The sequence below is a fragment of the Oscillatoria sp. FACHB-1406 genome (genome assembly GCF_014698145.1).
In the GTDB taxonomy this organism is placed as follows: Bacteria; Cyanobacteriota; Cyanobacteriia; order Cyanobacteriales; family Spirulinaceae; genus FACHB-1406.
This window is the reverse complement of sequence record NZ_JACJSM010000011.1, coordinates 1-115,343: the sequence shown is the minus strand read 5'-3', so window position 1 is coordinate 115,343 and position 115,343 is coordinate 1. Positions and strand designations below refer to the sequence as shown.

Here is a 115,343-nt window from a genome sequence, read left to right as displayed (position 1 = left end):
TCCCGGCTTAGATTGGGCGCGCAATCGCGCGATTATCGAAGCCAAAGGCGAAATCCTGGCCTACACTGATGATGATGTCGTTGTCGATCGCGGTTGGGTCAAAGCTTTAGCAAAAGCCTTCGTGGAAAACCCCGAAGTCATGGCAATAACAGGGCTAGTCGTTCCCTACGAACTCGAAACCGAAGCTCAAGTGCTGTTTGAATGGAATGGAGGTTTTGGACGGGGATTCGATCGCAAATGGTACCGCGTCTACCCCGATAGCAAAATGCCTTGGGGATGGCTGGGAGCGGGACAATTTGGCACGGGAGCAAATATGGCCTATCGGCGCTGCATTTTTGAAGAGATTGGCCCCTTCGATCCCGCCCTAGATGTCGGCACGCCCACCAATGGCGGCGGCGACTTAGAAATGTTTTTCCGCGTCCTCAAAAAAGGACATACGCTCCTATACGAACCCGACGCTCTCGTGCGCCACCGACATCGGCGCGATTACGAAAAACTGCACTCTCAACTGACGAACAACGGGATCGGTCTTTATTCTTACTTCGTCTGCGGGGCAACCACCTATCCCGAAGAGCGCCGTTCTTTTATATGGTTGGGAATTTGGTGGCTGTGCTATTGGAGCCTGCGTCGGCTTTGGATTGCCTTTAAGCATCCCACTCAGTTTCCCCTAGAACTCGTCAAAGCTGAGTTCTGGGGTTCCTTCATTGGGATAACTCGCTATCAAAAAGCTCAAAAACAGGCTGCCGAAATTATCGCCTCCTTCGGTCCCCAAGAAGCGATCGCGAAAGAAAAGATCGCCCCCGAACCGCCCGCCCAACCGCCCGTCGAAGTTAATCGACCCGTCGCCGTGCGAAGCGTCGAACTCACCCAGCCCTTACATTCTCTAGTCGATGTAACCCAATACTCCGACGTTCAAGTGTTCGTCACCTGGCGGGGAGAGCCTTTAGGCGGTGTCAGTATCCCGAATATTTACCAGCCTATCCACCGCAGCCGGTTAAGCCAAGCCATTATTGAGGCGTTAGGCTTGAAAGCGATCCAGCCCCTAGCCAAGTCTGGCAAAAATACCGTCTGGGCGGAAGCATTTGCGAGCATGACAGAGCGATATTCTCCTAACCGGGAAGTGAAAGAAGTCATCCAATGCGAGAAACTGCCAGACTCCGTTTCCGTTTCCATTAACCTCGCCACCTACGACCGACCCGACGATCTGCGCAATTGCCTGCAATGCTTGGTCAAACAACAAACCGCTCGGCGAGTAGAAATCATTGTCGTAGACAACCATCCCGCGTCGGGTTTAACCGCCCCCGTCGTCGCCGAGTTTCCTGAAGTGAAGCTCGTGAAGGAACCGCGCCAAGGCCTCGCATACGCTCGCAATGCAGGCTTTGTTGCTAGCACCGGAGATATTGTCATTGCCACCGACGATGACGTGACGCTTCCCCCCGATTGGATTGAGAAGCTGGTCGCGCCTTTTGCCCGACCGGATGTCATGATTGTTACGGGAAATGTCTTACCGTTGCAGCTAGAGACGATTTACCAGCGTTTCTTTGAACGATACGGCGGCTTAGGGCGAGGTTTTGAACCCTTTGAGGTCAACGGGGACTGGTTTAAATCTTTTCCCAAGTTTGCCGTACCGACTTGGGGATTGGGAGCAACCGCCAACGCTGCCTTTCGAGCCAGCATTTTTACGCATCCCCAGATTGGTTTAATGCAGGAAGCCCTCGGACCGGGGATGCCCTCGGGGGTCGGAGAAGATACATACCTGTTCTACAAAGTTCTCAAAGCCGGCTATACCATTACCTACGAGCCATCTGCTTACGTTTGGCACAAGCATCGCCGGGATTTATCCGCCTTACGCCGTCAAATTTTCGGCTACAGCAAGGGTCACGTCTCTTATAACTTAACAACTTGGCTGCGCGATGGAGATTGGCGGGGATTTTTGCAAGTGTTTGTTGCTTTGCCCATGTACCATACAAAACGGATTCTGACTTGGTTGCGCGGTACGAGCGATTATCCCCTCTCGCTGATCCTGCTCGAAATTCAGGGGAATATCCTCGGTCCTTGGGTGTTGTGGCGATCGCACCAGCGAGTGAAACTAGAAGGGCGTAGCGCGCCGTATATCCCTGTCGCAGAACGCCCCCAAACCGCGATCGCCCCTTCATTGGAAGCGACCCCCATCCAAGTAGGAATGGACGCGCATGGTAGCTAAAAGAACCCTTCGTCCGCGCTGGCGACTGCCCTATCTTTACGATCTCCTGCGGGAATTAGTCTCGCGGGAAATGAAATTGATGTACAAGCGCTCCGCCCTCGGTGTAGCTTGGACGCTCATCAATCCCCTACTGCAACTCGCCGTTTTTGCCTTTGTTTTCCAACTCGTCATCCCGGTTAATATCCCCCAATATTCCTCCTACGTTTTTACCGGGTTGCTCGTGTGGAACTGGTTTCAAACTGCCCTGTTTCAAGCCACCGGCGCAATTGTTGGCAGTCGCCCCCTCATCCGACAGCCCGGATTTCCCGTCGCCGTCCTTCCCGTTGTCATCGTCACTACCGGGCTAGTCCACTTTATCCTCGCCCTACCCGTCTTAATCGGGTTTCTCCTTATTGATGGCGTGCAATTTAAACCCGTCGTTCTCTGGTTGCCGTTCCTGCAAATTCTACAATTTGCTCTTACCGTCAGCTTTGCTTATTTTCTTGCCGCTCTCAATGTGACCTTTCGCGATACCCAGCACACCCTCGGCGTACTGCTACAACTCTTCTTTTATCTCACGCCCATTTTCTACGACATTAAAAACATTCCACCCAAATATTGGTACGTTTACGGTTTGAATCCAATGGTTCACATCGTGATGTCCTATCGACAAATTCTCATGTGGGGCGTTCCCCCAGATTTCCTAGCTTTAGGAATTATTGCAGGCATTACAGCAATCTTATTGCCCGTGGGCTATTGGATGTTTAAACGCCAGAGCGCTCATTTTGTGGAGGAGGTGTAAATGCGCGAAGCAATTATCGTCAATCGCTTGGGTAAGCGCTTCAACCGCTATCACGCCGAAAAACCCGTAACGATTATGGAAGCGGCGCTGGCGGGATTGGGACGGATGAAGGCAGTCGAGCATTTTTGGGCGTTGCGAGAGGTCAGTTTTACCGTCTCTGCGGGTGAAATGCTCGGCATTATCGGACACAATGGGGCAGGAAAATCGACCTTATTGCAACTGGTGGGCGGCGTAGGCGCGCCGGATGAAGGAAAAATTAAAGTGCGCGGGCGCATTGGCGCGTTACTCGATTTAGGAGCGGGGTTTAACGGCGATTTGACGGGGCGCGAAAACGTTTTTGTCGCGGCGATTGTCGCGGGGTTGACGCGGCGGGAAGTGCAGCGACGGTTTGAGACGATGGTCGAGTTTGCTGAGTTGGAGGAATTTATTGACAACCCGCTACGCACTTACAGTACGGGGATGCAAATGCGGTTGGCATTTTCTGTAGCCGTGCATACGGATCCCGATGTTTTGTTGGTCGATGAATTCCTGTCGGTGGGGGATTTGTCCTTTCAGGCGAAGTGTTTGGAAAGGATTGGCGAGTTGAAGGAAAAGGGATGCGCGATCGTGTTGATTTCTCACAGTGCCGAGCAAATTGAGGAATTGTGCGATCGCGCCCTCTGGTTGCGCCAAGGTCAAATCGTCGCTTACGGCGAACCCGAAGTCGTCGTCGGGCAGTATGTCAGCGAAATGCGCCAGCAAACCCAACAGCGCACTCCTTTGCGCGCGCCCCAAAAGACGAAATCCGGAACAGAACTGCGCGTTAATGAAAACCGCTTCGGTTCCTTAGAAATTGAAATTACCGACGTGCGCTTGCAACCGCGCGATCGCCTCGATAGCGGCGAACCGCTGCGCGTCGAGATTGACTATCTTTCACCTCAACGCATTGAATCTCCAATCTTCAGCGTTACAATTAGTCGCGAAGACGGTCAAATTTGCTTTGATACCAGCACGGCAGTAACGGTAGAATCATTATCGGCGGTCGAGGGCGAAGGACAGATTTCGCTGCAAATCGATCGCGTCGATCTCAGCGGTGGCAGCTACTTCGTTGATGTGGGGATTTACGAACGAGATTGGACTTATGCCTACGACTATCACTGGCACGTTTACCCCTTGGAAATTTGCTCTGCCGTCGATGGTAACAGCATCCTAAATCCACCCCTTCGCTGGGAAATGGGCGCAGTACGAATGCCAAGTTTGGGTCAAGTCAGACAGCCAATATCTGATGACAAACCGATCTCCGATCGCTGAATCGGGGTAAACTGAAATTCTCGCTCTAGCTCGAGTTCCAAGCGTTAAGAATGCTTTGCACGCCCTGTCATTAGAATTTATTTATAGCAGTTTTCACATGGATGATATAACACCCAGGGGGCGAATACCATTCGCCCCTACGGGGCGGCGTTTAATTTCGAGACGGGGCGGCGTTTAATTTCGAGGAGACCTCGAAATCCGCGCCCCTAAGACCTCGAAATCCGCGCCCCTACCGATTTGATTTTTGGAACTGTACCTCACGCAAACGAAAAACGCTATACATCTTTTAAAAGATCAATTGCTTACTCTTTCAAAATATTGTAAATAATGTTGACCAAAAACTCAATAGTTTTTAAAACTAATTGTTCCTACAAGCGGCTGGCAATTGTCATTACTACCTTGGCGTTAATGAATTTGTATATGGTACTGGGAACTTGGATGTTCGCGGCTTATTTCCGTCAATATCTGGCAAGTAATTGGGAAGCTGGCTCGGCAATAAAATATATTTTAGTTCAATTTTATCTAGCAATGGAGAATGTAATTGCAAGCTGGTATTCCTCAATGCTATTACTGCTTGTATCCCTAAAATCGACTCTTTGTTTCCTCACAGACCGCAAACAAAACCTGTCTCGCCGCGAGCGCTATTTAAGCTGGGGCTGGCTCGGCTTCGCGTTCGCGTTTGCCTTACTTTCTCTGGATGAAATTGGCTCGCTTCACGAGCGCATCGGAATGATAACAGCGTTCAATCCATCAGGAGATTTGCCCTTGGGTTGGGTTCTTGTGTTAGCCGTCCCCATTGGGTTAGTCGCTTTGTTTATGGTTGCTTTCGCCTGGTTACACATTAGACAGAGCGTACTCGCTTTTGCTTTTACAATTACTGGAGTAATTTGTTTTATTACTGTTCCTTTTTTAGAATTACTAGAGCTAAGGATTGTAGCGACAACTCAAATTGAAATCTTTTGGCAGAATCAGACTGCCTCTCAGATGGTAGAAGAAAGCTTGGAGATATTTGGAAGTTTATTTTTTTTGATAGCAACAAACCTCTACATCATTCATTCCTTCCGACAAGACGAGGGTGCAATTAGCTCGGAACAAGAAAGCACGAGCTTCTCTGCAACATTACAAACGGCTTTAATCGGTGCAAGCCTACTCATAGGCTTACTTGGTTTAGAAGCGCTCCTGGTTGAGTGGCTCGTGCGAAACACAGTCAGTGGCGACGCAGGTATTGCAAAGAACTGGTTTCCGGCGGCATTGGGGATGCTAGTATTGCTCCTCTGTTTGCAAATTTGGGAGGCAATCCCCAGCCGTAAAATTTTTCACAGACTTCTTTATCTCCTCCTCGGACTCTTTAGCCTACTCTTGGGGATGTACTACGGCGCTAACATCTACGGCTATATGTCCTGGGAACAAATGATTGTTCCGGGACGCTGGCTTCATTTAAGTTTGCTAACAATCGCTGTTGTTTTAGGCATAGAGCTAACCTTGCAAGTTAAAAATTTGTGGAGTAAAGTCGGTATAGTCGCTTGGGTAATTTTCCTAGGCATAGGGATGAAAAGCGGATTCATATATGTAGCGCACCTGGTTTTTATTGCTTTTACTTGTCTGCTTATTTCTTTATTGCTTCACCTGTATCGCTGGCAGCATCTGTCAGAATCTCAGGCGGAAATTTTAAGCTTTGACAACTCCGAGCTTTAACAACCTCATCCCACGAAACATAGTTCTGTCATTACTCAGCTTACGACTGAAACCGATTTAATCGACTTAGAATCGTTGACCGAATCTAGATTTAGAGTCTGTCCTACTCACTGACTTCCTCAACCGCCATGAAATTAGAAATTTTAGCGAAGATTTTGGAGTTAAAGAGAAGAGTATTGAACCGGAAGTTCCCAAGTTGGGTTGCTTACGAACCAGACTTAGTACCGCCGATCGCACAAATGAGCCAGGAAGGAGTCGCGCAACTCGAAGAGTGGTTTCGATGGGCGGAAGAATGGAGTATGCTGCTGCGTGTTTATGGCAGTATCAAACAGGATAGTAAAGTTTTAGAGATTGGCTGCGGTCTGGGACGGATTGCGTTCCCCTTAAGGTATATCTTGACTTCAGGGGGAACTTATGATGGCTTTGATATTTGTCAAAATAAAATTGAATTCCTCAATCATCAATTTCATTCCAAGTATCCGAATTTTAATTTTAAATGGGCGAATCTCAAGAATACTTATTATAATTCCAGCGGCAAAATTGAGGCTGAAAAGTATCGATTTCCCTATGCCGATAATGCCTTCGATCTGGTTTATGCAGCTTCGGTCTTCACGCATATACTACCTGAAATAGCGGAAAATTACTTTCGAGAAACCGCTCGAGTCCTTGCGCCCGAAGGACGCTGTTTATTTAGCTTTTTCTTGCTCGACTATTATCAACCCGGACAGCGACGACCGTTAGGCTTTGCGAGATCGTACTTCAATTTCGACCACCGCTACGGGAGTTGGGGCGAGGATTTCGCGATCGCGGATCCCAAAAATCCCGAGTTCATGACGGCCTACAAGTTTAGCTTCATCGAAGAACTCGCCGATCGCGCCGGACTCGAACTCGCACGAGAACCCATACCCGGATTGTGGTCGGGAAGTCATGGGATCGGGGTGGGCGCTCAAGATTTGCTCGTTCTCAAAAAACGCGCTCCCATTTCCCCGCCTTTGCCGAACCCTCTCCCGGCGATCGCCGTTTCAGTTATTATCCCAGCCCATAACGCCGCAGCAACCCTCGCCGAAACCCTAGAATCCTTGCTCGCGCAAACCTACCCCCATTGGGAAGCAATTGTCGTGGATGATGGCTCTAAAGATGATACCGCCGCGATCGCTGCCCAATTTGCCGCCCGCGATGGGCGCATCCGCACCAAACGCCAACTGCAAGCCGGAGTCTGTAACGCCCGCAATACCGGCATCCTCCTCGCCCAATACGACTGGCTGTTATTCCTCGATTCCGATGATTGGCTTGCGCCAGAACAGCTTGAAAAGATGACGCAGAAATTGCGCGAGAATCCCGATCTCGATGGCATTCACTGCGGTTGGGCGCGCGTAACTCCCGACGGTCAGGAGATTGGTGAAAGTTATTGGCACCAAGCCGATAATTTATTTCCAGCCTTAGCACAGACTTGCGCTTTTACGATTCACGCTTGTGTGATTCGGCGATCGCTCGTCGAAACCGTTGGCGGTTTTGACCCCTCGTTCCGCACCTGCGAAGATTGGGATATGTGGCAGCGTCTTGCTCGCGTCGGCGCGCGCTTCGATCGCTTACCGGAAGTCTTGGTCTACTATCGAATGCGTCCGGACTCGGCTTCAATCGATGCTTTTCAGATGTTTGCCGATGCGCTGCGGGTCATCGAGCGAGGACATTCCTCCGATCCTCGCATCTCTAACCCTCTCCCCGCTCATGCCAACGGTCAACCCCTCGAAGAACTTGCCCGCGCCAAACTGCAATGGCTTTGCTGGTCTGCCGGTTTGCTCGTGGGGAGCGGTACGGATCCCTTGCCCTTACTAGAGTTGGTTCGGCAAGATTCAGATCCCAGCCTCGATCCGTATCATGTTGCTTACACGATCTTTAAAGCAGCAATTCTCCCGACTTGCCAAACTTTTGACGCTTGGGAACGCCTCGCAGCCGAATGGATGCCATCGATTCTCGATTTTTTGAACGCCCTCGAGGTGCAATCGAGGACTCTAGGACTGGCTCGTCGCAGCGCAAACATTTTAGAGCAATTAATTCTGCAACGCGCGCGGATTGCAAATCCTTTGACAATTGGCAAGACTTATGCAGCAAGGGTTGAGGTAACAGAACCAATTCTCGCTCTCGCTCCACCCGCGTCTGCCGAACGTTTCTACTGCGTTGTGGAAATGGAAGGAACCGAACTGGGACGGCTGGAATTGCCGATTTGCGACGGTACGGTATCGACTTGGGTGCTGAAGGACGCGATCGCTGCCCAATTTTATTGGCAGATTCTGGGGCGATTCTTCGAGCAGACCGTTTACACCGAACAAGACCGCGCCTACCACGACCAAATCGGCTGGACGGTGTTTTTACAGCAACTTTGGGGACTCGATTGGCCGAGCGATCGCTTCTACGACTCGGAATTGAGCGAGCCTACCGCAACGAACATCTCGATTGAGTCAAATGAACGGAGAGTAGAAGTCAGCGAAGAACTGTGCGATCTCGTCGTTCCCGGTTCGGAACTAAAAGCCATCTTTACCGTCGGGGGCGTTGCGATCGCCCAGTTGACGATTCCCGCGATCGATAACCTCGTTACCGCCCAAGCATTGCGCGTTGCTATTACTACCGCAGGCGGCTTAGAACTTTGCCGCGCCTGCGTTCGCGAGGGTTTGATCGGTCAATCCTGGAACGAACCGACCTCGTTGCGATCGCGTCTGGCGTTAGCCGCGCAAACCCACGATGCGGAACCCGTGAAACATTCAAAAGTCTTACTGGCTCGCCGTCCGGGACTCAGCGGCAGCGTGAATCGGCGAGCCGTCTTGCCGTCGGAAACAGTAGAGGATTTGCTCGCAATGGCGCGAGTAACGAAAGAAGCAATCTTAGATTCATCCTCCCTAACCGAAGGGCTAGAATCTCCGATTTACGATCCCGGCGCGATCGCTGCATCTGGAGCCAATCTCGAATCGGTTTCGCAGCAGTCTCCCCTATCGAGTCTCCCTGAAACCTCGGCTAACACCGCTCAAATTTACGGGCTAGAACATTTTGAAACGCTCTTTGCCTCGCGAGCCGACCCTTGGAAATATACCAGCCCTTACGAACAAACCAAATACGAACAAACGCTTTCCTTACTGCCTTCAACTCCCATTCACAAAGCGCTAGAAATTGCTTGCGCGGAAGGGCATTTCACCGCTCAACTCGCTCCTCGCGTCGAGACCCTTCTAGCAACGGATCTCTCCCAAATTGCCCTCGATCGCACCACCCAACGTTGCAGCCATCTCAACAACATTTGCTTCCAGAAATTAGACCTGACTAAAGACTCAATTCCCGGCAAATTCAATCTGATTGTTTGTAGCGAAGTCCTTTATTATGTTGAAAGTTTGAAAGTCCTTGAAGAAGTAGCGGGGAAATTTACCGACGCTCTCGAATCGGGCGGCTATCTGCTCGTCGCGCACGCCCATCAAATTATCGACGAACCAGATAAACCCGGTTACGACTGGGGGCTATCGTTTGGGGCGAAAGCAATCGGCGATACGTTCGCCCGCCAGCCTTTACTTTCCTTAGCGAAGGAAATTTGGACTCCGCTGTACCGCGTGCAACTGTTTCAGCGTCAACCGTGGCAGCATTCCACGCCGGAAATCATCAAATTGGAGCAGCAGCCGACCCCCGCTCCTCCCGAGGTAGAAGCGACAGTACGATGGCAAGGCGGTCAACCTTCAGAGAGCATCGTTCCAGCCCCGGTAACGACGGAAAAGTTACCCGTTCTCATGTACCATCGCGTTGCGCCGACGGGTTCGGCTGCTACCGCTCGCTGGCGCGTCACGCCGGAAGTCTTTGAGGAGCAGTTGCGCTATTTGCGGGATGCGGGTTTTTATAGCGTCAGTTGGGAGGCGTGGCAAGCGGCAGCAGATGCGCGGCGCGCTTTACCGGGGCGCGCGATCGCGATTACCTTTGACGACGGCTACCAAGACTTTTTCGAGTATGCTTGGCCGTTGTTGAAAAAATACGGTTTTACTGCAACGGTGTTTATCGTCGCCGAGCGTGCGGGAGATTCTAATCGCTGGGATAGTGCTTATGGGGAAGATTTACCCTTGATGGGATGGTCGGAAATTCGGCAACTGCGAGAGCAAGGAGTAATCTTTGGCTCGCATAGCGCCACGCATCAACCGCTGACGGCGTTATCGGTAGCGGAAGTTGTGAAAGAAGCAGCGCGATCGCGTACCATAATCTCACGCGAATTAGGGGAAGCGATTAATACTTTTGCCTACCCCTACGGCGATTTCGATCCTGTCGTCGAGCATTTAATTGGGGCTTGCGGCTATACATTCGGTCTCTCTTGTCGCTCGGGCGCTTGTCGCTTTCAAGATTCCTTGCTAGCAATTCCTCGCATTGAAGTGATGGGGAGCGATAGTTTTCAGGAGTTTGTTGCCAAGATCGGAGCGCCGCCCTACTAAGCAGGTATGCAAAATTATTTACACATAACCATGAGCCAAAAAGCAGGAAAGCCAAGGGTTTCAGGATTTGCAAGTGAGTAATTTATTTTGCTTAGGTGCTTAGCGAGTTCCAGACGGTAAGCTATTTGGCTGCAATGCTCTACCATATCGTCGGTCAGCAGGATTGGGTTGGGCGTTCAATCGCTGCCAGCTTTGGCATTTGGGGAATCTTTGCTCTCTATCAACTTGTTCGTCGCGTTTGGGATGAAGAACACGCTCTGGTTAGCGCTGCGGTTATGGCAATCTTACCGGGAAGCATTTTTATCGAGCGTTCGTTTTTGCCCGATCCGGCAATGGTGGCTTTAGTCACAACCAGTTTGTGGTTCGCAGTCGCTTACTGTCAAAGCGATCGCCCGCGCTATCTGGTATTAGCTGGTGTTTTTGGCACTTGGGGTTTCTTATCCAAAATTCCGGGCTTAATCGTCGGGATTCCGGCGCTCTACGCAATTTGGGTCATTTTAGGTCGCCGCCAGCAGCGATCTCCCAAAAAGTTACTGCTGATAGCGGGTGCTGCGGTTGCCTCGCTGATTCCTGTTATCGCTTACTATCTTTGGGCCAGACATCTTTCTCTTTCGTACCCGCCTTATCACTTCGCCGGTTCGGGAAATTGGGTGTGGGATAGCGGACTGGCAAAATGGTTAAAGCACAGTTATTTTATCCCTCACCTCAACGCGCAATTTAATAACTGGATATGGACTGCACCCGTTATCCTCCTCGTGGCTGTGGGCTTATGCTTCCCTCCGCCAAGGCGGCAGGAAGATAAAGAGTCAGGATTGAATTCAACTCCTCACGCCCCTTGGCTGTTTCATTGGTGGCTGTTAGGCGGACTCGCCTACTACGCGATTGGAGCGAAGGAATTAGTGACGAACCCCTGGAATTTTCATCTCATCAATCCGGTTGCGGCGGCATTCGCCGCACATGGCATGATTGCGATCGCTTCTTCTTGGAATTCTTCGCTGCGAACTCCTAGGGCGCTAGCGATTATCGTTGTTTTTCTGTTAGTGATTGGAGGGTTCGGACAGAGCAGTCTCGAGCGGATGTATAGACCTTACGCGGATCAAAGTCGTAAACTCGGTTTAGCTCTCGATCGCGTTGCTCGACCCGATGATTTGGTCGTGACGATCGCCACCGACATTGGCGATCCCATTGCTATTTATTACAGTCGTCGGCGCGGCTGGACGTTTCCCCCTGCCAATAATGTAGGTTGGAACGAGCTCCCTAAAAACGATGACGATGCCATCCAATTGTTTGAAGAACTGCGAGAGAGTGGTGCAGATTGGTTTGGAGTAAGCGCTCGTCAAACTAATAATCTTTGGAAAAATTACTCCAAACTCGCCCAACACATCGAGCGCACCTGCCAGTTTCATTCTCAAAGTAAAGATTGGTTAATTTACCGCATTCTTAGCCCCGAAGAACTCAAACAGCGCTCTTTAATCAATTCCTAAGTTCAACTTCAAAATCTGCAATAATGTTGATAGGTCAAGTTATGCTAGGCTTGGGAAATTCACGACATCAGCAAGGAATTGGGGATGCTCGCCAAACTACTTCAAGCCAATATTTTAAAATTTTTACTGAGCGGAGGAGTTGCTGCTGCTCTGAACCTAGCACTAATATTTTGGCTGATTGAGGTGCGAAATTTTAATACACCTTTTTTAAGAAATGTTGCCAACGCAATCGCCATTGAAATCTCCCTTTTATTGAGCTTTTTTTTGTATCGCATTTGGGTGTGGCAGGGAGGAAACTGGAAGCTGAGAGACGTGCTGCTGCGGCAAATCCCCCTCTACCACATTTCGGCGGGGGCGGCAGTCGTTTGTCGGATATTTTTGATTTTTCCGCTCTTAGATTGGTTGAAAGTCAATTATGCCGTCAATACATTAGTTGGCGTACTGTTGAGTGCCGCGATCAATTATGTTATTAGCGATCGCCTAGTTTTCAAACCCAAAACTCAATCGCCCGCAGAAGGGACAACTGAGATATATTACCCGGAAGGATTAGCTCCCGCACTTGTACGCGATCGCAAGTTAGCGCCGCCAACTTCTAGTAATATCTCAGCCTCAACCGACAAAAGTATTACTCTACTCTCTTTGGTGATTCCCGCTTACAACGAAGAAGGTTGTATCGTCCCTACAGTGAGTGCGATCGCTCAAACCTTAGAATCCCAAAACATTCCTTACGAAATTCTCGTCGTCAACGATAATAGCCGCGATCGTACAGAAGAACTTCTCCAAACTGTTAACCAGCAAATTCCAAACGTTCGCTATATCAATAACTATTATCCTAATGGTTTTGGGTTTGCCGTTCGCTGCGGGTTAGAAAACTTTCGCGGCGATGCTGTCGCAGTCGTTATGGCAGATAATTCCGATTCCCCTGATAATATCGTAGATTATTATTATAAATTACAAGAAGGCTACGATTGCATTTTTGGCTCTCGCTTTATTCGCGGTGGAAAAGTGATTGACTATCCCTCTCACAAATTAATCGTTAATCGCCTTGCTAACTTATTCATCCAAATTCTTTTTGGCTTAAAATTAAACGATACAACTAATGCGTTTAAAATTTATCGGAGAGAAGCAATTGAGGGAATTTCTCCCTTGCTTTCCCATCACTTTAACTTAACCGTAGAAATGCCATTAAAAGCAATTGTTCGCGGTTATTCTTATACGACAATTCCCATTACTTGGCGCAACCGCGCAACTGGGATTTCTAAATTAAAATTAAAAGAAATGGGAAGCCGTTATTTATTTATTGTGCTTTATATTTGGCTTGAAAAACATCTTTCTAGAGGCGATTATTTTCGCAAGCACGAGCGAGTTTTAAACCTACAGAGTCAAAAATAATGAGTCGAAATGTCTTAATTACTGGGGGAGCGGGCTTTTTAATGTGGGTGGCGGGAAAGAAAATGCGTTGTCGCTTTTGGAAACTACGCAAATTTGCCAGGAATTAACGGGTTATCAAATTGAGATTGCGCCCGTCCCCGAAGCGCGTACCGGAGATATACCTATTTTTATTAAGGACTCGCGTAAAGTTATGATAGAGACGGGATGGAAACCCCAAAGAGATTCAAAAAAAACGCTCGGAGATATTTATCAATGGATCGTACAAAATGAAGAGCAGGTGCGTGGCATTTTTGGCTGATTTGCGTGATAAGAATCGAAGGCAATAAGCTGCAAAAACAGATGAGAAACAGTAGCCGTTAAAAATGGATTAAAGCAGTGTTTATCCTATCAAAAAAATCATCGCTTAATTGGCTTGTTGGTCTCGCGATCGCGTTACTCATTCACCTGTTTAGCGGCATCACAACTTTGGCACAAAGTATGACAATAATTCAAGTTTCCGGTAAACCTTGGGGCATCAGTACGCGCTATATGGGTGCTTGCGAAGGAAATGTGAATTTTGATGTCCGCGATTTGCAAGATTTGGGGATGAATACTTACCGAATCTATGGCGGTATGTCTCGCTGGGAAGCTGAAGATGATGATGGACGATATGGCTGGCCTTCAATTGCTGAAATTCAAGCCAATCCCGCAATTATTAACTGGGATTGGTGGGATAAAGTCATGACAAATCCGCCGAATCGCAGCGATTATTGGTGGTCGGGTTCTTCTGAGGAAATTTGGCAGGGGAATGCTCGAACAATTTTTGGCACGCTAAAGCAAGCGGGTATTAAACCCGTTCTCACGATTCGTAATGTTGATAACTCGTGGAATCCTCCTTGGGCATTACAACTTAATCCTCCCCGAACTGAAGCAGATTGGAACGAGTGGTGGGAACATATTTTTGCAACGGTTTACTGGCTTAATGTGCGTAATGACTATCGGGTTGATGAGTTTGAAATTCATAACGAACCAGACAATCGCGCTCAAGGTTGGGGAGGGACTCAGAGCGACTATTTTCAACTGGTAAAAATCGCGAGAGAGGCAATTGATTTTGTTTATCGGACGTATTTGCCGACTCGGACTTACCATATTCACGCTCCTGTGACGGTTGGCGATAGCAGTTGGCCCGCTCTTGCTTTACAAGAAATTCCTAGAGAGTTTAGCAGTGTTAATATTCACGACTACAATCGCGATATTTCAGATTATATTGGGCGGGTTCGAGGATGGATGAAAGATACAGTCCGCGAAAACTCAGATCTGTGGGTCAGTGAATGGGGAACTTATGAAAATGAATACGATACGCTACCTTTAGCGCTCAATCTAATTCAGAATGCGATTCGAGGTTCGCAACCGGAAAGTTATATTTACGGCAGTCATATTTTTTCGTTGTACGATTGGGGAAAAACAAACGGTTTTAAAGGGTTAATTGGAGCGACGGGAGAACGGCGACTCAGTTACTATTCTCTGCGAATGGCGATTCGAGTTTTACAGGGCGGACGGACGACGTTTCAATCCTCTACCAATAACCCCGATTTAATGGCGATCGCGACCCAAGACGAGCAGAATAATTTATACTTGTTGGTCGTTAATGCGGGAGAAAAATCTCACTCCGTTAGGACGGATTTAACAGCATTAAGGACGAAGGGAACGGGGACGATGTGGGAATTTAGCGCGCGCGTTCGCGATGAGGTTGTGGGTGAAGTGGCGTTGGATAGAGGACAAGCGAGTTTTGAGGTTCCGGCGCTCGGCGCGATCGCGATCGCGTTTCCAGCAGCTTAATGTTTGAATATAATCAGAGGGCAGAGCATTGCTCTGCCCCTACCGTTCGATAATTTTCAATCGTCCGTTGTTAACGATCGACAATTATTTGTTCGGTTGCGGAGTCATGCGTAAATAAGACTTAATTTCCTCAACGCCTTTGGGAAACTTCTGCTTCGCTTCTTCAGTGGGAATCGACGGAACAACGACTACATCGTCCCCATCTTTCCAGTTAACCGGCGTTGCGACTTGATAGTTATCTGTCAACTGCAATGAGTCAATAACGCGCAAAATCTCTTCAAAGTTGCGTCCGGTGCTAGGCGGATAAGTAATTGTCAAGCGCAATTTTTTCGCAGGATCGATCACGAAAACGGTACGCACCGTCAGTTTAGCGTTAGCGTTAGGGTGAATCATCCCGTAGAGATCCGACACTTTATTGTCCGAATCTGCCAAAATCGGATAGTTGACGGTCGTTTGTTGCGTTTCGTTGATATCGCCAATCCAACCTTTATGAGATTCAGCATCGTCCACGCTCAAGGCAATAACTTTAGCATTGCGCTTGTCGAACTCGGACTTGAGTCGAGAGACTTCGCCCAGTTCGGTGGTGCAAACGGGGGTGTAATCTGCGGGGTGAGAGAAAAGCACCACCCAGCTATCGCCTGCCCAGTCGTAAAATTTAATCTCGCCTTCGCTAGAATCTTGAGTAAAGTCTGGTACTGTATCGCCTAGTTGTAGGTTTGCCATAGATCGTTCTCCTTTAGAAGTTAGCTTTGAGATAGAGGCAACCTTTAAATTTTCCCACAAAACTCCGGTATGTCTATCGGGTTTTAGCGCTTTGTAATGAATTCTTCGCTTCCTATTCACGAGACATTTCAACAAACCCTTCAAGGCGAAGGGTACTGGGCGGGTACGCCTGTTGATTTTATTCGCTTGGCGGGTTGTCCGGTTCGCTGTCCGTGGTGCGATACGGGGTACGCCGAGGGCGGTATCGGCTTACCGCGCCGGATGATGACGTTTGAGGAACTGTTGGGGGAACTGAAGTCGCCGCGCGTAGTGATTTCTGGGGGCGAACCGTTTTTGCATTCCCAGTTACCGGGGTTAATTGAGGTTTTGGAGGCGGCGGGGAAAATGGTCGCTATTGAAACTTCCGGCGCGTTCTGGCAGGAAATTTCGGCGCGAACTTGGGTGACGTTAAGCCCGAAACAGCACGTCAGTCCCCGCTATCCCGTCCATCCGCAAATGTGGAAGCGCGCCAATGAAATTAAGTTGGTGGTGGAGACGGGTTTGGAGTTAGAATTTTATGCCCCGTATCTTCCGCCGGAAACAATGATTCCTGTATTTTTACAACCAGAATGGACACAGCGCGATCGCGCTCTGCCGATTATTCTCGACTTACTTCAGCAATTTCCTCAGTATCGTCTCTCCGTACAATTACATAAATATTTGCAAATACCATAGATTTAATGGAAGAATGGACGATATATAAAGAATTTCGCTTTGAAGCGGCTCATCGCTTGCCTCACCACGATGGCAAGTGTCAGCGCTTGCACGGACATAGTTGGGTAGGGCGAGTTTACGTTCGGGGGCAGCAGTTAATTGAGAGCGGCCCCAAACAGGGCATGATTATGGATTACGGCGATCTCAAGCAATACATTCAGCCGCTACTCGACCATTTCTTGGATCATTATTATTTGAACGAGACGACGGGATTGGAAAATCCGACGAGCGAAGTTATGGCAAAGTGGATTTTTGAAAAGCTTGAATCTTCGGGTTTGCCGGGATTATATGCGGTGGAAATTCAGGAAACTTGTACTTCTGGGGCGCGGTACGTTCGGGCGGTTAATCCCTAAAGTAGTACATCGACAAGGGGAGACGGGGAGACGGGGAGAAAAATTTGACCCCTAGTTTTAAGCTTGTCAAGGTAGTACATCGACAAGCTTAAAATTGTGCGTTCCAAAAATCCGGTTTCTCCAAGAAACCGGGTTTTTAATTCGAGGGAAATCAAGCAGATGGCATTTTGGCGAATTTAGACAGTTCGGGATTCATGCAAGCCCAAGGTTGAGCGCTAGCGGTATAAATGTCCATTGTTGGACTGAACCAACTGGAATCGTCAAGATTGCCTGCCGCCACAGCAAGTAATTCCGGGTTGGGCGGTTGAGAAAATAACCGAGAACCGCAAACCGGACAGAAACCGCGTCCGACGGGCTTACCGCTGTCGCCCGTGACTTGATACCATTTGACTTCTCCCTCAATTTTGACAGCATCGCGCGGCACTAAAAACCCAGAAGCAAAAGCGCCGCCTGTAGCTTTTTGACAGTCGCGGCAGTGGCAATTCGCCATGACTATCGGATCCGCCGATCCTTCGTAGCGAACAGCACCGCACGAACAGCCGCCAGTAAAATGTCTGGTCATAATTTTGTATCCCCGCGATCGCGATGGTTAGCCGATTATTATACTGCCCAAGTCGGTTGGCGACAAATCAAGCGGTTAATCTCGCCGTACTTCAAAGGTTGTCATTATCGGTTGTGAGGAGAGTGATTCATCGATGAGTCGCACTTCGCGGACTTTAGCGCCGGGTGGCCCTTGATGACACCATTGAACCACGCGATCGACCGCCGCGCGATCGCCCTCCAACCAAGCTTCCACCCTTCCATCGTCTAAGTTCCTCACCCAGCCCTTAATCCCGTATTTTTGCGCTTGCCGTACCGTGGAGTAACGGTAGCCAACTCCTTGCACGAGTCCGGAAATGAGAAGACGGACGCGGAACGGTTTTGAGGACGTTGTAGAGTCTTCCATAGAATAGGTACGCAATCTTGAATAGCTTGGGTGCAATTATACTGAAGCTTGAATGCTTTTAGAGTTCGATTTTTGACAACCGTAAAAACGAGCGCTCGTTTTAATATAGGGACGTTCGATTAAACGCCCCTACGAGTTCGGAATGGCTGTCGCTCAGAACGGTTATGAAATCTGGGATTAAGCAGCGATGGGTTCTCGCACGGGTGACGCGATCGAACGTCCGACGGCCGTCGCGATGGGTTGCAACTCCCGTATCAAATTTACAAACTCCGGCAGCGAGAGGGCTTGCCGCGCGTCAGAGACGGATTGTTCGGGCTGGGGGTGGCATTCTACAATCAAACCGTCCGCCCCGCAAGCAATAGCAGCTTTAGCGAGGGGGGCGACGAGTTCCCGTTTCCCAGCAGCGTGGGAAGGATCGACAACTACAGGCAGGTGGGTGAGTTGTTTGAGGGCGGCGACGATGCCTAAATCGAGGACGTTGCGCGTGAAAGTATCGAAGCTGCGGATTCCTCGTTCGCAAAGGACGACGTTGGGGTTGCCGTGACTGAGGATATATTCCGCTGCACCGATGAATTCTTCGAGGGTGGCGGCGAGTCCGCGTTTGAGGAGGATGGGTTTATTGGCTTGGCCGAGGGCTTTAAGCAGGTCGAAGTTCTGCATATTGCGACTGCCTACTTGTAGCATATCGGCTTTGGCAGCGATCGCGTCAATTTGAGCGATCGACATCACCTCTGTCACCACGGGTACATCGAAACGCCGTTTAATCTCCGCTAAAATATCCAATCCCGTTTCGCCCAAACCTTGGAAGGCATAGGGAGAAGTGCGAGGCTTGAAAGCGCCGCCGCGTATGGCTTGTACGGGGGCGTGACGGAGTTCGCGCGCGACGGTTTCCATCTGCGCTAAACTTTCTACCGCGCAAGGTCCGCCGATGATGACGATTTCCTGCCCGCCGAAGGTTACGGTATCGGACAGGGAAACAAGGCTGACGTGGTTGGCGTGGACTTTGCTGGCGAGTTGTTGAATAGACACGATTAGTGATTCCTCGAGGGGGTAAAGGGAACGATTTTGAGATTAAAAAAGCCCGGACTCTGGGAAGAATCCGGGCGGACGAGACAGCAAGCAACTTCTACCCAGATTTCAATGGGGGATACCAAAAGAAGAAAAAGTAGAAGTTGTTGTGGGTAGGGGTCATTTTAGCGATCGCTGACTATCGTCTCAAAAGGGTATTAGCTGAGTAGCGCCTTAATTTTAGGTACGGTTTGGCTAGTGCATTAAAAAACCGCTGCTTCTAGAGCTAGCGGTTCGCCGAAAGTGTCCGTGCCGAAGCGGGATTCACCTTGGGCGAACCTTGCTAAACCAAAAATAAAAGTAAGAGGCGCTGTAGAACACTGAACGGACAGATTTTTTACAAGTATTCCAAACCGTAGCAGAGAATTTGCCCTGTGTCAATCCCTTCGCCGAGTGGATTAAATTTTTAAAGGTAGGCTATAGTGAGACAAATGTGCTACTTGGAGGAAAATGGAAATTAATATTAAAACATTAACTCCTCTCTGGACTGGGGGTGTGGAAACTGGAAAGTGCGATCGCATCCACGAAACAGGCATCCTAGGTAGTCTGCGCTGGTGGATGGAAGTGCTGGTGCGAGGATTGGGCGGTCAAGTCAACGATCCAACCTCTGAAAGTCGCAGCGGCTTAGACCCTTATAAATTTGATGCCCAGAAATATCGCAAGTTGCAAGATGAAGCTGAACGCCGCCAATACTTACGCCATGCTGGATTATGCGATGTGTCACAAATTTTCGGTGCAACGGGCTGGAAACGACGATTTCGGTTAGAAATTGAGGAAACTCAAGTAGTTAACGCCACAATTAAGCATCCTATTCGAGCAAATCGTACTTATTATACAGATAAACAGAGCAAGCAGAAAACACCAACTTGGTACTTTCCAGAACCTCCCAATACTCCAAAGACTGGCATATTTACTCTAAGAATTCATAGCTTAAACCCAGATTTTAAGCCAGAAATCATTGGCGGATTGATTCAGTTTATAGCTGATTATTCGGCATTGGGTGCGCGACCTCAAATGGGTTTTGGTGTAATTGAGATAGAAGAGCGCATTAATACACAACCGCTCTGTGACTGGCTCTTTTCTATAGACGGAAGTAATATTTATCCAGATCTGCCTTCGCTATCGAACATCTTTCTGGCGCAGATTCAACCCAAAGACTCAAATCCTTCGTTTAGCGAACAAGACACTTTTAACTTAAAGTATGACCTTCGTAACTGTTTTAGGGCAGAAGAGGAAATTAGAACAGAAGAGAATAGAATTCAGGTCAAAACTGAATCCAAAAGTTTAATTCTTAACAAAGACAAGAAGGATAGAAGCATAAGCGAGGTTGATGGTAACAAAGATTTACGCCACTTCATCATGGGCGCGGTGAACGGCGATCGCATAGCTGCCAAAGTCAAAATTTCTCGTCCTTATAAGAATGACAAGTTGATGCGTATATGGGGTTGGGTTCCAGAAGAGGCGGATGTTTACAAAAATGGATGGAATCGAGAAAAGGTCATAGATGCCATTTATCAACACCTGAAAGAAAACTATACGTTGCATGGTTGGCGAGAAATGAACTCGGAGAGAGATACTGTCACCGCAAATCACACTGATGTTCGAGGATTTCTTCGTAGCTTGTTGCAATTGCAGGAGGATGAATAATGCAGTACGACTATTATGCTTTTCGGAAAGAGCAATTAAGCGAGCCGCTAGATGAACTCGATCGAGCAAAGGTAGAAATCGATGAAGCGAAACAACGTAAGGATAAAAATGCACGTCAACAGGCAGAAAGGAAGATAGAGCAAGCTGCTGAAAAATCAGTTCAGATTGAACCTCATCTTGCGTATCTGTGGTTTTGGGCAGAAAAAGAAGAAAACGATAGGGAAGCCAAACAAGCTAAAGAAGCAAATAATAAAACTGAAGAAAAAAAGGCTAAGGAACAAGCAAAACTCAACTCCGAAAATGCCAATTGTATTCGTGATGCTTGGCGGAAGCACTTAACCGCTGACAAAATCAAAGAGGATTTTCACTTCACGCCAGATATCTCTGCTCTAAATTTTCTACCATCCCTTAGCTTCATGCTACGGGTTCCCTTCAAGCTACGGAAACCCTATCTGAGTAAGGACGATCGCGCTTTTCACCTCCTCGATAATCCCGTTCGTAAAGACAAAGTGTTTCAAACTCCGATGGTTGCTTCGACCAGTTGGAAAGGAGCCTTACGAGCAGCACTATGGCAGTTAGATTATAAAGAAAACAACGAACAAATTATTCGACTATTCGGTGATGATCGTGAAGATGAAAAAGGACAAGCAGGTCGTCTCTATTTTTATCCCACTTTCTTTGACAAGATTGGATTGGAAGTGATTAATCCGCACGATCCCAAAAAAGGAACTTCTGCACGGGGACCTATTTACATAGAATGTGTTCCCAAAAATGCTACAGGTGACTTTGTGATTCTGTATATACCTTTTGGGAAAACTAATGAAAGCGAAGTTGCTAAAGATTTAGAATTGGTGGCGAAAGGGGTAGAAGCGATGCTGACGGTTTATGGTTTTGGAGCAAAGACCAGCAGTGGTTTTGGGGTTGTAGAAGTGAGTGGAAAAGTAGATTTTGCGATTCGGGCTGATTGGTCAGAGTTAGCAGAAACTTCGCCTCCAGCCAAACAGCCAGAATTTTTGAATGATGATGGCAATCTCAAACAGGGTTTTTTGAATCCTGACGGCAGCTTCAAAACTGAAAAACAATACAAAATTTTTCTGCAAAGTCAAGGAACAAATCATAACAAAAAGCTATATCAGGATGCTAAAAAGTGGTTGGAAGCCAATGCGAAAGAGTCAGCATCTGAATCAAAATCACTACAACCTATGGCTAAGATGTCTTTTGTAAATTTGAGTGAGTTGAGCGATCGGGTCAAGGAAATAGCAAAGAATCTATGTAATGGAGGTAAAGAAGCATGACTAATTCTTTCTGGCGACCATCTGATGAGCAACGGCGCACAATTCTGTTAATGGAAGCTCTTGGACTAATTCATGACTTGGGCAAAATGAGCGATCTCCTCTTAAAAAGCCAAGACCCTTCACTTTCAGAGCAATATGGGTACAATCTGTTATCCGATCCGCGTACTATGGATATTTACAAGCATTACACAGATATACCTGGCAATCCAAGCGCAGAATTTATTCAGGAAATCTTAAATACATCTACTCATCAAGTTTGTGCATTTAGTGAACGCGCAGATTTAAATAATCTTCTCACTAACATCAAATTGACATGGATTAGTGAGCAATATAGATTTGCTGAATTAATGCCACTTTTAACCAAAACTAAATTGTCGGTAAACAAAGACGCTGATTGGAATACAGTTGTTGGTAAATCCATGCAGCCTGGACTTCTCATCGGCTATCTTCATGGCATTGCCCATATTGATAAGGAAGGCGATCCCAGAGAGCATCAACAACCTTATAGTAGTGTATTTCGTGCTACACCATTTGGTTATGAAAACCAAGTAGGTACGGAGGGAGTTAATGAATTAACAAAAACATTGAATAAATTACCGTTAAACGATATTGAAAAAATCACTACTTTCCAAAGATCTCAGTGGCTAGAAGAAATGAAAGTATTGATGAAGCGAGGTTTAGCAGATAACCGAAGACCTCACAATGAAATATCTCTTTGGGATTGGGGCTATTCGGTGGCTACACTGACTAAAGCAGCAACTAATTATATCTTTAAAAATGGTTGGCTACCGAATCTCAAAGACTTACCCTTTTGTACCTTACGGATTAACCTAGATATTCTCGAACGCTATAAACGCAGCGACAAGATTAGTGATTTGTTAGGAGTCAAGCAAGTCTTTGATGATGCTTTCAAAGAAGTGCAAATACTTTTTGAAGAAACCTATGCTTTGGGAAATAAACTTTATCGAGACGAAACAGGTGCTTATTATTTACTGCCAGATATTTTTAGTGGTTCCGAACAAATAGCACTAAGAGAACAGATTCAATCATTATTTCCAGCCGATTTACGTCCACAAGTATATTTTAGCACTCCAATTACAGCAGATGCTCTGCATCATGTTCAGGCAGGGGAAGATAATTCACATTCAGATCGAGCCAATACTCATAAAGGGGATGCACAGAAGTTAGTGGCTGGATCGCGCACAGAGGCATTAAAAGAAAAGTCTATTAGTGCTGATAACAATCTTTACCTTTTTAAAAGGGAATGGAAGCAGGATCGTCCTGAAAATGCTGAAATTTGTAAAGTGTGTGGAATGCGACCTGTTGGTTATCCACGTCAAGATTCGCAAACTAATACTACAGAAAAACTTTCTCCTTTGGCAAAACAAAAAAAAGCAGAACAACGCAAAATATGCCGGGTTTGCTTGAATCGCCAGGGTCGTCGTTCCCAGCAGTGGGTCAAAGACATTAATCAGAAAAGTCCACAGAATACAATCTGGACAGATGAGGTTGCTGATGATAATGGTCGTTTAGCTCTTTTTGTCGGCAAATTAGGTTTGGAAGGTTGGCTCGATGGTACGTTGCTTTCCACGATTCAAGTTACTAAGAAAAATAATGTTACAAAGAATCCCTCTCCTGCTCGGTTGTATCGCATTGCTGAAACATCTCGCGTTTTTTGGGAAAATATCGTGGATAATGTGATGCCTACAGTCGTTCAAGCATATCCTTTCCGCCTAGAGCTACATTCAGAGAACAATAATCTCGCAGATATTGGCGATTATCATGCTTACGATTTAGATTTTAATGGTGTAGTGCTAAGTGTTGTTTGGGATTTGCCTAATAAGAGATTTTTAACAACCGATAACTTGAACTATTTTGCTGCTCAGTTGTCCGTAGATACGACTAAAATAATCGGTGAATTGCAAGGAAAAATTGTTCGAGTTTCAGAACCTTCTAGCTTTCTACAAGCTAGCAAATCAAAAACAACAGTAAAGATTCAAACTGTTCGGCAGATAGATCGCTATCGGCCTGCTATTCCTCTGCTTACTGAACCAACTTTATGTTTAATGCTAGTTCCTGCAAATAAAGCATTAGAACTGGCACATCAAGTCAAGAAGGAGTATGAAGAACAAATGGGACGGGTGCGCGATCGCCTTCCCTTAGATATAGGACTAATCTTTTGCAATCGCCGCACTCCAATTCGTTCTGTGCTAGAAGCAGGTCGGGCAATGCTAAATATCTCAAGTCAATTCGATATGTATAGTGGCAAAGGCTGGGAAGGCTGGCGATTGATGAAACAAGAGAACTCTGGAGGCTTTTGCAAATTAGACTTTGATAACGGGATTACTTGGAAAACACCAATAGTTGTTGGTGATGGTAGCAAGAAAGATGAGTGGTATCCCCGGTTATATCAGGGTTTTTCTTGGGGAAAAGAGGGTCACAAGCCAGAATTAAGGCATATTTTTGATTTAAGGCCTCGTACTCCCCAGATGCCAAAAGATAAAGGACAAAAAGTATGGGTTAGACCGAGCCATTTCGATTTTGAATTCCTCGATAGCACCGCCCGCCGCTTCGAGATTTACTACGACGAAAACGGTCGCCGTCCGCGCCAAACACGCCCCTTCTACCTCGAAGATTTAGACCGATTCGAGAAACTCTGGGACATTCTAAAAACCCTAGAAACCTCACAGCGCCATCAGATAATTCATACTATTGAAGCCACTCGCGAGACCTGGTACGGGCAAGATGAGAAAAATTCCGCCCTGACAGATGACGTATTTAAGCAGTTTGTTGAAGATACCCTGGCGAATGCTGCATGGCGTAAGGACAAAAAATGGTGGAGTATTCCTGAAGCTGAACGTCAACAACTCATTCAAGCTGGAGTGCGCGGCGAACTAGCAGACTTGGCAGAACTACACATGGAAATCTTAAAGGAACGGTAAAGAAAACAAGAATGGCAACCTATCAACGACAACGCTACCTATTTATGACCCTCGACCCCGTGCATATCGGTACGGGAGGCTATCGTCTCGGACGAGTTGACAACAGCATCGTGCGAGAACCGGGAACTAAAATTCCCAAAATTCCTGGTACGAGTTTGCATGGGGCGGCGCGATCCTATGCAGCCCAGTTGTATGAAACACCCGAAGCCGCCGGACAAAACCACGACAACATTGAAAATCCCGATGAAAATCCCGTTTGCTATACGTTTGGCTATATCAAGAAGTCCAAGAATGGTAACAGCGATGAGGGTAAAATTTATTCTGGTGTGGTAAATATTTTTGATGCCCATGTCTTGCTGTTTCCCGTCCATTCGATGGTCGGAGCAGTTTGGGTTAGCACAAAAGAGCGTTTGGAAGACGCAGGCTTTACAGTAGAGAACCTACCAAATGACTGGAATAATATCAATACTGCGGTATTAAATTGGCAGCGATCGGATGCTCTAAATTTGGGATGGTTAATGCTTCAAGTTTTCGGACAACAAGCAAAGATAACAGCACCTACTAAATGGAAAGATGAAAAACGCTATCAAGCAATTAATAAGATTGTTTTAGTCAAAGACGCGCTCTTTAGTCAAATCGTAAATAGTAACCTGGAAGTGCGAACATCAGTAGCCATTAACCCTGAGACTGGTGCAGCCGAAGAAGGTGCATTGTTTACTTACGAAGCGATTCCCCGTGCTACATTTTTAACCGCAGATGTCGTTTTAGATGATTATCGTCAGGCATTCCCTCAAGTTACGAAAGAACTGCATACAGGAGATATTTGGAATGATTCTCTAGATGTAGTGAAAGCAGGATTTAAGCTAATTGAATGGCTCGGCGTTGGTGGCATGGGGACGCGCGGTTTTGGGCGCATGGCACCGATTGGTGAGCCGATAATAGAGTCATCCGGCAAGGAGCAAGATAATGAGTAATACTGTTATTAATCTCGATCGCCTCGCCGCACAGCACGCTCAGGCAGCGATCGCTAACACGAAAGATAGCAAGTCTAAAGATGTAGAAAATACAGTAACTAAAGCATTAGGTGTGCTGCAAGAAAATGGCGTATATGCCTGCTTTCTTTACTTGCTGGCAAAAGAGAAGGAATTGGGCAAGAAAATTATTGAAGAGATGTTGAATTTGCTAGAAGGATTAGGATTTGGTTGGAACCAACCCGGAAAAGAGAACAGTCCTGAAGTTGTCTTGAAGTACATTACAGACCATGTAACACAAGACTTGGAACGGCTATTGCTGACAAAAGAAACCCTGGAACAAATGTTAATTTATGCCCGCTATGGAGCAAAGGCGCGGGAAGAAGCTACACAGCAAAAAGAGGAGGCAAGTCCGTGACGTGGAAAGCCTATCGAGTAGTATTTAAATTATGCTCCCCGATGCACATCGGCTGCGGCAAAATCGGCAATGTGCAGCGCACCCGCCCCTATGTGACTGGACGAGTATTCTGGGGTGCACTAACGATGCGATTAACCCGCGATGAAACTAAGAGTTCTGCGACTGATTCTAAGCAGTATGAAGAGTTTGGAAAAAAAGTTCACCAGCAATTAGCTTATACTTACTTTTATCCGGCAATAAAATCAGAAAATCCAGACTATGAAATTGCCTTTTCTTGGCAAGACGAGAACCTGTTTCGCCGCCGTTTTCTAAGCAGCTATACCAGCACTGCCTTAGTATATCCCCAACAAGCGGCTGATGAGGGATTACTGCACGAAGTTGAGTTTATTTCACCTCGCACTCTAGATGAAGGGAAACAGGTTGACCTGATTGGGTATGTGTTTGAAAAAGAGGGCTGTAATCTAAAGTGGAAAGATGCCTGTAAACGGCTACAAATGGGCGGCGAGCGTGGCTATGGTTGGGGTGATGTGCAATTAAAATGTATTGATAAGAAAGATAGTAAAGACAAGCAATTGTTTAATGCAAGCTATCACTGGGAAGAGCAGGGCGATCGCATTATGATTAAAGTGCTAGAATCGGCAAATATTTTAGCCCATACGATTGCTGAGAATGTGGCTGCTAAGGGTGAAATCGAGCCATTAGTGGGGCGGGAATGGCGATCGCACAATTCAACCAACAATCATGCAGGTCAGCACGTCGAATATTTCGGACTCTGTTGGACTCCAGGAAGTATAGTAGAGCGATCGCTGGATTTTGCGATCGGAAATTTTGGGATTTGGCATTTACCAGAGTGACTTTGTGCCAAATTCACCTTTAATTCCTCTCGACTTAACGCCTACTAAATCCGGATAGAGTTCTTGGCTGGGTTTGTAGGAAATGGGCGATCGCAAACTGCTTGTGGTTACAGCATTTTTCGTTTACGTGAGGTACACCGTGCGGGCGAATGCCATTCGCCCCTACCCAGGGCTTGGGTGAATAATACTAAGAACGGTATCAGTCCGCTCGTTGAACCGAGCCGAACGAAATATAGCGTTTTTCATATGCGTGAGGTACGCTTTTTTAAAAGTCCCCCTTAGTAAGCTACTGTGTACACACAAGTAGAAAATTGAGACCCCCAATCTGTATAAGCCTTGCTAGGCAAGGCTTTCACAATTCAGAGTTGATTCTTAACAACTCAAGCTTATTGAGAAAGAGAAACGAGCCATCGGCTCTTGAGACATCGGAATGTTCCGAAACGGTTCCGCGATCGAGATGTGTGTACACAGTAGCTTAGTAAGGGGGATTTTAGGGGCGCGGATTTCGAGGTCTCCTCGAAATTAAACGCCGCCCCGTGGGGGATCGCTCTGTACCTCATTCAAGTGAAAACTGCTATAACTTTGTCCATTATCCATTATCAATTGTCAATTATTCCTTAAACCTTACATATTGGGTTCGACTCTTCCCCCTTCAGGAAAAAGAGGATCTGAAGGCAAAGGACTATTTTCAGGAAAAGTATGAACGATGAAAGGAAGACTTGCCCCGCCTAATCCTCGCGCGATGCGATCGGGTGTTTCTTCAAACAGGACGAATAAAGGGTAAATACGCTCGGAACCTTCACTGATTAAATGTTCTTGTTGGGGGGGCATTAACCATTCGTAATCGCCTTCGAGCAAAACTTGAGTTTTTCGCCAGCGTCCGAGTAAGTCGGAAAAATCTTCTTGGGGGCGGTGAATATAAACGAGAATTTCTGCCCCCATTTTAATTTTCCACTCCGGATCGCACATGAGAAGGGCGACATCGCAGGGCAGACAGAGGGCAGAAGTTGAGGATGAAGCAATGCTACTCCCTCGCGTTGCTGAATTCGAGTCGCGCAGGCGCACGACGGGAAGGGGCAACGCGATCGCGCTTTCGTAAGGACGGCGCATACTGGGTAATAATTCCAGATAAGGCCGATGCTGTCTTAAAAGCGCGATCGCTTCGTCGCGGTTGCTATACTGCGAGAGCAGCAATTCGTAATAGGAGCGTTTAACAGTCACGATCTTTTGTGGGTAAAATTTAATGATGCGATTTCCACCGGAAACCGCATCGCGGCACGAGAATTAACCCAATTGGTCAAAGATTGCAAACATCGGCAGATACATTGAGAGCAAAATTGTCCCAACAATTCCGGCTACGCCCACCATCATAATCGGTTCGATTAAACTCGTTAAAGCTTTAACCGCTTGTTCGACTTCATCTTCATAAAAGTCTGCCACTTTCAACATCATGGCATCCATTTCCCCGGTTTCTTCGCCAACGCTAATCATCTGCAAAGCAAGCTGCGGGAAAACGCCGCTTTTATCCAAAGCAAGACTGAGCATTCCCCCTTGTTGAATATCCGATTTTGCAGCGTCGATCGCGTTAGCAACCACTTGATTTCCTGCCGTATCCCGCACGATATCCATACAATTCAGAATGGGAACACCCGAACGGGTTAAAGTACCAAAAATGCGACAGAAACGAGCAACTACCGTCTTCTGGTTCAAATCTCCAAACAACGGCGCTTTCAGGAAAAAGCCATCAATTTGCAGTCTTCCCATCGGGGTTTTATAGTAAAGTTTGTATGCCGTCACAATTCCCACGATTGTCGGGACTGATAGTACCCAAAACTGCCAAGAGCGGAACGTAGAACTTAAAAACAGCATGAACTGCGTTAAGGGGGGAAGTGTCGTTCCTAAATCCTTAAAAATTCCGGCAAAGATCGGAATCAAAAAGATCGTCATCGCGAAAAATACGATCACTGCCAGCGAACCGACTGCTACCGGATACGCCATCGCCGATTTAACTTGGTTGGCTAAGCGTTGAATATTTTCTAACAAGATAGCAAGGCGATCGAGAACTTGGTCGAGAACCCCCCCCGTTTCTCCCGCTTCCACCATACTTACATACAACTGATCGAAAGAATCGGGGTGCTTGCGCATCGACTCGGAAAGACTCGTCCCCTCTTCCACATCTTTAGAAATAGCCACCAATGCTTTTTTCAGCTTTGGATTGGGACACTGATCTGTTAAAATACCGAGACAGCGGACGATCGCGACTCCAGCGCTCACCATAACCGCAAACTGACGCGAAAAAATAGCCTTATCTTTAACCTTAACCGTTGCTATTTTAGCGTTGAGTTCGTCAAGATCGAGGCTGAACGGATCTTTTTTTGCATCGCCAACGGTTGGATATTTATTAAAGAGTTTGCTGCGAGCGGATGCCGCATCATTGGCTTTAATTCTTTCTTTGAACGTTTTTCCTGCCGCGTCTTTAGCTTGAACAATAAAGGTAGGCATTTTTAAGCTCCGTGAATTGAGGAGTTTAGTGAGAATGAAATTAGAAATCGGGCGAGTTTGGATTGCCTTCTCAGAAAAGAATTGAACCTTATCTGCTAGCTTATGTTAAAATAAACCCGCCCTGAAAGAAAATTTAAGTTCAATTCAGCGCACAAGAATTATCGTTTTGCGGCTCCCGCTCCCGCTGCCCCGACGAGGCGCTGGAGTTCTTCGGGTTTACTGCTCTTCGATATTCCTTCTTCATAAGAAATCGTACCGCTTTGTACGAGGCGCGCTAACGATTGTTCCATCGTCTGCATTCCTAACTTAGCTCCAGTTTGAATCGCAGAGTAAATTTGACTGGTTTTACCTTCCCGAATTAAGTTCGCGATAGCGGGAGTAACGATCATGATTTCTTGGGACATTGCCCGTCCGAATTCACCCGGTTTAGGATTGGCTTTTTTGACCAAACTTTGACTAAAGACTGCGAGTAAAGATTGAGACAATTGCGCCCGAATTTGACCTTGTTGCTCGGCAGGAAATACGTCGAGGATACGGTCGATTGTTCCAGCCGCCGAGTTCGTGTGTAGCGTTCCGAAGACTAAGTGACCGGTTTCTGCGGCGGAAGTCGCTAGCGCGATCGTTTCTAAATCCCGCATTTCCCCCACCAGAATAATATCCGGGTCTTGCCGCAGCGCGCCTTTTAAGGCATTCGAGAAACTCTTTGTATCTTCATTTTTTTGACGCTGGTGGATTAAGCTTTTAATGTTAGGAAAAACATACTCGATCGGGTCTTCAACCGTGAGAATATGCTCGGCGCGGGTACGATTGATTAAGTCGATCATCGCAGCCAAAGTGGTCGTTTTACCCGAACCCGTTTGCCCGGTCACTAACACCATCCCTCGAGGTCGTTCTGCCATTTCGCGCACGATATTCGGCAGTTGCAGTTGGTCGAAATTGGGGATTTTCGAGGAAAGCGCCCGCATACAAGCCGCCCAGCAGCCGCGCTCTTTATAAACATTAAGGCGGAAACGTGCCAGTCCTTTTACGCCATAGGAAGAATCGAGTTCCCAGTTTTGCTCTAAGTCCTTCCGTTGTTTGTTATTGAGCATACTGAAGATCAACCTTTGGCACTCTTGAGCCGTCAGCGCTTCATCGTCAATCGGTTGAAGTTTGCCGCTAATGCGGAAATAAATAGGAGCGCCAGCTTGAATGTGAACGTCCGAGCCTCCAGCTTCAACCAGTTGCTCCAAAACATCTTCGATCATTAATTCCACTGCCATGAGTTTTATCTCCTTAGTTATCTCGTGCGAGCAATATTGAATTTAAGTTTGATGGGGCAATTTCCAAAGCCCTCGCTGGGCAGCGAGCATTCTGCGTTATTTCAGAATTTCGAGCCTTATTTGCCGCTTCTCGTTTTTAAGATGCCCGCATCTGAGGCGCTAACGATCCCCACTTCATTATTTAGCCCTGCCCTTTTTAAGGATATTGCTTCTCGAAGTCCGTTTTAGCGCCTCAACCGGGTGGCGAGAACCGACTAATCGTGGAAGCGCGGAGTCATACAATAAGGGCATTCCGACCACTCCTGATGGAGTTGAGCGCTACAAGCGCGACAGGTCAGGACGCTCTTGCGCTTAGCCTTCATTTCGGCTTCTAAACCGGAATCGGTGAAGGTGACGCGCTCGACTTCTTCAAGGGTAGTATGTCCTTGGCGAACCAGCATTAAGCTGTAGGCTAGCAAGGTTTTCATGCCTTCATCAACGGCAGCTTCTTTAATTAATTCGGTGGAAGCGCCTTCGTTAATCAAGCTTTGCAACCGTTCGGTAATACGCATAACTTCGTAGACCCCAACGCGACCTTTGTAGCCGACTCCGTTACATTTTTGACAGAGTTGACCGCTATTTCTTAGGCTCTCGCGTTGGTCGGAAGAGATAGTATTGGCTTGATGGAAAGCGGAATCTTCGAGGCTAGAGGCGGGCAGTCCGAAGCGTTCGAGTTCCTCAAGGCTGGGTTCGTAAGGAATGCGGCAGTCCGTACAAACTTTGCGCATTAAGCGCTGAGCGAGGATACCCAGCAACGCGCCCGAAATCATGAAGGGTTCGACTCCCATTTCATCGAGACGGGCGATCGCACCAGCAGCATCGTTAGTGTGCAGCGTGGTTAAAACCAAGTGTCCCGTCAGCGCCGCTTCGATCGCCGTTTTTGCTGTTTCTTTGTCGCGGGTTTCCCCCACTAGAATCACATCGGGGTCTTGTCGCAAGAAGGAACGCAAAATCGAGGCAAAGTCCATTCCCTTTTCTCGGATGACCTGCACTTGCGTAATTCCCGGCAGCGAGTATTCAATCGGATCTTCTGCCGTGCTGATGTTTACGCCGGGGTCGTTGCGTTCGGCAAGAACGGAGTACAAACTGGTCGATTTACCCGAACCCGTCGGTCCTGTCACCAAAATCAAGCCGAAGGGACGACTCGCCATGTCGCGAACGATTTGGAGGGTGTCGGGGTCGGTAATGAGTATATCCAGACCGAGTTGGGTTTGCGTGTTGTCGAGAATCCGCAGTACGACTTTTTCCCCGTAACGACTGGGGAGGGTACTAACGCGGAAATCGACTTTGCGCCCTTGGAAGACGCGCCGAATTTTACCATCTTGGGGCATACGGCGTTCGGCGATGTCCAATTCAGCCATGATTTTAAAGCGGGCGGACACGGCTCCGGCAATTTTCTTGGGCAAGGACTCGAAGGCTTGTTGGAGTACGCCGTCTTTGCGGAAGCGGACGCGCAAGGATTCTTCTTGAGGTTCGACGTGGATGTCCGATACGCCGTCTTGCAGCGCCTTCATTAAGATTTTATTGACCAAGTTGACAATTGGTGCGCCTTCTGCATCTTGAGCCGCACCGATATCCATGTCACCTTCATCGGGTGCGTCTTCGAGTTCGCCCCCAAAACTGAGATTGGAGACATCGACCGCTTTCTGTTCTTCGGCTTGCTTGGTTTTACGCAGTTGTTCGTCGAGATAGCGCTCTAGCAGCTTTTGGTAGTCTTCCATTGCAATCACCATGCGCTGCAAGCTGATGCCTTGAGGCCGCAGGATGCGCTTGAGTTCGTCTTGAGCCTCTAGGTTATCGGGAGAGACCATCGCCACCAGCAAGGAGGGCGGTTCGCTATCCTTTTGCATGAGGGGGACTAATTTATAGCGGCGACAGAGGTCGATGGGGATGAGGGTATCGATCAGCGCGCCCATTTGATTTTGGGTGACGGGATCGATTTCCGGATCGAGGGATTCAACGCCGTAGAGTATTTTAAGTTCAAATAACTGCTGTTTTTTATATTGGCGCAGCAGTTCGGGCGAGAGTTGCCGCCCAGTCATCGACTCCAAAATTTCGGTCAGCGGGCGGCCGCTTTTGCGCGTTTCAGCTAAGGCTTGCTGCATTTGCTCGCCATCGACATAGCCCGCTTGTACGAGTTGGCGACCGAACGGCGAGAGATCGTTACTGAGTAAGGCGACAGCGCGGGAACGCTTTGATAATGGTGATTGAGTCATAATGAGTGAAAATATCTCCGTTACCCGACCGGGATGGACGCGATGCGAAATGCCCCTCCCCAACTCGGGTGCAAGTGAGGTCGTTCATCCCTTTCCTAGATAATAACTGCTCCTCGGACTCGATGGGTGCGTATGTAGGGCTTGCGATCGCTAATGGCAGAAAATCTTTCAGATAATGTTAAATTTAATTACATCGAGCGCGGTTTAATTTTCAATGCGAACTGCGATCGGGCGAACCGGAACTGTCGCGGGCGAGCGGTTCAGTCTCCGAAAGCCCTGGAGGGGAGCGGTATAATTCAAAACATCAACCGCTACCGCAGTCTGCAAGATTCGGAGTCAGCGCTCTAGCAGAACTCCGCCTTGCGAGGCGCACTCCCCCCGATTGCTCTCCCATTTGAAGGGGAAAATCCCATTCCTACGACATTCCTGTAGTTTTTTGAAGCAGACCATGATTGACGAGCAAAAGCCACCCGAATCCTCCCAAGAATCGACTTCCGAATCGGCGATGCCATTAGAGGGTGAGGGCAACTCCGAGGCAGAGACGATCGCGCCGGAACCTTCGGTTCGGGAAGCAGCCGAGAGTGCCTCGGCTTCGGAAGTCTCCGCCGCCAGCGCCAGTGAGGTTGCTAGCTTAAAGCAAGAACTCGAAGCCCTCAAGCAGCAAATCGACGAGCGCGATCGGCAACTCGACAGCTACAAAAACCAACTCGTCAGAACGGCCGCCGACTTCGATAACTTCCGCAAGCGCACGGTAAAAGAAAAAGAAGAGTTGGAGTACAAAATCAAACGGGATACGATTATGGATTTGCTGCCCGCTGTGGATAACTTCGAGCGGGCGCGATCGCACATCAAGCCGAATAACGATGGCGAAATGGAAATCCATAAAAGCTATCAAAACGTTTATAAAGATTTAGTCGGCGGCCTCAAACGCATTGGCGTTTCGGCGATGCGCTCTGAAGGCGAACCTTTCGATCCCAACTATCACGAAGCGATGTTGCAGGTTCAAACCGACGAACACCCCGAAGATACGGTGATCGAACAATTGGTTCGCGGCTACCTGCTTGGCGATCGCGTTTTGCGCCATGCAATGGTTAAAGTTGCTGCTCCCAAAGAAGCCGTGGTAACCTCAGAAGAGGATGCTTCAGCTTCGAGTGGCAACTCGGATTTATAAAAAAAATCCCTGCCTCCCGGCGGGGGAGTCTCTCTCAAAAAAAGCCTTTCGCACACATCTACTCCAAAGCGCTATGGGAAAAGTCATCGGTATCGATCTCGGGACAACCAATAGTTGCGTTGCTGTTTTGGAGGGGGGGAAACCGATCGTGGTTCCCAACTCTGAAGGTGGACGAACAACTCCAAGCATGGTAGCCTTCGGCAAAGCCAACGAACGTCTCGTCGGTCAGTTGGCCAAGCGCCAAGCCGTCACCAATGCGGAAAATACGGTCTACAGTATCAAGCGATTTATCGGTCGTCGCTGGGACGATACGGTGGAAGAACGTTCGCGCGTTCCCTACAATTGCGTCAAAGGGCGCGACGAAACGGTAGATGTCAAAATTCGCGATCGCCAATACACCCCCCAAGAAATCTCGGCGATGATCTTGCAAAAGCTCAAAGCCGATGCCGAACAATTTCTGGGCGAACCGGTGACGCAAGCTGTCATTACCGTTCCCGCCTACTTCACCGACGCTCAGCGCCAAGCCACCAAAGATTCGGGAACGATTTCCGGCCTCGAAGTGTTGCGAATTATTAACGAACCGACGGCGGCATCCTTAGCCTACGGGATCGACAAGCAAGATCGCGAACAGCACGTCCTCGTCTTCGACCTCGGCGGCGGAACCTTCGACGTATCCGTCCTGCAACTGGGCGACGGCGTATTTGAAGTCAAAGCCACCTCCGGCAACAACCATCTCGGCGGCGACGATTTTGACACCACCATTGTCAACTGGATGAGCGCTAACTTTACCGAAAAAGAAGGCATCGACCTCGCCAAAGACAAAATGGCCTTGCAGCGACTCCGAGAAGCCGCAGAAAAAGCCAAGGTCGAACTCTCCAGCGTCATGACGACTTCGATTAACCTGCCCTTTATCACCGCCGACGAAACCGGACCCAAACATTTGGAAATGGAACTGTCTCGGGCGAAGTTTGAAGAACTCGCCAGCGACTTAATCGAAGGCACATTAGAACCCGTTCGTCAAGCCCTCAAAGACTCCGACCTGACCACAGAAGAGATCGATCGCATTCTCTTCGTCGGCGGTTCCACCCGTATTCCCGCCGTAGGCAATGCCGTGCGCAAATTTTGCGGCGGCAAAGAACCCGATCGCTCCGTCAATCCCGACGAAGCAGTCGCCCTCGGTGCTGCCATCCAAGGCGGTATCCTCGGCGGCGAAGTCGAAGATCTACTCCTACTCGACGTAACCCCGCTCTCCCTCGGTATCGAAACCCTCGGAGAAGTATTCACCAAAATTATCGAGCGCAACACCACCATTCCCACCAGCAAATCCCAAGTCTTCTCCACCGCTATTGACGGGCAAACCTCCGTTGAAATCCACGTTCTGCAAGGCGAGCGAGCGATGGCAAAAGACAACAAAAGCTTGGGCAAATTCCTGCTAGCGGGCATTCCCCCCGCCCCGCGCGGCGTTCCCCAAATCGAAGTCAGCTTTGAAATCGACGTAGACGGCATCCTCAAAGTCGCCGCCCAAGATAAAGGCACCGGCAAAGAGCAAAGCATCCGCATCACCAATACCGGCGGTCTCAACCCCACCGAAGTCGAGCGAATGCGGCAAGAAGCCGAAAAATTCGCAGAACAAGACCGCCGTCGCGTCGAAATCGTCGAATTGCGCAACCAAGCCGACAGCATCGCCTACACCTACGAGTCCACCCTCAAAGATAGTGGCGAATTCATCCGCGAAGACCTCAAAGTTACCGCCGAACAAAAACGTCAAGTGATGGAGGCAGCCTTTGAAGACGGCGCAGCAACCATTGCTGAAGTCAAAACTAAGCTCGAAGAATTCAAACAAGCCGTTCTTGCCGTCGGTTCCGATCTGTACAACCGTTCCGAACGAAGCGGCAGTTCCGAACGGAGCGGTAGTGACGACTTTGAACCCGTCGATGACGACAAATCGCCCTTCGCCTCCGAACCGGAGGAATCGGCTCGATCGTCAAAGAAAGAGGAAGCGGTAGAAGAGGAAGATTTCTTCAAGTTTGATTTTGAAGATGACGATGACGACCGGACGGTGGCAGCCGACTACGAAGTCGCCGAATAGGCGCTTGAATTCCATTTCTCCCAACAAACGACCCCATTCACCCCTACGGACGACAGACGCACTATGGCAGGCGACTACTACGAACTTTTAGGAATCTCTCGCGATGCAACGCCAGAGGAAATCAAGCGCGCTTACCGTCGCCTCGCCCGGAAATATCACCCCGATGTGAATAAAGAGGCGGGAGCAGAGGAACGGTTCAAAGAAATCAATCGCGCTAACGAAGTCCTCTCCAACCCCGACACTCGCGCCCGTTACGACCGCTTCGGCGAAGCAGGCGTTTCCGGAGCGGCGGGTGCGCCGGACTTCGGCGATATGAGCGGTTTTGCTGACATCTTCGAGGCCGTATTCGGCGGCTTCGGGGGGATGGGAACGGGCGCAACCGCCGGTCGGCGCACCGGACCGGTACGGGGCGACGATTTGCGCCTGGACTTAAAATTAGAGTTTCGCGAAGCGATTTTCGGCGGCGACAAAGAAATTCGCATCCCGCACCTCGAAACCTGTAAGGTGTGTAGCGGTAGCGGCGCGAAGTCGGGAACCGGCTCAAAAACTTGTCCGACCTGTAACGGCAGCGGTCAAATTCGTCGTTCTACTCGCACGCCCTTCGGCAGTTTCGCGCAGGTTTCCGCCTGTCCGACTTGTAACGGCGAGGGACAAATTATCGAGCAGAAGTGCGAAAATTGCGGCGGTGCGGGGCGCAAACAGGAAACGAAGAAACTGAAAATTACGATTCCGCCGGGGGTCGATAATGGGACGCGGCTGCGCGTGGCTCGCGAAGGGGATGCCGGACAACGCGGCGGCACTCCCGGCGATCTCTACGTTTATCTGTTTGTCGAGGAGGATAAAGAATTTAAGCGCGAAGGAATTAATATCCTTTCGGAAATCTCGATTAGTTACTTGCAGGCAATTTTAGGTTCGCGCCTGAATGTCAATACGGTCGATGGACCGATGGAAGTGACAATTGCGCCCGGAACGCAGCCGAATACGGAGTTGCGACTCGAGGATCGCGGCGTGCCGAAGTTGGGCAATGCCGTTAGTCGCGGCGATCAACTGGTGACGGTGCGAGTGGATATTCCGACGCGCACCAGTGCCGAAGAACGCGAGTTGTTGGAAAAGTTGGCCAAGCTAAGAGGCGAGAATATTGGTAAGGGCGGAATTGAAGGTTTTTTAGGTAAGATGTTTGGATCTTGACAAATGGATAGTGTTGTGAGTAACCATTTCCAAGTGAGGTTGAGATGAAGCATTCACCCGATCGCGTCCTGCCTCCCGATGTCGAACTCGATTTGCGAGGTACGCCCTGCCCGATTAATTTCGTGCGTGTCAAACTCCGTTTGGAGCAAATGCAACCGGGCGAGTTGCTAGAAGTCTGGCTCGATCCGGGCGAACCGATCGAACAAGTTCCCGATAGCTTGGCGATGGAAGGCTATCAGATCGAACGGATTGAAGATCGCTGCCAGTTTTTTGCCTTGAGCGTGCGCCGTCCCGAGGCAGCACCGAAAAACTGTTGAGTCGTTTATCGCTTGGCTCGGAAGGGATTGGAAGGGTGGTTGCCGTCCAAGCCAACTTTTATCAAGTGCGATTGGAGAGTGAAGGAGGGCGAGAAATTCTTTGCACGCGCCGCGCGCGCCTGAAGAAGATCGGGCAAAATGTGATGGTGGGCGATCGCGTCCGCATCGAAGAACTCGAAGGCTCCAACGCCCAAGCGGGGGCGATTGCCGAAGTTTTCCTGCGCCAAACCGAACTCAAACGCCCCCCCATTGCCAACGCCGATCGCATTCTACTCGTCTTTGCCCTTGCCGAACCTCACCTCGATCCTTGGCAACTGAGCCGTTTTCTCGTCACCGCAGAAGCCACGGATTTGACTCCCTGCCTGTGTTTGAATAAAAAAGACTTAATTTCCCCCCAACAGCAGCAGCAGTGGCAGGAACGCTTAAAAACGTGGGGCTACGAGCCGATTTTAATTAGTGTGGCTTGCGATGCGATTGAGGAACTCGAAACGCGGCTTGCCGGAAGTACGACAATTGTTGCAGGGCCATCGGGGGCAGGGAAATCGAGCTTGCTCAACCGACTGCTTCCTGAGAGTGAATTGCGAGTCGGGGCAGTATCGGGAAAATTGTTGCGCGGACGGCATACCACGCGCCACGTTCAACTTTTTGAACTACCTGCGGGGGGCTTTATAGCCGACTCTCCCGGCTTCAATAAGCCCAGTTTAGAGTGCAATCCCCAGGAATTAGCCCGTTATTTCCCTGAAGCGCGATCGCGACTCGCTTTGGCGCAATGTCAGTTCGGCGACTGCTGGCATCGGAACGAACCGAACTGCGCCGTGCGCGGCGACTGGGAAAGGTACGAACATTATCTCGAATTTTTGAGCGAGGCGATCGCGTGGCAACAATCGATGCAAAGTAGTCCCGATGCAGAATCGAACCTGAAATTAAAGATTAAAAGTTCCGGGCAAGAACGCTACGAACCGCGATTGGAAACGAAGAAATATCGCCGCAGTTCTCGGAAAACTCGAACGCAGAATTTGCAACAAATGTACGATGAAGAGGAGTAATTAATGGATAATGGACAATGGATAATTGATAACGAAGATGCGTAGCGCTACGCGCTTAGATTTGGACAATGGTTAGATTGTTTATGCCTCAATAAGCTGTTCGTCATTTAAATTGTGATTTGGCTCTGACGGGGGCGGGGGTGAGGGGGAGACGGGGGGACGGGGTGAAAGATTTGTGGGATATTTCGATGATATTGTTTGAGTTTAATATCCCGATCCATTATCCATTATTCACTATCCATTATCCATTGTCAATTATTCCTATTTTCGTCCCAGCAACCAATAAGTCGTCATTGTTCCTTTGCCTTTCACTTGAATTTTGCCGCGTCTCTCGAAAAAAAATTTTCGTTTTAAACGCTGATAAGTTTGTGCGGAGACTTGAATCTTACCTGGTTCGCCTAACGATTCCATGCGCGAAGCCACATTGACAGCATCGCCCCACAGATCGTAAATAAACTTTTTAATCCCAATTACGCCAGCAACCACGGAACCCGTATTGATGCCGATACGCATTTGCAAGGGTTTGTTGAGTTCGAGTTGCAACTGTGCGATCGCCGCCTGCATTTCTATGGCAAATTCTGCGATCGCTTCAGCATGATTTTCCCGATAAATCGGCAATCCTCCCACCGCCATATAAGCATCGCCCAAGGTTTTAATCTTCTCAATACCATGTTTTTCGGCAAGGCGATCGAAGGCGGAAAAAATTTGATTGAGTAGGGCAACTAATTCAATCGGCTGCATTTGCGCCGAAAGGGAGGTAAAACCGACGAGATCTGCAAAAAGAATCGTGACTTCGGGGAATTGTTGGGCGAGGGAACCGTTAACCTGTTTGAGTTGCTCGACGATGGGTTTCGGTAAGATATTCAGTAACAAGGTTTCTGATTTACGTTTTTCAAGGCGCAGGGCGTGTTCGGCGGTGATGCGGGCGGTAACATTGACTTGAATGCCGATAAAATGCGTCAGTTGCGATCGCTCGTCGTAAACTGGAGAAATCGTCAGTTCGTTCCAAAAAGGGGTTTTATCTTTGCGATAATTGAGGAGAGTAACGGTACAATGTTCTCCGGCGCGAATTGCAGCCCGCAAGCGATCGACTTCAGCGCGATCGGTTTTTTTTCCTTGCAAGAAACGGCAGTTAGAACCCAACACTTCCTTCGCCGAATAACCCGTCATCTCTTCAAAAGCGGGATTGACGTAAATAAGAGGCATATCCTCTAAGCGCGCATCGGCAATGACAATCCCGACACTGCTGGCAGCGAGGGCGCGATCTCGTAATTGTACGGCTTCTTGCACCGCTTGACGGTATGACTCGCTTCCTTGCCAACGATTGTCCGTTACATCTTTCGCAATAGCGCAACTGATACCTTCTTCGTAGGGCGAGACGCGCCACTGCAACCAGCGCTGACTTCCATCTTTGCAGCAGAAACGATTTTTGTATTCTAGAGGCGGGCTGTTAAAGGGAAGACTGAGGGCGAGGGCTTCCATTTCCTCAGTATAATCGCGATCGGCCGGACAAACAAATTCGAGCCAAGGACGCGATCGCAACTCTTCCAGCGTCCAACCCAATCTTTCCACCCAAGGGCGATTGATCTCCACAAAATAGCCATTCGCCGCGCGCAAGCACAACAAATCCGAGGAAATCTTAAACAAGTTTTTGATAACCGTTTGCGAGTCCAGGGGAGAATTTAAAGTATCGTGGTGCAAAAGATTCATCGTTCGCCGTATTCTTCTGAGGCAAAACCCGAGTAGGTTTGCATTTGGCGCACCCCATAATCCAATCTCCAATGCCAGTGCTAGGAAGCAATCGCCCTACTTTAACTAATACTATAGCGCCTATCTGCTGATAGGTCACAATATTTCCTATTTTCACCGGCAACGTTAACCTTCTTAACTCCCAAACTTTTAAGCTTAGATTCTAAATCTTTTAAGTTGGGATTTTAAAAGGTAACAAAATTGTGAATATCGTTTTTCCAGGAACGCTATTCAAACAGATTATTCCTTCGTGTTTTTCAATAATCTGTTTCACAATGTTTAACCCCAATCCTCCCCCTTCTCCTAAAGGTTTAGTTGTGAAAAAAGGTTGAAAAATTGTTTCTTGAATTTCTTTTGGAATCCCCGTACCGCTATCTTGGATATGCACTCGCACAAAGTCATCTTGTCTTTGTACTTCAATAGTCAGCGTTCCTTGTCCTGCCATTGCATAGAGAGAATTTTGAATTAAATTCATCCATACTTGTTTGAGATCGCTCGGGTAACAGAGAATTTCGGGAAGAGATTCATCGCAATTTTTATGCAACTCTATCCCGTGTTTAAAAGCATTTTGATATAACGTTAAGACCGTATCAATACCCTCCGTAATACGAGCGGGAATCTTTTCTTCAGTAAAATCCTGACGCACGTAATTCTTAAGTGCTGTAATCGCAGATACAGTTTGTTCGGTGGCAGTATTCGCGACTTGGAGACTTTTTTGGAGGCCGACTAATTGGACGACCCAATCTAAAGTTTGCTCGCAATTGGGATGTCGTAAAAGTGCCTTAAATTGTTCGAGACTGTCTTCAATACCTATCTCCACTAAAATTTCTGCGATCTCATCCGCACCATCGATTGATTCTTCTTCTAGCTGCTGGCAAATGTCGTCCTGTAATTGAACGATATGGCGGCGAGAGCGCCGCACTAGCGTCTGTTTTGCAGAGCCAATCATTAACCAAAAATCTTTCTGAACTTCTGGTGGAAGGGATTGAAGAAAGGCGAGCAATTTCTCAAACTTAGCGATGCCAAATCCTTCACTCAGATTCGATGCAGAGACCTTCATTGCTGAGATGGGGCCGCTCAAATCGTGAGCAATTCCAGCCATCAATTGTCCGAGGGCTGCCATTTTTTCTGAATGGATCAACTTGAGTAATTGCCGCTGACTTTGTTCTTCTAAGCGTTGATTCAGTTGCCGCAATTGTTCTTCGATCTGTTGGCGCTGTTGGAGTTCGCTTTTCAGCCGTTCGTTTGTTTCCTGTAACTCCTGGATTGTCTGAGAAACGATGAGTTGCATTTGTTGAACAGTTAGGCGCAATTGCGCCGGATCTAATGCTTGCAAAATGTTACTTTGAGTTACAATGCCGGTTAGAGCGCCGCTATCAGCCACGATCGCTAAACGCCGGATACCGCGATCGCGCATGATTTCGTGAGCTTTCCAGAGCGTTGTTTCCAGGGAAACACTAAACACAGGAGAACTCATAACTTCGCCGCAAGAGAGGCTGGCGAGATCGAGTTTGTTGGCTTTAAAACGTACAATATCTCGTTCCGTCAGAATTCCGATCGGCAGGAAGGTATTGTCAGCGGTGGGGGCGACGATGACAATGCTACTTTTGCCCGTGTCAAGCATCAGTTGGACGGTTTCCAAGGCGGAAGCAGTCGCGGGGACGCTGAGGACGCGTGCCGCGTCGCGGATCCCTGCGGAATCGCTAACTACATCGACAACGCGGCGCATCTCGAGCAAATCTGTGGGCTGAAGGATGGCTCGAATGCGTTCCGGGGTAATCGTTCCGAGGAGGTTCTCGGCAGAATCGACGATGGGAAGGTAGTGGATGCAATGGACACGCATCAAGTCGATCGCTTTAAAGATATTATCGAGACGATCGCGCTCGATACAGAGCGGATTTCGAGTCATCGCTTGCGAAATCGGCACGTCGAGACGCGAGAGTGGGCTTCCGGCGAATTTCACTACGTCGCGTTCGGTAAAAATGCCTTCGAGCTTGCGCCCTTCGATGATTAGGATATAGCTCGATCGCGCTTGATTCATTGCCGCGATCGCCTCCTCAATCGAAGCATCGCAACCGATTGTTAAAGACTGGTCCTCCAGGATTTTATCGAGCCAAATTTCGGGACGGAGAAGATGAGAAAGCATAGCATTTTGAGGAAATAGACTCCTGCGCGGTTTGAGATTTTCCGAGCCGTCAGAGAAGCCTTCGCCGCAAAATTCGAGAAAAGATTGCACTTCGGGCTGTTTTTGTCAAGAGCCTTCCTTTATTTTGACGGGAAAGAAGGCATTTGAGTTAATTTATCGGTTGGTCTTTAAAAAAACCGGTTGAGCGCTCCCAGAAGTCGTTTCCGACCAATCGGCTAAAAACTGGGTCACTTCAACCGCCGACGGCTGAGCGTCGATCGCACCGGGCTTCATCACGGTCATCGCACCCACAGCGCTAGCATACCGAACGATTTCGCGCAGGATTTTAGGGTTATCCAGACAGTCGAGTCCTCGCTGGCATAGCTGATGGAGAATTCCGGCGCTGAACCCGTCTCCGGCTCCTGTTGCATCTTCAATCGTGACATTAAAGCCCGGTAGCTCGCCTTCGCCACCCCGAAACCAATAAGAACAGCCGCGATCTCCCCCCGTTACTAACACGCCGCGAACGCGATCGAGGCATTTAGCAATGATCCCAGCATCGGTAGTATTGAACAACCACATCGCTTCTTCGTCGGTACATTTTAAAAAGTTAGCGCGTTCGACCAGTTGTTGGGTCAGTTGAAAAGATTGACACTGATTGGGCCAAAAGCGATCGCGCCGGTTCACGTCAATAAAGATCGCCGTATTCGATGCTTCTGCGACTTCCAGGGCGCGCGCGATCGCCGCCCGCGTTTGCGGATACGCTAGCTCTAACGCCCCCAACACCAAAAAATCGGCCGCTTGAATCCAAGCGAGCGGTAACTGCGACGCGCTTAAATAAGCGTCTGCAAACTCGGTGGTTTCGTAGAGATCGAATCCGGCAAAACTGCACTCCCCCGCGTCGTCCCTCAGCACGTAGACGATGCGCGTCGGCGCGGTCGGGTGGCGCTGAACTCCTACTGCATCTACACCAATCTCCTCGAGCAGTCGCACTAAGCTTTCTCCCCACTCGTCGCGTCCGATGCAACCGATGAAACCTGCGGCTGTCCCCAATTTGGCTAGCGCACAAGCGACATTCGCAGGCGCACCTCCCGGATAATTCGTCCAAGATTCAACTTCTTCTAACGGCAGTCCGGGTTGGTCGGCTATGCGATCGAATAACATCTCGCCCATACACAGCACGCGGGGATAGTTCACGATTCCTTCTCCTTATCGACATTGACTTAACAACAGCGTTCCCAGCAAATTCAATGAATCGAGTCGATGCAAAGGGAATGTACCGACTGAAGTTCTGTCCCGACCGTTTAGTATTCCCTTGGGTTCCTCCGAGCAAAGCATCAGGAACCTTATAGAGAGCGATTGACACTCTATAGGGACAAAAGCGCGAAATTAGCATTTCCTCCGAGCGAGCGGGAGAAAATGCCAAGGCATAACTGCTGTTGAAGTTCGGCTCAAACGTTCTGAGTCGGGAGATTTAGACACGGTTCAATCAATCGAAGGGATGACGCTCGAAGGGGGTATGGTGCGATCGGATCGCCATTCCCGACTCGGGAATGGTTGGAAAACTCGCTCCCGATCGGGAGCGACGATCTATAACTTAACCCAAATTCTGATTTCGTTGAAATGTGTTTATGATAGCGACTCTTGGTGAAAAACTTATGAAAAGGCGTGGAACAGAGCGCGACAGGATCTTTTCTGGCATTTCGTTCCGGATGGGGCCCGGTAGCGCCGAAGAGTGAATTGGTAGATGCACCCTGGTTAATTCTCCTCTGACCGAACGTCAGGGGATTTTTTTTCTGTAAATCCAGTTTCACTTGTTCGGTAGGAATCATGTATCTTAATAGACGAGAAATGTAATAGACCGTCGTGTAAGGAGTTGAACCCTTGAAAAAGGTAGAAGCGATTATCCGTCCTTTTAAACTCGATGAAGTTAAAATTGCTCTCGTCAATGCTGGTATCGTTGGGATGACCGTTTCTGAGGTGCGAGGATTCGGCCGTCAGAAGGGACAAACCGAACGCTATCGAGGCTCTGAGTATACCGTTGAGTTTTTGCAAAAGCTTAAAGTCGAGATTGTCATTGAAGACAACCAAGTTGATATGGTCGTCGAAAAGGTGATCGCGGCTGCCCGAACAGGAGAAATTGGCGATGGGAAAATCTTTATTTCTCCTGTCGAAAAGATTATCCGCATTCGCACGGGAGAGGAAAATCTGGAGGCTGTTTAAAGACGGTCGATGGAAAAGTTAATCGAGGACTGACTGTTGAGAGAGTAAAACAGCAAAAGCTCTAGCGCGGTGACTGATTTCGTGCTTGACTTCTGCGGGCATTTGTGCAAAGGTCATCTGCAACTCCGGAACGTAAAAGATTGGATCGTAGCCAAATCCTTCTGTTCCTTGGGGTTCCCGGAGTATTTCTCCCGGGCAGATGCCTTCAGTTTGGAGGGCAATTGAGCCGTCGGGGCGGGCGATCGCGATCGCGCACACGAATTGGGCGCTGCGGCGATCGGTGTTTCCTAATTCGGACAAAACTCGGGCGATGCGCTCGCTATCGGTTGCCGCATAGCGAGCGGAATAAATTCCGGGCGCGCCGTCGAGCGCGTCCACCGCTAAGCCCGAATCGTCCGCGATCGCCCATTCTCCCGTCGCTTTCGCAACAACACTCGCTTTCAAGCAAGCATTTTCGGCAAAGGTCGTTCCTGTTTCCTCGATTTCCAATCCCGGCGGCATCAAGCCCCATTTCCAGTCGAACTGACTTAAATAAGCCTCCATTTCGCGCACTTTACCGGGATTGCTACTTGCAACAATTAACGTTCTCATCGTAATTAAAAGTCTAAAAACCGCAAGACTTGCGGGAATAGTCTGTGGAGCGAAAGTGAAGACCGAATCTCCGAATCGAGTCGGGGCAGTTGCTCTAAAGCAGAAACCGTTCGGCTGGTCGATTAACCGAATCCTAATTCGCGAGGCTTAGGAGTGACTACACTGCTAAGGCGGTTAAAATGTCAATATGCCAATCTTGCATATTTCAATTGTAAGTTGTGGATGGCAGATTGAAAAGTCGGTTTGAAGTGAATTCTTCAATCGCTGAAGAAGGGGGAAAAATTTAAAATTACGTCGCATCTGACTGAGGAGTCAAACCCTAGGTTTAATCGTTAGGTTTTCCCCCTTTCTCTCCCAATTGTTAAACAGAATTTGCCCAATCCCGCGCCCATTCTAGAATTTCTCGGACTCGCTCCAAATTTGCCGCCTCGCAGTATAAGCGCAAAACGGGTTCGGTGCCACTGAAGCGAATCAATAGCCAGCTACCATCGGTGAGGCGGAATTTGTAACCATCGACGGTTAAACAATCCACCACCGACTGTCCGGCAATTTCAACCAGAGGTTCGCTTTGCAACCGCTCCAGCAAGCGCTGTCGCACGTCCATTCCCGCTAAAGGCAGGTCGATGCGATCGTAATCCGAGAAAAACCCCGCTTTCTCCTGTAACTGGGCATAAAATTCCCCTAAATCTCGACCGGACTCGACCACCGCTTCGAGAACGTAGAGGGCAGAAAGGAGGGCATCGCGTTCGGGAATATGATGTCCGTAGCCGATACCGCCGGACTCTTCGCCGCCGAGGAGGGCAGGGACAGCCATCATGCGATCGCCCACATATTTATAACCAATCGGCGTTTGATAGAGGGGCAGTTCGTATAACTCTGCCAACTTAGGAATTAAGTCGGAACCGCTGACGGTTTTCACAACTTCTCCCGTCATCCCTCGCGCGCGGGAGAGATGGTCGATTAAGATCGGGATGAGGATTTGGGAACTGAGGAAATTGCCTTGCCCGTCTACCGCTGCGATGCGATCGCAATCGCCATCAAAAACCAAGCCAACGCGCATTTCTCCCTCGCCCCGCTCTGCTGCGGCTTTAACAACCGCGAGAAGCTCCGGGATATACTTAGGTAAAGGTTCCGGCGCGCCACCACCAAACAGCGGATCCCGATCGCAGTTTAACTCCTCAACTTGGGTTCCTAACAAGCGCGATAAGCCGCTCGCCGCCGCCCCGTGCATCACATCCACCCAAAGCTTGAGTTTTCCGGCAACGATGGCCTCCCGAATCGGCTCCACGCGCACGCAAGCGCGCAATCCCTCGCAGTAACTCTCCCAAGGATCGAATTCTTCGAGCGTCCCCGGCGTTTCGGCTACCCGCTGCCCTTGCGGAATCAGCGCTTCGATTTGCTGGGTAATTTCGGGGGCCACCGAACCGCCAAATGCGCCTTTCACCTTCAGTCCCAAATATTTTGCCGGGTTGTGACTGGCAGTGATGACTAAAGCACCGAGCGCTTTTTGGGCTTTTGCCGCCCAACTCAAGGCAGGCGTAGGAGAATAACCGGAAGCCAACTTAACATCGTAACCCGCCGCTTGCACGGCTTCGGCTGCCGCCCGCGCAAAATCTTCAGCCATGAAGCGACGATCGTAACCGATTAAAATTAAGCGATTATTCTCCACATCGCCATAATTTTGGGCTAGCACTTCTGCGGCTAGCGTCGCTAACATGGTCAATCGTTCAAAGGTAAAATCGGCGGCAATTACTCCCCGCCACCCATCAGTCCCAAATTTAATTTGATTCGCGGCAATTCCCATTACAAACCTCTTGCCTTGGATTTCCTAGCTCAACTTAGCATATACTAGCGCGCCTCCTACTCCGGACTCGCAGACCCTTGTAAGTAGTCGATCGCAGCTTCTAGGAGCGGATCCTTCCCCTCGAGGATCGCGCGCGCGTACTCCTCTGTTATCGGCACGCGCACTTCGGGCTGCACTCCTCGCCCTTCGATATAAGGCTGGCCCTGGCGATCGAGTTCGCGAGTATAAGTGTAGGTAAAGATCGTATCGTCTGGGAGGGGAACCCAAGCCACAGAACCGCCCGCTCCGCTGGTGGAATGCGCGCCAATCGCGACACCTCGCCCGTAGCGCTGCATCCAATCGGCAAAAAATTCGCAGGCACTGACGCATTTATCGCTTACTAAGATGGCAACTTTTCCGCCGTAGTAGGAATCCGGCGTGGGGGAAAATATGGGTAAATTAGCGGGAATTTCAAAAGAAGAGTAGGGAATAAAGGTGCCAGTCGCGATATCGGCTCGTTCGCTAATCGTGCGATCGAGCAATAAGGGCTTGTTCTCGCTCCAAAAGAAAGATAGCAGCGACATTAACAGCGCTACGCTGCCGCCCTCATTTTCCCGCAAATCGAGAATCAAACCGGAAACGCCTGCTTGCTTGAATCGATTGAGGGAATATCTGAAGCGCGCGATTTCTTCGCTGCTATCGCGAAAGCTCGTCCAGCGCAGGTATCCATATTGCTTACCCCCTCGCGCTAGCGTGCGCGAGGTGGGATAGATGCGAGCTAAGTCTAGCGGTTCGGGTAAGGGAAGCCAGACGGCGGTTAGGGTTTTTTCTTGGAGGGTTCCGGTTGGGGTGCGGTAGCGTAGGGCAACTGGGGTGCGGGCTGGAAAGCGGAGCGCGCGCGTTACGGCATCTAAGCGGCGGGTTTCTGGGGTGGCGGCGAAAGAGGTTTGAGTGAGTTGGGCGATGCGATCGCGGATCGCGATGCCATTCGTAGCGATAATTTCGCTGAGGGGTTCAATTCCAGCGCGATCGGCAGCACTTCCGGGCATAACCCGCTGTACCAGCACCCGCCCGTCGGCGAGTTCGACCGCTTCGATGCCGAATGAGCCGTTAAAATCGGCTAATTGAGCTTGCAATCGGGGTGCAATCACTTCAGCAGCACCTAAGACCTGAACGTGAGTATCTCGCATTGCCTGCGCGATTTCGTCGAGAATGGTAAAATAAGCGGTAGCATCCCGCTGTTTTTCGGCGGCGGCTATTTGGGGGCGGTACTGCTTGCGCCAAGCGTCCCAATCGATGCCGCGCAACTCGGTATAAGCGTAGCGCTTTTTCAGCAAGTCGATCAGCGCATCGAAGGAAGCTGTATAGCTGAGTTGGGAGAAATCCGTTGTCCCATCTTCCGGGCGCTCCCTTAAAAAGACAATTGCCTCTCGGGAGCGATCGAATTGAAAGCCTTCTCGCTTTAAGCGCACGACGGTATAGCCTTGAGGTAGGGCTGCGATCGGATCGTCTGCGGTAAATAACTTCCCGTCCGCCCCAAATCCTGACGGAAAGCCCTGTCCTGCTTCTGCTGCGTAAACTAAGAGCGTCCCACCGCAGGTTTCAGCGAGGCTATCTTTGCCGGTTGGCGGTGTTACGAGCAGAGAATCGATGGGAACGGAGAGTTGGGTTAATTGTTCGACGGGGGAAAGGTAGGGTTCGTCGGGGGTGAGGATGGCGTTATTGGCGAGCGTCACCGCCCAAATTTGTACGCCGGGATCGGGTTTGCCGTTGTTATCGACATCGTAGTATTGGCCGGTGGGAACGGGCGGTAAATCGAGAGAGTAGGTGAAGGGGGAAGTCAAAACATCGGAGGTTAATTTCCCAAAAATTTGTCCCGATTTTGGGGCGGTATAGCTGCCATCGCGCCGGACTAAGGTTGCACCGCGATCGAGGAGTACGACGGCTGGATTGTCGTACTGAATTGGGATTTCTAGGCTGCTCCAATCGCCCTGCCCGACTAAGCGGATCGGGCCGCTCCCTTCGCGTGCTAGCGTTGCGGGTGGGAAGGATTGGGCGGAGACTGGGGGAGAAAGGAACGAGCAGAGCGCCAAACTGAGTTTTATGTATCCGATTCGAGTTTTTCGTTGGATGCTCATCGCTCCTAGGTTTTGAGGTTCGTGCAGTTCTATTTCCCTATTTTTCCCACTTTCAACTCTGAATTCTCGCTGCTTTGCGCATAAAAAAAAGGGGTCAGATTCGCGATCGCCTAAACCCCTTTATATTGGTGCAAACCCGCACGAGTTTTTAATAACTTAGTGCGGCACTTCCCACTTGAGTTAGCACTTGTTGAAGGATATAAATTGCAAAGAAAGCGAGCATGGGCGATAAATCAAGACCTCCCAGTGGCGGAATAAAGGAGCGGAAGAGATTGAGGAACGGATCGGTAATCGGGCTGAGGAAAGAAGCAATTTGATTCGCCCATTCCATCGTTTGAAACCAAGTTAGTAAAATTCGCACGATTAAGACTAACTGGTAGAGCGCTAGAAATTGAATTAAGGTATTGATTAGTAACACAGAAGCCTCGTTTGCAATCATCGCGGTTTAAACGGTTATGACCTTGTAAAAGTAAAAGTGGGAGCAATTCGATGGTTTGATTGTATCAAATCGATCTTACGGGTGCGCGGGAAATCGATCGCGTCTCGGGCGAAGATGCTACGAGCGTATTGGAGCGAGCCTCCTCCCGTCAGCGATGGGGAATGGCAAGTCTAAAAATTCTCTTATGTCAAAGCAGTTGCCCATATCAAAATTTTTGCAAAATGTCAACGATAAAGCAATCGCCATTCGTTATCCATTATCCATTCTTAATCATCGCTCTCGATACTCCCGCTCCAATTCAGTCCCATTGCGGTTGACAGAGTTCAATTGTTGCCGCACGTCATCAATGGCGGCATTCAACTGAGCAATTTTTGTTTCCAAACTGCGACGAGTGCCTTCAATGCCGCCGGTTTCGTCGTTAGTCGCTTCCGTTGCTTCAACTAAGATGCTTTCGCGCTCGGAGGTGTCCTGTCGTCGCGAAGTTGCGATCGCGCCAACTAAGCCGCCGACTAAACCGCCGACAACCGCTCCGAGTAAAAATCCATTCCCAAACCCATCGCGTTGACTCATAAGCTCTAAAATTTGACTCATTTTTCAAAATCGCTATTCTTCTACGTTATCTCAAGGACTGACGCAAGTTTTATGCACTCATCGCCAGCTTAAGTTCCAAAAGCGCGATCGCCCGCATCGCCCAAACCCGGAACAATATAGCCTTTCTCGTTTACCCCTTCGTCAATGATGGCGCTGTAAATATTCAATTGAGGATACTTTTGACTGAGCTTTTGCAAAGCGGGCGGGGCAGCAACAATTGAGATAATGCGAATCGAAGCCGGATCGCCGCCTCGTGCGACAATTGCTTCCATCGCCGCTGCAATCGAACCGCCGGTAGCCAGCATCGGCTCGAGAATCAAAATCCGAGTTCCTGCGTCAAAGCGATCGGGCAGTTTATTGAGGTAGCAGCTTGGCTCTAGGGTTTCTTCATCGCGAACCAATCCGAGATGGTAAATCGAGGCTAAAGGCATCACGCTCTGAGCGCCTTCGATTAAAGCTAAGCCCGCGCGTAAAATGGGGACAATCGCCGTTGGTACTCTGGGATCGATAACTGTTGCTGCGGTTTCTGCTAGCGGGGTGTACACGGTTGTTTCTTCCACGGGCAGCCAGGAGCGACTTGCTTCGTAAGTCAACCAGCGCCCTAGCTCTACCATCGCGCTGCGAAAGAGAACTGAAGGCGTATCGCGATCGCGGGCTACCGCAAGCCAATGTTTAATTAAGGGGTGATCTGGCACGTAAATGCGCAGTTGAGAAGTCATGGCTGGGAAATACTATGGATTTATAGATGACGGATTGCTGCTCTACAGAAATGTCGAGCTTCGGGCGGAATTCCTCAATCTCTTTAACTTAACGGTCGTGCAAAACCTCCCCTCTGTCAAGAGTTAGGGAGAGGGGCGCTCTTCAGAGTTCAACATTCAGCATTTAATCTATGAATTTCAAATTATTTTTATTAATATTCTGGCTAGCAACGCTAAGTTTCGCGCTGCCAACTCGTGCGGCTAACCCCCAAGATGTCGAACGCCTCCTCCAGAAAAACGAGTGTCCCAAGTGCGATTTAACAGAGGCGCAGCTAGGGCGGGCGAATTTGAGCGGGGCGAATTTGAATGGGGCAGATTTGAGCGGGGCGAACTTGAGTGGGGCGAACTTGAATGGGGCAGATTTGAGCGATGCTAAGTTGGTGGGGGGACAATTAACTTTTGCAAATCTCGATCGCGCAAACTTGCAACGAGCCGATTTCGGGTTGCGCCAACAGGAAGATAAAAAGATTATTGCCAATCTCGATAGTGCCAGATTGCAGAGCGCAAATTTGTCGGGAGCCAATTTACGAGGAGCGAGTCTCGAAAGTGCGGATTTAACGGCCGCAGATTTAAGAAATACAAATTTGAGTAAGGCGAATTTACAGCAAGCGACGCTAGCGGAGACAAATTTATCCCTAGCCGTGCTATCGGGAGCGAATTTGCAGCAAGCTACGATGAACTTAGCCAAATTGCCGGGAGCGAATTTGAGCGGCGCTAATCTCCGGGAGGCAGTGTTGGAAGTTGCGAATTTAGACGGTGCGACTTTGAGCGGTGCGGATTTAACGGAAGCGAAGTTAGTCGATACGAATTTTGCGGGAGCGAATCTGTCAGGAGCGAATTTAACGCGGGCGAGGCTGCAAGGAGCGGGGTTTTATACGGCGAATTTGAGCGGGGCGAACTTAACCGAGGCGATGGTGAAAAATGGCGGTTTTAATCGAGCGAATTTAACTGGGGCGAATTTAACCGGGGCAAATTTAACGAATGGGAAGTTTGCGATCGCGAATTTAACCCGGGCGAATCTGACGGGCGCGCTCCTGCCCTTTGCCTACCTGCACAGCGCCATCTTGACAGAGAGTACCCTTAATGGAGCCGCACTCTCAGAAGCTAACTTGCGCGCCGCAAATCTTAATGGGGTCAGCGCAATTGGTGTAAACTTAGAAAACGCCAATCTGATTGAGGCACAACTGGTTAGAGCGAACTTGTTGTACAGTAATTTAACAGGTTGTGACTTGAGAGCGAGTAATTTAGGAGAAGCCAACCTGACGGCGGTTAATCTCAGTGAAGTAAATTTAGAGGGTGCTTTTTTGGCTGGAGTCAACTTGACTCAGGCAAATATCGCTCAAACGAATTTTAAGGGCGCGATCGGGATCGATACTTATCGCTTAAGATCGCAGCAAAAAAGAGTAGCAAGAGATAAAGAGTAATTAGGAAAGTTCTGAATTTTTTAGGGCTTTACAGAAACTTTATAATTTAGTCAGGGAATAATAAGTCCGAACGAACCGAAAATTCCCCATATCCGTCAAGGAACGCAGGATTCTAAAAAGTGGAATTTCGCTTGCTTCCCTCCCAATTGCCGAAGGAAGATATTTTCCCCCGTTCCGAAAGCCAGCGCACCGAATATACCCGATAATCCGCTCGCGACTCATGAGTCAAATTGCTTCCTCATATCCGAATAGCAGTCAAAGACGCTTGCTAGATGATGGCATTCGGCAGCAGAATCAGGGAGATTTTGATGCCGCGCACGAGAGTTTTCAAAAAGCCTTACGCGCTTATAAAGCAGCGAACGATCGCTTAGGAATGGCTCGCTCGTTCTGTTGCCTCGGACTCAACTCCTACAGTTCGGGGGACTACCCGCAAGCGATCGCTTACACTCGTCAGAGTTTAGCCCTTGCTCGAGAACTGCAAGATAGACGTTTGGAGGGGCAACTTCTCGGTAATATCGCGAATGCCTATCGCCACCTCAAAGATTATCACGAAGCCCTGCAATATCAGCAAGAAGGGTTATTGCTCCTGCAACAGGAGAAGGATATTACCGGGCAAATTGCTGCCTACAATAACTTGGGTTTGGCTTATAAGGCTCGAGGCGATTATACAGAGGCGATCGCGGCTCAAGAACAAAGTTTGCAACTCGCCCAAAACCTCAAAGACGCGAAAACAGAAGCCCAAATTCTTAAAAATTTAGGCAATGCCTACTATGCTTTGGGAAATTACGACGGCGCGATCGATTATTACGAAAAGCGTTTGGCGATCGCGCAACGCCTCGAGGATAGTCAAAGTCAAATGCAAATTTTACGCAATTTGAGCAATGCTTGTTACACCCAAGGCGATTACGAGCGGGCAATCTCCTACGGGCAAGAACGCTTAAATAATGCTTATCTTTGTGGGGATACTCGCGCCCAAGAACAGGCCCTCGCTAGCTTGGGGATTATTTGCGATGCGATTGGCGACTACGCGCGCGCCATTTCCTTCTACGAACAGCGTTTGACGCTAGCGAGGGCGCTTCACGATGCCCGCGTCGAAGAAGAAACGTTACGCAGTTTGCGTATGGCTTGTTACGCTCTGGGTGACTATGCCAAAATCCTGGATTACGAGTCTTGAGTCGCTCGAGCGAGTGGAGAAATTGCCCTTAGTACCTTGACAAACTTAAAATTAGGGGTCAAATTTTTCTCCCCATCTCCCCGTCCCCCCAGTTTTCAATTCCGCACTTTTGTGCTACAACATTTTCGGCAGCCCACTATATCGCGATCGCGTTCTACCCCTGCCGATCCCAATTCTCCAAGTTCGGACGACAGATATTGAGGCTGAAACCCCTAATATATCTAGGTTTCTTCATTTTTAATTTTTAATTTTTAATTTTTAATGGGTATGACCATCGGAGTACCCTTACGAATCGTTAAAGGATTGCTACGGGGAGGATGTCAAAAAATGAAAGTCGCTGATAAGATGGGCAGATGTCAATCAGTCAGTCTACGCCCCAAGTGCGGTTGTCGATTCGACGAATAGTATCTCATCATTGACTCAATCAGGAGATTGAAACCATGCAAGAGCCAGAAATCAAAACCGTAGAACAATCGCCCGTGGGGATTAAAACCGAACCCGCAGGTCAAATTGCCTACCCTGCAAGCGAGCCGGCTTGGCAAGAATGGGCTGAAACTGTCAGCGAATTTACGTCACAATTACCGAATTACATTGCGAGATTTTTCTCGGATTACAAACAACCGCTCTTAACACTGGGATTATTTATTGCAGGCATCATTACCGTTAAGGTAACGTTAGCCTTACTCGATGCCATTAACGATATTCCGCTCCTCGCTCCCGGCTTAGAATTAGTGGGCTTGGGTTATACGGGCTGGTTTGTCTACCGCTACCTGCTTAAAGCTGCGGATCGCCAAGAGTTAGTAGCAGAAGTCAATAAGCTGAAAACACAAGTGCTTGGCTCGGATTCTTAAATTGCGATCGCGTTAAAAATTTAGGGCTTCCTTCTTAGATCGCGGACGCGACTGCCAAATCGCTGCGATCCTCAACAGTGCCTTTGGAGAAAAACGAGAAGGATTGTTACCCCTGAACCTCAAAATGGCGCGGGCTTTTGCCCGCGTCAATAACGCTTAATAGTCACTCCTGGAGAGCGAAAACCGAAAGTTTTAAGCTAACATTCTCTGCTAGAATATCCAGCATAAGACTGACCCAATCCATGCTAATACTCAAAGCCCAGCTAAAAGGAAAGACAGAGCAGTACGACCTCATAGACGAGGCGATTCGTACTGCTTTGTTTGTCCGCAATAAGGCTTTGAGGCTATGGATGGATGTAAAAGGGAGCGATAAATACGACCTCAACAAATACTGCGCTGTACTTGCAAAAGAGTTTGAGTTTGCTAAAAAGTTAAATTCTCAAGCAAGACAAGCCAGTGCAGAAAGAGCGTGGTCTGCCATTAGTCGATTCTTTGAGAATTGCCAGAAGAAAGTACCCGGTAAAAAGGGCTTTCCGAGATTCAAAAAGCGCGGTCACTCTGTCGAATATAAAACTTCAGGATGGAAGCTTAGCGACGATCGGAAATCCCTAACTTTGACCGATGGCTTCAAGATTGGCAGGCTCAAATTAATCGGTTCGCGCGATTTAAGCTTCTACCAGATCGAGCGGATTAAGCGTATCAGACTCGTAAAACGGGCTGATGGTTACTATGCTCAGTTCTGCGTCGATGTTGAGCGAACAGAAGAGATTGAACCCTCGAAAACCACTATCGGGCTAGATGTTGGACTCAATCATTTCTATACCGATAGCAATGGTGAAGTTGTCGAGAATCCTAAATACCTTAGAAAATCGGAACGTCAACTCAAAAAGTTACAACGCCAGGTTTCTAAGCGGAAGAAAGGATCGGCTAACCGCAAAAAAGCAATTAAGCGCTTAGCCAAGAAGCACTTGCAAGTAAGCAGGCAGCGTAAAGACTTTGCCGTTAAGACGGCAAGGTGCGTAGTTCGGTCTAACGACCTGATTGCCTACGAGGATTTGCAAGTGCGGAACATGGTAAAGAATCATAAATTAGCTAAGTCTATCAACGATGCGAGTTGGTCAATGTTCCGGCAATGGGTTGAGTATTTTGGTAAGGTATTTGGCAAAGTTACTGTTGCAGTACCTCCCCAATATACAAGTCAGAATTGTTCAAACTGCGGTAAGCAAGTTGTTAAAACATTGAGTCAACGTACTCATTGCTGCGGGCATTGTGGCACTGTACTAGACCGCGACCACAATGCGGCATTGAATATCTTAGCTAGAGGCATAAATAGGGTAGGGCATACCCAAATTAACGCCTGGGGAGAGTTCGACCTCTGCCAAGTAGATGTAAGTCTATTTAGTAAGTTGTCTCGCTGAATCAGGAATCCCCGTTACAGAGAGTGCGGGGAGTGTCAAAGTGGAGGGAAGGCGATTCTAAAGCAAAGGTTAAAATTCCGTGAAAGCGATCTCTATTCTCGGTTCGACTGGTTCGATCGGCACGCAAACTCTCGATATCGTTACCCATCATCCCGATAAGTTTCGAGTCGTCGGATTGGCAGCCCGACAAAATGTGTCGCTTTTTGCCGAACAAATTCGTCAATTTCAGCCGGAAGTCGCGGCGATTGGCGATGAAAGTAAGTTGGCTGAATTGAAGGATGCGATCGCGTCGTTTCCCAATCCCCCCGTTCTCCTGGCGGGCGATGAAGGTGTGGTGGAAGTGGCGCGTTACGGCGATTCCCAAAGCGTGGTCACGGGGATCGTCGGCTGTGCGGGACTTTTACCGACGCTAGCCGCGATCGAAGCCGGGAAAGATATCGCCCTCGCTAATAAAGAAACGTTAATTGCTGGCGGCCCCGTCGTGCTACCCCTGGTTCAAAAGCACGGCGTTAAACTCCTCCCCGCCGACTCGGAACATTCCGCGATTTTTCAATGCTTGCAGGGCGTTCCCGAAGGCGGTTTGCGCCGCATCCTCCTCACCGCTTCCGGGGGGGCGTTCCGCGATTTGCCCGTCGAAAAGCTGGCAGGGGTCAAGGTAGAAGATGCCCTCAAACACCCGAATTGGTCGATGGGACGCAAAATTACCATCGATTCGGCGACGTTAATGAATAAAGGATTGGAAGTGATTGAGGCGCACTTCCTGTTCGGCGTGGATTACGACAAAATCGATATCGTCGTGCATCCGCAAAGCATTATTCACTCCTTAATTGAGTTAGAAGATACCTCGGTTTTGGCGCAGTTAGGTTGGCCGGATATGCGCTTGCCTCTACTTTATGCGCTTTCTTGGCCGGAACGAATTTATACCGATTGGGAATCGCTGGATTTGGTGAAAGCGGGCAATTTAACCTTTAAGGAACCCGATCGCGCGAAATATCCCTGTATGGATCTCGCTTACGCCGCCGGACGCGCGGGCGGGGCGATGCCAGCCGTGCTGAACGCTGCTAACGAACAAGCGGTGGAGTTATTTTTAGAGGAAAAAATCGGCTATTTGGATATCGCGCGTTGTATTGAATATGCCTGCGATCGCTTTTCTGCTCAAAATGTGCAACAACCGACGCTTGATGATATCTTAGCGGCGGATCGCTGGGCGCGCCAAGAAGTTCTTTCCGCTCATAAACTTCTCGGTAACTCCTCAACGGTAACAGTTGCCGCAGAAGCTGAGAAAAGCTTTCGCACCCTCGGCATAGAACGGGCGGAAAAGGGAGATTATCCCGGCGCAATTCGCGCTTTAAACGAGGAATTGAAGGAAAATCCGAGTTCTGGGGCGGCTTACCTCAGTCGCGGTTTAGTCCGGGCAATGATGGGCGACGATCGCGGGGCAATCTCGGATTATACTGAATCGATTCGCTGCGATCTCGGTCAGCCCCAAGCTTTTTATCAACGCGGTAAAGCGCGTTTAAAACTCAATGATTATCAAGGCGCGATCGCAGATTTCGAGCGCGCGATTCAATTAGATGCCAACTGTGCCGCCGCTTACTACCACCGGGCGCAAACTTACAGCCGCATAGGGAAAACCCAACAAGCGATCTCTGACGGCAATGTGGCAATCAACCTATTCCTCGAAAGCGGCGATACCGACAGCTACCAAAAAGCGGTTCGCTACGTGGACGATCTCAAAGATCGCGTCCAGTTTTTTCGGTGATACCATAAAGACGTAAGATTGTCAATAAAAAACGGGGATTATCGGAAGAATGGAACTCGATCGCTTTGTAATTTGGGCAGTAGCCGTCTCCCTGGTTGCGGGGTTGGGGATTGGCATTATGCTGTGGGCGTATCGCGGCAGCGGCAGTACGGCAGTTTTGTTCGCCGAAGCAGTTCCCCTCGCAACCGCGCTAGAAGCCGATCGCACCGGAAATAAAGCGAAAGAGAGCTTTGAGAAGGGCTGCGAAGCCTTTAATCGGGGCAATTACCAGCAAGCGCGCGATCGCTTCACCCAAGCGATCGGACAATTAGAAGACCTGCCCGAAGCCTACCATAATCGCGGTCTTTGTTGGGCGAACCTGCGGCAAGATGACGATGCAGCGGTCAATTTAGTGCGGGCGAGCGAATTATACGCTCAAAGCGACAATCCCGACGCGATTGCGCAAATCAAGCAACAATTAGAAGCGATTAAAGCCAGGAAATTAGCGCGGGAGAGGAAATAAAATTGCGAGCAAGGGAGACTAGGGTTGTTATGCCGATGTTCACTGTTCCAATAACGGTATTTTACTCTTTAACTCTTTCAATGTTTCCGCAGCTTCTTGCTGACGATATCTATCAACATATAACCTCTCAAGAACATAATTTACTAAAGTGAGTAAATTTTCTGCATCTTGTGCTTTCATTTGTTTTGCAAAAGCAAGATGATCTGAATGTGCGCCCTCATTACCAAGATCCTTTATACCATTGATGATTGTTTGTAATTCTTCTAACATTTGCTCCTGTTCAAACAATTGGGAGAGCCTGTCATGTAGCTTTCTGAAATAGCTTTTGCCTTTATTGTTTGTGCTTTCAGTAGGTATTTTAAAGTCATTGCAAATTTCTTCTAACACCGCTCTGCACAAGATGAAGCTTGCTCGTGGCGATCTTGCAAGAACCGCTTCAGCCTGCTTAACCACCTCAGAAATAGACCGAGGAATTGAACCATGTAACTGTCTTGCCGGAGCATATAAAACAGACCGCCCATAATAGCGGAACTGTGGCTCGTTTGGGTTCGCCTCCGCCCACTGCTCATCTTCCTCTTCAATACCTCCCGCAGTGTAAAGAAGCACTGTTACAGAACGACAGGTCAAACAAGTCAGAATTTTAAAGACCTGAATTGTGTAATACGAGTTTTCTTCGTTATCGTACCAGCGATGCGAAAAAGCTCTTTCACATTTCATTACACTGCCACAATTGCAGAACTCTCGACTTGACTCAACCTCAATGTCGTACATTGCTAGCCTGTAGTGTTCTCAGTAGACAGCACTAACTTAACATTTATTTTCCTGATGACAAGTAAGTTTTGAGTACCGTTCCTACCTAAGATTGAAGATGGTTGCCCGATTGGCAAGCGGATAGCCCGTCAGTCCCAAATAATCGCGCCCTCTCAAGCTTCCGCCCGCACCTCTCACGATGCTGGATGGGGACAATTCCTGTCAATCCTATCAACAAAAGCTGAAAATGCTGGGTTGTTAGCTGGTTAGCTTTAACAATCGCACAAATCCTTCTTGCTCAAAATGTCGATCGGTAGTCAATGCTTCAGAAACTTCCCGTTGACGCATCAAAACAAAACTGACCGCATCGCAGAGTGAGTAAGTCTTGTCTTGCCGTAGGGTTAGCAATTCAACAGCGGCTCGGTGGATTGACTCATCAACCCATACAACCTCAATATCCGGGTTGCTTAGCAGATCGACAACAAAATCAAGAACTGATGCACGAGGAAATCGTCGGGCATTAGCCAGGGCAACATACTCCGCAATAACATAATTGTGAGTCAACCGCATGGTCGCTTTTTGATACTCAATGCAAGCTTGAGTATGCAGCGGCTCAGTAGAGAAATGTAGACAGAGTAACCCAGAGGTATCGAGGAGCATTATTCTCCCTCATGAGGAGCATTATTCTCCCTCATGAGTGCTGCCATACTCCCTCACTAGATCGGCATCAATGCTCTCGTTATCTAAATCGGTAGAGTTGCCTAGTGCCAACGCCCCGAAGTGACGCTCAAACCTCGCCCGTGCTGCATTTTGCTCGGAGTCATTCAAAAGCAGTTTGAACGCTTGTGTGAACTGCCGCTCTAACAAGGTAGTGGCTAACTGCGCTGGAGAAAGCCCAATCGCTTGGGCTTGTCGCTGAATTGCCACAAATACCTGTTCGCTAAGTTCTAAAGTCAAGCTTTGGCTCATAAGGGCTTAGGAATACAACTGCCATCTAATTGTAACTAATCTAAAGCCAGTGACTTGGAAATCATGAGGGTATTTAACCAAGCAACGGGCAGTGAAGACAATCTGCTGCCCATTGCTTTGTTGGTATCTGACTGCTTAGCTTACTCAAATTAGCTTACTCAAACTATTGGAGAGCTTTACGCTTGGTGCGCTGTTTGAGCATGGCTCCACCCAATGCCATAATGCCCAATCCAAGCATAGAGCTAGGCTCAGGAACAGCAGCAGAACCAGAACAACGTTGCAATATCTTCACTGAAAATTTCTGAGTGGATAAGTGGGAATCATAAGAGAATTTGTGAAAGAGACAGAGAGAAGCAATATTAGGCTAAGTTTACTAATAATCAAAGACAGGAATAAGCGATGGTAATTTTAAATTGAAGATAAGTTATTGATGTTACATTATGAACTCGAAGTGACTTCATCAATGTTTATTCACTTTTCCTTGTAACGTTGCCCATCACCCGCCGCAGATAACCTTATGCTTCACAACCGATCAACTCTCGGCGGTCGGTGTACATGGGCGTTGTTAGGCTGTATTAGCATTATTATTAAGAGTTTTCATCCTTCGGCTTCACCTGATTAAACATTTGAATCAATTCTTTGGTCGAATCAAATCGAAGACCAAACATTACATAAAAGCTATTAATTGGCATACCAACTATAAGCTTTGCAAAAGCTTGTCCAGCTTCTGAATCTATCATAGTAATCTGTTCACGCAAGTTTAGGATGTCATCTCTCCTAAAGAAATTCTGCAACTTCCCGTTCGTGTCGCACCCAACATCAATCAACATTTGTACAACATCTACTGCATCATTTATTTGAATAGTCTCTCCGAAAATCTCAGTAACGATTTGCTGGTAAGAAAAAGGAGTGAGAGGATCGTTTGGCGCTGAAGATACAGAAGACTCAACAACTTGTTTTTGTAAATGAGCAATTCTTTGATCGATTTCCGCCAAATCGCTAGACATTTTTTGGAAACTTGAGTACCACTCCTCCGTTAATGCACGATCGGCTTTATATATCCAAGCTCTTGAAATATAGTTGAAAGTACTTTGCAGAAGAGTAAGAATTTGAACCTCTACAAAAGCTGGGTACATCGACCTCGAATAATGCCCTGAGAACTCTAAGATTAAATGCCTTGCCCGATACCCATCTTTTTTAGCAATTACTTTATCTGATTTGATAGTGAGGTCTTTTGAATCAGCCTTTCTAGAGAAAAAGCGAGCAAGAACTTCTACTTCATCTGAAGTTGCTACAACAATCCTAATGCCAGCGATGTCTTGCATTTCATCAATTTTCAGCTTGAGCCTCTTTGATTTTTCAAGAGCGCTTTCAAAAGTCTTTAACCGATGTGTGACCGCATAAACACTAATTCCAACTAGATCTTCGATAAAAAATTCAAGGTCTAATAGAACCTGGCGTAATACTCGATCATAAGATCGGCGAAAGCGCAAAAATTCAATTCTGTTCATATCAAATCTAAAAGATTATATTTTACTTTGCAGCCCAACTACTGTACCGTCAGCACCAACGCAGTGTTCGACGGCTGACGCTAACTTTAGGCAAAACGCTGAGACAAGAACATTTGTTCGCAATACTTGCAAGCATACTGCTTTGACAGTAGCATGGGTACTTAGTTTTAGTTTCGCGCCCGAAAGTATGGGTACTCAATACCTCTCTGTAAAAGAAACCTCTGAAATCTTAAACTGCTCTGAGCAATATGTACGTCAGCTACTCCGGTATGGCGAAATCAGCGGGGAAAAGATTAGTAGTCGGTGGATTGTAGCATCAGAGTCTGTTCGGAGCTACCGTGTCAAAGGAGAGGATATAAGCTTAAAAATCCCCGATCGTGGGCGACGCTCGTTTAGCAAACCTAAACTAAAAGCTTTGAGCTTTTTTTCTGGTTGCATGGGTCTGGACTTGGGGCTAGAAAAAGAAGGCATCCAAATACTACTTGCTTGTGAAATTGATGCAGCCGCTCGAAAAACAATTGAGATCAATCGACCAGATATGGCATTGATTGGGGATATTCGGGATTACTCAGCCACAGAAATTCGAGCAAAAGCAGGACTGAGTTCAACTGATGAGATTGATGTCATCGTTGGCGGACCGCCGTGCCAAGCCTTTAGCAGTGCGGGAAAGCGCCAAGGATTTAATGATGAACGAGGCAATGTCTTCTTGACATTTATCGATTTAATTACTGAGCTTAAACCGAGATTTGCAGTCATTGAAAATGTTCGAGGATTATTATCTGCTCCGTTGAAGCATAGACCTCACGAAATGCGAGGAAAAAATTTCCCACCCTTGTCTCAGGATGAACAAAGAGGCGGTGCCTTGCTTTTTATCACTCAACGGCTCAGGAAGGCTGGGTATGGCATCTCCTTTAACCTGTACAATGCTGCTAATTTTGGGCCGCTGCAACAACGTGAAAGATTTTTCATGATTTGTAATTAGAATTAATAAAGAACCAAATTATTTACATATGACGGCAATTAGATCAATAACACGCACAAAAATAAAGGCATATTTGGAAGTATTTATAGACAACCTAGTCAATAGTTACAGAAATAGAGGTATTCCTAGGATTCCTCCATCTCAATACTTGTCACAAACATCTACAAAAGGGCAATTAAAACCTTTTCATGCAGCTATATTTTCACCTGAACTCTTAAGAATTAATGAGTTTGAGCGTGGCTTTAGCAGTGGCTTAGGGACAACATATGAAGAGTGCGCAAGGTTAATTGCTGCCGATCATCACAAAGAAGCACACCGTAGTTATGAACTTAAAGATAATGTTAGTTTAGCTGCAATTCATGAAATTAATCATCAAGTTTCAAGATTTGAACAGTCAGCTTATATTCATGAGATGAAACCATCATTTGAAAAAATGATATACAGTGTTCTCCAATCTCAGAAGTTGACTGACTTAGTTCCAAGAATAGCCAAAGTAGACTTATATATTTTATCTCACGAAGGGGAGCATATTTTTTTTGAAATTAAAGGATCTAAGCCAAATAAAGGACAGTGTTTAGAAGTGTTTGAAAGATTATTAAGATTTCATTTATTGTCTGTCAATAAGCAACCTTCAAGAACTTACTATGCAATGGCTTATAACCCATATGGAGCTAATCGAGTAGATTATAAATGGTCTGTAGCAAAGCAATATACCCCTTTTGAAGACGCTGTAGTTATTGGGCATGAATTTTGGGAAATAGTGGGTGGAGAAACTGCCTATGCAGAACTTCTAGAGATATACCAAGAAGTTGGTTATGAGAAGAGCAAATATATGCTCGATGCTCTAGCTTTTGGCTTTTAAGATTATTTTTTGTGATTCAAATGCAAACAAAAAACAACTTCATGAATGGACAATGCTTTAATTTTGCATATGCCATGTGTCAGTTGCTAAAGAATAGCCGGATTCTTTCTGAGTTATATCTGGTTGCTGCTGTGGGTACTCGAATAAATCATGGAGACGTTGAGCAAGTTTGCATTCATTGTATAGCAAAAGTCTATAGTGAAGCAAATAAGGAGTTTATCTGTTTAGACGCTCGAGGCTCGCATACTGACGGTTATTTAGAAGAAGTTGTTGATATATGGCAAAGTGTAGAATTTGAATTGACTGGAGCTTTAGAAGAAGTTGATATCACTGAGTATGCCTTTTTTGATGAACATGAACTCCAATCATATTGGATTGATTTAGAAAAAGCTGGTGCCCAAGAGAACTTAAGTGTGATTCAATATGCAAAACAATATATATGTAATAACATAAGTCTTTTTCAAGATGCTTTGCTAAAAATTTAGACGGGCTAGTGGGAAGCTGTTTCAGCTTTCGATCTAGAAACCCACATTCCGCACCACAACATATAATATTTCGTGTTTCACACCCTGAGTCTTCTCTGAGAAGGCTTTAGCAAGAAAAATAGTGCTTTTGTATCTAAATTCTACTCGTCTCAAGTGAGACAAATCGGTGCTTGAAAACTTTTCCCAATAAGCTCTATCGTAGCGATTATTAATCATCGATCGGGAGTTCATCAATTAATCATTAAATTGCTTTATGGGACAGGATTACGTCAAATTGATGTCAAACTGCATAGAATCAAAAGTAGGGTGCGTTAGCGAAGCGTAACGCACCATTATCTTAGTCAATAGAAAGTTATTAACAAGCTCTTTTACAATTCCTCTTTGAGATACACTTCCGGATCTCGCGCTACCCAACCCGCAGACGATTGCTGGCGCACTTCAAAATGGAGATGGGGCGAGGCAATATCCGGCTGTCCCGTCGTTCCCACTGTCCCAATCGTTTGACCGGCGCGGACTTGCTGCCCGACTTCCACGGTTACTTGCTCCAAATGCGCGTAACGAGTTTGGAGATTACCCGCATGAGAAATAATGACTAAATTGCCGTAATTGCCCTGTTGTCCGGCAAAAGCAACCGTTCCGGTATCCGCAGCAAGTACGGAGGTTCCTAATTCTGCTAAAAGGTCGATACCACTGTGAAACCGCCGCACTTCGGTTGCTGCATCGGTTTGCCAACCGTAGCTAAAGCCGATGGTTGCCCGATTTGCCAGGGGATAGCCCGCCAGTCCCAAATAATCGCGCCCTCTCGAGCTTCCGCCCGAAGACGACCAGTTAATCCCGGGGATAAAGACGACGTTAGGTTTTTCGGTACAACCGTTAAGCTCGAATAAAATATCCGCCCGCACCCCGTAAGCTGCTGCTAAGTCCTTCCAAGTCGAACCTCGCGGTGCTTGAACGCGCATTCCGTTCATGGGCGGAACGATAACTTCGCGACCGACGGGAAGACTACCGCGCCCTAGATTGGGGTTGAAGCGAGTCAGCGTTTCGGGGATAAGATTGTATTGTCGCGCGATCGCGTCCAGGGTTTCGCCAGAGACGACGCGATGGCGTTGCAGGCGCGATAGCACCGGCGAGGGACAAGTTGAGGAATCTTGCCCGCGAACGGGAATAGCGCTACTCATTAATAAAAGAATGCCTAGACTTAAGAGATTTATCGGGCTGAGGTACGAGCGCGCGGATAGGACAGAACGTGAATTATTCATAACGAAATTCATCGACTACAGCAAAACGGAAATTATAGATCCCTTTCAGAATGGCTGAAATCCGCTCCGGGAAAGAATTGTAAGTTTGACTTTTTGATTGTACATATCTCACCGCGAATTCCTCCGGGGATAGAGCAAACGAATCGGCAGCGATTGTTACAATAGTTTAACGAAGGGAGGAGTAGAAATTCTCACCCTGAATAAGTTAAAACCTTTTCAATTTTTACGCGCCCTCGCCCTATGCCCGATTCCTTGCCCTCCTCAACGGTTGATGCTCCTAGCATTGTCGATGCCGAAATTGTTGACAGCAGCCCCGCGTATCCTACCAGACCGCCAAAAGCGGCGAATACCGATATCAATCGTGCTACCCTGGAAACGGAAATCGGACATTACGACCCAGACGCGATCGCGCTTTACTACCGCAAGCGTCCCAGCTTAGTTATCGGCAGACTCTTTAAAACGCTGGGTGCAATCCTCTCCTTTTGTTGGGGTTTATGGTGGGATAAAACGCGCGGTAAAGTTGAAGAAAATCAGCGCCAGCGAGCGGTTCAACTGCGGCAACTCTTGACTCGATTAGGGCCGACTTATATTAAAATCGGGCAAGCGCTCTCGACTCGTCCCGATCTCGTACCGGCGACTTATCTCGAAGAACTCGCTTATCTCCAAGATCAACTTCCCCCCTTCCCCAATGAAGTTGCCTATCGCTTCATTGAAGAAGAACTCGGCTATCCGCCGGAATATTTCTATGCAGAATTGAGTCCGAATCCCGTTGCGGCAGCCTCCCTCGGACAGGTGTACAAAGGCAAGCTGAAAACTGGGGAAACCGTCGCTGTTAAAGTGCAGCGTCCAGATTTAATTGGCGATATCAGTCTTGATGTTTATATCCTTCGCAGTTTAGCCGGATGGGTGCAAAAGAATGTCAAACGAGTGCGTAGCGATTTGGTTGCGATTGCCGATGAATTTGCCGAACGCATTTTCGACGAGATGGACTATGTAAAAGAAGGGCGCAATGCCGAACTTTTTGCAGAACTTTACGGCTATCTGCCCGAAATTTATATTCCTCGCATTTACTGGGATTATACGGCGCGGCGCGTACTCACAATGGAATGGATTGTTGGCACTAAATTAACCAATATTGCCGAAGTTCAAGCGCAAGGAATTAGCGCGACGCACTTAATTGAAGTGGGGGTAGAATGTTCGCTGCGGCAACTCCTCGAACACGGTTTTTTCCACGCAGATCCGCATCCCGGCAACCTTCTCGCTACGCCCGATGGTAAGCTGGCTTACTTAGATTTTGGCATGATGAGTTGCATTAAACCCTACCAACGCTATGGGTTAATTGAAGCAGTCGTACATTTAGTCAATCGCGATTTTGAAGCATTAGCGGAGGATTATGTCAAGCTTGAATTTCTTACGCCGGATACGGATTTAACGCCGATTATTCCCGCAGTTTCTAAGGTTTTTGGGAATGCTTTGGGTGCGAGCGTTGCCGAGTTAAATTTTAAGAGCATCACCGATCAGATGTCGGAGATGATGTACGAATTTCCGTTTCGCGTTCCCGCTTATTATGCGCTGATTATTCGCTCGTTGGTAACGTTGGAAGGAATCGCGATCGGAGTCGATCCCAATTTTAAGGTATTGAGTAAGGCTTATCCTTACGTTGCGAAACGCTTGTTAACCGATCCCTCAGAAGAGTTACGCTCCTCTTTGCGCGATTTACTGTTTAAAGAAGGAAGCTTCCGTTGGAATCGTCTCGAAAATTTACTGCGGAATGCTCGCGATAGCCAGGATTATGATATCGATAAAGTCTTGCATCAGGCGATCGAGTTTCTGTTCTCCGAACGGGGCGATTTTATTCGCGAAAAACTGGCTGATGAGCTAGTTAAAGGGATCGATATGATGGGGCAACAGGCGTTTACGAATGTCACCTCAATGTTGCGCGAACAAGTGGGAATGCCGGTCGAAAAAACGCCTGCAACCATTCAAAACGGCACGCAAAGTATAGTTCATATTCAAAATATCGTGCAAATTTTGCAGGAGACACCGGGATTTGATGTTTCGCATCTTTTGCCTTTAATTCCCGAACTTTTAGTCAAACCAGAAACGCAGAAACTCGGTCAAAAAATTGCGGGTGGTTTGGCTCAAAGGTTTGCAGCCAGAGCGTTGCGCAGTTTATTTTTACAGCCGGAAGAGCCAACTGCGAGTATGAAGGGAGTACGCGAGCGTCAGTTAACATTGCCGCAATCTCATGCCGCAGTACGGAATTAACCAATCGATCGCAAGCCTTTATTTTAAGGTCAAAAACTGAATCTGCGGAATTAAGGGATCTGAGACTAAGCCCACTCCTTCAAATCCCCAACGTTGGAGCAAACCTTTTAATTGAGTTCCTGCGATCGATTCGACTCCGAAGCGCTCGGCAACATCCGCACCGTGTTGATTGAGATAGCTGAGGGCATCGTAATCTTCTTTAAATAAGAGTATGAATCCGGCTTCGTTGGGGCTGCCGCTACGAGGGCGCGCAACTAAGTATTGACCGTCTTTTTTGGAGCGGATGAGGTAGTGCGTTTGAGAAAACATTTTAAGCTAGGGAATAGTGGAATAAAGTACGCTGCCTCATTTTAAATCTTCGAGCTTAATGCGAGGATCGACGGCTTTAAGCAGTAAATCGGCGAGCAAGTTTCCGATAATTAACATGGCTGCACCCATCATTAAACTGCCCATAACTAAATATAAGTCCTGTCGTCTTACGGCATCGAGAATTAAGCGCCCCAAACCGGGCCAATTGAAGAAGAATTCGGCAATGAATGAACCGCCTAATAAGCTAGCAAATTCAAAGCCTAAAATGGTGACGAGGGGATTAATCGCATTGCGTAAAGCGTGAACATAAATAACTTTATTTTCTGGCAATCCTTTAGCGCGGGCGGTTTGGATATAATCTTGGCGCAGAACATCGAGAAGTTCGCCGCGCATCAGGCGTTGCAATCCGGCAAAACTGGTAATGCTGAGGGCAATGGTGGGTAGAATCATATGCCACAGCAAGTCGAGAAGTTTGCCGAGAGGCGAGAGATTTTCGTGATTGATACTCGTCATCCCGCCGATAGGGAACAGGGGGGAGAGATTTTGGGCGATGATGAGCAGGAGTAGTGCGGTGATGAAGCTGGGAAATCCTTGTCCGATGTAGCTGATGACGCGCAGGATGCGATCGCTGATTTTATTTTGCTGCACCGCGCCGATAATGCCAAGGGGAATCGCGATCGCCCAAGTTACAATAATCGAAGAAATGGCGAGTAATAAAGTATTGGGAATGCGTTCTGCAAGCAGGGAGGCAACGGAACGAGAATAAACGAAGCTATTGCCAAAATCGCCGCGCGTAACAACCTGCTTCAGCCATTTCCAATATCCCCGCGCCACCCACTTTAACCATTCAACAGTAAAACCTTGCTGCGGTTGATTGTCTAAACCGAATTGTTGCGCTAATTCTTTAAGGCGAATTTTTGAAATTTTTGGGTCTTGTTTGAGATTATCGAGATAGTCTCCGGGGGCAAGTTGAATAATCAAAAAACTCAATGCAGAGGCGAGTAACAATGTCAAGAGCGCTTGCAAAACTCGCTTGAGAATGTAAAGGAACGTTTCGTTGTTGAGGAAGGATTGAAACCTGTTCGAGCGACCTTGAAATGCAATCATTATCAATGTTTAAGGTTTTACCGAGGGGGACGGCGATCGCCATTATAGCGCTGCGAGCCCAGACTCGATCTCAGTATAATAAAGGGTATGGAAAAGCCCCGTTTTTATCGCGCTTTTTGACGATTTATTCCCCGCGTGTCTTTGCCTTCGAGTGAAAAAAGAGTGCTGATTTGCCAAAATCGCAGTTGTCGCAAGTTAGGGAGCGATCGCGTTTTGGCAGCCTTTCAATGCGAAGCTATAGAAGGAGTCCGAGTCGAAGCCAGCGGTTGTCTGGGACAATGCGGCAACGGGCCGATGATTTTAGTCGAACCGGAAGAAGTATGGTATTGGCAGGTTCGCCCTTCTGAAGTTCCCGCAATTATCGATCGCCACCTGCGAGGCGGCAAGCCCGTCAAAGGGATATTGTATCCCAAGTTTCATCGCGTTTAAATCTCAGTCCTGGGCAAACGTAGATGTACGCGCAACAGTTAGATTGATTAACAATTAATGCGCTTGAAAAGTTTGATACTGCGCCTCATTCAACCGCCCCGCTTCGTACAGCGTGCGGGTAATTTCAGAAATTCCGAGGACGGAGTGGGCGCGATAGCCTTTTTCCTTCAATCGTTCTTTTACGCCGCCTTCGTGGTCGATGAGTACGACAATATCTTCAACAATTAAACCACCAGATTCAATCTTTTCTGCACCTTCAACAACGCTTTTTCCCGATATCAAAATATCATCAATGACGACAATTTTTTCGCCCGGTTGAAAGGTTCCTTCAATTACCCGCCGCGTACCGTGGGCTTTGACTTCTTTGCGGGGGAAAATGAGCGGATGGTGCAAGCGCAGGGATAATCCGGTAGCCGTAGGGAGGGAACCGTAAGGGATGCCTGCGATGCGATCGAATTCTAGAGTTTGGAGAATTTCGATGTAAGCATTGAGAACTTGGTTGAAGACTTGCGGCTTAGAAATGATTTGGCGCAAGTCGATGTAGTAAGAAAAAGTCGCGCCAGAAGCTTGCACGTACTCGCCGAAAAGAATGCAGCCTAAATCAAAGAGTTGTAGGATCAAATCTTGGTGCGGGTGCTGGTTGAGAAAGCAAACATCGGACATCCAAAGATCGCACGTTGTCGCCGATTGTTGAACTTCAGTGCGAATCGTATTAATCCGTTCGTTAAGAGTTTGAATCTCATCGCCAATGGTTTCTCCGACCAGATAATCGAGGGGAACGGGAATTAATAAACCATCGCCGTTACTATCTAAACCGGCTTTGAGGATGGGTTCGAGTTCGCCGCCTTCAGTCCAAATACTTCGCGCTAGAATCAGGCGTTCTGGTGCGATCGCGCGAATTTTTTGAAAAACTTCGGGTTCCGTCGCTCCTACCTCTAATCCTAATTGTTCCGGCGTTCCCCAGCCCTTCGCTTCTTGGACGATTTGCAAGTATAAAGGTGCATCGGGTGAAGGATAGTCTTGGATGGCGGCGGCGGTGGGGTTATGGGTGCAACAGAGGACAAAAACAGCGGCATCGAGATCGACGAGGAAGGGCGCGACTAAATCCTGTCCGGCGTAGGCGTTAAGCGTAATGGCATCAACATTCCAGCGATTAAAAGCCGTATCAGCCATTAGGGTAGCGGTGTTGAGATCGCTGAGTTTCGCATCGAGGATGACGGGGATATCGGGGGGGATGGCGGCGAGGATGCGATCGAACAACTCAAAACCAGCGGGGCCGAGCGCTTGGTAAAATCCGAGGGTGGGTTTATAGGCACAGACGCGATCGCGCGTTCTCTCGATAATCTCTTCTAACCAATCCCCGAGGGCCGCCATTTTATCCTCGCGACGGTAGCGTTGCGGCAGCATTTCTAAACTGGGATCGAGTCCGACAAATAATAAACTTTGGTTGCGCGCGATCGCGGTATTGAGTTTTTCAAAAAAGTTCATAATTGAGAAGGCGGGGATCGCCGAATCGCTTTGCTCTCAAGCATACTATGCCCGCGCGATCGCCCATCGCTCGTCTCGTCCTAGAGCAGAGATTCTCGGCTAACCGAGTTGCGTAGCGCGATAGACCCAAGCGTTCTATCCCCTCAAAACTAGGATAAAATGATAAGCTGTTGTGTTTTACGGAGCTATACCCCGACCCGCTATGCCTCTGACTCAAGAGTACAAACAAGAAATTATCTCCGAATATCAGGTACACGAGACGGACACCGGCTCTTCGGACGTGCAAGTTGCGATGCTGAGCAAGCGCATCGAACAATTGACAACTCACCTGCAAGCAAACAAAAAGGATCACGCTTCTCGGCGCGGTTTGCTCAAGTTAATCGGTCGCCGCAAGCGCTTGTTAGACTACATTCAAAGTTCCGATAGCGATCGCTATCAGCAATTGATTAAACGTCTTGGCATTCGCGGCTAATAACGCTTTTGAGCCTATGTCTCCCGAAGAAAAACGCAATTCCCTACCCTTTGAACCCCGCAGCAAGCGCAAAAAGAAGCAAAAGCAAGCCCCTGCCGCCGCGTCCGATGCACCTGCCGCCCTCCAAGATGTAAAAAAGACCGCCTCTACCGAAGCGAGCCTTTCAGCCATTCCCGATGCGGTGAGTAAGCGCATGATTCGCAGGATGGCACTGTTTTCTGGCGTACCAACCGCTTTGGGAATCTCGAGTTTTTTGATTTCTTATTGGATTGTCCGACAAGAATTGTTTGAGTTACCAACCGTTGCTGTCCTCTTTACGAGCGCTGGGTTATTCGGCTTGGGCGTTTTAGGACTCAGCTACGGCGTATTATCAACCTCTTGGGATGAAGAGCGATCGGGCGGACTCTGGGGTTTTGAGGAGTTCAAGCTGAACTGGGGACGCATGACGGAGGCATGGCGTTCGGCGCGCAAACAAAAGCGAGGCGAGCCATCGCCTTAGCACCGCTCTCTTGAAGTTCAAAATTTCAAATCCCCACCGCTCGGAGTCGGAGATTTCCTCCCAATTTCAAGAAGCTCGAATCAAAATTTCTAAATGGGTTCCCTTAGCCGATTTCAGTAATTTTGAACGGGAGTTCAATTCCCGCTCTGGCGGCGTTACTCTTTCCTCTAAAAAAAATTGTTAAGTAAGGAACGCTAAATTTATGATCGTAGTCATGAAAGTCGGTTCGCCCGAAGACGAAATTAATCGTCTCAGTGCGGAGTTTGAATCTTGGGGATTAAGCCCAGAAAAGATTGTCGGCAAACATAAAGTGGTGATCGGTTTAGTTGGAGAAACCGCCGATCGCGACGAGGAACAAATTCAAGAAATTAGCCCTTGGATCGAGCAAGTCTTGCGCGTCGAACGTCCTTACAAGCGCGCGAGTCTCGAGTTTCGTCACGGCGAACCGAGCGAAATCGCTGTCAGTACCCCCGCAGGAACGGTGATGTTCGGCGAAAATCACCCGATTGTGACGATGGCGGGGCCTTGTTCGGTGGAAAATGAGGAAATGATCGTCGAGACGGCTAAGCGCGTTAAGGCTGCCGGGGCGCAATTCTTACGCGGCGGTGCTTACAAACCGCGTACCTCGCCCTATGCGTTCCAAGGTCACGGCGAAAGCGCGTTGAACCTGTTAGCCGCAGCGCGAGAAGCAACCGGCCTCGGAATCGTGACGGAAGTCATGGATACGGCAGACTTAGCGATTGTTTCTGAATATGCAGATATCGTGCAAATCGGCGCGCGCAATATGCAGAATTTCTCGCTGTTGAAAAAAGTCGGCGCGCAGGATAAACCCGTGTTCTTAAAGCGCGGGATGTCCTCGACGATTGAAGAATGGTTGATGGCCGCCGAGTATATTTTGGCGGGAGGCAATTCCAACGTGATTTTGTGCGAGCGCGGTTTGCGGACTTTCGATCGCGCCTACGCCCGCAATACCCTCGATTTGGCAGCGATTCCCGTGTTGCGCGGTTTGACGCACTTACCGATCGCGATCGATCCCAGCCACGGAACCGGCCGCTGGGAATACGTCCCGGCGATGGCCAAAGCCGCGATCGCAGCCGGAACGGATTGTTTGATGATTGAAGTTCATCCCAACCCCGCAAAAGCCCTTTCCGACGGCCCACAATCGCTCACGCCAGATCGCTTCGACAGTCTGATGAAAGAGTTAGCCGTTATCGGGAATGCCGTAGAACGCTGGCCCCAACCCGCTCTAGCTGCGGTTTAATCCTAAAGTAGGGACGTTGCGTACAACGTCCCTACAGTCTTTAAGGAAAAGCTGATAAAGAGTCTCGCTTGTAACAGGTCAGCTAGCTCCAATGCGATCGAGCGACGTTTATCTTAGGCAACTTCATATTAATCTGGTATCACAAGTAAATCTTAGCTTAATTCCATTATTCACTATTCAATATTCATTATTCACTCTAATGTCTCAACTCACTTTAAATTTATTACAAGGCGCTGTTTCCTTTAAATTTTCTCCAGAATCGGCACGAGAATTAAAACAACATATTGCCGAACTGATGCAAAACTTAAAAGCAATTGCATCGACAAAAACGCCCGGTAGCAGTCGTCCCCAACCAAAAGCACCAATGGAATATCGTCACGCGGGCGAAGTTTTCCTCGAAATATTTTGCAATCCCAATATTTACCCCAGTCCCTTTGCAGCTAAAGTCCTGATTACCGTGCGCGACGAACGCATTCGCCTCACCTCAGAAGCTGAATTAACGCGCACCATTGAAGATATCGAACGCTATCTCGAAGAAGTTGCTTAAGGAATTGCGAATTATAAATCCGGGGTTGGATCGGACTTTTTGAGCTTGAGTTAAAATGAAAGGCAAGACTTGCTGCTGTCTCCTGACCTCACTGCGATCTTACTAGCGGCATCCTCATCTAAACTTCTGTAGGGAGTTTTACCATGATTGTAAAAAAAGTCAAATCGCTCCTGCAATTTAACGAGTTGCCATCTTTTGCTAGTCCACAGGTCTGGCTCCCTTCGGTTCTTGTCCCTTTATTTGCTCTGGCTTTATGGGGATATTTAGAAAACCCCGATTGGCTAGAAGCAACGATTGAAGAAAATGCTAGCACGGGGCAAATCCTTGATACCGATCCTAATAGTCCTGTCACGGAAGCGGACTTGTCCATCGAGCAATTGTCACAGGCAGCACAAGCAGAAAGTATTAGCGATCTTTTGCAACAACTGAGTTTGCCTCCAGCGGCGGGGACAGCTTCCGGACAGCAAACAGCGACAGAGGGAGATGCGCAAGCTCAAGCAGCGTCAGCAGCAGATGCTAAAAATGCCGCTGCGGGAAATTCAACGAAGCCCAAGCCTGTAATTGAAGCAAAGAATCCCTTCGCCTCTGCTATCCAAAACTTTTTAAATGGCGGTTCGACAAGTGGTGTCACGGGAACGCGCGATCCTCTTAAGTTTGCAGCACTCGTTTCTGGAGCAAATGCAATGCGGACTCCCACCGAGAATAGTTCGTTGCAAGATGCGCTCGCGAAGCTCAACAACCCTGAAGGGGCGGCGGAGTCGGGAACGACGAATGCGTTAACTTCGGCTGCTGCGAGTTCGGCAGTTTCAATTCCGACGACTGTCAGTCCGATCGCGCGAGGGCAAGCGCTACCCGTCGGACAAAACCCCAGTTCTTCTTTAGTGGGGCAAGGAGTTTATATTCCCGGTCAAATGCCTTCGACTATCCCCGGACAACTCCCCGTAACGCAGAGTGGCGGTTTTGTGACGACGACTCCCGGCGCGCAAGTTTACTATCCGCAGCAACGGGGCGCGAGCGGCTATCAAGTGACTCCCGGTGGAACGACGTACTCCCGAGAGCGCGGTACGACGGGTTCTATTGTTACGCCCCAAGGAATTGTCGGCCCTCGGGAGCGCGGTACGACGGGTTCTGTGGTTACGCCCCAAGGAACGGTGTATACTCGGGAGCGCGGCTCGACGGGTTTTACGGCTCCTCCGGTTAACGGGACATCAACTAATACGAATTCGACTCCAACGACTACCGGCATTCCGAATAACGTTCCTTAGTCCAACGCTGGCTTAAGGGGCGTTCTATTCTTCTTCGTTGTCAGTCTTGTTGGAAAGTTGCCACGCGATCGCGTTGAGAATCAGTTTGCCGTTGCCGGTACAATTATCTTGATATTCGGCTTGGGATGCGATCGCGTAACCGATGCGCTCGATAACTTTGCCGTACTTTTTCTCCTTGGCTAAGTCTTTTTCCTCAGCGGTGAGGGGGCGAGTGCGATCGAGAACCGCTTCGATAATGGGCGTATAAGGGGCGGCTTCTTCGGCGGCTTCCTGCACCTCAATTTGCAACTTCGTCAGTTCGACGATTTCCCGAGCGCCCTGCACGACGGGTAACAGTTCGGAAGTATCGGCGGCTGTCGCTTCTGGCGCGCTTTGCTGAGTTCCTGGGGGAACGAAAAAAATATTTTCTTGACCGATACCATCGGGGAAGAGATCGGCATCAATTTCGCCATTTTCCCACATTTGTTCGAGTTGTTCTAAGGCTTTAGTGCGATTGCTGGGCGTATCGCCGCCGCGCGCCTCAATTTCGATTAAAATGCCTTCCTGTTCCTGCGCTGGCTTAGAAAGGTCGCTTACCGCAACAAAATGCGCGATCGCTTTCGTTCTTCCCATCTTCGAGCTATTCCTTGGTGCGATGATACATCTGTATGTTATCAGAATTTTTATCCCGCGATTTAACTCCGCCAGCGCAGCACTTTAGACTTTACAGGATTCTCGAACGATCGCCCTTCTCGCTTAGCCCTGGCATACTCGTTTTTTAGCTGGAAGTACCACCGCGCTTGTGCGTCGGCATCGTCAATTAACATTAAGGTGGGATTGTGCCGCAATCCTTCTTGCTGTTTGACGATGACATCGCGATCTTGATGGAAAAAGGCTTTAACCAAGGGGCGCAAAATCGGCGCGATCGCGCCCAACCACGGCACTGTCCAGTAAAATAGGCTATTGACTTCTGTCTCGTTTTCTGATAAAGGAGTAACGGCGGTAAGATTGCAGAGCGTATGTTTGCCCGCATGGACGGTTTCGATGCGGATTCCGGGGAGGCGAAAGGCAATTTCCACTTCTGGTTTATCGCTTCCCAAAAGTCGATAGCCAAAGGAGGTTTTTAGCAGTTGGTGGCGGCGCATGGTGAACCCGTAGGGAGAAGGATCGAAGGCTTTTGACTTCTCAAAAAGTGCGCCGCGCGATCGCCACCACCAGACGCGATGAACGAAGGTTGCGTGGGCGGGATCCATCAATCCGATGACAGCGTGATCGATGGTGCAGGGAAAGTGGATGGTTTGTAGGAATTGGTAGCTGCGATCGCCAAATTCCGGCAACACGGGAACATCAAATTCTGGTTCTTGGGGATTTTCCGCCGAAGGCATATAAATCCAGATATTCCCCTGAACTTCCCGCGTCGGGTAGGACTTAACGCAAATGCGATTCACCTCAATGGCTTGTCCTTCCACCAAAGCAGGAATCTCCGTACAGCGTCCGGCGCGATCGAATCGCCAACCGTGGTAACAGCACTCGACTTCCTCACCATCAAAGTTACCGTAGGATAAGGGAATGCCGCGATGGGGGCAAATATCCGCGATCGCGAATACCGTCCCATCATTGTTGCGCCCGAACAAAATTGGCTCGCCCAGTAGCATTTTCGCACGCATTTGTCCGCGCTTCAACGTCCCTCCCGGCAGCGCGTAGTACCAAATATTTCTTAAAAACAGGGAATTATCGATCACAACTTCTTAACTATTCACTATTCATTATTCCTTATTCATTATTCACTATCCCTTAAAACCCAAGTATCCTTACTTCCCCCCCCTTGAGAAGAATTAACCACCAGAGAACCTTTTTTCAACGCTACCCGCGTCAATCCGCCGGGATGAACGTAAACCTCGTCTCCCTTATGCAGGATATAGGGGCGTAAATCGACGTGCCGCCCTTCGATGCGATCGCCAATTAACGTCGGCACGCGCGACAGGCAGAGCGTCGGCTGCGCGATATAATTGCGGGGGTTTGCTTTAATTTTTTCCGCAAACTCCTCGCGTTGCGCCGCCGTCGAATCGCTTCCCACCAACATTCCGTAACCGCCCGACTCATTCGCCGCCTTCACCACCAAGCTTTCCAGATTCGCCAAAACATACTCGCGATCCTGTTCCCGCCAGCATAAATAAGTCGGAACGTTAGGAATAATCGGTTCCTCTCCCAAATAGTAACGAATAATCTCCGGCACGTAAGCATACACCACTTTATCATCGGCCACCCCCGTTCCCGGTGCATTCGCCAGCGCTACCCGTCCCTTACGATATACCTCCATCAAACCCGGAACCCCCAATAGCGAATCGGGGCGAAACACCTGGGGATCGATAAAATCGTCATCCACGCGGCGATAAATCACATCCACTCGGCGCAGTCCCTTCGTCGTTCGCATTTGCAAGTAGCCATCAAACACCACTAAATCTCGTCCTTCTACCAAATCCGCCCCCATTTGTTGGGCGAGAAAAGAATGTTCAAAATAGGCAGAATTGTAAATTCCCGGTGTAAGAACGGCAACCGTCGGATTGGCCAGATGTGGCGGTGCAAGATTGAGTAAAGTATCGAGGAGATGGCTGGGATAATCATCAACGGGGTGAATCGCCATCGTCTGGAAAATTTTCGGGAACGTACTTTTCATCACGCGACGATTTTCTAGCACGTAAGATATGCCCGAAGGTACGCGCAGATTATCTTCGAGGACATACCACTGTCCGTCTTTATCGCGGACTAAATCGGTTCCCGTGATATGACACCAGACATTAGAAGGCGGTTGTAGCCCGAAACATGGCTTGAGAAAGCCCGTTGCCGATTCAATGATTTCCCTCGGGATTATGCCGTCTTTTAAGATTTTTTGCGCGTTATAAATATCGATGATAAATTCATTTAAAGCAGCAATTCTTTGTTTCAGACCGCTCTCTAACCTTGTCCAATCTGATGCCGAAACAATTCTAGGGATGATATCAAAAGGAAAAACGCGCTCTACACCCCGATTGTCGCTATAAACATTAAACGTAATGCCCAATTTAAACAGGGCAACTTTAGCCATTTCTTGTTGCTGCTGCAAAGTTTCGGGTGTGAGTTGCCGCATCCATTTAATTAATGCTGCGGCTGAGGGACGCGGTTCTCCGGCAGCTTGGTAGATTTCGTCATAAAAGTTTTCGGGATCGTAGGTTGCTAGGGGCAATTTTTTTCCTCCTCAAACGTGAATAGTAGATTCGGATAAGTTCGGGTTGAGCCACGGATGGTAAAGCCTATAGGGGAGTTATTCGCGATCGCGAGCTAGCACCTATTCAACAAAGGAATTGGACTAAATCGGTCAATTTTGCTGCTGTAAAAACTCCTCCACGACGGCATTAAATGCTTTGCTTTCTACCATGAATGCCCAATGATTGCCCGGAACTTCAACAATTTTTAAATTTTTTAAATAAGTTTTGTAAGGCTTCAATTGCCATTCAGTTCGATTTAAGCCTTGTTGGGGTTTGACAAACAGCGTGGGAGTTGCGATCTCGTCGGTTAATCCCGCTACCCGCATCACTTCCTCAAAAGCACCATCGCGAGCGGCTGCGGTAAATTTACTGCCCCAAGTTCCATCGGGCTTTTGTTCGATTCCGCCTCGAAACGCTTCTTGCTGTAAGGCACTCCAACCGCGATATTGTTTCAATTGCTGTGCCTTCATTTCGGCTTCTTCATCGCTGCTAAAAGGCCCCATTGCTTGGAGAAAAGGTAAGATTTTATACAATAGAGGGAAGGTGAATTTAAAGGCGCTCGGAATTTTACCGATAAAAAAAGGATCGACAAGAATTAAACTGCGAACTTGTTCCGGGTATTGCGTCGTCCAAAGTGGTAATAATTTTGCGCTCCAAGAATGTCCGAGGAGGTGGGCAGAAGACCACCCTAAATGTTGCATTAGAGCTTGTAAGTCGCCGATAATTTCCTCGAAAGTGTATCCGTTTAAAGGTTTGCTGCTTTCTCCATGTCCGCGCAAATCGGGAGCAACGATATGATAGTTGTCCGCCAGCGCCTCGCCGAGCGATCGCCAAACTAAAGCACAGTCAGCTAAACCATGCAAGAGCATCAAAGGGACTTTTCCGCCAGACCATTCGAGGTAGGAGATTTGTGTTTGAGGAAGGGAAAGCGTTTGACGAAAAGGCATCGCGATCGGCAGATAGGGCTTTGGTGAATAATTGACAATGGATAATGGATAATGGACAACGTTGAGGAACTCAGAAGTTGAAGGGTTAACCTTGGGCTGTTCCTTATCTTAAATCTCTTACCAGAGAAAAGTATAGAACTCGCTGTAGCTCGTGGGGTAAAAAATTGGTTATAGCGATCGGCTACCCCTGTCGCGATCTTGGCGAAAAATGAAAATTTACGGACATGAAAGGCTAAAATTATCCCACGGCTTTTTAAGAAATCGGTTCTTTGTGAAAAGAACCTCCTTTTTACCCGTGCGAGTGCTGCTCCTAAGCTGAAAAAATAATGCTATGATTTTGCAGGGATATCAAGCCTTTCACTCGAAACAACTGCCTGACGCTAGCGCGCACGCTTCGAGTCAAATGCCTGAGAAACGACAGATCTCCCCATCTACACTTCGCCCACCTGCACCCGAACTCGCAATATTAGGCCTCATGGACTTCTGGCGCATAAAACAGGGAAATCGCTTCTTATTGGCAACGCTCCCACCCACCATAAACCCTTCTCCAAAATTGACTCCGCACTTAACTCTAGCGTTCGCTCGGAGCGGGCAGACGTTATGCTCGTCCTTTCCTTTAGAGTTAGCTCTGTTTTGTCTGGGTCGTTATAAAACTGGAGTGAGTCAATGAGTCCGGAAAGAGGGAAAAAGTTGAATTTAATGGTGGTGGACGACGAGCCGGACAACTTAGATCTGCTGTATCGCACTTTTCGACGCGATTTCAACGTTTTTAAAGCAGACAGCGCCATTAAAGCTTTGGAAATTCTCGATACTGAGGGCGAAATGGCGGTGATCATCTCCGACCAACGGATGCCGGTGATGAACGGAACCGAGTTTCTCAGTCGCACGGTCGATCGCTTCCCGGACACAATTCGTATCCTTCTGACAGGTTATACCGATGTTGAAGATCTCGTAGATGCAATCAACTCCGGTAAAGTATTCAAGTATATTACTAAGCCCTGGAAACCCGACAACCTCAAAGCGATCGTCCAACAAGCCTCCGAGACTTATAAAGTTCTCAAACAGCGAACGAACGAACTGCGTCGAGCGCTGCGGCGCGAAGAGATCCTCAACGTCGTGATGACGGCGATTAGAGAATCCCTCGACTATGAAAATGTCCTACGAACCATCGTCAAAACCATAGGGGAAAATTTTGAGGCACGCAGTGGCATCCTGCGCCCGGTTGAAGACCGACAGTTGATGCCAAATGCTTTCTATTATGACGTTGAGGGCGAACCTCAGTTGCCGCAGTCTTCCACTGAAGTGGAGAAGCTGATGGCGCGAGTTCTCGAGAGCGGTAAAACTCAGTCTCAGCCCGAAGACAGCAACGGTCAAGATAGCGTACAACTCGCGCTTCCGCTTACCGTACAGCAAGAACCGCTCGCCATCTTGTACCTCAGCCAGATGGAAAGCAAAAATCCTTGGACGGAGGCAGAAATTCGGTTGCTGGAGTCGGTTGCCGAACAAGCTGCTTTAGCGATTTCCCAGGCTAAACTCTACCAGCGCACTCAGCTACAAGCCGAGAAGATGCGAGCCGAACTCGAAGTGGCACGCCAGATTCAACATAACTTGTTGCGTCAGAGTTGGGCGGATACCGGAGAAGTCAAGGTGCAGGCTAGTTGTTATCCGGCGCGAGAAGTCGGCGGCGATTTTTTTGAGGTTTACATTCATCCTCAAGGGGATGTTTGGTTAGCGGTGGGGGATGTTTCGGGCAAAGGCGTTCCGGCGGCGTTATTTATGGCAAGTGCGATTTCCATCCTGCGGCGAGAATTGACGCAAGAAACCTCTCCCGAACCGGAAACGGTGTTGCGCAATCTCAACCAGAGTATGAGCGAAGACTTATTCAGTACGAATTGCTTTATTACGATGGTCGTCGCTCGCTACACGCCTACCACGCAACGGCTAGCTTATGTCAATGCAGGGCATATCTATCCGATGGTGTGGCATAGCCAAACCGGAATCGAGCTAGCAGAAGCCACGGAGACAGGAGGGGAACCTAATTATCTCAAAGCTCGAGGAATTCCCGTCGGAATTTTACCGATTTGGAAAGGTCAAGCGGGCGAAATCGCGCTCAAACAGGGTGATATTTTCTTGTTAACCAGCGATGGTATCACTGAAGCTACGCTGGCTAAGGAGCTTGCGTTGGGTTCCTCCCATCACACGCGCCATCTACAAGCAGGTTCGTTTTTGAATCAAGAGGGACTTTGGCAGTTGATTCTGCACGAAGCTCCAACCTTCGATCTCGATAACTTACTGACTCGCTTTCGCGAGTATACCAACCAAGTTCAGGAAGACGACCAAACTATGTTATCTCTGGAGGTTCTGTAGTTCATGAAAACAGAACTAAACATCCCAAGCGATCTCAAATTTTTAGCGGTTGTGGAGCGCTGGTTGCTAGACTGCCTCGAAATCGAACTCGGCGATTCTGTCGATTGGCCGCGCCACTCTAACCGATTACGCCTTGCGTTGGTGGAAGCGTACTCGAATGTGGTGCGCCACGCTCACAAGGAGCAGTCGCAGATTCCTGTTTTATTGCGCGTCGAGTTGAAAGAACGAGAATTGGCGCTCGAAATTTGGGATTACGGTAATGGGTTTGACCTCTCAACCTATTTGCCCCCGGAACCGAACGCAAAGCAGGAGGGCGGCTACGGTTGGCTGATTATGAATCGTTTGATGGATCGCGTTGAGTACCGCTTGCAGGTGAATGGACGCAATTGCTTGAAGCTCGAAACACGCCTACCGGAAACGGAGCTTAAGGCAGGGGGTTAGCATCGGGTTCTCCGGCGTGATAGGAACTGCGCACGAGAGGGCCCGATCGCACCCCGGTAAAGCCGAGCGATCGCGCGATTTCTCCTAGATGCTCGAATTCTTCGGGTGTCCAGTATTTCTGCACGGGCAAATGGGCTAAGGAGGGGCGCAGGTATTGTCCGAGGGTGACGCGATCGCACCCTACTGCCCGCAAGTCTCGCAGCGCTTCCTCAATTTCTGCCTCGGTTTCGCCGTGTCCTAACATCAAACCCGATTTCGTGGGAATGTTGGCATCGCAGCGTTTCACCCATTCCAACACGGCCAACGAGCGATCGTATTTCGCCCCGCGACGTACCGGGCCTTGCAACCGCCGCACTGTCTCGATGTTGTGATTGTAACAGGCGGGTTTGAGAGCCGCGATCGCGCCGATTCGTTCTCGCTGCTTCTCCTTGCTGCCGCTCCAAAAATCCGGAGTCAGCACCTCAATTTCAATCTTAGGAACGCGCGATCGAATTTCTCGCATGGTCTTGACAAATTCACCCGCACCCCCATCTGCTAAATCATCCCGCGCCACCGAAGTTAGCACTACATAGCGCAACCCCAACAACTGCACCGCTTCAGCGACTTTTTCCGCCTCTTTTGCATCCAACGGCATCGGCGCATGGCCCTTATCCACCTGACAAAAGCCGCAAGCGCGGGTACAAATCGGCCCCATCAACAAAAACGTCGCCGTCTTCTTGCTGTAACATTCGCCGCGATTCGGACAGCGTCCCTCCTCACAAATCGTATGAATGCCGCGCTGCTTGATAATTTGCTGAACGGTCGAAATTTCGCTCGCCTTGCCGATAGAACGGCGCAACCAAGGCGGTAGCGACGTAATTTCTTCGCGCCAAGCGAGTTTTGAGGGAGGCGTTTGGGGTTCAGAATTGAGTTGCGTCATGGGTAAGGCGGATTTGTAGAGCGGTTGCGGGCGAGCATCAGGAGGATTATACGGGAATATTAAACTCAATCAAGCCGCTTAATCGCTCTTTTGAAGTCAGGGAAAGCCAACGAGACTTGGGGAGAGGAACTACAGCAGATTCTTGACAGCAGTGAAAATTGGGTACTGCGAACAACAATACTAGGAGTCTAACGCTATGGGAGAATTATTCGATCGCATGAGTCGCGTAGCTCGAGCGGAATTGAACGCCGACGGTGAGTATGGCGATCGCAATTATCCAAGTGAAGGGGCAGCCTTAGTCGCTGGAGGAGTAATATCGGGTGCTTCTGTTGGTAAAATTGGCATCTTAGCTGGGGGTACGGGTTACAGTCTCGGTACAATTCCTCTAGCGGCTGTTGGGGCTTTAAGCGGTGCTGCCCTTTTTGAAGTATTGCGATCGCTCGTTGAGAATGATGCTTCTTCTGCAAAAGCTGCTGCGATCGGGGCAACAGGCGGTGCGGCAACTTCAGCAGTTGTTGGCGGTGTTGGAGTCTCGGTAGGCGGGAGTGCCTTCGGGGTTGGAATGGCTTCAATGGCGGCAGGCGGAGCCGTTGTAGGATTGGGTTTAGTCGGTTTAAATCGTCTGCTTCAGCAAGGTCTCGATCCCGAGTATCTTTTGGAGCGCGCGATCGATGAAATGGAAATGGATGCTTGGAAAGTTCGTCAAGCTATTACTAACGTGGTGGTTAGCCAAAAGAACCTTAAACCGCACTACGAACAGGCAGAAGAAGAAGTAACGCGCTGGGAAGGGAGAGTGAAACTGGCTCTCCAAAAAGGAGATAAATTTTTAGCGGGGGAGGCTCTCAAGCGTAAAAAGATGCACGCTGAAATTCTCAGCAGTTTGAAAGAACCGCGCGATCGAGGATTAGCTTTAGTTAACAGTGCTAAAGAAAAGCTTGCACTTTTAGAGGATAAAATCGTTGAAGCAAAAACGATGAGAACGAGTCTGAAAGCTAAGATTACGACTCTTAAACTGGGTCAAGCATCACCGAATGCGTTCCAGGAAAGTAGTGCCGCAATGAAAGCTTTCGAGCGAATGGAAGAAAAAATCAAGCAACTAGAGAGCCGTTCGCAGGGACTCGATAAACTTTCTAAAGCCGATTGGGATGCCGAATTTACCAGGATAGAGTTGGACATCAATACTTCTGTGGATGAAGAATTGGAGAAATTGAAACGAATGCTTTCCTCTGGTCAGATCGAGCCTCCTGTAGATGAAGAATTGGAGGAGTTAAAAGAAATGATTTCTCCCCAGCAGTCCAAAACTTCGACCAATGGAGCATTGGAGGAATCAAGACAAACGTTTGACTCGACTAAAAGCGCTTTTTCTGTCGAAGAAGAATTGGAGAGGTTAAAAGGGATGATTTCCTCCCATCAGTTCCAGGATTCTGCCGATAAAGAATTAGAGAAATTAAGACAAACACTTTCCTCAATTAATAACGCTCCTTCTGTCGAAGAAGAATTAGAGTAGTTAAAAAAGACAAGAGCCTCTACTGCCGAGCGGCAATTCGATGTAGCAAGCGAACTTCTACGAACCAGTAATTAGAATCCCCGTACCTTCAGGTCAGGGAGTAGGTCAATTCGTTGACCTACTCCCCATTCTGCTGATTCTAAAAGTTTCTCAAAGGCACGAATATTTTCACGACCGAGAATGTATAGCCATCGCCAAGGCAGTTAGGACAAAATTGAGTAGGGACGAATGGCCTTCGCCCGGTTTTCCACCAATCGAATTGTCCTCATCGATGTGTCTATTGCTATAACTATTGCCTGACTCCCCTACTCTGAGTCTTCCTTCACCAATTTCTGAAATTTATTAAACCTTGACTTCAACTGGTCGAGAAATCGATTGGTTTTAGACTTCGCAGGCGCTTCCGTAACCGGCGCTTCTTCTACCACAGAAGGTTCGACTTCTGGAACTGGAACGATTTCTACTTTGGGTTCAATAACGGTAGGAACCGGAACTTCCACTGTCGGCGTTTCAATCGGAGAAGGTTCGACTTCTGGAACTGGAACGACTTCAACTTTGGGTTCAATAACGATAGGAACCGGAACTTCTACTGTTGGGGTTTCAATCGGAGAAGGTTCGACTTCCGGAACCGGAACGACTTCAACTTTGGGTTCAATGACGATAGGAACCGGAACTTCTACTGTCGGCGTTTCAATCGGGGAAGGTTCGATTTTCGGAACCGGAACGATTTCTACTTTAGGTTCGATAACTGTAGGAACCGGAATAACTTCTACCTTTGGCGTTTCAATTGGGGAAGGTTCGATTTCTGGAACGGGAACGACTTCAACTTTGGGTTCGATAACAGTCGGAACCGGAACGATTTCTACCGTTGGTGTTTCGATAGGCGAAGGTTTGATTTCAGGTTCTACCGGAGTTGTTTCGGGGACTTCCTCAACTGCGGGCGTTTCTTCGATAACCGGCGGCGGGACTTCCTCAACTGTGGGTGTTTCTTCGATTACTGGCGGGGGTAGTTCCTCTACCACCGGCGGCGGGACTGGCTTAATATAGTTGGGATCGACAATACCGAGCGTATCTTCCAGCGACAAGTCGCCGCGCGTCAACTGAGCTAATAAATCTTGACCGTTGGGTTGATAGTCAAGGGAACGAACGGTACTGTTAAAGGCATTATCGATAAGGTTCCCCTCTTCATCGAGAAGTTCGAGTTTCACCCAGTTTTTGCCCGGTTGGAAGCCTTTGAGGTAAATGGGCTGCCAACTGTCGGCGATGAAGCTTTGACCGTTGACGGTGACGCGAATGCGCCAGTCTTTAATCTCGTCGTCGGGATTTTCGGCGGCGACGACGTGCAGCGGCGCGTTGCTTAAATAAAAGTCAATGGGGATGGGTTCTGCGCCATAACTCCCTTGAGGACTGCTGTAGGTAATTAGGGGTTTGGCGGGGTTGGGGGCGTTACTGCCGGTTTCAGTTAAAACATGAAATGTGGTTTGAGCGAACGCGCCTTCATTTTTAAAGGTTTCGTCCCAAGGACTGACGGCGACGGCGCGCAGGGTATGGGTTCCCGGTTCGAGGTCGTCAAAGACAATGGGTTCGTCTGGGTTATAGAGGGCTTGGCTGGGATGGTTGTCGAGAATGAGACTGAGATGAGGTCCTGCCTGGAGTTCGGCATTTTTAAAGACGGGTAAGTCTCGCACTTGCAGTTTGACCGTGGCGGTGGTGTCGTTAAGAACTTCGCCCGCTTTGGGACTGAGGATAGCGACTTGAGGTTGGTAGCGGTCGAGTTCTGCCCGCAGTTGTTGCAGGATGAGGGAGGGCGCAACTTCCGAGAGTTTGATTTTGGTGTTTCCCGCCGGTTTAAAGGAAGGTAGTCCGGTTTCGATGCGATCGCTACATCCCACTAGCAAGATACATCCGAGCGCGATCGCCACCAAGCCCCTTAGCGCTCTCATCCAAATTTGTCGCTCCTTACAAACCAGCACGTCTAACCCCTCCTCGCATCGTTAAAGACTTGTTCATTAATTAGGATACAGGGAATGTCCAAAGCGCGTACATCGACTCAAACAAGAAGTATATGTCTTGGCCTATCCGATGCCTTCATTTCTGTCAACATAATTAGCCTAAAACTTAACGTTATGTTGCACTTTGTTAAGAAATGCGATTCTAGCTTGACTTCCGAACGGTTTGTTAAACCCGAAAGCTTTCAGGGATCGAGGGTCGAGCGAATATAAAATATTGTTAACTGCGCCCAATTCTGGGGGACACAGGTTTTATCATCATACGGTAGTCCCAAATCTACTGGGATTTGCAGCCGTCCGGCATACGGTTAAGAAACTTGCTAAAGAACGATTCATCCGAATCGCGATCGCGCAAGAAATTTCTCGCTCCTCAAAAAGTGAGAAAATGCCACAAGGTAAGGTGTTCCATAAAATTTTCTAAAAGAACATCCTACACATTTCCAATTTAGAACCCACTAAGCGGCGAGAACCTCGTTCTCGTTGCAGCTTTGAAAACTTGTTCCCAATGGGAAATATTCATCTGTTGTCTAGGGAGGAGAACCCTCATGACAATTAGTCCTCCGGAGAGAGAGGCAAAAGTCAAAGTTACGGTCGATAACGACCCCGTTCCCGCGTCATTTGAAAGATGGGGCAAACCCGGTCATTTCGATCGCACCCTGGCCAAAGGGCCCAAAACCACCACTTGGATTTGGAACCTCCATGCCAATGCCCACGATTTCGATACCCAAACCAGCGATCTCGAAGATATTTCTCGGAAAATCTTCAGCGCTCACTTCGGGCATCTAGCAGTGATCTTCGTTTGGTTGAGCGGAATGTACTTTCATGGTGCGCGCTTTTCCAACTACGAAGCTTGGCTGACCAACCCGACTGGGGTTAAACCCAGCGCTCAAGTCGTTTGGCCTATTGTCGGTCAAGGCATCCTCAACGGAGACGTGGGGGGCGGCTTCCACGGCATCCAAATTACCTCGGGTCTGTTTTACCTGTGGAGAGCATCCGGTTTCACCAACACCTACCAGCTATACTGCACCGCGATCGGCGGTTTAGTGATGGCAGGCTTGTGCTTGTTTGCCGGTTGGTTCCACTACCACAAGCGCGCTCCCAAACTGGAATGGTTCCAGAATGCGGAGTCGATGATGAACCACCACTTGGCAGGTTTGCTGGGCTGCGGCTCTTTGGGTTGGGCGGGACACCAAATTCACGTTTCCCTGCCCGTTAACAAACTCTTAGACGCAGGCGTAGCGCCGGGAGATATCCCGCTGCCTCAAGAGTTCATCCTGAACAAGGACTTGATGGTGGATTTATACCCCAGCTTCGCTAAGGGCTTAGCTCCCTTCTTTACGCTCGACTGGGGCGCTTACTCCGACTTCCTGACCTTTAAAGGCGGCTTAAACCCCGTAACGGGAGGATTGTGGCTGTCGGACTCGGCTCACCACCACCTTGCGATCGCAGTTCTGTTCATCATCGCCGGTCATATGTACCGTACCAACTGGGGTATCGGTCACAGTATGAAACAAATCCTGGAAAACCACAAAGGTCCCTTCACCGGCGAAGGTCATAAAGGACTCTACGAGGTTCTGACCACCTCTTGGCACGCTCAGTTAGCAATCAACCTCGCCCTGCTCGGATCCTTGAGCATCATCGTGGCACACCATATGTATGCCATGCCGCCCTATCCGTACATGGCGATTGACTACGCAACACAACTGGCTTGCTTTACCCACCACGTTTGGATCGGCGGCTTCTTAATTGTTGGCGCGGGCGCTCACGGAGCCATTTTCATGGTTCGCGACTACGACCCAGCCAAGAACGTCGATAACCTCCTCGATCGCGTGCTGCGTCACCGCGATGCCATTATTTCCCACCTCAACTGGGTTTGCATTTTCTTGGGCTTCCACAGCTTCGGGCTGTACGTCCACAACGACACCATGCGTGCCTTCGGTCGTCCCCAAGATATGTTCTCCGACACCGGCATCCAACTGCAACCGGTGTTCGCACAGTGGGTGCAAAACATCCACGCAGTTGCTCCGGGCGGCACTGCGCCTCATGCTCTGGAGCCGGCTAGCTATGCTTTTGGCGGCGGCATTGTTGCCGTAGCCGGTAAAGTAGCGATGATGCCGATTACCCTCGGTACGGCTGACTTCTTGGTGCATCACATTCATGCGTTCACCATTCACGTCACCGTTCTGATCCTTCTCAAGGGCGTACTCTTCGCCCGCAGTTCGCGCTTGATTCCCGATAAATCCGAACTCGGCTTCCGCTTCCCTTGCGACGGTCCGGGACGCGGCGGCACTTGCCAAGTATCTGGTTGGGATCATGTCTTCTTGGGACTGTTCTGGATGTACAATTCCCTGTCTGTCGTACTGTTCCACTTTAGTTGGAAAATGCAGTCCGATGTTTGGGGAACGGTTTCGCCCGACGGCACGGTTTCTCATATTACGGCGGGGAACTTCGCTCAAAGTGCGATTACCATCAATGGTTGGCTGCGCGACTTCCTCTGGGCGCAGGCTTCTCAGGTGATTACCTCCTACGGTTCTCCCCTGTCGGCTTACGGCATTATGTTCCTAGCCGGTCACTTCGTCTTTGCCTTCAGCTTAATGTTCCTGTTCAGCGGACGCGGCTATTGGCAAGAACTGATCGAGTCGATCGTTTGGGCGCATAATAAACTCAAAGTCGCTCCTGCTATCCAACCTCGCGCGCTGAGCATTACTCAGGGTCGTGCGGTTGGCGTTGCTCACTATCTCTTGGGAGGGATTGTGACAACTTGGGCCTTCTTCCATGCCAGAACGCTGTCGTTCTAAACCACCGTTGGAAAAAAGCGGTAAAATCGAAAGTCAACAGACTTCAAGAGGAACCGTTTTTCGACGCTGAACCTGCTACCGGACTCCGGTTCGGTAGCCGCCTCCCAAACTTACATCGCAAGCAGATAAGTCTCATCTGTCCGAGAGGAGAATTTCCTAATAAAGACTTATGGCAACTAAATTTCCAAAATTTAGCCAGGACCTCGCCCAAGACCCGACCACTCGTCGTCTTTGGTACGGGATCGCCACAGCCCATGACTTTGAAAGCCATGATGGCATGACGGAGGAAAATCTTTACCAAAAGATTTTTGCTTCTCACTTCGGTCACATCGCAATCATCTTCCTGTGGACTTCTGGCACGCTATTCCACGTTGCTTGGCAAGGAAACTTCGAGCAATGGATTAAAGACCCCCTTAATGTCCGCCCGATTGCTCACGCAATTTGGGATCCTCAATTCGGTAAAGCAGCAGTTGATGCCTTCACCCAAGGCGGCGCTTCCTATCCGGTAGATATTTCCTACTCCGGAGTTTACCAATGGTTCTACACCATCGGGATGCGCACCAATGACGAACTGCACGGCGGTGCAATGTTCCTGCTGATTTTGTCAGCCATCTTCTTATTTGCTGGCTGGCTGCATTTACAGCCTAAGTTCCGCCCCAGTCTGTCTTGGTTCAAAAATGCTGAATCTCGTTTGAACCACCACTTGGCTGGCTTATTTGGGGTTAGCTCTTTAGCTTGGACGGGTCACTTGGTTCACGTGGCGATTCCCGAATCTCGGGGACAGCACGTTGGCTGGGATAACTTCCTGTCTACACCTCCTCACCCGGCTGGCTTACTGCCTTTCTTTACGGGGAACTGGGGCGTGTACGCACAGAACCCGGATACCGCCGGTCACGTCTTCAGCACTTCTGAAGGCGCGGGAACCGCAATCTTAACGTTCTTGGGCGGTTTCCACCCCGAAACGCAGTCGTTGTGGCTGACGGACATCGCGCATCACCACTTGGCGATCGCAGTGATCTTCATTATTGCCGGTCATATGTACCGTACCAACTTCGGTATCGGTCACAGCATTAAAGAAGTGAACGAAGCCCACAATCCCCCGCCGGGAACGCCTTTTGGCGGGCTGTTGGGCGAAGGTCATAAAGGAATTTATGACACCTATAACAACTCCCTTCACTTCCAATTAGGCTGGCACTTAGCTTGCTTGGGCGTAGTTACCTCCTTGGTCGCCCAGCATATGTACGCGATGCCGCCTTATGCGTTCTTAGCGCAAGATTTCACCACGCAAGCAGCCCTTTATACCCATCACCAGTACATTGCTGGATTCCTGATGGTTGGTGCTTTTGCTCACGGTGCGATCTTCCTGGTTCGCGATTACGACCCCGAAGCCAATAAGAACAACGTTCTGGCTCGGATGCTCGAACATAAAGAAGCACTCATCTCTCACTTAAGCTGGGTGTCTCTGTTCCTCGGGTTCCATACCTTAAGCTTGTACGTTCACAACGATGTCGTCGTTGCTTTCGGTACGCCTGAAAAACAAATCCTGATCGAACCCGTGTTCGCTCAATGGATTCAAGCCGCTCACGGAAAAGCTCTGTACGGCTTCAACAGCTTACTCTCGAACCCTGACAGTATTGCAGCCACCGCTTGGCCGAACCACGGCAACGTCTGGCTTCCCGGCTGGTTGGATGCAATTAACAGCGGTACGAACTCCCTGTTCTTAACGATTGGACCTGGAGACTTCCTCGTTCACCACGCGATCGCGTTAGGCTTGCACACCACCACCCTGATCTTGGTCAAGGGCGCGCTGGATGCTCGCGGTTCTAAACTGATGCCCGATAAAAAGGACTTCGGTTATGCCTTCCCCTGCGACGGTCCCGGTCGTGGCGGTACTTGCGATATCTCCGCTTGGGACTCTTTCTACCTCGCCATGTTCTGGATGCTGAACACCTTGGGCTGGTTAACTTTCTACTGGCACTGGAAGCATTTAGCAATCTGGTCGGGCAACGTCGCTCAGTTCAACGAGAACTCAACATATCTCATGGGCTGGTTCCGCGACTACCTCTGGGGCTATTCCGCCTCGCTGATTAACGGTTACAACCCTTACGGAACGAATAACCTGTCGGTTTGGGCTTGGATGTTCCTCTTCGGACACCTCGTCTGGGCTACCGGTTTCATGTTCCTGATCTCTTGGCGTGGTTACTGGCAAGAATTGATCGAAACCCTCGTTTGGGCGCACGAGCGCACTCCTTTAGCGAACTTGGTTCGTTGGAAGGATAAGCCGGTTGCGATGTCGATCGTTCAAGGTCGTGTAGTCGGTCTGGCTCACTTCACGGTTGGCTATGTCCTTACTTACGCCGCCTTCGTGATTGCTTCGACGGCTAGCCGTTTTAGTTAATCTGAAAGCGAGTTAAATCGTTAATTTGAACCCCCCGCGCAACGCGCGGGGGGTTTTTGCTTGAGATATTTAGGGGTTGGCTGTAATAGTTAGTGGTATGCCGCGATTGAGAAAGCGCTACCTAGCGATCGCGCTCCAATCATTAGAAGATTTCGCATAAGATAAAATCAATCCATTTTTGGGAAACCGATCGCTACAATGTTGCTCGCTCCACCGAACGAAATCATTCACCTGTCGGGGATTAGCTGGCAGACTTATGAAACGCTGCTTGAAGAATTGCGCGATCGCCGCCTCCGCCTCACCTATAATCGTGGCAATCTAGAAATCATGGCTCCTTCTCCAGAACACGAACTGAGTAAAAAGGTTATGGGGCGTTTTGTAGAAACTCTTGCCGAAGAAACTAATGTGTCGATATATCCGCTGGGATCGACTACATTTAAGCATCCCGAATCAGTAGGCGTGGAACCCGATGAATGTTTTTATTTCCGCAATATCGATCGCGTGCGCGGTAAAAAGCGACTCGATCCTAATGAAGAACTCGCCCCCGATTTAGCGATCGAAATTGATGTCACTAGCAGTTCTGAAAATCGCCTTCAAGTCTATGCCGATTTGGGCGTTGGAGAGATATGGATTTATAACGGGCTTTCTCTCGTCATTCAACGATTGCAGAATCGTACCTATATTCCCTCAGAAAACAGCCAATTTTTCCCCGATATCCCCATTGCCGAGATTGCGATTTTTTTACAACAAGCTACAACTAGCGACTACTTAGAGTTAGTAAGAAACTTTCGGAGTTGGGTCAGAAATCAGATTGAGAAAAAATAAAGTTGGGGTTGTTGGGTAGGGGCGCTGGGACATTCGCTTTCTGGGCGTACTCGCGCCCCCAAAAACTCCTTTGGTTAAGCACTAAAATATTTCGCTACGGGATGATAGGCAATAATCGCAGTGGTGGATTGTTCGGGATATAATTGCTCGCTTTCATCCATATACAAATTAATTCGCCCCGTGTCCAACAACTCCAATTGCGTATATTGATCGCTCATATTCGGGCAGGCAGGATAACCGAAACTATAGCGAGAACCTTGGTAGCGTTGTGCCAAAATATCGCGTAAATTATCCGGTTCTTTATCTTTGAATCCTAACTCGCGCCGGATGCGCGCGTGCGTCCATTCGGCAAGCGCTTCTGCGGTTTGCACTGCCAATCCGTGGAAGTACAAATAGTTGGTGTAGTCGTTGGCTTCAAATAACTGTTTGGCGTACTCGGTGGCAATTTCACCTACTGTTACGGCTTGCATGGGAAATACGTCAAATTTACCCGCTTCAAGGGCTTCTTCTTTAGTGCGGAAAAAGTCGGCGATACAGAGGCGGCGCAAGGATTTTTGCCGGGGAAATTCAAAAGATGCGATCGCATCTAAACCCTGATTTCCTTCCATAACAGCCTTCGCATCATAGATTTGTAACGTATTCCCTTCCGCCGCACAAGGGAAGTAACCATAAATCACCTGCGGTTGCAGCAAGTTTTCGGCAATAACCTTTGTTTTCCATTCCTCTAAAATGGGGTAGACTTTCTCGGTGAGAAAGGCTTCGTATTCTTGCCGCGATTGTTCTTTGGGTTTGCGGAATTGCCACTGTCCGGCAATTAATGCTTGTAAGTCGAGGTATTCAAAGATTTCTGCCAGGGGAAGCGCTTCGGGTTGAAGCAGTTGCGTACCCCAAAAAGGCGGTGTCGGGCGATCGATTGCTTCGGCGACGGCTTCAGAACGGCGCGTATCGACTTCTTGAACCGCTCCATTTTCTAAGGGTTTATTGCCGTTATTCGATGCTTTCTCGGTCGCTAAATTAACTTCTTCTGCTGGCTCGTCCAATTCGACATTTTCAGACAAAAATCCCTTGACATTATCCCACTCTCGTGCATTTTTGGCAGGCATGAGTTTGTCCATAAAATGCAAGTCAGAGAAGGCATCTTTACCGTAAATAACTTGCCCGTTGTAAGTATTTTGACAGTCTTCACGCACAAATTTGGGCGTGAGGGCTGCGCCGCCGAGAATGACGGGGACGGTAATTCCGCGATCGTTAAAAACTTCTAAGTTTTCTTTCATGAAAGCCGTCGATTTTACGAGCAAGCCACTCATTGCAATACAATCGGCTTGATGTTCTTCGTAGGCTTGAATGATGTTTTCAACTGGTTGTTTAATCCCTAAATTGACAACCTTATAACCATTGTTTGAGAGGATAATATCAACCAAGTTTTTACCAATATCATGAACGTCGCCTTTAACCGTGGCAATGACAACCGTTCCCTTCGCATTCCCGCTACTTTCATCCTTTTCCATGAACGGTTCTAAATGAGCGACAGCCGCTTTCATGGTTTGGGCGGATTGCAGGACGAATGGAAGTTGCATTTGTCCGGAACCAAATAATTCTCCAACTACTTTCATCCCATCGAGGAGGAAGGTATTGATGATTTGTAAAGGTGGATGCTTTTGGAGTGCTTCAGTTAAAGCTTCGTCTAAGCCAATGCGTTCGCCATCGATGATATGCTGCTTAAGGCGTTCTTCTACCGGCAGATTTTTATCGATCGCGTCTTCTTTTTTTAGCTTTTTCCCAGCAAACAAAGTCGTCAGCTTCGTCAGCGGATCGTAAGTACAAACTTCCCCCTCAAACTGACGGCGATCGTAAATTAAATCGCGACAGATTTGTTGGTGTTCTTCCTCAATCTTTGCTAACGGTAAAATCTTACTCGCACTCACAATGGCGCTATCCATTCCGACCGCCATTGCATCGTGGAGAAAAACGGAGTTTAAAACCTGCCTTGCTGCCGGATTTAAGCCGAAAGAAATATTCGATACACCCAAAATAATATGACATCCCGGCAACTCTTCATGGATGCGACGAATCGCTTCAATCGTTGCCTTTCCATTTTCCCGATCCTCTTCAATTCCGGTAGAAATTGGCAGCGCTAAAGGATCGAAAAAGAGTTCGTAGGGCGGCAAACCATAGGCAATCGCAGCATCGTAGGCGCGTTTTGCAATCTCAAACTTTTTATCTGCTGTGCGCGCCATCCCCTCTTCATCAATCGTTCCAACAACTACGCCCGCGCCAAACTTTTTCGCTAAATCTAATACTTGATAGAAGCGCGGTTCGCCATCTTCGTAGTTCGTGGAGTTAAGAATGCACTTTCCGCCTGCTACCTGCAAGCCCGCTTCCATTTTCTCCCATTCCGTCGAGTCTAACATTAAAGGAAGCGTGACATTGTTAACCAAGCGCGAAGCCAGTTCGTGCATATCGCGCACGCCATCCCGTCCGACATAATCGACGTTGACATCGAGAATATGCGCGCCTTCTTTAACCTGCGCTTTCGCCAAAGAAATCAAGCCATCCCAGTCTTCCGCGTTGAGGAGATCGCGACACTTTTTCGAGCCGCTAGCATTCAACCTTTCGCCGACAATGAGAAAGGAATTATCTTGGATATAGGGCTGAGGGCTGTAAATCGAAGCAGCAGAAGGTTCGTAATGAGGATGCCGTTCTTTTGGTTTCAAACCTTGGGTAAGTTCGGCAAGCTGTTCGATGTGATCCGGACGAGTTCCGCAACAACCGCCAATAATTTGTACGCCCAAATCTTCAATGAAGTGCATTAAAGCTAAGCGCAATTCCATCGGCGTGAGGCGATAGTACGCTTTACCGCCGACATTTTCCGGCAAACCGGCATTCGGGATACAAGAAATAATAAAAGGAGAGTTCTCCGACAAGTATTTGATGTGTTCTTTCATCTTGTCGGGGCCGGTGGCACAGTTTAAGCCTAAAATATCGATCGCGTAGGGTTCCAGAATCGTTAAAGCCGCCGCCATCTCCGTTCCGACAAGCATCGTTCCCATCGCTTCCATCGTCACCGATACCATTAACGGCAAGCGCTGTCCCTTATTGCGAAATACTTCTTCAATCGCATTCAATGCTGCTTTAATTTGCAGCACATCCTGGCAAGTTTCAACTAATAACAAATCTGCCCCGCCGTCGAATAACGCTTCGGCTTGGACGACGTAAGCATCTTTGAGTGTCTCGAAGCCAATATGTCCTAAAGTTGGAAGTTTGGTTCCCGGCCCGATCGAACCGGCGACAAAACGGGGTTTTTCTGGGGTAGAATATTCCGCAGCAATCCGTTTGGCTAATTCTGCTGCGTTCTTGTTAAGCTCGTAAGCGATGGAAGCCAGATCGTATTCTGCCAGAACGATAGAAGTTCCGCCAAAGGTGTCAGTTTCGATGACATCTGCACCCACTTCTAAAAAGCTGCGATGCACCTTGGTAATTGCCTCGGGTTTGGTATGGACGAGGTATTCGTTGCAGCCTTCATAATTCGCGCCCCCAAAGTCCTCTGCGGTTAAATTTTGGGATTGCAGAGAGGTTCCCATTGCACCGTCAAAAACGAGGACGGGGCGTTCTGGACTATGGAGACGGTTGAGGAAGAGGCTATTCATTGGAAAAATTCGCTGCGGCAAACGGATATGCTTAAAATTCTACCCAATAATTTAGCTTAAGTCGCGAGAAACCCCGCATCTCAACTGGGGATGGCGAACGCGGGACAGCGTATAAAGGGGCGAATGCGTGCGAGAGGGCTAATCTACTACGGCGGATATTAGAGAGTTACTAAAAATAAATCTCCATCATGGTTGCACACAATCATCTTCTTTAAATCTAGCGATGCGATTGCGATATAACAGTTTTCACATGAATGAGGTACACCCAGCGGGCGAATACCATTCGCCCCTACGGGGCGGCGTTTAATTTCGAGGCGACCTCGAAATCCGCGCCCCTACCGATTTGATTTTTGGAACTGTACCTGACGCAAAGGAAAAACGCTATATCTACTCCCGTACCTTCGTCTGGCTTAATACATTCGTTCGGGAACTCTAGACATTCATCCCGACTAATTTTAAACAAAAAGAATCAAACATTTTATTCTTCAAGAATGAAGCCCGATCGCGTTACGATTGTCGGGAATTACTCTCGAGTGGGGAACCAAAAATTTTTGCGATCGCGCTTGACTTTCGGGGCTTGACAACCTAATATATACATAATGGAGTGGTTGCACAAAAATTTTGTTTCAACCACTCCATTGTTAAGATAATAATACCCAAACCGAAACAAAAAGTCAAGCCCCTTTTTTTAAAAAAAATCGCTTCTTAACGTTAACGAGAGAGACCTTAAATAAGCGCAAGCATTGCACCCTAATGATTGCAATTATAAACGAGAAAATCTCAGGGAAAAACTCAATTTTTACCTTCGTTTAACGCTTTAAAAAATCCCGAACAATGTCAACAATTCGTGCGGAAGCCTTGCCATCGCCAAAGGGATTAATTGCATTCGCCATCTTTTCGTAAGCGGCGCGATCGCGCAACAATTCCCCCGCCGCGCCTACAATTGCTTCAGGCTCCGTCCCCACTAGCTTTGCCGTTCCCGCCGTCACCGCTTCCGGTCGCTCCGTCGTTTCCCGCAACACTAGCACGGGTTTGCCCAAACTCGGCGCTTCCTCCTGCAATCCCCCAGAATCGGTCAGCAGCAAGTAACAGCGCTGAATCGCCCCAACTAACTCGCCATAATCCAGCGGTTCGGTCAAAAAGACGCGGGGATGTTCCCCCAGCACGGCTTGAATCGGTTCGCGCACGGTAGGATTGCGGTGCATCGGCAGCAACAGTGCCGTATCGGGAAATGCTTCCAAAATCTTAGAAAATCCCGTTAGGATATCTTGCAACGGTTCGCCCCAATTCTCGCGACGATGGACGGTTGCGAGCAAGACGCGGAATTTGCTCCAATCCAACCCCGGAACGTTACATTCTGGCTGTTTCTGAGCGACCTCGAGCAGTGCGTCAATAACCGTATTGCCAGTATGATGGATGCTGCCGATGACTCCAGAACGCTGTAAATTCTCCACCGCTAGAGGAGTCGGCGCAAAGTGTAACTGAGTCAATTGAGAAATCAAGCGCCGATTGACCTCTTCGGGATAAGGATTGTAAAGATCGTCAGTGCGCAATCCCGCTTCCACATGACCAACCGGGATTTTTTGGTAAAAAGCCGCTAAAGTGGCAGCAAAAGCGGTGGTCGTGTCGCCCTGAACGATGACCATTTTGGGCTGAATTTCTTCAAAAATGCCTTCGAGTCCTTGCAAGCTGCGACAGGTAATATCGGTGAGAGTCTGCTGCGGCTGCATGATCGCGAGATCTCGGTCGGCGGTCAAATCAAAGAGTTCCATGACGCGATCGACCATTTCCCGATGCTGTCCGGTCAATACGATATGGGTTCTAAAGGCGCGGTGGGCTTGAAATTGTTGGATGACGGGGGCGAGTTTAATCGCTTCCGGTCGCGTACCGAGGGTAATGCAAAGATCGAGGGGAGCGGAAGTGGTCATGCGGAGTTAAGGGTTGGATTTTGCCGCATCCATCTTATCTGAATGTTGGAGTCTCGGCTCCAAATATTCGCCAACCCATTTAGACGCTGTTTGAAAAAGCCGATCGAAGCTCGAGTATAAAGCGATCTTCCCTTCATGCAATCCTTCAGAGGAGCGATTTTTTTAGTACGAATTAACTCTTAACCTAGAGGTGGTTTTACTCGATCCCTCACTATTTCTCCTCCACACTTCCCGTGTCCGTCAAAACATTATTCAATTTTCCAACCGCTCAAAAAACTTTCACGAATGGCGATCGCCTCGTTGCATCTCCTCCCTTGAAAGACTGCGAGGTGTGCGCAATTGTTCCCGTCCGCAACGAAGCCGAAACGTTGCCTGCCACCCTCGCCGCTTTGTTCGAGCAAAAGGATTTTAAAGGGCGCACGCTCAACCACAAGCGTTATGAAGTCATCGTCTTTGCGAATAATTGCACCGATGATTCCGCCGAAATCGTCCGCCGTTTCGCCCGCCAGCATCCGGAATTTGCCTTGCATCTTGTCGAGCGAACTCTTCCCCCTGAAGAAGCATATATCGGTCGCGTCCGACAATTATTATTAGACGAAGCCTATCGACGCTTGCGATTTCACCCGCGCGGCGTTATTGCTTCTACCGATGGCGATACGCAAGTCGATTCTCGGTGGATTGCTGCAATTATGCGCGAAATCTCCCACGGAGCCGATGCGATTGGCGGGCGCATTGTCGTCGATGCGGCGGGACGTGCGGCGCTCGACTCTCACGCCCGCGCTTCCTACTTGCGAGCGGTGGGCTATCATTCCTTGATGACGCAGCTTGAAGATTGTATCGATCCCGATCCTTTCGACTGCGCGCCGCGTCACTATCAATTTTTTGGGGCTAATTTTGCTGTCACTTGTGCGATGTATGCGCGAGCGGGCGGGATGCCATTAGTACGAACGCCTGAAGATGTGGCCTTTCGCGAGGCGCTGGTGAAAGCGGGGGCGCGCTTGCGCCATAGCCCTTTAATGCGCGTTACGACTTCGGCGCGACAAACCGGACGCACGAATCTCGGTTTAGCCAATCAATTAAGCGTTTGGCAGAACATGGGAGAGCGAGGACAGGCGTTTTTAGTGGAGCCAGTCGAAGCCATTGAGGCCAGATTGCACGCCAAACGCGAGTTGCGCTTGTTGTGGGAGCGCGTGGCTAAGGGCGAACCTTGTTGCGATCGCACGGTGGTTCAATTGGCCGAGCGTTTCGCAATTATGCCAGAACAAATTAAGGGAGCGATCGCGCGATCTGGCTCTTTTCAGGCATTTTACCATTACCTCAAACAAGCACAGCACGCTCGCGGTCTGTGGCAGCAGCAATGGACGGCGGTTAATATTGAAGTCGCGATCGCCGATCTTCGGCTTCGGCTGAACGACTTCAGGCTCAATGGGGCAAACGGGCAGATAGGGAGATTTTTACTGCCCAATTGAAGACTGTCTACTACAGACCCTAACTCGTAGGGACGTTGTATACAACGTCCCTACAATTCTTGAGATAAAATTTATCAACAGAATCCAAAAATAGATTACTCTATCTTTTCGTATAAATCCAAGCGGTAATTATCGGTTCTTTGGCTCGTACATTGGTGCAACCGACCGGCGGCAAACTCCTGAAATGAATCGTGGACATGGTTGCCCCGTAAAGGATAATCGGGTGCGTCATGAATCCAGTGAACGAGTAAAAGTTGTCCCTTCGGAGTCAAAGAAGAATAAATCTTTTCCTGCGCTAATTTTAAATCTTCCCAACACCAATAATAACCAACCTCCGAGACAACAATTAGGTCAAAAGTTTCATCTGGGAATTGCTTAGGAACGTTGAGAACTTGGAAGCGGACGTGCGGTGAATTTTGGCAGCGATCGATCGCTTTTTCTAGGGCTAGACTGGAGACATCGAGCGAGAGGAGCTTATCGCACCGTGCAGCCAGCTTTTCAGTTAAAACGCCGATGGAACAGCCAATTTCAAGGGCAGATGGGTAGCGATCGCGGTTTAGTGCCGCGATAGTCGCCTCATATTTCTGAGCTTCGTAAGCGCTGGTTTCAAACTTCCAAGGATCGGGATCGGCACTATACAGGTTGTCAAAATAATCGGCAGATAAGGAGCGTTCAATGGTCATAAATTAATTCGTAATTCGTAATTCGTAATTGGGGAGCGATAGGTTAACTTAGCAAGGGAGTTAAAGGTTTGTAATTCGTAATTGTAGATTTATTAGCAATCCAGAATGGAAGTGTAAGGCTCGAGATAAATTTCTAGAGGTTGGGTAAAGCTAGCGATTAATTCTGGGGTTAATTGAAAGCCATCGGGATCGTCGTCGATTAAACCGCCAAGCTGCGAGCGATAGCAGGCGATCGCGTCTTTTTTCAACCCAAGTCCTTCGCCAATCTCAACCTGCCAAGCTCGATATTGCTCCAAATCAAAAGGCTGTCCTTGCTGCGGATCCCAGTCCCAAATTGGATATTCGAGCCAGCACGCCGTAGAAGAAAGCGCTCGCAGGGCAGCTTGCACCAATTGCCACGTCGCGCGGTGGTCGGGGTGCGGATCGAACTGGTAGGGTAAAAATAAGGTTGCGGGCGGATATTGGCTCAAATAAGCCCGACAGCGCGCGATCGCGTCCGCCGTGGCTTCGGTTTCCGGTGCAACGGTAGGCACTGCCCCATCCGGCAGCCGCAAGAAGGCAATCTTATCGGCTTCAACCCCTAATAATGCCAGCGCCGCGATCGTTTCCCCTTCCCGAAGTTGTCGCCGTTTCTGGGGCGGATACTTGCGAGAGTTGGGGTGCGACATCGTACCGTCGCTGACGACTAGCACGCGCACGCATTTCCCCATCGATCGCAATTGCGCGATCGCGCCGCCGCAGCCCAGCGTCTCGTCATCCGGATGCGGCGCAACAACCAAAATCGGCTCGGCTACCGATTCCAACTGCAACGACTTCAAATCCGGTTCGGTTACAAAGGAATAAGCACTCATCAGAATTTCCACAGTCGCTCGACGGGCGTTTCACTCGCCAAAACATAAGCGCCCACCCCTGCAATAGCCGCATCGTAAGCGGGTTGTCGCAAATACAAGGTTAAATCGCGAACGATGCGCTCGATGGGATTGGGGGGCAGCAAACCGCGAGTCCCAACCGATCGCTCGCACAGTTGAATCGCATCCATACAAACCTGCTCGACGGTGGTTCGCATCATATTTGCATAAGCCAGCAGTCTGTCGGCTTCAGCGCAAACCTGGTTCGGTTCCCCAGCAAACTGAGGATCGTAGTCGCTTAAGCATTCTGCTGCTGCGCGCAACCATAAGTTGCCCGTTTCTATAGCAATCGCCATGCGTCCGAGTCGTTCTTGGTGGAAGGGATAGCTGGTACGATTTTCCCCTCGAATAAATTCCCGCGTCAGATCGAACAAGGCTTCCGCCGCACCTAACTGTACTGAGGCAAAGCGAACGACTCCCGCTGTCAGCCAGGGTTGGCGCATATAATCGCCCGGTTCTCCGATTAAATCGGCGCGATCGAGTTCCACTCCAGTAAAATCGATTTTGTAGCTAGCGGTGGCACGCATTCCCGCCGGTTGCCACCAAGAGGGATCGCTTTCAGTATGCACTTCATCCATCGGCACGATGCACATTTGCCAGGAACCATCGGGCAACTTACCGTTAGCAAAGGGACGATCGACGTAACCCGCCCCAGAACAAAAGGTTTTTGAACCGGCGAGGCGATAGCGTCCGTCTCCGAGGGGAACAATATTTAAACCTTCGCTATCTTCGGCGTTCCAGACTCCAAAAATTTTGTGGCGATCGCGCGCATCTCTGGCATAGCGATCGATTTGTTCGGGAGTTCCGAAAGTTTGAATTAATTGTAAGGCATTAACATGACCTTCATAAACGCGACCGACCGCGAGATTGCCGCGTCCGATCGCTTTAAGGATTAATAATAACTCGCGGGTAAAACGAGCGTCGATTCCTAAACCGCAGCCGCCCAGAGCAGGACGTAAAGGGGCAGCGAGCAAACCAGCAGCAGCAATCCCATCGAATTCTACGACGGGAAAGGCTCCGTTATAATCCACTGCTGCCGCCCCTGCCGCGAATTCTTCCGCTAACTCTGACGCTCGTGCGACAAGATTCGCGATCGCGCTCGTCGTTTTAGAGGCAGGTTCAAACTGTAGAGTAGTAATTTTGCTATCCCTATAATATCTATACTGACCAAATTCCTATTATGCTGGCGGATCGAGCAAAAAGCGTCTCTCTTTTGGTAGGCTCGAGCTACTCTTTATTGCCAGAGGCAAGTTCGCAGGTTAACGGACAAGCGAAGGGAAGTTTAGGATTGAGCCAATTCAGCCATCGGACTTGATGGGGATATAAGCCTTTTTTACTCGCGATCGCAGCACCGATAATAATAAAAAGAAGGTTTAAAGTTACGAAACTACTGGCTGCGATCGCGATTGGGTTCAGCAGCCCGAAGAACCCAGTTAGGGCAGAGAACGCCGCGATTGCTAAGACGAGCAATCCCACCGGAACGCTCAAGGCAAGCGAGAAAGCTGCTAGCGTTGCGCTCCACAATAAAAAGCTTTTGAGCGGAGGTAAGGCGAATTTCGGGGCCAGGATTTTGTGTTGGACTAACACGGCGATCTTTTCCTCTCAATTTAAAGAATTTTTGATAATGTAAAATTCATGAAAACTTGCTTTCGATTCACCAAAAATTTCTCGATGAATCTATCAGTCCGATGAGTCAGCGAGATGCTCTCACGCTTCCATACAGATCGACTTTTTAAAACCTTAAAAACTTTGCATTTTGTGCATTTTTAACTTCCGCGAATGTCTTCCCTCACAGACACGCGAGAATCTTTATAGATTGTAGGAGTTTTTCAAGTTAGATGAGCGATTTTTAATTAAAGTTAATACAAGCTCGGCACAATTCCGGGAAAACCGCAGGCGATAATACCAGTTCTCCGAGTTCGGACGACACATCTTGAGGCTGAAACCCCTAATATATCTAGGTTTCTTCCTTTTTAATTTTTAATGGGTATAAGGTTCTCAAAAACCGGGTTTTTTCGGAGGGCTACCCGCGATCGCGCTTCGGGTCAAAGATCGAGCCTTCCCGAGCATTCCAAGGTATTGCCTCTCCTAACTCTCGGTACGGAGAAAATGAGTCGCGATCGCGACCCCTGAAATAGCCTTGATGGAGAAGTTAATATTTTGTAACAATAAGGGTAATATTTCTCAGAAATGGAACGTTAAGGAGGCAGAAGTAGGATTCGCGATCGAGGATTTAGTTATGATTGAATGAACTCAACTTGCTCGATCGGGACTTATAGCACGACGAGACCAAAAACCGGGTTTATTCGTCGCTCTGTGGCCAACTTAACGATTTTCCATTGCCATCGGGTTTTTTTCGCGTAAGTCCTCCCTAAATCAGTCTGTATCCATCCATTTCAAAAAAAGCGCGGTAGTTGAAACATGACAGAACGACAACCCCAGCGTCCAGCCGTCCCCCCTCCGCCAGCAATGGGCCGCCCGCCTGCTCCTCCACCAGGAGGAATCGCTGGGGCCAGAGGTGCATCCGACGTAACGCGACAGATGACGCAGGCCATGCCCGCAAGACCGCCAATGATGCCGCGTCCGAGCGCGCCGCCCGCACGAGGGCAGGTCGCGCAACCGGCAGCCGCGCCAGCGCAATCGAACAAACCGCAGCGTTCGCCGGGAAATCCGACTTTAAACGAGCTTGTCCACGAAGCCCACGAGAAAGGCTTTTCAGATATTCACCTCGGGGTGGGTGAAGTGCCGCGAATGCGCGATCGCGGCGAAATCTCAGTGACCGAGTACCCCGAAACCGACGAAAACACCTTCTACAGTTGGTTGCACGAAGTTCTCACCGACCAAGAAATTCAGCGCTTCAAAGATACCAAAGAATACGACGGCGCGACGCAGTATGAATTCGCGCGGGTGCGGATTAACGTATTTGATTCTCTCACCGGCCCCGCGATCGTCATGCGGTTGATTCCCTTAAAAATTCTCACCATCGACCAATTGCGTTTGCCGCCAATTTTCCGGGATATCTCCGACGCGCACAAAGGCATGGTGTTGGTAACAGGGCCGACGGGTTCCGGGAAATCGACGACCTTGGCCGCGATGATCGATTACATCAATAAAGAACACGCCAAAAACATTATCACCATCGAAGATCCGGTTGAATTCGTGCATAAAAGCCGGAAATCGTTAATTAAACAGCGGGAAGTCGGACAACACACGCTGTTATTCGATAACGCGCTTAAGGCCTCCTTGCGGGAAGACCCCGACATCATTCTGGTGGGGGAAATGCGGGATAAAGGCACAGTGAACACCGCCCTCAAAGCAGCGCAAACGGGTCACTTGGTTATGGGAACGCTGCACACCAACAGCGCCATCAAAACCATCGAGCGGATTCTGACGTTGTACACCGCTGAAGAACAGGATGCCATGCGGGTTGCCATTGCCGAATCGTTGGTTGCGGTGATCGCCCAAGGGTTGTGTCGTACCACCGACGGTAAGCGCGCCGCTTACCACGACATCTTGGTGAATACGGAAACGATGAAAGAGTATATTCGTAAAGGCAATTACGAAGAGATGCACGAGTTGATGAGAGATGGGGAATTCGACGGTATGATTACGATGAACCAATCGCTGTTCAATCTCTATCAAGAAGGGCGCATTACTGAGGAAACAGCCTTGGAATGTTCGCCGACAACCAACGAAATGTCTATGATGCTGCGCGGTCGTATCTAAGACGGTCGGAGCAAGGGTATGAGTTGCCGAGTCAGGTGCGGCGTGCGCCACTGAAGAATAGACGCGCTAACCTTAAGGAACCATGCCCTTGCGATCGCAATATGTATTCATCTTCCCTCGATCCGAGTCGCGCACCGTTACGCGGCTCCGTACCGGATCGCACCCCCGAATTATTCAAAGGAATCGCCCTGTTTACCCCCGGCGGCGATCTCGTCTATTGCCTCGATCCTGAAAAACAGGGTCGATGGCATTTTCAACTCTGTAGCGCTCTCCAGGAAATTTTTGGGCTGCCCGAACCGCCGCACTTTCTCGTTCCAGGCTACACCGCTACCCTAGACCGCTGGCTCAATCCGAAAACGAAAGAGATTGAAATCTTTGCTGAAGTCCATCCGCCCGTCCAGCATCATCAAACCCTGCTCAATGCTGTCTTCGGAACGGGAAATTTAGTCTGGCAGATTGCGCCCTGGCAAGACGCTTCCTGCGACCCAACCCTCCTCGAATCCTATCGCTCCGAGTTTCCGCAACTGTGGGAGGAACGCGAATTAATCGTCAATTATCAAAACGACTCGAGCTTGAAGGGAGCGGTGCGAAGTCGGGTGAGTGCAAATGAGGCGCATTCCGAGACTCCCGGCTACGTGCTGCGGTTGTTTGTTTCCGGTAGCAGTGCCTCAACCGAGAAAACTCTGCAACGAATCCATCAGCTTTTAGAAACCGGACTGCCTTATCCCTATACCTTGAAAGTGATCGATATTTACAAGCATCCCGAAGAAGCAGAGTCGAATCAAGTTTCCGCAACTCCTACCCTTGTGCGAGTTCTGCCCGAACCCGTGCGGCGCATTGTCGGAGACTTAGACAATTTGGAGCGCGTGTTACAAGTAATTTTTAACTATTGACTTTTTGTATGCAATGTGGCTCGATAGGTGGATTAGCGTAAAGCCAGCCAAAGACTCGCGCCCAATAGTCCCCCCGCCATTAACCAACCCCGATTGAGGTCGCACCACGCCTTCAACCCGGCCATTCCTCCAACGCGGTATGTTACCCGTTCGGTTTCCGGTTGTAATTGCGAGACATCTCGATACAGCGTACAAGTTTTCGCATCGGGACGCTGGGGAAACGTACAAGAATCATCTCGATCGTACAGACAACTCTCGCACAAAGAAGCTTGCTTTGTCGCGCGATGTAAAGGAATTCCCGGATGTCCGAAGGCTTTCAGCGTCTCGTTGCAGTGAGGACAACGCAGCGCGTCGGTGGTAACGGGGTTATCGCACTGGGGACAAGAAGGCATAAGCAAAAGGTATATCCCAATACTGTATAGATGCAGCGATCGCTGCCACTATCGTCAACCGCTTGCTCCTATTCTATATAAATTATCAAAAAAATTGGGTTTACCACCCCCTACGTTCGGCAAACGTACTCAGCAAACCCCCTGCCAATCGGAACGCTCGATCGTAGTCTCCTAGCCCCTTGTTTCCAAAACTGTAACCAGCCTTACTTTGTTCGACATCTATTTTACAATCGCCATTAGGTTGAATACTCCTTAAATACTCCTTCAGACTCGAACCGCAGCCCCTAGATTACAACTGCGGTTCTTTTTCATGTATTTTTTGGGTAAACCCTATAGGCGATCTTACTCTTCACTGGTTACGATAGAAAATAAATATAAGCGTGCTGGGCAGAATTAAAAATTTAAAATCCTTGAAAGCCTCTCACGCCTTTTCAAGGATATTTATAGACCTGACTGCATCTGCCAGCTAGCGTCTTTTTCTTCCTAAAGAGTTTCCTTCCTCAAATTGTTCCGCTAAAACCGTTCTCGGTTTCATCAAAACCAACGCAAAAGCACGCTTACCTACTTGCCGTTCGCTGCTATAGATGTATGTTAACACTTGCTCGCATTCATTCTTCTTCCAAAAAAAAATTCAAAGCCAAGAAAACAGCTTAGATGTTAGATACTCGCGCTGCTAAAAATTCCTAAACGTTCCTAACGATTTTTTGTATGAAATCTTCCTTTTTTTCTGGGTGTTACGGGTTTGGCTTACTCCTTGGGTTTTGGGTGCGGGCAGCGTGTTTTGCGCCTCCAGCTTTAGCCCAAACGATTGTCCCCGCTGCTGATGCTACAGGAACGCAGGTTTTAGTCAACGGCAACCGTATCGATATTTTCGGCGGTAGTCTATCGGCAGATAAAGCCAACTTATTTCATAGCTTTCAAGCCTTTAATCTCGATGCTAATAGCGTTGCCAATTTTCTCTCGAATCCGAGTATCGCGAATATCTTAGCGCGCGTTACCGGCGGCGATCCATCGGTGATTAACGGCTTAATTCAAGTTAGCGGCGGCAACTCCAATCTCTACTTAATGAATCCGGCTGGAATCATCTTTGGTGCGGGAGCGAGTTTGAATGTCCCAGCCGATTTCACCGCAACAACAGCAACAGGAATCGGCTTCAATAATGGCGGTTGGTTTAATGCGTTTGGCGATAATAATTACCTCGCTTTAAACGGTACGCCCAATCAATTTGCGTTCGACTCCTCCTCAGCGGGTGCAATTGTCAATGCTGGAAACTTAGCCGTCGATGCCGGAAAAAACTTAAGTTTATTAGGCGGAACCGTTGTTAATACGGGAACGCTAACTGCGAATGCTGGAAATATTGCAATTGCAGCGATTCCCGGTAGTAGTTCCGTCAAAATTTCTCAACCCGGATCCCTCCTCAGTCTCGAAATTCAGCCGCCTCGCGATCTTAACGGTCAAGTTCTCCCGTTCAACGCCTTACAACTGCCCCAACTCCTCACCAGTTCCGCCACTCAAAATGTAAATACTGGCTTAACCCTTAACGCGAGTAACCAAGTTCAGTTAGCGAGTTCCGGAAGCACGATTCCAACGACAAACGGAACGACAGTTATTTCCGGAAGCCTCAATGCGAGTGGAACCTCTGGCGGAAATATTGACGTATTGGGACAAAAGATAGCCCTAATCGGCGCGAACTTAAATGCTTCGGGAAGCGAGGGCAGCGGCGGCAATATTCGTATCGGTGGCGATTACCAAGGACAGGGGAATGTTCCCAATGCGGCGCGAACTTATGTCAGCCAAGATTCAGTTTTAAATGCTAATGCCGGTTTGAACGGGAACGGCGGCAGAATTATCAATTGGTCGAACGAAGTGACCGGATTTTATGGAAGTGCTAGCGCCAGAGGGGGCATTAATTCAGGCAACGGCGGTTTTATTGAAATTTCCGGGAAAGACAAATTAGTCTTTAATGGAAATGCGGATGCAGGAGCGAGTAACGGTCTTCTCGGTACAATTTTATTCGACCCCAGAGATATTAATATTATTGCGGGTGCAGGGGCGGATGATGCTCAACTCGACGATAATCAAATTTTGGCGGGTGATGTAGATGCTTTTACGGACTTTACCATCGGCGCGACTAAATTACTGTCTTTATCAGGCGATATTATCTTACAAGCCAGTCGCGATATCAACCTCAATACTTCGTTAGATTTTAGCCCTACGTCGGTTACCAGCATCTCATTCAGCGCGTTACGAGACTTTAACGGTGCGGGACAAAGTATTGCCTTAGAAGGAGACGCTACGGGTGGGCGTTTTATTGAGATTACTGCGGGAAATAATATCGCGATTGGTAACATTAACACGAGTTTTGGTAGTAATGACCCTCAAGTAATAGGGGCAGATATTCGTTTAAACGCTGGAGGTAGCGTGACAACCGGGGATATTAATACTTCTGCGACTACCACAGCGTCGAGTCCGGTTACAGCAACGGGTGGTATAGTCACGATTGATGCAGGCGGCGCTATTAATACAGGCACGATTACTACCATTGCTACAGGAAGCGGTTATGGAACGGTAGCTAAAGGGGGTGACGTTACTTTGACATCGGGTAGCACGATTAATGCAGGCGCGATTACTTCTACGGCTACAGCCTCACTAAGCGGTTCTGGAACGACGGCAATAGCCACAGGCGGCGAAATTAAACTGATATCGGGCAGCGCCATGAATGTCGGTGCGATCGCTTCTACTGCTAGTGCAAACGGTTTAGGGCCAGTAAGCGCTCGAGGGGGTGACATTACTTTGGCATCGGGTAGCACGATTAATGCAGGCGCGATTACTTCAGCCGCAATCGGAAACAATATTAGTGTAGGTTCGGCAGATGGACGAGGGGGAGATGTCAGCCTGAAATCGGAACCAACTCCCGGTAGCGATATTCAATTTACCAGCATTACAACAACGGGACAGGGTGATTCTACGGGTACGGGGCAAGGCGGTAAGGTGGATGTCCTTGCGACTGGGCGAGTGCGGGGAACGGGGGCAGGGACAACGATTGATACCCAAGGAATTGTAACGGGTGGACCGAAAATTGCGGGGACGGTGACAATTCAGCACGATGGCGGACCGAATAACGATCCCTTCATTATCGGGGATGCGACGAGCGTTAATGGGTTGGCAGGGGCGATTAATACGGATGGAACTCCTCTGGCTGCGGGTTCTTTTGACATGAAACCGACGGGAGGTTCCGACGTGCCGCAGCCGAATATTACGATTACCTCGATTAATACGCCTCCCGTTATTGCACCATTTACCAATCCCGTAACCACTTTACAACCCGGTCAATCTTTTCAAATTACTTTTGCCGATATTGAAAAGCAAGTAACGGATGCTAATTTAGATGATTTTATTAATAATTCCATCGTTATTAGTAACATTACGGGGACGGGAACGCTGACGTTACTTCGCGGTGGAAGTTCAATCGTTTTGACGGCGGGTTCGTCGCAAAAGTTGATAGTTGGCGATGTTTTAAGCTTTACTACCGATTCTAATTTTACGGGATTGGTTAATTTATTTGATGTCGTGGCTGACGATCGCATTCCGTTCTCTAACTCGCAATCGGTACAACTTCAAGTTAATCTCGCTCAAAACCCCGATCGCCCCCCAAACCCCGATCGCCCCCCAAACCCAAATAACGATATTCCAACCAACCCCAGCCCGCTTAGATTCCCCTTAGATACTTGTCCTCCTTATTGTGGCGGCGGTAGCGATGTACTCAAGCAACCAACCCCCGAAGTTACAACGAGTACGCTAGAGGGTATCGAAGAACGCTTTACTAACGATTTTGTTGGCTACGGAGGCAGCGCAGAAATTCATTTTAGTTCTCTCGATAACGTTCGGGAAATTTTACACGATATTGAAGATAATACTGGAGAAAAACCCGCTATTCTCTATGTGACTTTTGTCCCCATTGATGCGAACCGAACAAACCCGGATACGGATGAATTAGAGTTAATGATGGTTACGGCAAAAGGAACTCCTTATCGCCGCCGAATCGAGGGCGTGACGCGCGCGCAAGTGATGGAAGTTGCCAATCGATTTCGCAGCGCTGTGACGAATGTTAGTCGTCGAACTGCTTATCTCGCGCCTTCAAAACAGTTGTACGACTGGATAATTGCACCCGTGCAGGAACAGTTAAAGTTGCGGGAAATTACGAATATTTCTTTTATTTTGGATGCTGGGTTGCGATCGCTCCCCGTTGCAGCGCTTCACGATGGCAACAAGTTCATCATCGAACAGTATAGCGTCGGATTGATGCCGAGTCTATCGCTCGTCGATACGCGCTACCGCGATATTAAAAATTTACCCGTGCTGGGTATGGGTTCTGATACCTTTGTCGATTTACCGCCCCTCCCGGCGGCATCCTTGGAATTGCAACTTATTACTCAAAATGTGTGGAAGGGAGAAGAGTTATCAGGAAGTGATTTCACTCAAGAAAAGCTAATTGAAACGCGCAATGCTACGCCTTACAGTATCGTTCACCTCGCTTCTCATGCTGAGTTCAATTCGGGCAAATCAGAGAATTCTTTCATCCAGTTTTGGGGAGATTCGCGCTTGAGTTTAGATCGAATTCGCCAACTCAAATTAGCACAGCCGCCGGTAGATTTGTTGGTCTTAAGTGCCTGTCGCACGGCATTGGGCGATCGCGACGCGGAACTCGGATTTGCGGGGCTTGCTGCCCAAGCAGGGGTAAAATCAGTGCTGGGCAGTCTGTGGTATGTCAGCGATGAAGGAACGCTGGGTTTGATGGTGGGTTTTTACGAACAGTTGAAAACGGCATCGATTAAGGCTGAAGCATTGCGGCAGGTACAGTTAGCGATGAGTCAAGGAAAAGTTCGCTTGGAAAAAGGACAATTAGTAACGCCGCAAGGGAGTTTTCCGCTAACGCCTGAATTAGTCCAGTTGGGCGATCGCAATTTAACTCATCCTTACTATTGGAGTGCTTTTACCTTAGTCGGGAATCCGTGGTAAATAATTGATAATGAATAATAGATAATGAATAATGGATAATGTTGAGGCAGTCAGAAGTTGAAGGGTTGGTCTGGGTCAAAAAGACTCCGAACATTATCAATTAATTGTCCATTGTAAATTATTCATTATTCACTATTCATTATTCATTATAAAATGCGATCGCGCAGCACTTTCTCGATTTGAGCGCTCACCTTCTCCACCTCCAAACTCGCATCAATACGAACGATACGCTGCGGATTGTCTCCAGCCAGTTGCTCGAACCCAGCGCGAACCCGCTTATGAAAGGTTAATTCTGCCGCTTCCATGCGATCGCGCACAGAACGCCGTCTCGCCCGTTCTAAGCCAATTTCGACCTCTAAATCCAACCACAGGGTTAAATCGCTCTTTAATCCTCCCGTGGCGATACGATTGAGTTGTTCGATCATCTCGAGGTTAAGACCGCGACCGTACCCTTGATACGCAACCGTCGAATCCGTGTAGCGATCGCATAAAATTATCGTATTGTCAGCCAGAGCGGGTCTTAAACAAGTTTCGACGTGCTGGGCGCGATCGGCGGCGTAAAGCAGCAGTTCCGTGCGATTGTGGGGCGTTTCTGAGGCTGTTGCGCGATCGAGTAACAAGCTGCGAATGCTCGTCCCCAGGTGCGTTCCGCCCGGTTCCCGCGTGACGAGTAGCGGAATGTGTGGGGGGAGATGTCGGGAAAGCCAAGCGCGCGTCCTCTCGATTTGAGTCGTTTTCCCCGCGCCTTCGCCGCCCTCGAATACAATGAGTTTTCCATTCATGCGCAAATTTTCCTCGCTTCAATCGACCGAACTATCCGGATGACGAGTATCGCACTAAGAAAGGTGTTGAGCGCAAAGGATTTTGAGTGTTTTTTTTGCTTCTGCTTTCTTTGCGCCGTCAGTTCGGCTGATGGCTCGCTTCAACTCTCCATAATATCTTGCCGTCCTCGCTTTTCCTGCTTTTTTCCTTCCACCTCTAAGTTTGCGAATTTCCAGTAATTTTACTGAAGTTCGATTAACCTTCAAGGAAATGGGTCGGCGAAAAAAGAATTGGATGCCGATCTTTGCGAGATCGGATGTCAGGACGCTTCGATTATGATAGGAGAGTCTACCTAAACTTGATTTCTGGGGTCGAGAATATGGCTCGTTATGTATGCTCATTTACGCTAGCAGTTCCAATTGAAAACCTCTTCCCCTCCCTGCGGGAAGTTCTAAAATCTTGCAATTTTGAAATTCTTTACGATGCAGGCGATTATTTAATGGGGCGCGAAGTTCCCGGACATATTGCTTTTTCAAAGCTAGTCACAGCCGAAGTTTTAGTCGATCGCACCACAGCGACGGCTCGGGAAGTCCGCATGAGCTTAGTGATTAAAAATGAAGAACTTCCTCTCCAGCTTGACAACCACTGCCGACAAATCTTTGAGTCGGTTCAACGAGCGATCGCAGAAAGCGATCGCTGGCAACTGCTCGAAAGTGTTAGTTCTTGACTCTGGCTTCGCTCTGGCGACGCGGCAACGCTACTCTGTTTGCCGCGTCCCGACTCGAATCTTCTAGCGCGGGGCTAGGAGAACGTTAAGTTTTCTATTAATTTAAAAAATCGGGGCGCGCGCCTTGATTTTCCTGCAAAGATTGCTCGATCGCATCCCAATTTTCCCCCTCGATCTCTTCAATCAGCGTATCGAGTACCTGCCGGTATTGACGGAGCGATCGCGCTAATTCGAGGCGATTGTGACGCGCGATCGCAACGCCCAACTCCGGATTGCCGCCGCCAATGCGACTGGTATCCCGAAAACCAGAACTAGCAAGCTTTTGAGCCAGTTGTAAGACTTCCGAGTCCGATTCGCGTAGGCAAGTTTGGATCAATCCCGCACTGGCAAACAAGGGTAGATGAGAAATAAAAGCCACGGCGCGATCGTGCCGCGCGGGAGAACAAATATACAAGCGAGCGTCCAGCAAACCGACTAAATCTTCAACAACTTTAAGAGCGGTAGCAGGCGTTGTTTCCGTGGGGGTGAGAACGTAAGGCGCACCGGCGAATAAGTTCGCTTGTGCCGCCTCTATCCCTTGTTCGGCGGTTCCTGCCATCGGGTGTCCGCCGACAAAATTTGGCGACAATTTCGAGCAAGTCGCCGCGATCGATTGCTTGACCGACCCCACATCGGTAAGAATCGTATTAGATGACACTAAGGGGATCAGTTGTTGGACGGTTGGCGCGATCGCACTCAGGGGAGTACAAATAAAAATAACGTCCGCTTTTTGTAAGAGCGCCAAATCGACGCTCGCTTCGTCAACCGCCCCGCGATCGCGCGCGATTTCGCAAACGGAACGGCGGCGGGAAACCCCCAAAACCTCCAGCCCGCGCGATCGCAAATCCAAACCCAGCGATCCCCCAATCAAACCCAGTCCGACAATCCCAACTTTCATGAAATTACCCTAAATTCTCTCGCGCCAAAAACAGCCTCTTTAACCCCGTTTTTCTGGGGGCGCGCCCAAAGCGAATCGCCTTCGCCCATAAACCATCGCCCCGTAAAAGACATCCTTCTTGCTACCATACATTGAGTTTCTCGCGCAATCCCAGCCCACCTAAACCTTTGCCGCTCTACCCACCCTTCGACAACTGCGACTTAAAGCCAGGATGAATGTTAAAGAACTGATTACTCAATACGCAGCGGGAGTCCGAGACTTTCGTGGAGTCAATCTTAACGAGGCAAATCTAAGAGGAGTCAGACTGAGCGAGATTAATTTAAGCGGTGCCAATCTCAATATTGCCAATCTCAGTGGTGCTAATCTCAGCCGCGCCAACCTCGATCGAGCGCGCTTGAATGTCGCCCGACTCAACGCCGCCAATCTCTCGGGCGCAAAGCTCAATCGCGCCCTCCTCAACGTTGCCAATCTCATTCGCGCCGATCTCGGTAAAGCCGAATTAGTCGAAGCTTTAATTATGCGCGCCGAATTAGTTCGCGCCGAACTCAGCGGCGCGAATCTCACCAGCGCCAATCTCACGGGAACCGATCTGCGCGAAGCAACCCTGCGAGGTGCAAATTTGAGCTATTGCAACCTGAGTGAAGTCAATTTGCGCGATGCGATTCTGACCGGCGCAATTCTCGAGCAGGTTATCCTCAGCAGTGCCGATATCAGTCGCACCGATTTGAGTGGCGCGAACTTGCGCGATGCCGAACTCTCTCAAGCCAATCTCAATCGCGCTAACCTCAGCGGTGCAGATCTACATCGCGCTAATTTACGCTGGGTGGATTTAAGCGGCGCTAATTTACGCTGGGCGGATTTAAGCCAGACGAAACTGAGTGGGGCAAATTTGATAGGGGCAGATTTGAGTCATGCTAATTTAGTCAATACCAGTCTGGTTCACGCCGATTTAACCCAAGCGCGCTTGATTGATGTTGAGTGGGGTGGGGCAGATTTAACCGGGGCTATCCTGACGGGAACGAAGCTGCACGGCGTTTCCTGTTATGGTTTAAAAACAGAAGGCTTAGTCTGCGACTGGCTCGATCTCAGTCCGGGCGGCGATCGCACTCAAGTTTTGCGCCTTACCCCCGAAAAAGCACAGAAGTTTTTTAACCAAACGCTTCCTACTATTCAAGTGATGGTGGATTCGCCCTACAATCTCTCCTCGAACTTAATTCTCGCTCAAATGTACGAGCAAATCGCCCGAGTTTGCCCCGATTTGAAACAAGCCCCGGGTGTTGAAGTCAGCGCGCGGCGAACTTATTTGGAGTTTCGCGTTGAAAATAACGAGCAATTATTTATCGTTGCTTACTGCGCAATCTTTCCGTTTAAAGATGCAGAGAGTGCTAAAAAACATCTCTTGATGTTATTGGAAATGCTGCAATCGCAGAGCTTGGAAACGCTCGGCGTATCGATTCACCAGCAACTTCGGCTCATTAGCGCGAACGTCAATCGCACGATCGAACAGTTACGCGAGTTGAGCGCTCAAAAGCAAAAATTTCTGAGCGCCGATGATGGTTTCCTTCATGCTTATACCCATACCGTTTTAACGAACTCCGATAAGAAAACGCTCGATATCTACCATCATCCTTTCTTCGGTCGCCGTCAGAGTCATTCTTCTTATTCTAATTTTCAGGATAATAACTACACGGGAGATTGGCCTGAGAATAACGAGAATTCCGATACCGTTTTGCCCCCGATCAAAAGCGCTCTTCAATTCATTCAAGATTTTTTTAGCTCGGATCTCTCTCCCACTCTAACCTCAGAGAAGTAAGTTGACACTCCCCGTACTAAAGTAACGGGGATTCCTGATTCAGCGAGACAACTTGCCAACTAGATTTGCGTCTAGTTGACAGAGGTCGAACTCTCCCCAGGC

Annotated in this window: 92 protein-coding genes and 1 pseudogene (1 of these 93 running past the window's edge); 53 read left to right on the top strand and 40 right to left on the bottom strand. The window is 48.7% G+C overall.

Annotation, left to right across the window (positions count from 1 at the left end; all coding sequences use genetic code 11):
* From H6G50_RS12940 to H6G50_RS12895, 9 genes are all read left to right on the top strand, one after another.
* A protein-coding gene (locus H6G50_RS12940; protein ID WP_190716861.1) for a glycosyltransferase crosses the window boundary here: on the top strand, positions 1–2,203 show its 3' portion. 497 nt of this gene lie to the left of the window's left edge; the window shows 2,203 of its 2,700 coding nt (coding positions 498–2,700); the start codon falls outside the window, past its left edge; the stop codon is at positions 2,201–2,203.
* Entirely contained in the window at positions 2,193–2,984 is a 792-nt protein-coding gene (locus H6G50_RS12935) for an ABC transporter permease (RefSeq protein WP_190716859.1), read from the top strand. The genes H6G50_RS12940 and H6G50_RS12935 overlap by 11 nt, the downstream gene beginning before the upstream one ends.
* Complete coding sequence (locus tag H6G50_RS12930; RefSeq protein WP_190716857.1) at positions 2,985–4,274, top strand: ABC transporter ATP-binding protein; 1,290 nt, start codon at positions 2,985–2,987, stop codon at positions 4,272–4,274. It abuts the gene before it with no gap.
* Between the two features lie 408 nt (positions 4,275–4,682).
* Positions 4,683–5,969 carry a hypothetical protein gene (locus H6G50_RS12925; RefSeq protein ID WP_206756571.1) on the top strand — a complete coding sequence of 429 codons (1,287 nt, stop codon included), beginning with the start codon at positions 4,683–4,685 and terminating at the stop codon, positions 5,967–5,969.
* A gap of 128 nt (positions 5,970–6,097) precedes the next feature.
* Entirely contained in the window at positions 6,098–10,420 is a 4,323-nt protein-coding gene (locus tag H6G50_RS12915; RefSeq protein WP_242032808.1) for a glycosyltransferase, read from the top strand.
* A gap of 95 nt (positions 10,421–10,515) precedes the next feature.
* Positions 10,516–11,904 carry a glycosyltransferase family 39 protein gene (locus tag H6G50_RS12910; protein ID WP_347239930.1) on the top strand — a complete coding sequence of 463 codons (1,389 nt, stop codon included), beginning with the start codon at positions 10,516–10,518 and terminating at the stop codon, positions 11,902–11,904.
* Positions 11,905–11,988: 84 nt separating this feature from the next.
* Positions 11,989–13,296, top strand: a complete 1,308-nt coding sequence (locus H6G50_RS12905) for a glycosyltransferase (protein ID WP_190716851.1) — start codon at positions 11,989–11,991, stop codon at positions 13,294–13,296.
* 76 nt (positions 13,297–13,372) lie between these two features.
* Complete coding sequence (locus H6G50_RS12900) at positions 13,373–13,594, top strand: hypothetical protein (protein WP_190716849.1); 222 nt, start codon at positions 13,373–13,375, stop codon at positions 13,592–13,594.
* Positions 13,595–13,671: 77 nt separating this feature from the next.
* Complete coding sequence (locus tag H6G50_RS12895) at positions 13,672–15,114, top strand: hypothetical protein (RefSeq protein ID WP_190716847.1); 1,443 nt, start codon at positions 13,672–13,674, stop codon at positions 15,112–15,114.
* An 84-nt stretch (positions 15,115–15,198) separates the two neighbouring features.
* Here the strand turns inward: H6G50_RS12895 and H6G50_RS12890 are convergent, their stop codons facing one another.
* A complete protein-coding gene (locus H6G50_RS12890; RefSeq protein ID WP_190716845.1) occupies positions 15,199–15,837 on the bottom strand; it encodes a peroxiredoxin in 639 nt (212 codons plus the stop codon).
* A gap of 96 nt (positions 15,838–15,933) precedes the next feature.
* Between H6G50_RS12890 and H6G50_RS12885 the strand changes: the two genes are divergently transcribed.
* Positions 15,934–16,551, top strand: a complete 618-nt coding sequence (locus H6G50_RS12885) for a 7-carboxy-7-deazaguanine synthase QueE (protein WP_190716843.1) — start codon at positions 15,934–15,936, stop codon at positions 16,549–16,551.
* Positions 16,552–16,556: 5 nt separating this feature from the next.
* Positions 16,557–16,943: a 6-carboxytetrahydropterin synthase QueD gene (queD, locus tag H6G50_RS12880; RefSeq protein ID WP_190716841.1), complete on the top strand. Its 387-nt coding sequence runs from the start codon at positions 16,557–16,559 to the stop codon at positions 16,941–16,943.
* Positions 16,944–17,094: 151 nt separating this feature from the next.
* Here queD and H6G50_RS12875 read toward each other — a convergent pair whose 3' ends face one another.
* From H6G50_RS12875 to aroF (H6G50_RS12865), 3 genes are all read right to left on the bottom strand, one after another.
* Positions 17,095–17,505 carry a GFA family protein gene (locus H6G50_RS12875; RefSeq protein ID WP_190716838.1) on the bottom strand — a complete coding sequence of 137 codons (411 nt, stop codon included), beginning with the start codon at positions 17,503–17,505 and terminating at the stop codon, positions 17,095–17,097.
* A gap of 75 nt (positions 17,506–17,580) precedes the next feature.
* The gene (locus H6G50_RS12870; protein WP_190716836.1) at positions 17,581–17,889 is read right to left on the bottom strand and encodes an acylphosphatase; all 309 of its coding nucleotides are present in this window, start codon (positions 17,887–17,889) and stop codon (positions 17,581–17,583) included.
* A 177-nt stretch (positions 17,890–18,066) separates the two neighbouring features.
* Positions 18,067–18,918: a 3-deoxy-7-phosphoheptulonate synthase gene (aroF, locus tag H6G50_RS12865; RefSeq protein ID WP_190716834.1), complete on the bottom strand. Its 852-nt coding sequence runs from the start codon at positions 18,916–18,918 to the stop codon at positions 18,067–18,069.
* Positions 18,919–19,407: 489 nt separating this feature from the next.
* Here aroF (H6G50_RS12865) and cmr1 point away from each other — a divergent pair, with 489 nt between their 5' ends.
* Genes cmr1 through H6G50_RS12835 form a run of 6 tightly spaced genes read left to right on the top strand, consistent with a single transcriptional unit; the run spans position 19,408 to position 27,084 of the window.
* Positions 19,408–20,604 carry a type III-B CRISPR module RAMP protein Cmr1 gene (cmr1, locus tag H6G50_RS12860; protein WP_190716832.1) on the top strand — a complete coding sequence of 399 codons (1,197 nt, stop codon included), beginning with the start codon at positions 19,408–19,410 and terminating at the stop codon, positions 20,602–20,604.
* Positions 20,604–21,899: an RAMP superfamily CRISPR-associated protein gene (locus tag H6G50_RS12855; protein WP_190716830.1), complete on the top strand. Its 1,296-nt coding sequence runs from the start codon at positions 20,604–20,606 to the stop codon at positions 21,897–21,899. Before cmr1 ends, H6G50_RS12855 begins: the two co-directional genes overlap by 1 nt.
* The gene (locus H6G50_RS12850) at positions 21,896–24,841 is read left to right on the top strand and encodes a hypothetical protein (protein WP_190716828.1); all 2,946 of its coding nucleotides are present in this window, start codon (positions 21,896–21,898) and stop codon (positions 24,839–24,841) included. Before H6G50_RS12855 ends, H6G50_RS12850 begins: the two co-directional genes overlap by 4 nt.
* Before the next feature lie 11 nt (positions 24,842–24,852).
* Positions 24,853–25,815, top strand: a complete 963-nt coding sequence (cmr4, locus tag H6G50_RS12845; protein ID WP_190716826.1) for a type III-B CRISPR module RAMP protein Cmr4 — start codon at positions 24,853–24,855, stop codon at positions 25,813–25,815.
* Positions 25,808–26,230 carry a hypothetical protein gene (locus tag H6G50_RS12840; RefSeq protein WP_190716824.1) on the top strand — a complete coding sequence of 141 codons (423 nt, stop codon included), beginning with the start codon at positions 25,808–25,810 and terminating at the stop codon, positions 26,228–26,230. Before cmr4 ends, H6G50_RS12840 begins: the two co-directional genes overlap by 8 nt.
* A complete protein-coding gene (locus tag H6G50_RS12835; RefSeq protein WP_190716822.1) occupies positions 26,227–27,084 on the top strand; it encodes an RAMP superfamily CRISPR-associated protein in 858 nt (285 codons plus the stop codon). Before H6G50_RS12840 ends, H6G50_RS12835 begins: the two co-directional genes overlap by 4 nt.
* Positions 27,085–27,708: 624 nt before the next feature.
* Here H6G50_RS12835 and H6G50_RS12830 read toward each other — a convergent pair.
* The 4 genes from H6G50_RS12830 to H6G50_RS12815 form a co-directional block, all read right to left on the bottom strand.
* Positions 27,709–28,305 (bottom strand): hypothetical protein, encoded by a 597-nt coding sequence (locus H6G50_RS12830; protein ID WP_199302884.1) that lies wholly within the window; start codon positions 28,303–28,305, stop codon positions 27,709–27,711.
* A 63-nt stretch (positions 28,306–28,368) separates the two neighbouring features.
* Positions 28,369–29,586, bottom strand: coding sequence for a type II secretion system F family protein (locus tag H6G50_RS12825; protein ID WP_190716821.1), 1,218 nt, complete (start codon positions 29,584–29,586; stop codon positions 28,369–28,371).
* Between the two features lie 158 nt (positions 29,587–29,744).
* Entirely contained in the window at positions 29,745–30,848 is a 1,104-nt protein-coding gene (locus H6G50_RS12820; protein ID WP_190716819.1) for a type IV pilus twitching motility protein PilT, read from the bottom strand.
* A gap of 254 nt (positions 30,849–31,102) precedes the next feature.
* Complete coding sequence (locus H6G50_RS12815; protein ID WP_190716817.1) at positions 31,103–33,103, bottom strand: GspE/PulE family protein; 2,001 nt, start codon at positions 33,101–33,103, stop codon at positions 31,103–31,105.
* Between the two features lie 153 nt (positions 33,104–33,256).
* Between H6G50_RS12815 and H6G50_RS12810 the strand changes: the two genes are divergently transcribed.
* The 6 genes from H6G50_RS12810 to rsgA all read left to right on the top strand — a co-directional run bounded on the left by H6G50_RS12810 (position 33,257) and on the right by rsgA (position 38,914).
* Complete coding sequence (locus H6G50_RS12810; RefSeq protein WP_190716815.1) at positions 33,257–33,451, top strand: hypothetical protein; 195 nt, start codon at positions 33,257–33,259, stop codon at positions 33,449–33,451.
* A gap of 100 nt (positions 33,452–33,551) precedes the next feature.
* Entirely contained in the window at positions 33,552–34,274 is a 723-nt protein-coding gene (gene grpE / locus H6G50_RS12805; protein WP_190716813.1) for a nucleotide exchange factor GrpE, read from the top strand.
* 73 nt (positions 34,275–34,347) lie between these two features.
* Positions 34,348–36,363 carry a molecular chaperone DnaK gene (gene dnaK, locus H6G50_RS12800; protein WP_190716812.1) on the top strand — a complete coding sequence of 672 codons (2,016 nt, stop codon included), beginning with the start codon at positions 34,348–34,350 and terminating at the stop codon, positions 36,361–36,363.
* A gap of 63 nt (positions 36,364–36,426) precedes the next feature.
* Positions 36,427–37,551, top strand: a complete 1,125-nt coding sequence (gene dnaJ / locus H6G50_RS12795; RefSeq protein ID WP_190716810.1) for a molecular chaperone DnaJ — start codon at positions 36,427–36,429, stop codon at positions 37,549–37,551.
* Between the two features lie 44 nt (positions 37,552–37,595).
* Positions 37,596–37,868: a sulfurtransferase TusA family protein gene (locus H6G50_RS12790; RefSeq protein ID WP_190716807.1), complete on the top strand. Its 273-nt coding sequence runs from the start codon at positions 37,596–37,598 to the stop codon at positions 37,866–37,868.
* Positions 37,865–38,914, top strand: a complete 1,050-nt coding sequence (gene rsgA / locus H6G50_RS12785; protein WP_190716805.1) for a small ribosomal subunit biogenesis GTPase RsgA — start codon at positions 37,865–37,867, stop codon at positions 38,912–38,914. The genes H6G50_RS12790 and rsgA overlap by 4 nt, the downstream gene beginning before the upstream one ends.
* A gap of 261 nt (positions 38,915–39,175) precedes the next feature.
* Here the strand turns inward: rsgA and H6G50_RS12780 are convergent, their stop codons facing one another.
* From H6G50_RS12780 to H6G50_RS12770, 3 genes are all read right to left on the bottom strand, one after another.
* A complete protein-coding gene (locus H6G50_RS12780) occupies positions 39,176–40,624 on the bottom strand; it encodes an adenylate/guanylate cyclase domain-containing protein (protein ID WP_190716803.1) in 1,449 nt (482 codons plus the stop codon).
* 211 nt (positions 40,625–40,835) lie between these two features.
* Positions 40,836–42,899 (bottom strand): CBS domain-containing protein, encoded by a 2,064-nt coding sequence (locus tag H6G50_RS12775; protein ID WP_190716801.1) that lies wholly within the window; start codon positions 42,897–42,899, stop codon positions 40,836–40,838.
* 63 nt (positions 42,900–42,962) lie between these two features.
* Positions 42,963–43,985 (bottom strand): PfkB family carbohydrate kinase, encoded by a 1,023-nt coding sequence (locus H6G50_RS12770; RefSeq protein ID WP_190716798.1) that lies wholly within the window; start codon positions 43,983–43,985, stop codon positions 42,963–42,965.
* Positions 43,986–44,672: 687 nt separating this feature from the next.
* Here H6G50_RS12770 and H6G50_RS12765 point away from each other — a divergent pair.
* On the top strand, positions 44,673–45,011 hold the full coding sequence (locus H6G50_RS12765; protein WP_190716796.1) for a P-II family nitrogen regulator: 339 nt from the start codon (positions 44,673–44,675) through the stop codon (positions 45,009–45,011).
* A gap of 18 nt (positions 45,012–45,029) precedes the next feature.
* Here the strand turns inward: H6G50_RS12765 and rdgB are convergent, their stop codons facing one another.
* From rdgB to upp, 6 genes are all read right to left on the bottom strand, one after another.
* Positions 45,030–45,602 carry an RdgB/HAM1 family non-canonical purine NTP pyrophosphatase gene (rdgB, locus tag H6G50_RS12760; protein WP_190716795.1) on the bottom strand — a complete coding sequence of 191 codons (573 nt, stop codon included), beginning with the start codon at positions 45,600–45,602 and terminating at the stop codon, positions 45,030–45,032.
* A 361-nt stretch (positions 45,603–45,963) separates the two neighbouring features.
* The gene (locus tag H6G50_RS12755) at positions 45,964–47,406 is read right to left on the bottom strand and encodes a phosphoglucomutase/phosphomannomutase family protein (RefSeq protein ID WP_190716793.1); all 1,443 of its coding nucleotides are present in this window, start codon (positions 47,404–47,406) and stop codon (positions 45,964–45,966) included.
* A 56-nt stretch (positions 47,407–47,462) separates the two neighbouring features.
* Complete coding sequence (locus H6G50_RS12750) at positions 47,463–49,523, bottom strand: S41 family peptidase (protein ID WP_190716791.1); 2,061 nt, start codon at positions 49,521–49,523, stop codon at positions 47,463–47,465.
* A gap of 148 nt (positions 49,524–49,671) precedes the next feature.
* The gene (locus tag H6G50_RS12745; protein ID WP_190716789.1) at positions 49,672–49,962 is read right to left on the bottom strand and encodes a YggT family protein; all 291 of its coding nucleotides are present in this window, start codon (positions 49,960–49,962) and stop codon (positions 49,672–49,674) included.
* A gap of 270 nt (positions 49,963–50,232) precedes the next feature.
* On the bottom strand, positions 50,233–50,553 hold the full coding sequence (locus tag H6G50_RS12740; RefSeq protein ID WP_242032807.1) for a hypothetical protein: 321 nt from the start codon (positions 50,551–50,553) through the stop codon (positions 50,233–50,235).
* A gap of 68 nt (positions 50,554–50,621) precedes the next feature.
* A complete protein-coding gene (upp, locus tag H6G50_RS12735) occupies positions 50,622–51,272 on the bottom strand; it encodes a uracil phosphoribosyltransferase (protein ID WP_190716788.1) in 651 nt (216 codons plus the stop codon).
* A 170-nt stretch (positions 51,273–51,442) separates the two neighbouring features.
* Between upp and H6G50_RS12730 the strand changes: the two genes are divergently transcribed.
* From H6G50_RS12730 to H6G50_RS12705, 7 genes and pseudogenes are all read left to right on the top strand, one after another.
* On the top strand, positions 51,443–52,735 hold the full coding sequence (locus H6G50_RS12730; protein WP_190716786.1) for a pentapeptide repeat-containing protein: 1,293 nt from the start codon (positions 51,443–51,445) through the stop codon (positions 52,733–52,735).
* 220 nt (positions 52,736–52,955) lie between these two features.
* A complete protein-coding gene (locus H6G50_RS12725; protein ID WP_190716783.1) occupies positions 52,956–53,909 on the top strand; it encodes a tetratricopeptide repeat protein in 954 nt (317 codons plus the stop codon).
* A 440-nt stretch (positions 53,910–54,349) separates the two neighbouring features.
* Positions 54,350–54,760, top strand: a complete 411-nt coding sequence (locus H6G50_RS12720) for a CAAD domain-containing protein (RefSeq protein ID WP_190716781.1) — start codon at positions 54,350–54,352, stop codon at positions 54,758–54,760.
* A 242-nt stretch (positions 54,761–55,002) separates the two neighbouring features.
* Complete coding sequence (locus H6G50_RS12715) at positions 55,003–56,178, top strand: RNA-guided endonuclease TnpB family protein (protein WP_190716779.1); 1,176 nt, start codon at positions 55,003–55,005, stop codon at positions 56,176–56,178.
* 79 nt (positions 56,179–56,257) lie between these two features.
* Positions 56,258–57,409, top strand: a pseudogene (dxr, locus tag H6G50_RS12710) (1-deoxy-D-xylulose-5-phosphate reductoisomerase); the annotation flags it as partial.
* A 72-nt stretch (positions 57,410–57,481) separates the two neighbouring features.
* Positions 57,482–57,940, top strand: coding sequence for a tetratricopeptide repeat protein (locus H6G50_RS24160; protein WP_347239932.1), 459 nt, complete (start codon positions 57,482–57,484; stop codon positions 57,938–57,940).
* Positions 57,941–57,989: 49 nt separating this feature from the next.
* Positions 57,990–58,442 carry a hypothetical protein gene (locus H6G50_RS12705; RefSeq protein WP_190716775.1) on the top strand — a complete coding sequence of 151 codons (453 nt, stop codon included), beginning with the start codon at positions 57,990–57,992 and terminating at the stop codon, positions 58,440–58,442.
* A gap of 39 nt (positions 58,443–58,481) precedes the next feature.
* Here H6G50_RS12705 and H6G50_RS12700 read toward each other — a convergent pair whose 3' ends face one another.
* From H6G50_RS12700 to H6G50_RS12680, 4 genes are all read right to left on the bottom strand, one after another.
* Positions 58,482–59,159, bottom strand: coding sequence for a DUF4145 domain-containing protein (locus H6G50_RS12700; RefSeq protein ID WP_190716773.1), 678 nt, complete (start codon positions 59,157–59,159; stop codon positions 58,482–58,484).
* A gap of 291 nt (positions 59,160–59,450) precedes the next feature.
* Positions 59,451–59,852: a PIN domain-containing protein gene (locus H6G50_RS12695; protein WP_190716771.1), complete on the bottom strand. Its 402-nt coding sequence runs from the start codon at positions 59,850–59,852 to the stop codon at positions 59,451–59,453.
* Positions 59,853–59,873: 21 nt separating this feature from the next.
* On the bottom strand, positions 59,874–60,161 hold the full coding sequence (locus H6G50_RS12690; RefSeq protein WP_190716769.1) for a hypothetical protein: 288 nt from the start codon (positions 60,159–60,161) through the stop codon (positions 59,874–59,876).
* Between the two features lie 587 nt (positions 60,162–60,748).
* Positions 60,749–61,672 carry a hypothetical protein gene (locus tag H6G50_RS12680; protein ID WP_190716765.1) on the bottom strand — a complete coding sequence of 308 codons (924 nt, stop codon included), beginning with the start codon at positions 61,670–61,672 and terminating at the stop codon, positions 60,749–60,751.
* Positions 61,673–61,859: 187 nt separating this feature from the next.
* Between H6G50_RS12680 and H6G50_RS12675 the strand changes: the two genes are divergently transcribed.
* Genes H6G50_RS12675 through H6G50_RS12665 form a run of 3 tightly spaced genes read left to right on the top strand, consistent with a single transcriptional unit; the run spans position 61,860 to position 64,001 of the window.
* Positions 61,860–62,654 carry a DNA cytosine methyltransferase gene (locus H6G50_RS12675; protein ID WP_190716763.1) on the top strand — a complete coding sequence of 265 codons (795 nt, stop codon included), beginning with the start codon at positions 61,860–61,862 and terminating at the stop codon, positions 62,652–62,654.
* 28 nt (positions 62,655–62,682) lie between these two features.
* Positions 62,683–63,516, top strand: a complete 834-nt coding sequence (locus H6G50_RS12670; RefSeq protein ID WP_190716761.1) for a TdeIII family type II restriction endonuclease — start codon at positions 62,683–62,685, stop codon at positions 63,514–63,516.
* A gap of 11 nt (positions 63,517–63,527) precedes the next feature.
* A complete protein-coding gene (locus H6G50_RS12665) occupies positions 63,528–64,001 on the top strand; it encodes a hypothetical protein (RefSeq protein WP_190716759.1) in 474 nt (157 codons plus the stop codon).
* Between the two features lie 368 nt (positions 64,002–64,369).
* On the opposite strand, the gene H6G50_RS12660 is transcribed toward H6G50_RS12665, so the two are convergent.
* The gene (locus H6G50_RS12660; RefSeq protein WP_199302882.1) at positions 64,370–65,179 is read right to left on the bottom strand and encodes a M23 family metallopeptidase; all 810 of its coding nucleotides are present in this window, start codon (positions 65,177–65,179) and stop codon (positions 64,370–64,372) included.
* Between the two features lie 321 nt (positions 65,180–65,500).
* Here H6G50_RS12660 and H6G50_RS12655 point away from each other — a divergent pair, with 321 nt between their 5' ends.
* Positions 65,501–67,528 carry an AarF/ABC1/UbiB kinase family protein gene (locus H6G50_RS12655; RefSeq protein WP_190716755.1) on the top strand — a complete coding sequence of 676 codons (2,028 nt, stop codon included), beginning with the start codon at positions 65,501–65,503 and terminating at the stop codon, positions 67,526–67,528.
* Between the two features lie 18 nt (positions 67,529–67,546).
* On the opposite strand, the gene H6G50_RS12650 is transcribed toward H6G50_RS12655, so the two are convergent.
* Together H6G50_RS12650 and H6G50_RS12645 are read right to left on the bottom strand one after the other, a co-directional pair.
* The gene (locus tag H6G50_RS12650; protein ID WP_190716754.1) at positions 67,547–67,837 is read right to left on the bottom strand and encodes a hypothetical protein; all 291 of its coding nucleotides are present in this window, start codon (positions 67,835–67,837) and stop codon (positions 67,547–67,549) included.
* Positions 67,838–67,873: 36 nt separating this feature from the next.
* Positions 67,874–68,944: an ABC transporter permease gene (locus H6G50_RS12645; RefSeq protein ID WP_190716752.1), complete on the bottom strand. Its 1,071-nt coding sequence runs from the start codon at positions 68,942–68,944 to the stop codon at positions 67,874–67,876.
* A 135-nt stretch (positions 68,945–69,079) separates the two neighbouring features.
* Here H6G50_RS12645 and H6G50_RS12640 point away from each other — a divergent pair, with 135 nt between their 5' ends.
* Positions 69,080–69,373, top strand: coding sequence for an NAD(P)H-dependent oxidoreductase subunit E (locus H6G50_RS12640; protein ID WP_190716749.1), 294 nt, complete (start codon positions 69,080–69,082; stop codon positions 69,371–69,373).
* A gap of 54 nt (positions 69,374–69,427) precedes the next feature.
* On the opposite strand, the gene H6G50_RS12635 is transcribed toward H6G50_RS12640, so the two are convergent.
* On the bottom strand, positions 69,428–70,861 hold the full coding sequence (locus tag H6G50_RS12635; RefSeq protein ID WP_190716748.1) for a bifunctional orotidine-5'-phosphate decarboxylase/orotate phosphoribosyltransferase: 1,434 nt from the start codon (positions 70,859–70,861) through the stop codon (positions 69,428–69,430).
* Positions 70,862–71,063: 202 nt separating this feature from the next.
* On the opposite strand from H6G50_RS12635, the gene rpsO reads away from it, so the two are divergent.
* From rpsO to H6G50_RS12610, 5 genes are all read left to right on the top strand, one after another.
* Positions 71,064–71,333, top strand: a complete 270-nt coding sequence (rpsO, locus tag H6G50_RS12630) for a 30S ribosomal protein S15 (RefSeq protein WP_190716745.1) — start codon at positions 71,064–71,066, stop codon at positions 71,331–71,333.
* A gap of 16 nt (positions 71,334–71,349) precedes the next feature.
* Positions 71,350–71,832, top strand: coding sequence for a PAM68 family protein (locus tag H6G50_RS12625; protein WP_190716744.1), 483 nt, complete (start codon positions 71,350–71,352; stop codon positions 71,830–71,832).
* Between the two features lie 202 nt (positions 71,833–72,034).
* The gene (gene aroF / locus H6G50_RS12620; RefSeq protein ID WP_190716741.1) at positions 72,035–73,093 is read left to right on the top strand and encodes a 3-deoxy-7-phosphoheptulonate synthase; all 1,059 of its coding nucleotides are present in this window, start codon (positions 72,035–72,037) and stop codon (positions 73,091–73,093) included.
* Positions 73,094–73,292: 199 nt separating this feature from the next.
* Positions 73,293–73,640 carry a hypothetical protein gene (locus H6G50_RS12615; RefSeq protein ID WP_190716739.1) on the top strand — a complete coding sequence of 116 codons (348 nt, stop codon included), beginning with the start codon at positions 73,293–73,295 and terminating at the stop codon, positions 73,638–73,640.
* A 143-nt stretch (positions 73,641–73,783) separates the two neighbouring features.
* Positions 73,784–74,905, top strand: a complete 1,122-nt coding sequence (locus tag H6G50_RS12610; protein WP_190716737.1) for a hypothetical protein — start codon at positions 73,784–73,786, stop codon at positions 74,903–74,905.
* A gap of 24 nt (positions 74,906–74,929) precedes the next feature.
* On the opposite strand, the gene H6G50_RS12605 is transcribed toward H6G50_RS12610, so the two are convergent.
* From H6G50_RS12605 to H6G50_RS12590, 4 genes are all read right to left on the bottom strand, one after another.
* Positions 74,930–75,517 carry a hypothetical protein gene (locus tag H6G50_RS12605; protein ID WP_190716735.1) on the bottom strand — a complete coding sequence of 196 codons (588 nt, stop codon included), beginning with the start codon at positions 75,515–75,517 and terminating at the stop codon, positions 74,930–74,932.
* A gap of 62 nt (positions 75,518–75,579) precedes the next feature.
* Positions 75,580–76,626 (bottom strand): aromatic ring-hydroxylating dioxygenase subunit alpha, encoded by a 1,047-nt coding sequence (locus tag H6G50_RS12600; protein ID WP_347239929.1) that lies wholly within the window; start codon positions 76,624–76,626, stop codon positions 75,580–75,582.
* 38 nt (positions 76,627–76,664) lie between these two features.
* Positions 76,665–78,107 (bottom strand): circularly permuted type 2 ATP-grasp protein, encoded by a 1,443-nt coding sequence (locus H6G50_RS12595; protein WP_190716733.1) that lies wholly within the window; start codon positions 78,105–78,107, stop codon positions 76,665–76,667.
* Positions 78,108–78,239: 132 nt separating this feature from the next.
* On the bottom strand, positions 78,240–79,076 hold the full coding sequence (locus H6G50_RS12590; RefSeq protein WP_190716731.1) for an alpha/beta hydrolase: 837 nt from the start codon (positions 79,074–79,076) through the stop codon (positions 78,240–78,242).
* 666 nt (positions 79,077–79,742) lie between these two features.
* Between H6G50_RS12590 and H6G50_RS12585 the strand changes: the two genes are divergently transcribed.
* Both H6G50_RS12585 and H6G50_RS12580 read left to right on the top strand, forming a co-directional pair.
* Positions 79,743–81,443, top strand: a complete 1,701-nt coding sequence (locus H6G50_RS12585; RefSeq protein WP_242032806.1) for a SpoIIE family protein phosphatase — start codon at positions 79,743–79,745, stop codon at positions 81,441–81,443.
* A 3-nt stretch (positions 81,444–81,446) separates the two neighbouring features.
* Positions 81,447–81,884 (top strand): ATP-binding protein, encoded by a 438-nt coding sequence (locus H6G50_RS12580; RefSeq protein ID WP_190716729.1) that lies wholly within the window; start codon positions 81,447–81,449, stop codon positions 81,882–81,884.
* Here H6G50_RS12580 and lipA read toward each other — a convergent pair.
* Complete coding sequence (gene lipA / locus H6G50_RS12575) at positions 81,868–82,803, bottom strand: lipoyl synthase (RefSeq protein ID WP_190716949.1); 936 nt, start codon at positions 82,801–82,803, stop codon at positions 81,868–81,870. The two genes, H6G50_RS12580 and lipA, sit on opposite strands and share 17 nt — an antisense overlap.
* A gap of 196 nt (positions 82,804–82,999) precedes the next feature.
* Between lipA and H6G50_RS12570 the strand changes: the two genes are divergently transcribed.
* Positions 83,000–84,310 carry a PspA/IM30 family protein gene (locus tag H6G50_RS12570; protein ID WP_190716728.1) on the top strand — a complete coding sequence of 437 codons (1,311 nt, stop codon included), beginning with the start codon at positions 83,000–83,002 and terminating at the stop codon, positions 84,308–84,310.
* Positions 84,311–84,615: 305 nt separating this feature from the next.
* On the opposite strand, the gene H6G50_RS12565 is transcribed toward H6G50_RS12570, so the two are convergent.
* On the bottom strand, positions 84,616–86,250 hold the full coding sequence (locus tag H6G50_RS12565; protein ID WP_190716726.1) for a hypothetical protein: 1,635 nt from the start codon (positions 86,248–86,250) through the stop codon (positions 84,616–84,618).
* A gap of 611 nt (positions 86,251–86,861) precedes the next feature.
* On the opposite strand from H6G50_RS12565, the gene psaA reads away from it, so the two are divergent.
* From psaA to H6G50_RS12550, 3 genes are all read left to right on the top strand, one after another.
* Complete coding sequence (psaA, locus tag H6G50_RS12560) at positions 86,862–89,114, top strand: photosystem I core protein PsaA (RefSeq protein ID WP_190716724.1); 2,253 nt, start codon at positions 86,862–86,864, stop codon at positions 89,112–89,114.
* Positions 89,115–89,283: 169 nt separating this feature from the next.
* Positions 89,284–91,512 (top strand): photosystem I core protein PsaB, encoded by a 2,229-nt coding sequence (gene psaB / locus H6G50_RS12555; RefSeq protein ID WP_190716722.1) that lies wholly within the window; start codon positions 89,284–89,286, stop codon positions 91,510–91,512.
* A gap of 198 nt (positions 91,513–91,710) precedes the next feature.
* The gene (locus H6G50_RS12550) at positions 91,711–92,337 is read left to right on the top strand and encodes a Uma2 family endonuclease (protein ID WP_199302880.1); all 627 of its coding nucleotides are present in this window, start codon (positions 91,711–91,713) and stop codon (positions 92,335–92,337) included.
* A gap of 74 nt (positions 92,338–92,411) precedes the next feature.
* Here H6G50_RS12550 and metH read toward each other — a convergent pair whose 3' ends face one another.
* Both metH and wecB read right to left on the bottom strand, forming a co-directional pair.
* Positions 92,412–95,984, bottom strand: coding sequence for a methionine synthase (gene metH, locus H6G50_RS12545; RefSeq protein ID WP_190716720.1), 3,573 nt, complete (start codon positions 95,982–95,984; stop codon positions 92,412–92,414).
* Between the two features lie 809 nt (positions 95,985–96,793).
* Positions 96,794–97,912, bottom strand: coding sequence for a UDP-N-acetylglucosamine 2-epimerase (non-hydrolyzing) (wecB, locus tag H6G50_RS12540; RefSeq protein ID WP_190716718.1), 1,119 nt, complete (start codon positions 97,910–97,912; stop codon positions 96,794–96,796).
* A 233-nt stretch (positions 97,913–98,145) separates the two neighbouring features.
* Here wecB and H6G50_RS12535 point away from each other — a divergent pair, with 233 nt between their 5' ends.
* The gene (locus H6G50_RS12535) at positions 98,146–99,381 is read left to right on the top strand and encodes a glycosyltransferase (RefSeq protein WP_190716715.1); all 1,236 of its coding nucleotides are present in this window, start codon (positions 98,146–98,148) and stop codon (positions 99,379–99,381) included.
* A gap of 95 nt (positions 99,382–99,476) precedes the next feature.
* On the opposite strand, the gene H6G50_RS12530 is transcribed toward H6G50_RS12535, so the two are convergent.
* From H6G50_RS12530 to H6G50_RS12515, 4 genes are all read right to left on the bottom strand, one after another.
* Positions 99,477–100,064, bottom strand: coding sequence for an SAM-dependent methyltransferase (locus H6G50_RS12530; RefSeq protein WP_190716713.1), 588 nt, complete (start codon positions 100,062–100,064; stop codon positions 99,477–99,479).
* A gap of 92 nt (positions 100,065–100,156) precedes the next feature.
* A complete protein-coding gene (locus H6G50_RS12525; RefSeq protein WP_199302878.1) occupies positions 100,157–100,915 on the bottom strand; it encodes a PIG-L deacetylase family protein in 759 nt (252 codons plus the stop codon).
* The gene (locus tag H6G50_RS24550; protein WP_347239931.1) at positions 100,915–102,066 is read right to left on the bottom strand and encodes an acyl-CoA dehydrogenase family protein; all 1,152 of its coding nucleotides are present in this window, start codon (positions 102,064–102,066) and stop codon (positions 100,915–100,917) included. The genes H6G50_RS12525 and H6G50_RS24550 overlap by 1 nt, the downstream gene beginning before the upstream one ends.
* Positions 102,067–102,199: 133 nt before the next feature.
* Complete coding sequence (locus H6G50_RS12515) at positions 102,200–102,559, bottom strand: hypothetical protein (protein ID WP_190716712.1); 360 nt, start codon at positions 102,557–102,559, stop codon at positions 102,200–102,202.
* 834 nt (positions 102,560–103,393) lie between these two features.
* On the opposite strand from H6G50_RS12515, the gene H6G50_RS12510 reads away from it, so the two are divergent.
* Both H6G50_RS12510 and H6G50_RS12505 read left to right on the top strand, forming a co-directional pair.
* Positions 103,394–104,698, top strand: coding sequence for a type IV pilus twitching motility protein PilT (locus tag H6G50_RS12510; RefSeq protein WP_190716710.1), 1,305 nt, complete (start codon positions 103,394–103,396; stop codon positions 104,696–104,698).
* Between the two features lie 101 nt (positions 104,699–104,799).
* Positions 104,800–105,591, top strand: a complete 792-nt coding sequence (locus H6G50_RS12505; protein WP_190716708.1) for a circadian clock KaiB family protein — start codon at positions 104,800–104,802, stop codon at positions 105,589–105,591.
* A gap of 32 nt (positions 105,592–105,623) precedes the next feature.
* Here H6G50_RS12505 and H6G50_RS12500 read toward each other — a convergent pair whose 3' ends face one another.
* Entirely contained in the window at positions 105,624–105,983 is a 360-nt protein-coding gene (locus H6G50_RS12500) for a zinc ribbon domain-containing protein (RefSeq protein WP_190716706.1), read from the bottom strand.
* Positions 105,984–106,691: 708 nt separating this feature from the next.
* Between H6G50_RS12500 and H6G50_RS12495 the strand changes: the two genes are divergently transcribed.
* On the top strand, positions 106,692–111,002 hold the full coding sequence (locus tag H6G50_RS12495) for a CHAT domain-containing protein (protein WP_190716704.1): 4,311 nt from the start codon (positions 106,692–106,694) through the stop codon (positions 111,000–111,002).
* Between the two features lie 146 nt (positions 111,003–111,148).
* Here H6G50_RS12495 and tmk read toward each other — a convergent pair whose 3' ends face one another.
* Positions 111,149–111,784: a dTMP kinase gene (gene tmk, locus H6G50_RS12490; protein WP_190716702.1), complete on the bottom strand. Its 636-nt coding sequence runs from the start codon at positions 111,782–111,784 to the stop codon at positions 111,149–111,151.
* 359 nt (positions 111,785–112,143) lie between these two features.
* On the opposite strand from tmk, the gene H6G50_RS12485 reads away from it, so the two are divergent.
* Positions 112,144–112,491: a hypothetical protein gene (locus tag H6G50_RS12485; RefSeq protein ID WP_190716701.1), complete on the top strand. Its 348-nt coding sequence runs from the start codon at positions 112,144–112,146 to the stop codon at positions 112,489–112,491.
* Between the two features lie 97 nt (positions 112,492–112,588).
* Here the strand turns inward: H6G50_RS12485 and H6G50_RS12480 are convergent, their stop codons facing one another.
* Positions 112,589–113,428 carry a prephenate/arogenate dehydrogenase gene (locus tag H6G50_RS12480; protein ID WP_190716699.1) on the bottom strand — a complete coding sequence of 280 codons (840 nt, stop codon included), beginning with the start codon at positions 113,426–113,428 and terminating at the stop codon, positions 112,589–112,591.
* 211 nt (positions 113,429–113,639) lie between these two features.
* On the opposite strand from H6G50_RS12480, the gene H6G50_RS12475 reads away from it, so the two are divergent.
* A complete protein-coding gene (locus H6G50_RS12475; RefSeq protein ID WP_190716697.1) occupies positions 113,640–115,241 on the top strand; it encodes a pentapeptide repeat-containing protein in 1,602 nt (533 codons plus the stop codon).
* The last annotated feature ends 102 nt before the right edge of the window (positions 115,242–115,343 follow it).

Bases quoted from the DNA above. Each gene is read 5' to 3' on its own strand.
- H6G50_RS12935 (WP_190716859.1), top strand. From the start codon at position 2,193: ATGGTAGCTAAAAGAACCCTTCGTCCGCGCTGGCGACTGCCCTATCTT.
- H6G50_RS12930 (WP_190716857.1), top strand. From the start codon at position 2,985: ATGCGCGAAGCAATTATCGTCAATCGCTTGGGTAAGCGCTTCAACCGC.
- H6G50_RS12925 (WP_206756571.1), top strand. From the start codon at position 4,683: ATGAATTTGTATATGGTACTGGGAACTTGGATGTTCGCGGCTTATTTC.
- H6G50_RS12915 (WP_242032808.1), top strand. From the start codon at position 6,098: ATGAAATTAGAAATTTTAGCGAAGATTTTGGAGTTAAAGAGAAGAGTA.
- H6G50_RS12905 (WP_190716851.1), top strand. From the start codon at position 11,989: ATGCTCGCCAAACTACTTCAAGCCAATATTTTAAAATTTTTACTGAGC.
- H6G50_RS12890 (WP_190716845.1), bottom strand. From the start codon at position 15,837: ATGGCAAACCTACAACTAGGCGATACAGTACCAGACTTTACTCAAGAT.
- H6G50_RS12885 (WP_190716843.1), top strand. From the start codon at position 15,934: ATGAATTCTTCGCTTCCTATTCACGAGACATTTCAACAAACCCTTCAA.
- queD (WP_190716841.1), top strand. From the start codon at position 16,557: ATGGAAGAATGGACGATATATAAAGAATTTCGCTTTGAAGCGGCTCAT.
- H6G50_RS12875 (WP_190716838.1), bottom strand. From the start codon at position 17,505: ATGACCAGACATTTTACTGGCGGCTGTTCGTGCGGTGCTGTTCGCTAC.
- H6G50_RS12870 (WP_190716836.1), bottom strand. From the start codon at position 17,889: ATGGAAGACTCTACAACGTCCTCAAAACCGTTCCGCGTCCGTCTTCTC.
- cmr1 (WP_190716832.1), top strand. From the start codon at position 19,408: ATGGAAATTAATATTAAAACATTAACTCCTCTCTGGACTGGGGGTGTG.
- H6G50_RS12855 (WP_190716830.1), top strand. From the start codon at position 20,604: ATGCAGTACGACTATTATGCTTTTCGGAAAGAGCAATTAAGCGAGCCG.
- H6G50_RS12850 (WP_190716828.1), top strand. From the start codon at position 21,896: ATGACTAATTCTTTCTGGCGACCATCTGATGAGCAACGGCGCACAATT.
- cmr4 (WP_190716826.1), top strand. From the start codon at position 24,853: ATGGCAACCTATCAACGACAACGCTACCTATTTATGACCCTCGACCCC.
- H6G50_RS12840 (WP_190716824.1), top strand. From the start codon at position 25,808: ATGAGTAATACTGTTATTAATCTCGATCGCCTCGCCGCACAGCACGCT.
- H6G50_RS12825 (WP_190716821.1), bottom strand. From the start codon at position 29,586: ATGCCTACCTTTATTGTTCAAGCTAAAGACGCGGCAGGAAAAACGTTC.
- H6G50_RS12820 (WP_190716819.1), bottom strand. From the start codon at position 30,848: ATGGCAGTGGAATTAATGATCGAAGATGTTTTGGAGCAACTGGTTGAA.
- H6G50_RS12815 (WP_190716817.1), bottom strand. From the start codon at position 33,103: ATGACTCAATCACCATTATCAAAGCGTTCCCGCGCTGTCGCCTTACTC.
- H6G50_RS12810 (WP_190716815.1), top strand. From the start codon at position 33,257: ATGGCAGAAAATCTTTCAGATAATGTTAAATTTAATTACATCGAGCGC.
- grpE (WP_190716813.1), top strand. From the start codon at position 33,552: ATGATTGACGAGCAAAAGCCACCCGAATCCTCCCAAGAATCGACTTCC.
- dnaK (WP_190716812.1), top strand. From the start codon at position 34,348: ATGGGAAAAGTCATCGGTATCGATCTCGGGACAACCAATAGTTGCGTT.
- dnaJ (WP_190716810.1), top strand. From the start codon at position 36,427: ATGGCAGGCGACTACTACGAACTTTTAGGAATCTCTCGCGATGCAACG.
- H6G50_RS12790 (WP_190716807.1), top strand. From the start codon at position 37,596: ATGAAGCATTCACCCGATCGCGTCCTGCCTCCCGATGTCGAACTCGAT.
- H6G50_RS12780 (WP_190716803.1), bottom strand. From the start codon at position 40,624: ATGAATCTTTTGCACCACGATACTTTAAATTCTCCCCTGGACTCGCAA.
- rdgB (WP_190716795.1), bottom strand. From the start codon at position 45,602: ATGAGAACGTTAATTGTTGCAAGTAGCAATCCCGGTAAAGTGCGCGAA.
- H6G50_RS12755 (WP_190716793.1), bottom strand. From the start codon at position 47,406: ATGGGAATTGCCGCGAATCAAATTAAATTTGGGACTGATGGGTGGCGG.
- H6G50_RS12750 (WP_190716791.1), bottom strand. From the start codon at position 49,523: ATGAGCATCCAACGAAAAACTCGAATCGGATACATAAAACTCAGTTTG.
- H6G50_RS12745 (WP_190716789.1), bottom strand. From the start codon at position 49,962: ATGATTGCAAACGAGGCTTCTGTGTTACTAATCAATACCTTAATTCAA.
- H6G50_RS12740 (WP_242032807.1), bottom strand. From the start codon at position 50,553: ATGAGTCAAATTTTAGAGCTTATGAGTCAACGCGATGGGTTTGGGAAT.
- upp (WP_190716788.1), bottom strand. From the start codon at position 51,272: ATGACTTCTCAACTGCGCATTTACGTGCCAGATCACCCCTTAATTAAA.
- H6G50_RS12730 (WP_190716786.1), top strand. From the start codon at position 51,443: ATGAATTTCAAATTATTTTTATTAATATTCTGGCTAGCAACGCTAAGT.
- H6G50_RS12725 (WP_190716783.1), top strand. From the start codon at position 52,956: ATGAGTCAAATTGCTTCCTCATATCCGAATAGCAGTCAAAGACGCTTG.
- H6G50_RS12720 (WP_190716781.1), top strand. From the start codon at position 54,350: ATGCAAGAGCCAGAAATCAAAACCGTAGAACAATCGCCCGTGGGGATT.
- H6G50_RS12715 (WP_190716779.1), top strand. From the start codon at position 55,003: ATGCTAATACTCAAAGCCCAGCTAAAAGGAAAGACAGAGCAGTACGAC.
- H6G50_RS12705 (WP_190716775.1), top strand. From the start codon at position 57,990: ATGGAACTCGATCGCTTTGTAATTTGGGCAGTAGCCGTCTCCCTGGTT.
- H6G50_RS12700 (WP_190716773.1), bottom strand. From the start codon at position 59,159: ATGAAATGTGAAAGAGCTTTTTCGCATCGCTGGTACGATAACGAAGAA.
- H6G50_RS12695 (WP_190716771.1), bottom strand. From the start codon at position 59,852: ATGCTCCTCGATACCTCTGGGTTACTCTGTCTACATTTCTCTACTGAG.
- H6G50_RS12690 (WP_190716769.1), bottom strand. From the start codon at position 60,161: ATGAGCCAAAGCTTGACTTTAGAACTTAGCGAACAGGTATTTGTGGCA.
- H6G50_RS12680 (WP_190716765.1), bottom strand. From the start codon at position 61,672: ATGAACAGAATTGAATTTTTGCGCTTTCGCCGATCTTATGATCGAGTA.
- H6G50_RS12675 (WP_190716763.1), top strand. From the start codon at position 61,860: ATGGGTACTCAATACCTCTCTGTAAAAGAAACCTCTGAAATCTTAAAC.
- H6G50_RS12670 (WP_190716761.1), top strand. From the start codon at position 62,683: ATGACGGCAATTAGATCAATAACACGCACAAAAATAAAGGCATATTTG.
- H6G50_RS12660 (WP_199302882.1), bottom strand. From the start codon at position 65,179: ATGAGTAGCGCTATTCCCGTTCGCGGGCAAGATTCCTCAACTTGTCCC.
- H6G50_RS12655 (WP_190716755.1), top strand. From the start codon at position 65,501: ATGCCCGATTCCTTGCCCTCCTCAACGGTTGATGCTCCTAGCATTGTC.
- H6G50_RS12650 (WP_190716754.1), bottom strand. From the start codon at position 67,837: ATGTTTTCTCAAACGCACTACCTCATCCGCTCCAAAAAAGACGGTCAA.
- H6G50_RS12645 (WP_190716752.1), bottom strand. From the start codon at position 68,944: ATGATTGCATTTCAAGGTCGCTCGAACAGGTTTCAATCCTTCCTCAAC.
- H6G50_RS12635 (WP_190716748.1), bottom strand. From the start codon at position 70,861: ATGAACTTTTTTGAAAAACTCAATACCGCGATCGCGCGCAACCAAAGT.
- rpsO (WP_190716745.1), top strand. From the start codon at position 71,064: ATGCCTCTGACTCAAGAGTACAAACAAGAAATTATCTCCGAATATCAG.
- H6G50_RS12625 (WP_190716744.1), top strand. From the start codon at position 71,350: ATGTCTCCCGAAGAAAAACGCAATTCCCTACCCTTTGAACCCCGCAGC.
- aroF (WP_190716741.1), top strand. From the start codon at position 72,035: ATGATCGTAGTCATGAAAGTCGGTTCGCCCGAAGACGAAATTAATCGT.
- H6G50_RS12615 (WP_190716739.1), top strand. From the start codon at position 73,293: ATGTCTCAACTCACTTTAAATTTATTACAAGGCGCTGTTTCCTTTAAA.
- H6G50_RS12610 (WP_190716737.1), top strand. From the start codon at position 73,784: ATGATTGTAAAAAAAGTCAAATCGCTCCTGCAATTTAACGAGTTGCCA.
- H6G50_RS12605 (WP_190716735.1), bottom strand. From the start codon at position 75,517: ATGGGAAGAACGAAAGCGATCGCGCATTTTGTTGCGGTAAGCGACCTT.
- H6G50_RS12590 (WP_190716731.1), bottom strand. From the start codon at position 79,076: ATGCCTTTTCGTCAAACGCTTTCCCTTCCTCAAACACAAATCTCCTAC.
- H6G50_RS12585 (WP_242032806.1), top strand. From the start codon at position 79,743: ATGAGTCCGGAAAGAGGGAAAAAGTTGAATTTAATGGTGGTGGACGAC.
- H6G50_RS12580 (WP_190716729.1), top strand. From the start codon at position 81,447: ATGAAAACAGAACTAAACATCCCAAGCGATCTCAAATTTTTAGCGGTT.
- lipA (WP_190716949.1), bottom strand. From the start codon at position 82,803: ATGACGCAACTCAATTCTGAACCCCAAACGCCTCCCTCAAAACTCGCT.
- H6G50_RS12570 (WP_190716728.1), top strand. From the start codon at position 83,000: ATGGGAGAATTATTCGATCGCATGAGTCGCGTAGCTCGAGCGGAATTG.
- H6G50_RS12565 (WP_190716726.1), bottom strand. From the start codon at position 86,250: ATGAGAGCGCTAAGGGGCTTGGTGGCGATCGCGCTCGGATGTATCTTG.
- psaA (WP_190716724.1), top strand. From the start codon at position 86,862: ATGACAATTAGTCCTCCGGAGAGAGAGGCAAAAGTCAAAGTTACGGTC.
- psaB (WP_190716722.1), top strand. From the start codon at position 89,284: ATGGCAACTAAATTTCCAAAATTTAGCCAGGACCTCGCCCAAGACCCG.
- H6G50_RS12550 (WP_199302880.1), top strand. From the start codon at position 91,711: ATGTTGCTCGCTCCACCGAACGAAATCATTCACCTGTCGGGGATTAGC.
- metH (WP_190716720.1), bottom strand. From the start codon at position 95,984: ATGAATAGCCTCTTCCTCAACCGTCTCCATAGTCCAGAACGCCCCGTC.
- wecB (WP_190716718.1), bottom strand. From the start codon at position 97,912: ATGACCACTTCCGCTCCCCTCGATCTTTGCATTACCCTCGGTACGCGA.
- H6G50_RS12530 (WP_190716713.1), bottom strand. From the start codon at position 100,064: ATGACCATTGAACGCTCCTTATCTGCCGATTATTTTGACAACCTGTAT.
- H6G50_RS12525 (WP_199302878.1), bottom strand. From the start codon at position 100,915: ATGAGTGCTTATTCCTTTGTAACCGAACCGGATTTGAAGTCGTTGCAG.
- H6G50_RS12510 (WP_190716710.1), top strand. From the start codon at position 103,394: ATGACAGAACGACAACCCCAGCGTCCAGCCGTCCCCCCTCCGCCAGCA.
- H6G50_RS12505 (WP_190716708.1), top strand. From the start codon at position 104,800: ATGTATTCATCTTCCCTCGATCCGAGTCGCGCACCGTTACGCGGCTCC.
- H6G50_RS12500 (WP_190716706.1), bottom strand. From the start codon at position 105,983: ATGCCTTCTTGTCCCCAGTGCGATAACCCCGTTACCACCGACGCGCTG.
- H6G50_RS12495 (WP_190716704.1), top strand. From the start codon at position 106,692: ATGAAATCTTCCTTTTTTTCTGGGTGTTACGGGTTTGGCTTACTCCTT.
- tmk (WP_190716702.1), bottom strand. From the start codon at position 111,784: ATGAATGGAAAACTCATTGTATTCGAGGGCGGCGAAGGCGCGGGGAAA.
- H6G50_RS12485 (WP_190716701.1), top strand. From the start codon at position 112,144: ATGGCTCGTTATGTATGCTCATTTACGCTAGCAGTTCCAATTGAAAAC.
- H6G50_RS12480 (WP_190716699.1), bottom strand. From the start codon at position 113,428: ATGAAAGTTGGGATTGTCGGACTGGGTTTGATTGGGGGATCGCTGGGT.
- H6G50_RS12475 (WP_190716697.1), top strand. From the start codon at position 113,640: ATGAATGTTAAAGAACTGATTACTCAATACGCAGCGGGAGTCCGAGAC.